The organism is Bacillus sp. JZ109 (genome assembly GCF_053903135.1).
In genome coordinates this window covers 2,235,571-2,350,913 of record NZ_CP096388.1, presented here as the reverse complement: position 1 = coordinate 2,350,913, position 115,343 = coordinate 2,235,571, and the positions used below count along the sequence as shown (strand labels likewise).

Sequence of the window (115,343 nt, the reverse complement as noted above, 5' to 3'; positions counted from 1 at the left end):
CTGTCTGGAGTCACTGCCTGATCAAAATCAATTGTCACTGTTTTAAAATAAAAAAGACACAGTTTTCTTAATTGTGTCTTTTTCTGTTTTGAAAATAATTAAAATATAAACAATTAAGTCGAATGTTAAAGTATAATATTGACATATAAACAAAATATATGTTACATTTCTATTAAAAGGGAGGTGATTGGTTTGGAAAAGGATATTTTTGATTTAGATTTGAAAATTCAAACGAGCAAATCGAATGTAGAACCTAATAGTATTCGACTTACCTTTGGTTGCAGTGGTGGTGTCGCTTCAAAAGCTCTCTGTTCTCGGGCAATGTGTGATGGTATCGTTATTACTAAAAACTATGGGTATTGTGATGCTTAATATTTTGGGTGAAGATAGTATTATCTTCACCTCTTTGGTAAGTTGTTTAATTAAATTTGTTATAAAGAGAGTGTTGTTTATATGAAATCACTAAAGAAAGATAGTTTAAAGAATATAGAGCAGAAATGGTTCTCTTTAGATAGTTTCTTTATTAGAACCCCTACTTTATCTCTAACCTTTCTTGAAAATTATTTACATAAAATGATAAATGGAAAAGAAAGTTACTCTAACTGGGTGAAAGATTTAATTAATAATCCAATTTTTATGGAAGCTATTTATATTGCCAGTCCTTCATTATATGAGAATTTAAAATATTGGAAAAATATAACGGACAAAAAAAGGAAAGAGCAAATAGCAATATCATTAAATAATTATTTATTGCGGATGACCTCTAGAACAACTCCTTTTGGGCTTTTCTCCAGTGTTACTGTTGGAAGATTCGAGAATGAAACCTCAATTAATATAGATCCTCTTGTACATAATATTAAGAAGTGCAACCCAGATATGAATTGGTTATATAAGTTGATAAAAAAATTAGAAAAAGAAAATTCGATTTTTTTAGAGCTTAATGTAAAATTCAACAACTTAGTTGAGAAAGTAGGGAACCGTTATTTTCTTTCCTATAATTCAAAAATTGATTCTGCACGTCAAAATAACATAACAAATGACATAAGCTCAATCATTGTTAGTCCTCCTATTGAAATTATAGAGAAGTTAACACAAGAACCTCTTAAAATAAAAAATATATTAAGGTATTTAAAAAAAGAGTATTCCTCAGTAACTAGCGAGAAAATATTATCTTTAATACACAATTTAGTAGATCAAGATTACTTAATTACAGACTTAAGACCATCTCTGTTGGAGAAATCGCCGTTTAATTATGTGATCAATAAAATTAAAAGTATTGAAAAACAAGATTTACAATATATCCTTCAGGAGTTATTATCAATACAAGCTAAAATAAATTATTATGAAACCTTGCCAATTGGAGAAGGCTTAAATGAAGTCAACGAGATCGAAAAACTAATGAGCAATCTTGTTGTTAGCGATATTTACTTACAAGTTAATTTGAGTTTAAATAATAAAAGTGAGATTAAATTAAGTAATAATGTAAAAAAAGATTTAATAGAACTGACAGAGTGTTTAGAGTACTTTTCTATAACAAATAATAAACCTCGACATCTAAAAAACTATCTAAATGAATTTATAGATAAGTATGGAGAGCATCGCGAGGTTGAATTATTAGAATTATTAAATAATGATATCGGATTAGGATCTCCAGCAAGTTATAAAAATCCTACGAGTACTAGAGAGTTTATCTATAAGAGTAATCAAAAGTTGGAAAACTATTTGTTAAGAAAGTTACTTAATTCTATAAAAGAAAATGAGCAAGAAATTGAAATTACATTGGAAGAACTAAAACATTTAAATAAAGAAAAAAATATAAGTGGCCAAAATAATTTCGTTAAATCGTTTGAAATATTCGGAAATATTGTAGCTGATAATATTGATTCCTTTAATAAAGGAAAGTATACAATATTCCTTAACTCTGAAAACCCAGTTTCTAACTTTGCAGGAAAAGCCGCGGGTAGATTTACTGATCTTTTAAAAGATAAAACTAATGTAAAACAATTCTATGACCAACAAACAATTTGTGAGCATTATATTAATGCCGAAATGAGTTACACCCCTAATAATGGTAAAATAGCCAATATTATGATGGTAGATAATTTTTCCGACTATGAAATTAACCTTAACAACTTTTGTTCTGAGGAAAATGAAACTATTCCAATTGAGGATATAGTTGTCGGCGTAGAAGAGGATTTATTTTATTTTAAATCCAAAAACTTAAATAAGAGAATTAATATTAGCGTAAATAGTCTAGTTAATATGGATATAACTCCAAATGTATTTAGATTTATACAAGAAGCTTCATTATTTAATGATCAATATCTTACAGGATTTAATTGGGGAAGACTAATAGAAAGTGAATTTTTACCAAGAGTTAAATTCAAAAAAACAATATTATCCCCTGCAATGTGGAATTTTAATTTAAGTGATCATATTACGGAAAAACCTAATTATGATGAATGGTTAAAAATTTTTAAAAGATGGGCAAAAAAATGGAGTATTCCTAAAAGTGTATATTTAGTTGAAGGTGATGAAAAATTATTTTTAAATCTAGACGTTCATCTTCACTTGAAAATACTGTATAAAAAAATCCAAAAAATGAAGATTATTAGATTAATCGAAAGTGAAATTAATTTGTCAAAGTCATGGGCACAAGATAGGAATAAAAATAAATATAACATAGAGTTTATTTTTCCTCTCATACAAAATAAAAATAATAATAGTATAGGCAAAACTAAAAAGAATAAACCCATTATTTATACTAATAGTATTCTTACAAAAAAACAAATAGGCAGTGATTGGTTGTATTTCAAATTGTACTTTAATTCATTTAGAGATGAAGAAATAATTGCTGACCATATTCCGTCTTTTTTAAATCAATTAATTAATAATAATCAATTAATTAATAAATATTTTTATGTGCGTTATTTAGATGATAAACCGCATATAAGATTACGAATACAGGGAGACCCCAACATTCTTTTGTCGACTGTATTAATAAAAATGAAAGACTGGACATCAAATCTAATTGAAGGAGGTTTAATTAATAAAATCGAATTATCTTGCTATGAAAGAGAAATTGAACGATATGGAGGACCTGATTTTATAGATATTTGTGAGACTTTATTTTATTATGATAGCATCTGTGTCTCTGAGCTATTCAATTTTTTATCGTATACTACTAATGAGTTATTTGATAAAGAGACAATTGCAGTTCTTAGTGTCATTTTCTACTTAGAAGAAATAGGTTTTGATTATAATCAACAACTTAATCTTTTTGAAAGAATTTTAGAGAATAATAAATTTCCTAAGGAATTTAGATTAAAGAAAGACTATTTAGTTTTCCTATGTAACTCAAATCTAAATTGGAGTAACCTAAGAAAAAGCGAAGATGGAAATAAATTAATTAGTATTTTCGAAAAAAGAAAAAAAATAATTAATCATGCCAGCGAAGAATTTTCTGTTAAAAGCAATTATTTATATAGTCCTACTAAAGATATTTGGTTGAGTATAATTCATATGCATTTAAATAGATTATTAGGAGTGGATAGGGAAAAAGAGAAAAATATTATGCTGCTTGTAAAATATACACTTAAAAATCTTAAATACCAAAAGGGAATACTATGAGTAAATTTTATAATGTTACTTATAAAGAAGTAATTAGTTCTTTTAATAATTGGCCAAAATTATATAAGATTTTTCTTAAGGTAGATAAAATAAGTTTCTTTCAAATCATTATAATTGCTGTTATAAGTGGATTTATTCCACCTTCTTTATTACTTCTAAATCAATCGCTTTTAAATAATTTACAAAGAGAAACACAAATAAATAAAGTATTACTTATTTTCATATTATTAATAGTGGTTTATTTAGTGCAGGTTATCGTTAATCAATATAAACAATATAAAGAGGAGATCTTTGCAAATAAGTTAGCCTATTTTATTAACTTGGAAATTTTAAAGAAAACTAAGATTTTAGAATTACCTGATTTCGAAAACCCTCATATTTATGATCAGATACAAAGAGTAACTTCAGAATCTAGTTACAGACCATTCCAAATTTTCACTGAGATTCTTAATATATTAACTAATATTATAACTATAATTTCAACTTCAATAATTATAATTATTTGGAAATGGTGGGTTGTAATACTCTTGTTTTTAACGCCAATCATATCTTCAATTTTTTTTGTGAAATTAGGGAAAAAGGAATACGAAATAGAATGGGAAAGAACTCCATTAAGAAGAAAAATATACTATTATATTTTTTTGATGACACGTGATTTTAATATTAAGGAAATAAAGCTTTTTAATTTAAGCGATTTATTAATTAGTAGATACGAAAAAATTAACAAGGTTTTTTTAAAAACAGATAAAGAAATGGCACAAAGAAAAATGAAGGTTTCGACAATTTTTGAAACTGTAAACCAATTAATTGTTGGTGGAATAATGTTATATATAATATTAAAAGTATTCTCCAAAGAAATTATGATTGGAACAATGATGGCCTTAATACAGGGGGTTATATCTTCTCAGACAGCTTTGAAAACGTTAATGCAGGGAGTATTCTCTGTTTATGAAAACAATTTGTATGTAAATGATTTCTTTGAATTTGTGAAAAATAGAAAATTGAATAATGATACTAAATTGGAGGAAAAAATCCAACTTACCGAAATAAATAAAATTACTTTTAATAATGTTTCATTTAAATATCCAAATAAAAATAATTATGCCCTTAAAAAAATTAGTTTTGAATTAAAAAAAGGAGAAACAATTGCAATTGTTGGTGGTAATGGCTCAGGTAAGTCTACCTTAATCAAACTTATATGTCGCTTGTATGATGGTTTTGAAGGAGAAATATTAATTAACTCTATACCTATTGAAAAATACTCAATTGAGAGTATTAGGGCTCAGACAAGCATTATTTTTCAGGATTTTATTAAATATGAATTTTCAATAAGGGAAAATATAGGGTTTGGTAATTATAATGAAATGAAGAATCAAGATTTTTTGGAATATGCAGCTTACATTTCTGGTGCAAATAAGATTATAAATAAGTATCCAGACAGATTTGACAGTCAGTTGGGGAAGATGTTTAATAAAGGACATCAACTTTCCGGTGGAGAGTGGCAAAAAATGGCTATATCGCGTGCGATCTTTAAGAAGGCAAGTTTGTATATGATGGATGAACCAAGCTCTGCCTTAGACATTTACTCTGAACAAGAATTATTTATAAAATATAATGAGTTTTTAAAAAATAAAATTGGATTATTTATTACTCATAGATTTAACACAGTGCAACTGGCATCTCGTATTTTAGTAATGAATAATGGAGAAATAATAGAGTGTGGCACTCATAAAGAATTGTTGCAGAATAAAGGTATGTATTATGATCTGTATAATCAACAAAAAAAAGTATTTTATTCAGGCCTATGATCTGAGTAGAATATTTAAAAGTAATAAGTCGATGGATCTGATAATTGAGACATATTATAGTTATCTAGGAGCTGTATTATCATGCTTAACAATTATATCGATAAAATAATAATTAAGACCAGTAAACAAATTTCTGATTTACAACTAGTCTTAAATTTGCAAAGATTAGATGATATATCAGTTGCAAGTGGAATTTCATCAGTATGTATTTTGTTTGCTGAATTAGATTATACTTTTCCAAATAGAGGTTGGGATAGGATAGGACATGAATATCTAATTCATATAAAAAAAAAATTAGAAGGAATGGAAGATTATTCACCGTCATGTCTAGGAGGCATGGGAGGGATAGGTTTTTGTATATTAGCTTTGTCGAAAAATGGAAATAGATACCGTAATTTTCTAACTGATTTTAATTTATACTACTTCGATATAATTAAAAAACATATTGAAGAATTTAAAGACTTGTCGAGCCTACAAAAAAATGATTTATTCTTGTATGAAACAATTTATGGTTTTGCTGGAATAGGAAGATACTTATTGTTCTTCAGGGATCAGAGAGAGTCAAGAGATTTATTAGAAAAAATATTAGTATTAATTACTCGTATGGCTAATAAAAATGTAAATTCATTAGCAGATGAAAAATATGTATTAGACTGTGGGTTGGCACATGGGGTAAGTGGACCGCTTAGCTTACTTTCTCTTAGTTACATTAATAATATAATTGTTGAGGGCCAATTAGATGCGATAAAGAAAATTTCTAATTTCCTTATAAAAACAAAAACTAAGAGCGCTAATGGTTATTTATTTCCCAACGGTATCATTCTTAATGAAAAAAATAAAGATCAAACAGTTGATATAACTACACGAGACGCATGGTGTTATGGTTCTCCAGGAACATGCAGGGCATTGCTATTAGCAAAGGAAGCAACAGGTGACGCGAAATATAGTAACTGTGCGGTTACAGTATTTAAAGATGTTATAAAAAGGAATTTTGAACAGCAAAAAAACTATTCTCCTACATTTTGTCATGGATTAAGTGGATTATTGACGATTACATTCTTATTTAATGAATCAATCAGGGATCCTAAATTTAAATCTTATCAAATATATTTAGTGAAAAAACTTCTTGGTTATTATAATGATAATAATGTTCTTGGATTTCAAAATATCGAAAGGGATAATTTGAATAAGGAGATTGTTAGTGACGAGTTAGGTATTTTGAATGGAGTAACAGGAGTATTACTGACTTTACTTGCATTTAGAAACCAAATGACGTATACACGTTGGGAATCAATTTTACTGCTTAATTAAAGGTTATTTTTAACGAAAAGATTTTGCAATAAAAATATGGTTATGGTATAGTTTTATTGGAAATGCTAACGATTACCGAGGCAAAGAGTGGGGAAACCCGCTCTTTTGTATTGAACAGGAGAATTTTGTCTCGACATGTTCATCGTTTACTTTTTAGCCCCTGCTCTTTTGAAGCAGGGTTTTTATGCAGAGTGACGAGACGAATATGAGATCGACAGCACAAGGAGGAAGAACATGAGCAAAAAAGTGACTGACACCGTTCAAGAAATGGCTCAGCCAATCGTAGACAGCCTTCAGCTGGAACTCGTTGACATTGAATTTGTCAAAGAGGGCCAAAGCTGGTTCCTTCGCGTGTTTATTGATTCCGATGACGGTGTGGATATTGAGGAATGTGCCAAAGTAAGCGAAGCTTTAAGCGAAAAGCTTGATGAGGCAGACCCAATCAGCCAAAATTACTTTCTTGAAGTCTCATCTCCAGGAGCTGAGCGTCCGCTAAAGAAAAAAGCCGATTTCGAAAAATCACTAGGAAAAAACGTATACATTAAGACGTATGAGCCTATTGACGGCGTAAAAGTGTTTGAAGGTGAACTGGCTGAATTTGATGGACAAACAGTGACAGTTGAGATCACGATCAAAACAAGAAAGAAACGGATCAATATTCCGTATGAAAAGATAGCTAATGCAAGATTAGCTGTTACATTCTAATGAATACAAATGTTTTAAGGGGGGAGACCGTTAAATGAGCAGTGAATTATTAGATGCTCTCACGATTCTTGAAAAAGAAAAAGGCATCAGTAAAGAAATTATCATCGAAGCAATCGAAGCTGCGTTAATTTCTGCTTATAAGCGGAATTTTAATCAAGCGCAAAATGTACGGGTGGATCTAAACCGTGAAACTGGCTCCATCCGTGTATTTGCAAGAAAAGATGTCGTTGACGAAGTATACGACCAGAGATTAGAGATCTCAATTGAAGAGGCACAGGGCATCCATCCGGAATATATGGTCGGCGATGTCGTCGAAATCGAAGTTACACCTAAGGATTTCGGGCGCATAGCTGCTCAAACAGCGAAGCAGGTCGTCACACAGCGTGTGCGCGAAGCTGAGCGCGGCGTGATCTATTCTGAATTTATCGACCGTGAAGAAGACATCATGACAGGGATCGTCCAGCGTCTGGATAATAAATTTATCTACGTGTCTTTAGGCAAAATAGAAGCCTTGCTGCCGGTTAATGAGCAAATGCCGAATGAAAGCTACAAGCCCCATGACCGCATTAAGGTATATATCACAAAAGTAGAAAAAACAACGAAGGGCCCGCAGATTTATGTGTCAAGAACACATCCAGGCCTGTTAAAGCGTTTGTTTGAAATTGAAGTGCCTGAAATTTATGATGGAACTGTCGAGCTAAAATCTGTTGCCAGAGAAGCCGGCGACCGTTCGAAAATTTCTGTTCGCACAGATGATCCTGACGTGGATCCTGTCGGTTCATGCGTAGGGCCTAAAGGCCAGCGTGTGCAAGCAATCGTCAATGAATTAAAAGGTGAAAAAATTGACATTGTCAACTGGTCCAGTGATCCTGTAGAATTTGTCGCGAATGCGCTCAGCCCTTCCAAAGTGCTTGATGTCATCGTTAATGAAGAAGAAAAAGCGACAACTGTTATTGTTCCTGATTACCAGCTGTCTCTGGCAATTGGCAAAAGAGGACAAAACGCACGCTTAGCTGCTAAACTGACAGGCTGGAAGATTGATATTAAGAGCGAAACGGACGCAAGAGAACTTGGAATCTATCCGAGAGAACTTGAAGAAGATGATGAGCCGCTCTTTACGGAGCCTGAAACTGCTGAATCGGATGAATAAGAGGTGACTTTAGGTGAATAAACACAAAAAGATCCCATTACGCAAATGTGTAGTGACTGGTGAAATGAAGCCTAAAAAGGAACTGATCCGAGTTGTACGGTCAAAAGAAGGCGAAATCTCAGTAGACCCGACCGGAAAAAAGAATGGGCGGGGTGCTTATTTAACGCTGGATAAAGAGTGCATCTTAGCAGCAAAAAAGAAAAACACTTTGCAAAATCAATTTCAATCACAAATCGATGACCAGATTTTCGATGAATTGCTGGAACTGGCGGAAAAGGTGAAAAAATAAAATGTCTGGAATGGAATGGTTTCCCTTGCTGGGTCTGGCCAATCGAGCTCGTAAGGTCGTGTCAGGCGAAGACTTGGTAATAAAAGAAATCAGGAATGCGCGTGCAAAGCTTGTCCTGCTTACAGAGGATGCATCATCTAACACAGCAAAAAAAGTAACTGACAAGTGCAATTATTATAAAGTCCCTTATAAAAAAGTCGAGAGTCGCGCGGTTCTTGGACGCTCTATCGGTAAAGAAGCCCGTGTCGTTGTCGCCGTCACTGACCAAGGTTTTGCGAATAAGCTGATCAGCTTGCTCGATTAATATTTTTGGGGGTGAACGAATGGCTAAAATGAGAGTATACGAATATGCAAAAGCGTTAAATGTTTCAAGTAAGGAAATTTTGACCGCACTGAAGAACATGGATTTAGAAGTGAATAATCACATGGCCATGCTTGAAGAAAAGGCCATTAAAAAGCTAGATGCCAAATATAAAAAAGGCGGCGCAGCTGCTAAATCTCAAAAGCCAGCAGAAACGAACAAAAACAAACAGCCACAAGGGGTTAATCAGCAATCAGCTGGAAATCAACCAAATAAAATTCGAGACGGAAAGAAGAATGACGTGCAGAATAATCAATTTAACAAAAACAAGAAGAATAACAACAACAAAAAAAATAAACGCAACAACAACAATAATAAAAACCAACATCAGCAAAAGCCTGTAAAGCCGAAAAAAGAGCTTCCTGAGAAAATTACATTCTCTGGCACTTTAACAGTTGGCGCACTTGCTGAAGAGCTTGGCAAAGAGCCTTCAGAAATCATTAAAAAGCTGATGCTTCTTGGCGTAATGGCAACTATTAACCAAGAGCTTGATAAAGACACAATCGAACTCATTGCATCAGAATATGGTGTTGAAACAGAAGAGGTCATTGTGCTTGAAGAAACAGAGCTGGAAAAATACGAAGAGCCTGATAATGAAGAGGATCTTGAAATTCGTCCTCCTGTCGTGACAATCATGGGCCACGTTGACCATGGGAAAACAACGCTTCTTGACAGCATCCGTAAAACAAAGGTTGTTGAAGGAGAAGCAGGCGGAATCACTCAGCATATCGGCGCTTATCAAATTGAAGAGAACGGCAAGAAAATCACGTTTTTGGATACACCGGGCCACGCCGCATTTACAACAATGCGTGCACGCGGTGCAGAAGTAACTGATATTACGATTCTTGTCGTAGCTGCCGATGACGGTGTCATGCCGCAAACAGTTGAAGCGATTAACCATGCAAAAGCAGCAGAGGTTCCAATCATCGTTGCTGTGAATAAAATAGATAAAGAATCCGCAAACCCTGACCGTGTGATGCAAGAACTGACGGAATACGGACTTGTCCCTGAAGCTTGGGGCGGAGAAACCATTTTTGTGCCGCTTTCCGCTTTAACTGGAAAAGGCATTGATGAGCTCGTTGAAATGATTTTGCTTGTCAGTGAGGTAGAGGAACTGAAAGCGAATCCGAACCGTCAGGCAAAAGGAACGGTTATTGAAGCTGAACTCGATAAAGGCAGAGGGTCAGTCGCGACATTGCTCGTACAGACTGGAACACTGCATGTCGGTGATCCGATCGTAGTCGGCAATACATTTGGCCGTGTCCGTGCAATGGTTAACGACATTGGCCGCCGTGTGAAAACTGCCGGCCCGTCAACTCCGGTTGAAATTACCGGTTTGAATGATGTCCCTCAAGCGGGAGACCAATTCCTTGTCTTTAAGGATGAAAAAACAGCTCGTTCTGTCGGTGAAGCCCGTGCTTCGAAACAGCTTGAAGAGCAGCGCAGCGATAAAGCGAAGCTCAGTCTTGATGACTTATTCGAGCAAATTAAGCAAGGTGATGTAAAAGACATCAACCTCATCGTAAAAGCTGACGTTCAAGGATCTGCTGAAGCTTTAACGGCTGCACTTCAAAAAATTGAAGTAGAAGGCGTTAAAGTGAAAATCATCCATACAGGCGTTGGTGCGATTACTGAATCAGACATTATCTTGGCATCTGCTTCCAATGCAATTGTTATCGGGTTTAATGTGAGACCGGACGGAAATGCTAAGAGTACGGCTGAAGCTGAAAATGTAGATATTCGACTTCACCGTATCATTTACAAAGTAATCGACGAGATTGAAGCTGCCATGAAAGGTATGCTTGATCCTGAATATGAAGAAAAAGTAATTGGTCAAGTAGAAGTACGCCAAACATTCAAAGTATCTAAAATCGGTACAATTGCCGGCGGATATGTTACTGAAGGAACCATTACGCGCGACAGCGGCCTCCGTTTAATTCGTGACGGCGTCGTCATCTTTGAAGGCGAAGTAGATGTTCTGAAACGCTTTAAAGACGATGTGAAAGAAGTTTCACAAGGCTATGAATGTGGTATTACAATTAAGAAATACAATGACATTCGTGAAGGTGACATCCTTGAAGCGTTTGTCATGCAAGAAATTGAAAGAACGTGATCGGATTTGCGGAGTGTGAATGCATCATTTATGATGCAGGATCGCTAAAAGAAAAGCGCGCCGTTCTGAAGCGGGTTTTAACCAGGGTTCAAAACAAGTTCAATGTTTCGATTTCGGAGATTGGCTATCAGGACACCTGGCAAAGAACCAGCTTCGGAATCGCCGCTGTTTCTTCCTCTCGCGTTCAAACAGAAAAAGAACTGCAACGCGTCCTAGCGTTTATCGATTCTTTTCCTGAAATTGAACGGACGATCACTAGGACAGAGTGGTTTTAACTTAGAGGTGATTGAATTGAGTATGAGAGCAAACCGTGTCGGCGAGCAAATGAAAAAAGAACTCGGTGATATTATCAGCCGCAAGCTGAAAGACCCGAGAATTGGTTTTCTGACAGTAACGGATGTACGTGTATCAGGTGATTTGCAAATTGCAAAGGTGTATATCTCGGTTCTCGGTGACGAGAAAAAACGGGAAGAAGCGCTGAAAGGGCTGGCAAAAGCGAAAGGATTTATCCGATCCGAAATCGGCAGCCGCATCAGACTTCGAAAAACGCCTGAAATTGAATTTGAGTTCGATGAATCAATCGATTACGGGAATCGGATCGAAACACTGATTCACGAATTACATTCAGAGAAACCATCTGAATAAAAAATGAGAGGATAGGCGTATATCGTCTGTCCTCTTTCTTCGTTTAAAAGAAAAAAGCTCAAAAGAAGGAGTGAAAAGCAAATGGTTAACGGAGTTCTCCTTTTACATAAACCTGTTGGCATGACATCGCACGACTGTGTCATGAAGATCCGAAAGCTGTTAAAAACAAAAAAAGTAGGACATACAGGAACGCTCGATCCGGAAGTGTCAGGCGTGCTTCCGATTTGTGTAGGAAGAGCGACAAAAATAGTCGAATACTTAACTGGAAAATCTAAAACGTATGATGCAGAAATAACGCTTGGCTTTTCAACCACAACAGAGGATCAAACCGGAGAAACGGTGGAAACAAAGCCTGTCAATCACGACATTGATAAAGCGGATGTAGAAAAGGTTTTAAACAGTTTAAAGGGGAAACAAGAACAAATTCCGCCCATGTATTCCGCTGTAAAAGTAAACGGCAAAAAATTATACGAATACGCAAGAGCAGGGATTGAAGTAGAACGTCCGAAACGTATGATAACCATTGAAGACATTGCCCTGACGACAGAGATTAAACATCATGGAGAAACCGCAAGCTTCCGGTTTACAGTGACTTGCTCCAAAGGGACCTATGTAAGGACGCTGGCGGTCATGATCGGAGAAAAGCTCGGATATCCGGCTCATATGTCTCATTTAATCCGTACGGCATCCGGAGATTTTTCTCTCGACGAATGCTTTACTTTTGATGAGCTCGAAGCACAGGCCCAATCCGGAACCGTGGAAGAGCATACAGTTCCTATTGAACGTGCGCTCAATCATTTGCCGAAATGGATCATAAGTGATACATTAGCTAAGAAAGTAGAAAATGGGGCTTTGCTTGAGACGCCCGAGCAGTTTTCTGAAATGACAAGTGAAGACCGTATCGCCGTCTTTACTGAATCCGGAACCTGTTTGGCGATCTATTTCCCTCATCCTGCAAAAAAAGGGCTGTTAAAGCCGGCAAAAGTATTGATGCAAAAAAGCGAACAATAGAAAAAAGGTGACCGTTCTGTGAAGACGATACATATTACACATCCTCATCATTTAATAAAAGAGGAGCAGGCAAAATCAGTGATGGCGTTAGGATATTTTGACGGCGTTCATCTCGGGCATCAAAAGGTAATCGGCACAGCGAAGCAAATAGCCGAAGAAAAAGGTCTGACATTGGCTGTGATGACCTTTCATCCCCATCCTTCTCACGTGTTGGGCAGAGATAAGGAACCTAAGGATCTGATTACGCCTCTTGAAGACAAAATAAATCAAATTGAACAATTAGGTACAGAAGTTCTGTATGTCGTTAAATTTAATGAAGTGTTTGCTTCTCTTTCTCCTAAGCAGTTTATAGACCAGTATATTATCGGCCTTAATGTGCAGCACGCAGTGGCAGGCTTTGACTTTACGTACGGCAAATACGGCAAGGGAACAATGAAGACCATGCCGGATGATTTAGACGGAAAAGCTGGGTGCACAATGGTAGAAAAATTAACGGAGCAGGATAAAAAAATCAGTTCTTCGTATATCCGTACCGCGCTTCAAAACGGAGATGTTGAATTGGCGAATGTCTTGCTTGGACAACCTTATTTTATTAAAGGAATTGTCATTCATGGTGATAAAAGAGGGCGGACCATCGGGTTTCCGACAGCGAATGTCGGTTTAAATAACAGCTATATCGTCCCGCCCACAGGTGTATATGCCGTAAAAGCGGAAGTGAACGGCGAAGTTTACAATGGCGTTTGCAATATTGGCTATAAGCCAACGTTTTATGAAAAGCGCCCTGAGCAGCCTTCCATCGAGGTCAATCTGTTTGATTTCGATCAAGAGGTATATGGAGCCGCTATAAAAATCGAATGGTACAAACGGATTCGGAGCGAGCGGAAATTCAATGGCATCAAAGAATTAACAGAGCAAATTGAGAAAGATAAGCAGGAAGCCATCCGTTATTTCAGCAATTTACGGAAATAACTTGCAACGCACGCAAATTTTATTCTAAAATATTTGCATATAGGCACGATTTTTAGTATGATAGTTTTCGTAGTCTTAAAACCATTGCTTGGCAATCCGAAGTCACCGACGGTTGCTAGGTAACTGGGGCTAAATATGATTTGGAGGTGAAACAGGATGGCAATTACTCAAGAGCGTAAAAACCAACTCATCAATGAGTTCAAAACACACGAATCTGATACTGGATCTCCAGAAGTTCAGATCGCTATCCTAACTGACTCAATTAACAACTTGAACGAGCATTTACGTACTCACAAGAAAGACCACCACTCACGTCGCGGTCTTCTTAAAATGGTAGGTAAGCGTCGTAATCTTCTTACGTATCTGCGTAATAAAGACGTAACTCGTTACCGTGAGTTAATTAACAAACTAGGCTTACGTCGATAATCGTAAAAAGCGGGAGGATTCCCGCTTTTTTATCGTATTAAAGCGAAATTTCTTATAACAAATCATTGAAATCCTTTTACATACTACTTTGACATTGATATGTTCAATTCATTTCGTTCATAATAGGAGTAATTGATTATTTCACACAACGAAGAGAGGAGTTCGTAATTGTATGGGACAAGAAAAACATGTCTTTACCATAGATTGGGCCGGAAGAACGCTTACTGTTGAAACCGGCCAGCTTGCCAAACAGGCAAATGGTGCTGTGATGATCCGCTACGGTGATACAGCAGTACTTAGTACAGCAACCGCTTCAAAAGAACCTAAACCGCTTGATTTCTTCCCTCTTACTGTAAACTATGAAGAAAGATTATATGCGGTAGGGAAAATTCCGGGCGGATTTATTAAAAGAGAAGGACGTCCAAGTGAAAAAGCGGTTCTTGCCAGCCGTTTAATTGACCGTCCGATCCGTCCTTTGTTTGCCGATGGATTCCGTAATGAAGTTCAAGTCATCAGCATTGTCATGAGTGTTGACCAAAACTGCTCTTCAGAAATGGCTGCCATGTTCGGTTCATCTCTTGCACTTTCTGTATCGGATATTCCGTTTGAAGGACCGATTGCAGGGGTTACTGTCGGACGCATTGATGATCAATTTATCATTAACCCGACAGTCGATCAGCTTGAAAAAAGCGACATCAATCTTGTCGTTGCCGGCACGAAAGATGCGATTAACATGGTAGAAGCGGGAGCGGACGAAGTTCCTGAGGAAATCATGCTTGAGGCCATTATGTTCGGCCATGAAGAGATTAAACGCCTGATTGCATTCCAAGAAGAAATTGTTGCAGCAGTCGGCAAAGAGAAATCTGAAATTAAGCTCTTTGAAATTGATGAAGAGCTTAATGAAAAAGTAAAAGCTTTGGCAGAAGAGGATCTGCTGAAAGCCATCCAAGTTCATGAAAAGCATGCCCGTGAAGATGCCATTAACGAAGTGAAGAACGCAGTTGTGGCAAAATTCGAGGATGAAGAACATGATGAAGACACAATCAAGCAAGTGAAGCAGATTTTATCCAAGCTGGTGAAAAATGAAGTTCGCCGCCTGATTACTGAAGAGAAAGTAAGACCGGACGGCCGCGGTGTCGATCAAATCCGCCCGCTCTCTTCAGAGGTTGGCCTTTTGCCAAGAACGCACGGTTCAGGTCTATTTACAAGAGGACAAACTCAGGCCCTCAGCGTATGTACGCTAGGTGCTCTGGGAGATGTGCAAATCCTTGACGGCTTAGGTGTCGAAGAGTCAAAACGGTTTATGCATCATTACAATTTCCCGCAATTCAGCGTTGGGGAAACAGGACCGATGCGCGGACCGGGACGTCGTGAAATCGGACACGGAGCACTGGGTGAGCGTGCGCTTGAGCCAGTTATTCCGTCTGAAAAAGACTTCCCTTATACTGTCCGTCTTGTTTCAGAAGTGCTTGAATCAAACGGTTCTACATCTCAAGCAAGCATTTGCGCAAGCACACTTGCAATGATGGATGCTGGTGTACCGATTAAAGCGCCAGTTGCTGGTATTGCGATGGGTCTTGTCAAATCAGGCGAACATTACACTGTCTTGACTGACATCCAAGGCATGGAAGACGCGCTCGGAGATATGGACTTTAAAGTAGCGGGAACCGAAAAAGGCGTAACGGCCCTACAAATGGACATTAAAATTGAAGGCCTTTCCAGAGAGATTCTTGAAGAAGCGCTTCAGCAGGCGAAAAAGGGCAGAATGGAAATCCTCAACAGCATGCTTGCAACATTAAGCGAATCAAGAAAAGAGCTTTCTCGATATGCGCCTAAGATCTTAACAATGACCATTAATCCTGATAAAATCCGCGATGTCATCGGACCAAGCGGAAAACAAATCAATAAGATCATCGAAGAAACCGGTGTTAAAATTGATATTGAGCAGGACGGCACAATCTTTATTTCCTCTACAGATGAAAGCGGCAACCAAAAAGCGAAAAAAATCATCGAAGACCTTGTTAGAGAGGTTGAAGTCGGCCAACTTTACCTAGGTAAAGTGAAACGGATTGAAAAATTCGGTGCTTTCGTTGAAATTTTCAGCGGAAAAGACGGTTTGGTGCACATTTCAGAGCTTGCGCTTGAACGCGTAGGGAAAGTTGAAGATGTTGTAAAAATCGGAGACGAGATTCTTGTCAAAGTCACTGAAATTGATAAACAAGGACGAGTGAATTTATCCCGCAAAGCGGTGCTCCGTGAAGAGAAAGAAAAAGAAGAACAACAATCTTAAATGAAAACATAAAAGGAGCCTGGGAGACCCGGCTTCTTTATTTTGAAGCTTTTCAAAAGCAGGCGGGTTCTACCTTGTCCTTCTCCTTCATAATGTGAGGTGAGGGGGGACAGAACATGTACAAAAAATTTGTACCGTTTGCCGTTTTTTTATTTCTTTTTTTTGTCTCATTTGAGATGATGGAAAATCCGCATGCACTTGATTATATAGGGGCAATGAAAAAAGATACGGTGACTGTCACGGCGTCAAAAGACCAATTATATGAAGAATTGCTTCAAAAAGCGCCGGAGTACGAAGTTAAGCCCCAGAATGCAAGAATTGATAAAGTGTGGAAAAGCATTCCAGGCTACAATGGATTAAAGGTCAATATTGAACAATCATATAAAAAAATGAAAAAGCATGGTGAGTTTCGGGAAAAAGATTTGGTGTACAGTCAAGTAAAACCAAGTGTTCATCTTGAGTCACTTCAGCCTGAGCCTATTTATAAAGGAAATCCTGACAAACCGATGGTGGCTTTTTTAATCAATGTGGCATGGGGAAATGAGTATTTGGAAAAAATGCTCCCTATTCTGCAAAAGCACCAGGTTAAAGCTACGTTCTTTTTAGAAGGCAATTGGGTGAGAAACAATGAAAAGCTCGCTAAGAAGATTGCAAAAGACGGACATGAAATCGGAAATCATTCATACAATCATCCGGATATGAGCAAACTGACTACAGGAAGAATTTCCGAGCAGCTCGACAAGACTAATGAACAAATAGAACAAACGATCGGCGTTAAGCCAAAGTGGTTCGCTCCGCCAAGCGGAAGTTTCAGAAAAGCGGTTATCGACATTGCAGCAGAGAAACAGATGGGAACAGTCATGTGGACAGTTGATACAATCGATTGGCAAAAGCCGGCTCCGTCTGTACTTCAGACGAGAGTGTTAAGCAAGATACATAATGGTGCCATGATTTTAATGCATCCGACTGACCCTACGGCGGAAAGTCTTGAAGCGCTGATTACACAGATAAAAGACAAAGGATATGCGCTTGGAACAGTCACTGAACTAATGGATGAAACAAGACTATTGAAGTAACAGATGAAGGCAGCTTGTCTTTGAATAGGAGGAACAAATTTGATTAAACGATATACGTGTCAAAATGGTGTAAGAATTGTGCTGGAAAATAACCCGACAGTCCGTTCTGTTGCGATCGGCGTATGGATCGGCACAGGTTCGAGACATGAAACGCCGGAGATAAACGGAATTTCTCACTTTTTAGAGCACATGTTCTTTAAAGGGACGAGCACAAAATCTGCACGCGAGATAGCAGAATCTTTTGATCGTATTGGCGGCCAGGTCAATGCGTTTACTTCAAAGGAATATACCTGCTACTATGCAAAGGTGCTTGACGAGCATGCGAATTACGCGCTGGACGTATTAGCAGATATGTTCTTTCATTCAACGTTTGATGAAAACGAGCTGAAAAAAGAGAAAAATGTAGTATATGAAGAAATTAAAATGTATGAAGATGCGCCGGACGACATTGTACATGATTTATTGAGCAAAGCCACTTACGGCAATCATTCTTTAGGCTACCCAATTCTAGGCACGGAAGAAACGCTTGCTTCCTTTAACGGTGACTCTCTCAGACAATACATGCATGATTATTATACGCCGGACCGAGTGGTGATTTCGGTAGCGGGCAATATATCTGACAGTTTTATCAAAGATGTAGAAAAATGGTTCGGGTCATACGAGGCGAAAGGCAAAGCGACAGGCCTTGAGAAGCCTGAGTTCCACACGGAAAAACTGACGAGAAAAAAAGAAACAGAGCAGGCTCATTTGTGCCTTGGATTTAAAGGCTTAGAGGTTGGCCATGAACGTATTTATGATTTAATCGTCCTCAACAATGTGCTCGGAGGCAGCATGAGCAGCCGGCTGTTCCAAGATGTGCGTGAAGATAAAGGACTTGCTTATTCTGTTTACAGCTATCACAGCTCATATGAGGACAGCGGAATGCTCACTATTTACGGTGGAACGGGTGCAAATCAGCTTCAGCAGCTGTCGGAAACAATTCAAGAAACCCTTGCCACATTAAAACGTGACGGCATTACCTCAAAAGAACTGGAAAACAGCAAAGAGCAAATGAAGGGAAGCTTAATGCTGAGCTTAGAAAGCACAAACAGCAAAATGAGCCGAAACGGAAAAAATGAACTGCTGCTCGGCAAACATAAAACATTAGATGAAATCATCAATGAATTAAACGCCGTGAACTTAGAGCGTGTTAACGGCCTTGCCAGACAATTGTTTACCGAAGACTATGCATTAGCACTTATCAGCCCTTCCGGCAATATGCCGTCTTAAAAAGGAAAGCCTGCTCCATAATGGAGCAGGCATTTTTTAATCCCTTTCATCATACATAGTACAAGGGGGTGACAGACATGCGGCTCAGTGAATTATCAGGAAAGGAAATTGTAGACATCAAAAGAGCTGAACGGCTCGGAGTGCTCGGCCAGACCGATTTGGAAATCAATGAACAGGATGGACAGATTACAGCACTCCTCATTCCCACAGTTAAGTGGTTTGGTTTGAGAAAGCGAGGTCATGACATTCGTGTCCCATGGCACCATATTCAAAAGATCGGTTCAGATATGATTATATTAGATGTACCTGAGGAAATGCCTCCTCGACAAGAGTAAATAGCCCAATTGACTGTGAAGCGGGCTCTAAAGAAAACATCTGAAACATCGGCTGCCGGAGCCGATGTTTTTTTATATGGAAAAAGCGCATCTTTTATATTCACCAGTATTTTCTTTTGATCATAAGATGAAGGGGAGCTTAACAACTAGAGATCCAGTATATACAAAGAAGGTGAACGTTTAGAATGTTAACCGGATTGAAAATTGCAGTTATCGGCGGTGACGCAAGACAGCTCGAAATTATAAGAAAGCTCACTGAACAGCAGGCTGACATCTATCTTGTCGGTTTTGACCAATTGGATCACGGTTTTACCGGGGCAGTAAAATGCAATATTGATGAAATTCCTTTTCAGCAAATAGACAGCATCATTCTTCCAGTATCCGCGACAACAGGAGAAGGTGTCGTATCGACTGTATTTTCTAATGAAGAAGTTGTGTTAAAACAGGACCATCTCGACAGAACGCCTGCACATTGTGTCATTTTCTCAGGAATTTCTAACGCCTATTTAGAAAACATTGCAGCTCAGGCAAAAAGAAAACTTGTTAAACTGTTTGAGCGGGATGACATTGCGATATACAACTCTATTCCGACAGTAGAAGGAACGATCATGCTGGCTATTCAGCACACGGATTATACGATACACGGATCACAGGTGGCCGTTCTCGGTCTGGGGCGCACCGGGATGACGATTGCCCGTACATTTGCCGCGCTCGGGGCGAATGTAAAAGTGGGGGCAAGAAGTTCAGCGCATCTGGCACGTATCACTGAAATGGGGCTCGTTCCTTTTCATACCGATGAGCTGGAAGAGCATGTAAAAGATATAGATATTTGCATTAATACCATACCGAGTATGATTTTAAATCAAACGGTACTTTCTAGCATGACACCAAAAACCTTAATATTGGATCTGGCCTCACGTCCCGGGGGAACGGATTTTAAATATGCCGAGAAACAAGGGATTAAAGCACTTCTTGCTCCCGGGCTTCCAGGGATTGTCGCTCCTAAAACAGCTGGGCAAATCCTTGCAAACGTCTTGAGCAAGCTTTTGGCTGAAATACAAGCTGAGGAGGGGAAATAAGGATGTCGTCATTAAAAGGAAAAAGAATCGGGTTTGGGCTGACCGGGTCGCATTGCACATATGAAGCGGTTTTCCCGCAAATTGAGGCGTTGGTCAACGAAGGAGCTGAAGTCCGTCCGGTTGTCACATTTAATGTAAAATCTACAAATACCCGATTTGGAGAGGGCGCAGAATGGGTTAAAAAAATTGAAGACCTGACTGGATATGAGGCCATTGATTCGATTGTAAAGGCAGAACCTCTTGGGCCGAAGCTGCCCCTTGACTGCATGGTCATTGCGCCTTTAACAGGCAATTCAATGAGCAAGCTGGCAAATGCCATGACGGACAGCCCGGTGCTGATGGCGGCAAAAGCGACAATCCGAAACAATCGGCCTGTCGTTCTGGGTATCTCGACAAATGATGCTCTTGGTTTAAACGGAACAAATTTAATGAGGCTCATGTCAACAAAAAATATCTTTTTTATTCCATTCGGGCAAGACGATCCCTTTAAAAAACCGAATTCAATGGTAGCCAAAATGGATCTGCTACCGCAAACGATTGAAAAGGCACTCATGCACCAGCAGCTTCAGCCGATTCTAGTTGAGAATTATCAGGGAAATGACTAAATTTACAGAAAATCTTTCCCAAACTAAAAAATTCGGTCATCACCCGCATATTCTATGGTAAAATAAAACGTAAAATCATAGTCAAATCAATTCAATGAAGCTGATTGGCGGAAGGAGTTTTACAGATGGGAAGAGGTTTACACGTAGCTGTTGTCGGAGCGACAGGGGCTGTGGGACAACAAATGCTTAAAACACTTGAAGACAGAAACTTTGAAATGGACACACTTACATTGCTATCTTCAAAACGCTCTGCGGGGACAAAAGTCACGTTTAAAGGCCAAGAGCTGACTGTTCAGGAAGCTTCTCCTGAGAGCTTTGAAGGGGTAAATATTGCTTTGTTCAGCGCCGGCGGAAGCGTATCACAAGCATTGGCACCAGAAGCTGTAAAACGCGGCGCTATTGTTATAGATAATACGAGCGCGTTCCGCATGGATGAAAATACACCGCTTGTTGTGCCAGAAGTGAATGAGGCAGATTTGCATGAACACAACGGCATTATTGCCAATCCAAACTGCTCTACAATCCAAATGGTTGCGGCACTTGAACCGATCCGCAAAGCATATGGCTTAAACAAGGTCATCGTATCAACTTACCAGGCAGTATCAGGAGCGGGTAATGAAGCTGTAAAAGAGCTTTACAGCCAAACACAGGCGATTTTAAATAAAGAAGAAATAGAGCCTGAGATCATGCCTGTAAAAGGTGACAAAAAACACTATCAAATCGCCTTCAACGCGATTCCGCAAATCGATAAATTCCAAGATAACGGCTATACGTTTGAGGAAATGAAAATGATAAATGAAACGAAAAAAATCATGCACATGCCTGACCTTCAAGTAGCGGCTACATGTGTGAGACTGCCAATCCAAACTGGGCACTCAGAGTCCGTCTATATCGAAATAGACCGTGATGACGCTACCGTTGAAGATATTAAAAATCTATTGAAAGAAGCTCCGGGCGTGACACTTCAGGATGATCCAAGCCAGCAGCTTTATCCGATGCCTGCTGATGCTGTCGGCAAAAACGATGTGTTTGTGGGCCGCATCCGCAAAGACTTGGACAGAGCAAACGGTTTTCATTTATGGGTTGTTTCTGATAACCTATTAAAAGGCGCAGCATGGAACTCTGTTCAAATTGCAGAAAGCCTGAAAAAACTAAACCTCGTATAAAAGAGAGAATTTTTTAAAGACGAATAGAAGAGAGTAAGGCGCTATCAGCCTGCTCTCTTCTGTTACGTCCGAATAATTTGGAGTGAAAACAGTGAAGATAATTGTTCAAAAGTTCGGCGGAACATCAGTAAAAGATGATAAAGGCCGCAAACTGGCTTTAGGGCATATTAAAGAAGCAATCAGTGAAGGATATAAGGTTGTCGTTGTCGTTTCAGCGATGGGCCGAAAAGGGGACCCGTATGCAACAGATTCTTTGCTCGGGCTGCTTTACGGCGATCAGTCAGCGATTTCTCCTAGGGAACAGGATTTGCTTTTATCTTGCGGAGAGACTATTTCCTCTGTCGTCTTTACAAGCATGCTGCTTGATAACGGTGTGAAAGCAGCTGCGCTGACAGGGGCTCAGGCGGGCTTTTTAACGAATGATCAGCATACCAATGCGAAAATCATTGAAATGAAACCGGAGCGTTTATTCAGTGTGCTCGCCAATCATGATGCGGTAGTCGTCGCAGGCTTCCAGGGCGCAACTGAAAAGGGTGATACAACTACAATCGGCAGAGGGGGCAGCGATACGTCTGCAGCCGCACTCGGAGCAGCTGTTGATGCGGAATACATCGATATTTTCACCGATGTAGAAGGCGTGATGACTGCTGACCCAAGAGTGGTGGAAAATGCAAAACCGCTTCCTGTTGTGACGTATACGGAAATCTGCAACCTGGCGTATCAGGGGGCCAAGGTCATTCATCCGCGTGCGGTGGAAATCGCAATGCAGGCCAAGGTTCCGATCCGCGTCCGTTCGACTTATTCGAATGATAAAGGTACATTGGTGACATCACATCACTCTTCCAAGGTCGGCAGTGATGTTTTTGAAAGGCTGATTACGGGAATCGCCCATGTCAAAGATGTCACGCAGTTCAAAGTGCCTGCGAAAATCGGCCAGTATAACGTTCAGACTGAAGTGTTCAAGGCTATGGCAAACGCTGGAATCAGTGTCGATTTCTTTAACATTACACCTAGTGAAATCGTCTATACGGTAGCCGGAAATAAAACAGAAACAGCTCAGCGTATTTTAATGGATATGGGCTATGATCCAATGGTGACGAGAAACTGCGCGAAGGTATCGGCGGTCGGCGCGGGCATTATGGGTGTTCCCGGTGTTACGTCCAAAATTGTATCGGCTCTTTCAGAAAAAGAAATTCCGATCCTTCAATCGGCTGACAGCCATACGACGATATGGGTGCTCGTCCATGAAGCGGATATGGTTCCTGCTGTAAACGCTTTGCATGAAGTGTTTGAACTTTCGAAGTAAATGTGATTGAATCATGATGAGGTGAATAAAATGAATTTCGGAAATGTGTCTACAGCGATGATTACACCCTTTGACAATAAAGGGAACATAGACTTTCAAAAACTGTCTACACTGATTGATTACTTGTTGAAAAACGGAACGGATTCTTTAGTAGTAGCGGGAACAACTGGAGAATCTCCGACCCTTTCAACTGAAGAAAAAATTGCGCTTTTTGAATATACGGTAAAAGAAGTAAACGGACGGGTGCCCGTTATCGCTGGTACTGGAAGCAACAACACGAAAGATTCCATTAAGCTGACAAAAAAAGCTGAGGAAGCGGGCGTGGACGCTGTTATGCTTGTTACCCCGTATTACAATAAACCTTCTCAAGAAGGAATGTACCAGCATTTTAAAGCAATTGCGGCAGAGACATCTCTTCCGGTTATGCTCTATAATGTTCCTGGCCGTACGGTTGCTTCTCTTGCTCCTGAAACGACGATCCGTTTGGCGGCGGACATTCCGAATGTGGTTGCGATTAAAGAAGCGAGCGGAGACCTAGAAGCGATTACAAAAATTATTGCTGAAACACCGGAAGACTTCTATGTCTATTCAGGGGATGACGCTCTGACGCTTCCTATTCTTTCAGTTGGAGGAAGAGGAGTTGTATCAGTGGCGAGCCATATTGCAGGCTCTGATATGCAGCAAATGATCAAAAATTATACGAATGGGCAAACAGCTAATGCGGCACTGATCCATCAGAAACTGCTGCCGATTATGAAGGAACTGTTTAAAGCGCCTAATCCTGCTCCAGTCAAAACAGCGCTTCAGCTGAGAGGTCTTGATGTCGGTTCTGTGCGTCTGCCTCTAGTCCCGTTAACTGAGGATGAACGTCTGAGCTTAAGCAGCACGATCAGCGAACTGTAAGAAAATTTCATACAGTGAAACAAACGCGGTCATTCTCACATTCAGCTGAGTTTGACCGTTTCTTTTACATATTGGTTTTCCCTAAACCTTCTGCTTTATCTTGTTTTCTAAATTTACTTTCAGTTATAATAGGAACAAGTGATGATGGACGGGTATGAGACTAGGAGGATATAGATTTTGAAAAAGAAAAATACAGAAAACGTTAGAATTATCGCCCTTGGCGGTGTCGGAGAGATTGGGAAGAACCTTTATGTCATTGAAATTGACTCGGACATATTTGTCGTTGATGCCGGCCTTATGCATCCAGAAAACGAAATGCTCGGTATTGATGTAGTGATTCCTGACATATCATATTTGATTGAACGGGCTGACCGCGTCAAGGCAATCTTTTTAACGCACGGGCACGATGAAAATATCGGCGGCGTTTTTTACTTATTAAACAAGCTGTCCGTTCCAGTGTACGGAACAAAACTGACGCTTGCATTGTTAAGAGAGAAATTAAAACAATACGGACATAACCGAAAAACTGATTTAAGGGAAATTCACTCAAAATCTGTCATTACATTTGAATCAACAAAAGTATCGTTCTTTAGAACGATTCACAGCATTCCTGATTCTGTAGGTGTGAGCTTTAAAACATCACTTGGATCTATTGTATGCACGGGAGACTTCAAATTTGACCAAACACCTGCACTTAATCAGACGTGCGACATTGGCGAGATCGCCAAGATCGGTAATAGCGGCGTGCTCGCTCTGCTTTCTGACAGTGCAAATGCAGAACGGCCGGGTTACACCCCTTCGGAAGCGGCTGTCAGCGGAGAAATTTCGGATGCGCTGTATAATTCACAGAACCGGGTGATTATTGCAGTATTCGCATCCAATATTAACCGGATTCAGCAAGTCATTCATGCAGCGGCTCAAAATGGCAGAAAGATTGCCGTAGCCGGAAAAAATCTTCAATCTGTCCTGCAGCTGGCGAGAAAGTTAGGATACATTGAAGCAGATGATGAATTGTTTATTTCTGTACAGGATGTCAAAAAATATCCGAAGCGCGAAGTGGCCATTATTACAGCCGGAAGCCAAGGTGAACCATTAGCTGCTTTGACAAGAATGGCAAACAAAGCTCACAAACAGCTGAACATTGAAGAAGGGGATACGGTGGTCATTGCGTCAACTCCGATTCCCGGGCAGGAACTCATTTACTCTAAAACAGTAGATCTTCTTGCGAGAGCCGGTGCACAAGTCATCTTTGCCCAAAAGCGTGTTCATGTATCAGGCCACGGCTCACAAGAAGAGTTAAAGCTGATGATCAACCTGCTTAAACCAAAATATTTGATTCCTGTAAACGGCGAATACAGAATGCAAAAAGCTCATTCAAAAATCGCTGAAGAAACCGGCATGAAGCGCAGTGACATCTTCTTAATTGAAAAAGGAGACGTCGTTGAATTCCGCGGCCAAAACGTAAAAATTGGGGATAAAGTTCCTTACGGCAATATTTTAATTGATGGTTTAGGTGTCGGTGATATCGGCAATATCGTATTGAGAGACCGCCGCTTGCTTTCACAGGACGGAATTTTAATCGTTGTCATTACACTTGATAAACAAAAGAAACATCTTGTATCAGGACCAGAAATTATCACTCGCGGCTTTGTTTATGTAAGAGAGTCTGAAGGTCTAATCGTACAGGCTACTGAGCTCGTCCGGTCCATCGTGACAGAAGCGACTGAAACATCAAATGTCGAATGGTCAACGCTGAAGCAGGCAATGCGGGATGCTTTGAACCAATTCCTTTATGAAAAAACGAAACGTAAACCGATGATCATCCCAATTATTATGGAAGTATAATGACTGACTAAAGACCGGAGCTGCTCCGGTCTTTATTTTTTGTCCTTCAAGCCGGGATTGAATGAAGTATCTTTGTTCATAATACAAAGAGAAACTCGGAAAGGATGAAAGCGAGATGGATCATCGTATGGAAAACACAGAAGAAGAGCGTCCTGAAAAAAATGATGCGAAGGACAGCATTATGAATAAAATACAGCAGCTTGGTGAAACGACGCTTCCGCAGCTGCCCCAAGATACAAATATTCATTGTCTGACCATTATCGGACAAATTGAAGGCCATGTTCAGCTTCCTCCGCAAAACAAAACAACAAAATATGAACATGTCATCCCGCAGATTGTGGCAATTGAACAAAATCCCAAAATTGAAGGCTTGCTGATCATATTAAATACTGTCGGAGGAGATGTTGAAGCTGGTCTTGCAATAGCGGAAATGCTTGCATCTTTATCGAAACCGACCGTTTCTATCGTGCTTGGCGGGGGGCATTCCATCGGCGTTCCGATTGCTGTATCCTGTGATTACAGCTATATCGCCGAAACAGCAACGATGACGATTCATCCAGTTAGGCTCACCGGGCTGGTCATCGGGGTGCCGCAAACGTTTGAATACCTGGATAAGATGCAAGAAAGAGTTGTTAAATTTGTGACAAGCCATTCCAATATAACCGAAGAGAAATTTAAAGAGCTAATGTTTTCAAAAGGAAACTTAACACGGGATATCGGAACAAATGTAGTCGGTAAGGATGCAGTTAAATACGGATTGATCGATCACGCAGGCGGTGTCGGACAGGCAATCAATAAACTGAATGAGCTCATCGACGAAGCAAGGAAAGAAGAAGGACGGATGATTCAATGATTCTTTATACCGTGATGCCGCAGGAAATTGTGTTTGCAGAACAGAACCAAGAGACAAGCGCACATGAGCAAATTGAATATAAAGGTGTACCGCTTCTAGTCGAAATGAAAGGGAATGAAGCGGAAGTCATTCAAATCATGAGCACCAATCCAATGCATTTTCTGCATCCGGACATTTCACCCGGACAAAAGCTGAAATTAAACGTATAAGAATCCAACCCTTTTTTAAGGGCAAAATATGCTATAATAGGGGAATCCTACAGAAAAAACGCAGCCTGTAAACGGCTGCTTTCTTCATTATGTATGAACTTACATTTTTTAACGCAGTAAGGTGATGAGTGTGGCAAAGAAAAAACGAAAATCAAGAAAAAAACAGGCGAAACAGCTAAATATAAAATACGAGCTTAACGGATTGCTGTGTATAGCCATTTCAATTATCGCAATCTTGCAGCTGGGGGTAGTCGGGCAAACGTTTATCTATTTGTTCCGCTTTTTTGCTGGAGAGTGGTTTATTCTATGCTTGTTAGGTTTATTGGTGTTAGGAGTCTCACTGTTTTGGAAGAAAAAAACCCCAAGCCTTTTAACGAGACGAAAGGCCGGGTTGTACTGTATCATCGCAAGCATATTGCTGCTTTCTCACGTGCAGCTATTTAAAAATTTGACGCACAAAGGGTCTATTGAGTCTGCAAGCGTGGTGCGCAATACGTGGGAATTGTTTTTAATGGACATGAATGGCAGCTCTGCTTCACCTGATTTAGGCGGAGGGATGATCGGTGCGCTGCTGTTTGCGGCTTCACACTTTTTGTTTGCGTCGACTGGTTCTCAGATCATGGCGATTGTCATGATTTTGATCGGAATGATTTTAGTAACTGGACGCTCGCTACAAGAAACGCTAAAAAAGTGGATGAGCCCGATTGGACGTTTTATAAAAGAACAATGGTTAGCATTTATTGATGATATGAAATCCTTCAAATCAAATATGCAGTCATCGAAAAAAACGAAAGCGCCGAGCAAAAAACAAAAACCGGCCCGCAAAAAACAGCAAATGGAACCGGAGCCTCCTAATGAAGAGGGGGATTATGAAACAGTATCGCCTCTTATTCATTCAGAGCCGATTATCTCAAGCTTTTCTGATCGTAATGAAGAGGAAGAGTCTCCAGTTATAGAAAAGCGCGCCGAACCTGTGTCGAAGCCGCTTCAGGACATCCAACCGGAGACAGGTGATCAGGAAACTGTTTCTGCTCCTCCTATGACCTTTACAGAGCTCGAAAATAAGGATTACGAGATGCCGTCACTGGATTTGCTGGCAGATCCGAAGCATACCGGCCAGCAGGCTGATAAAAAGAATATTTATGAAAATGCCAGAAAGCTTGAACGCACATTCCAAAGCTTTGGCGTAAAGGCGAAAGTCACACAGGTTCATCTCGGACCGGCCGTAACAAAATATGAAGTATATCCTGATGTCGGAGTGAAGGTTAGCAAAATTGTCAATTTAAGCGATGATTTAGCGCTTGCGCTTGCTGCGAAGGATATCAGGATCGAAGCGCCTATACCAGGCAAATCAGCAATCGGAATTGAAGTTCCAAACGCAGAAGTGGCAATGGTTTCGCTGAAGGAAGTGCTGGAGTCTAAATTGAATGACAGACCGGATGCGAAGTTGTTAATTGGACTCGGCCGCAATATTTCAGGTGAAGCTGTATTGGCTGAGTTAAACAAGATGCCCCACCTTTTGGTCGCAGGCGCAACCGGTAGCGGGAAAAGTGTCTGTGTCAACGGCATTATTACAAGTATTTTAATGCGCGCGAAACCGCATGAAGTGAAAATGATGATGATCGATCCTAAAATGGTAGAGCTAAATGTCTACAACGGGATTCCGCATTTGCTTGCTCCGGTTGTAACCGATCCGAAAAAAGCGTCGCAGGCTTTGAAAAAGGTTGTCAATGAAATGGAGCGGCGATACGAATTATTTTCTCATACGGGTACAAGAAATATTGAAGGATACAATGATTATATAAAACGCGCCAACAATGAAGAAGGAGCGAAACAGCCAGAGCTGCCTTATATTGTTGTCATTGTGGACGAGCTTGCCGATCTCATGATGGTCGCTTCATCTGATGTGGAAGATTCGATTACGAGATTGTCCCAAATGGCGCGGGCTGCCGGCATCCATCTTATTATTGCGACACAGCGGCCATCGGTGGATGTTATCACAGGGGTGATCAAAGCGAACATTCCGTCACGAATCGCGTTCAGCGTATCTTCACAGACGGATTCAAGGACCATTCTTGACATGGGTGGCGCTGAGAAGCTTCTTGGCCGCGGCGATATGCTGTTTTTACCTGTAGGGGCTAATAAACCTGTCCGTGTGCAGGGAGCGTTTTTGTCGGATGACGAAGTGGAGAAGGTCGTCGACCATGTGATTACGCAGCAGAAAGCGCAATATCAAGAAGAAATGATTCCTGAGGAGACAACGGAAACTCATTCCGAGGTTACTGATGAACTTTATGATGAAGCTGTTGAATTAATCGTCGGCATGCAGACGGCATCTGTTTCAATGCTGCAAAGAAGATTCAGAATCGGCTATACGAGAGCGGCGCGCCTGATTGACGCAATGGAAGAACGCGGTGTTGTCGGACCGTATGAAGGCAGCAAACCTAGGGAAGTATTATTATCAAAAGAGAAATATGATGAGCTCTCTTCTTAATGAAGGGAGTTCCGCTTTCTATAGTTGTCAATAATAACATTATGTAAACTGGTCACCTTTCTATTTATTTTTTCGACAAAACATGATATAGTTGTCCCAATTGTTCAATAATTTTTATCGAAAGTGGTTTACGGAGGGGAAACATGTCTACAAAAGCTGATAATCGGCACTTGTATTTGAAAGTAATTGAACGAATTAAAGAGGATATAAAAAATGGGATCTACACTGAGAAGGAAAAGCTGCCTTCTGAATTTGAGCTTTCCAAAAAGCTTGGTGTCAGCAGAGCAACGCTAAGAGAAGCCTTGCGGATACTGGAAGAAGAGCATGTGATTATCAGAAGGCATGGTGTAGGCACTTTTGTCCATTCTAAGCCGTTATTTCTTTCGGGCATTGAACAGCTGAACAGTGTAACCAAGATGATAGAACAGGCGAATATGACCCCTGGCACGATTTTTCTATCATCACAAGTGCTTATGCCGTCTGAAGATGATACGAAGAGATTTCATTTGGCAGAAGGGCAAGAACTTTTTTACCTTGAACGAGTCAGGACAGCTGACGGACAGCCGATTGTGTATTGTATAGACAAAATTCCGATGAATATTTTGCCGAATTCTTTTTCTCATCAGCAAGAATCTATGTTTGACCTGCTTGAGAAAAATTCAGGCTCCGTAATCAGCTATGCAGTAACTGATATAGAACCGATCGGTTATCACGATACCATTTCTCCAGTACTTGAATGCGATCCGGAAACAGCTCTTTTGCTGTTAAAACAAACCCATTACGATCAGCACGATAAACCGGTGCTTTATTCTTTAAATTATTTTAGAGCAGATAAATTCAGATTTCATGTTTTGCGTAAACGATTCTAAAAACGGACGCCTGTATGTGTCTGTTTTTTTATTTGCACTGATTCATGTTTCTTTGTACATACTTTCATTCCGGTTAACGCAATATATAAGGGATGACAAGAAAGTGAATGGGTGAAAATGTTGAGAGAGAAAAATGGAATGAAAAATATTATTGCATTGTCTTCCGTCCCGCTTGTGATGACACTCGGGAACTCCATGCTGATTCCTGTTCTTCCGATGATGGAGAAAAAGCTGTCTGTGACTTCATTTCAAGTGTCTTTAATCATTACTGTATACTCAGTAGTAGCAATTATTTGCATTCCGATTGCCGGATATTTGTCGGATCGTTTCGGGAGAAAAAAAATATTGCTTCCTTGCCTCCTCATTGCAGGATTGGGGGGAGCGGTAGCTGCTTTTGCCTCGACCTATATGAAAAATCCTTATGCGATGATCTTGGCGGGGCGGGTTCTTCAAGGCATTGGTTCTGCAGGTGCCGCTCCGATCGTCATGCCGTTTATCGGCGACCTGTTTAAAGGAGACGATGAAAAGGTCAGCGCCGGTCTTGGCGATATTGAAACCGCCAACACGTCAGGGAAGGTACTGAGTCCCATACTTGGAGCCTTACTGGCTTCTTGGTATTGGTTTGTACCGTTTTGGTTTATTCCGTTTTTCTGTTTGATCAGCTTTTTGCTCGTATTGTTTTTGGTGGCCAAGCCTGAAGAAGATGAAGATGCGCCTGCTGTTTCTGAGTTTATTAAGAGTGTGAAGAAAATTTTTAAACAGGATGGTCGCTGGCTTTATACGGTCTTCATTATCGGGTGTGTCATTATGTTTTTGTTATTTGGCGTATTATTTTATTTATCAGATACGCTGGAGAACAAGTATGCTATTGACGGAGTAGCTAAAGGCGGATTACTGGCAATCCCACTTTTGTTTTTGTCAACCAGTTCTTTTATAGCTGGCAAAAAGATCGGTAAAGATAAAGGCCGAATGAAATTTTGCGTTGTTACAGGAATGATTCTGTTAACCCTTTCGTTTATTGCCTTGTGGTGGAACCACAGTTTTTATTTTTTATTTGTCTTTTTAAGCTTTGGCGGGATTGGGATTGGAATGGCTCTTCCTGCTTTAGATGCATTGATAACCGAAGGGATTGAAAGTGAACAATGCGGAACCATTTCCTCCTTCTACAATAGCATGCGCTTTATAGGAGTAGCTCTCGGTCCACCTGTTTTTGCTGCATTAATGTCTAATGCAAACTGGATTATTTTCATACTCTCGGCGTTTTGCAGCATCGTTTCTTTATTTTTAGTGCTCTTTACTGTAGATGCTAAAAAAAGTGAAGAAGAAGAAAAAAACTTAGGGACGGTCTAGCCAGCCGTCTTTTTTTGCGCTTTCTTGCACAGTTTACAACTGTACCTATACAGCATGCGGAGGTTATTGTTTCCTTATAAATCCTACAGTTGCTATAATTACATGAAAGAGTGTTTCTGCGAATGCTGAAAATTGGTCATAATACATACTAATTAAGAAATGAACGAAGGAGGTTCCATATGTCATATGTTAATGAACTCAAATCAAAGCACGGCGGTTTAACCGCACACATTGTAGAAACAGAAAAATTCAAAACCGTCTCGCTTATTTTTAAGATGCTTGCGCCGCTGACAAAGGATCAAGTCACCAAAAGAGCGCTGCTTCCGCATGTGCTTCTTCGCGGAACGAAAAGCCATCCGAAAACCGCAGAATTGCGTTCATACCTGGATGAGCTGTACGGCACGTCAGTATCGGCTGATCTTACGAAAAAAGGAGAGCGGCACGTCATTACGTTCAGGCTTGAAATCCCAAATGAAAAATATTTAAAAGACCAAACGCCGCTACTTGAGAAAGGGCTCCAGCTTCTTGCAGAAATCGTCTTTTCACCTGCTTTGGAGGGAGACGCTTTTCAGTCACAATATGTGGCTCAAGAAAAACGGACGCTTAAGCAAAGAATCCAAGCCGTCTATGATGATAAAATGCGCTATTCGAATTTAAGGCTGATACAGGAAATGTGCAAAAATGAGCCTTACGCGCTTCATGTCAATGGTGAAATCGACGATGTCGATGACATTACGGCAGAGCAATTATACGAAACATACCAAAGCGCTATCCAAAAAGACCAGCTTGATTTATATGTAGTTGGCGATGTGGACAGTAACCAGGTACATTCGGCAATTGATAAGTATTTCAAAACAGAAGAGCGCACTCTTGGCACGATTGAAAACAATCACCCTGATGAAAAAGTTCAGCCAAAAGAAGTAATTGATGAAGAGGATGTCAAGCAAGGAAAACTGAATATCGGCTACCGCACCAGCATCACTTATACAGATCAGGATTATCCTGCTTTACAAGTGTTTAACGGATTGTTCGGCGGATTCTCTCATTCTAAACTTTTCATTAATGTTCGGGAAAAAGCCAGTCTTGCTTACTACGCGGCTTCGCGTATAGAAAGTTTTAAAGGCTTGTTAATGGTGATGTCAGGCATTGAAGTGAAAAATTATGAACAGGCGGTTTCGATTATTGCTGAGCAATTCCAGGCAATGAAAAATGGCGATTTCAGTGAGCAGGATATAGCACAGACAAAGGCCGTCATTCGAAATCAAGTGCTGGAAACGATTGATACAGCATACGGTTTATCTGAATTTTTATATCAGCAGGCTGCTGCTCAAGTCGAGATTCCTATCGAAGACTTTCTTGCCAATATTGAGAATGTCACAAAAGAGGATATCATTAAAGCCGGCGAAAAGATTCAGCTTGATACGACTTATTTCTTAAAAGGGACGGAGGGTGCATCTTGATCAAACCAATCGAATATGAACAGCTTCAGGAGACGCTGTATCATGAAAAAATGTCCAACGGCCTTGATGTTTACGTTTTGCCGAAAAAAGGCTTCAACAAGACATATGCGGTCTTTACAACAAAGTACGGCTCGATAGATAACCGGTTTGTCCCTTTAGGTAAAAACGAGATGGTTCACGTGCCGGACGGGATTGCTCACTTTCTTGAGCACAAGCTGTTTGAGAAAGCGGACGGAGACGTTTTTCAAGATTTCAGCAAACAGGGGGCTTCTGCCAATGCGTTTACGTCATTTACAAGAACGGCTTACCTTTTCTCAAGCACATCAAATGTTGACCGCAATTTAGAGACGCTTATCGATTTCGTACAGGACCCATATTTTACTGAAAAAACGGTTGAAAAGGAAAAAGGGATTATCGGGCAGGAGATTAATATGTACGACGATAACCCTGATTGGAGGCTTTACTTCGGGGTCATTGAAAACATGTACAAAGAGCATCCTGTCAGAATTGACATAGCGGGAACAGTGGAAAGCATTTCACATATTACAAAAGACCTTCTTTATGAATGCTATGAAACGTTTTATCACCCGAGTAACATGCTCCTTTTCATTGTCGGACCTGTAGATCCTGAAGCGATTATTTCTCAGGTAAGAGAAAACCAGGGGAAAAAGCCGTATACTGATCAGCCGGAGATCAAACGGGAAGAAGTGAAAGAGCAAGAAGCGGTTTTCCGAAAAGAAAAAGAGATCAAAATGAACGTGCAGGGACCGAAATGCCTTGTTGGGCTGAAATCCAAAAATCCGTTTAAATTAGGCAAAGAGCTCTTAAAGCATGAACTTTCAATGAACTTATTGCTTGAAGCTCTTTTTGGCAAAAGCTCTGCCCAGTATGAATCACTTTATGAAAAAGGATATATTGACGAAACGTTTAGCTTTGATTTTACTGCTGAATATGGGTTTGGTTTTGCGGCGATCGGCGGAGATACGCCTGAGCCTGATCAATTGGCTGAAGACATTTCAAGCATGCTTTTGCGCGCCGGTGAACTGATTACTGCTGAAAAGATTGAACTTGCCAGAAAGAAAAAGATTGGTACATTCTTAAAAGCGCTGAATTCCCCTGAATACATCGCCAATCAATTTACCCGTTATGCGTTCTTGGATATGAGCCTGTTTGACGTTGTAACGGTACTCGAGCAGATTACCCTTGAGGATGTCCAGAACGTAATACAAGAGGAAATCGCTGCAGACAGGCTGACTGTCTGCAAGGTTGTTCCTAAATCATAAATAAAACATCCCTCCAGTGTGAGGGGTGTTTTTCTGCGGAAAGAAGGAAAGAGGATGAACAAAACAGCACTAATCACCGGAGCAAGCGGCGGCATTGGCAAAAGCATCAGCGAAACCCTTGCGGCTAAGGGATACAATCTGCTGTTGCATTACAATACAAATCAATACGCGGCAGCGGAGCTTGCTGAAAAACTAAGTCAGATGTTTGGCGTAAATGCGGAGATATTACAAGCTGATCTGTCTGCGCAAGATGGAGCAGATAAGCTGACAAGTTCAATTGTTCAGCCGATTGATGCGATTGTTTTAAACAGCGGACGAAGCCATTTTGGGCTGATTACGGATGTAGATAACGCAACGGTTCAGGAAATGGTTCAGCTTCATGTGGCAAGTCCGTATATGCTGACGAGAAACCTTCTGCCAGGCATGATTCGGAATAAATCGGGAGCGATTGTGGCTGTCAGCTCGATTTGGGGAGAGACTGGAGCATCCTGTGAAGTACTGTACAGCATGGCAAAAGGAGCTCAGCATTCATTTGTAAAAGGATTGGCTAAGGAGCTGGCACCAAGCGGAATCAGGGTAAACGCAGTAGCGCCAGGTGCAGTTGATACAAATATGATGAATCAATTTACCCCGGCTGAAAAAGAAGAGATCGCTGATGAGATTCCGATCGGCCGGCTGGCCCGGCCGCAAGAAATTGCTGATGCAACAGCTTTTCTCCTGTCTGAAAAAGCGTCATATATCACCGGCCAAATTCTGTCGGTGAATGGCGGCTGGCACTGTTGACACGAAAATATTCGGTGTATAGTTTCTTTTGTGAAGGACACAATAATCTTGTAACTTCACATGAAATGGAGGAAACAAGCATGTCAGTATTAGAAAACTGGGATAGCTGGAAAAACTTCCTTGGCGACCGTCTGAACTATGCGCAAGATAAAGGTATGAGCCAGGATACGATTACAGATCTTGCGACAGAAATCGGCAGCTACTTGGCTAATGAAGTGGAATCTAAGAACGAGCAGGAAAAAGTGCTGGCAGATCTTTGGAGTGTAGCATCAAAAGATGAACAGCACGCCATTGCCAATATGATGGTTAAGCTTGTTGAAAATAACAGCACTCACTAGGAAGAGAGGGGATTTTTCCTCTCTTTTTTATGTTTTCCTCATCACAGCAACATTCTTCTTTCTAATTAGAGAAAAATGCTTTATGATAAAGGAAGGTAAAATTTTGCCACAATGAAGGGGGTATATCATTTGGCAAAGCTCGAATGGTATTTTGAATATGAAATTCAAGTGAACCGCCCCGGACTGCTCGGGGATATTTCATCTCTTCTTGGGATGCTTTCTATCAACATCGTAACGATAAACGGCGTCGATCTTTCCAGAAGGGGAATGCTTCTCAGGTGCCGCCATATAGATCAAATTAAACGATTAGAATCAATCTTAAAAACGATGGAAACAATTAAAGTAACGAAGCTTAGAGAACCGAGGCTTCGCGACCGACTTGCCGTACGCCACGGCCGTTATATTCAACGGGATGCCGATGACAAGAAAACGTTCCGCTTTGAACGGGACGAGCTTGGCTTATTAGTCGATTTTATGGCCGAATTGTTCAAAAAAGAAGGCCATAAATTAATCGGAATCAGAGGTATGCCGCGTGTCGGGAAAACGGAATCGATTGTAGCCTCTAGTGTGTGTGCAAGCAAAAGGTGGCTGTTTGTGTCATCAACCTTGCTGAAGCAGACGATAAGAAGCCAGCTGATTGCCGATGAATACAGCACTGAAAATGTCTTTATCGTTGACGGAATTGTGTCAACACGAAGAGGATCGGAACGCCATCTCCAGCTGGTCCGAGAAATCATGCGGCTGCCTGCAACAAAAGTGGTGGAGCATCCGGACATATTCGTTCAAAATACAGAGTATACACTAGATGACTTTGATTATATTATTGAACTGAGAAATGACCCTGATGAGGTTATTACATATGAACATGCCGAGGAACCCCAAATGTTTGATCAATCCGGGTTTTCAAGCTTTGATTTTTAAAATTGGAAGGTGTTTGTTGTGACTGAACTAGGAATCCGGCTCAAAGAAGCCAGAGAGGAAAAAGCAATGTCATTGGATGATCTCCAAGCGGCAACAAAGATTCAAAAAAGGTATTTAACCGCCTTGGAGGAAGGAAACTATGACATTATTCCGGGGAAGTTTTATGTTCGGGCATTCATCAAGCAATATGCAGAAGCCGTTGGGCTTGATGCGGATCAGCTGTTTGAGGAGCATAAAAAAGATATCCCTAATACGTATCATGACGATGTGTCTGAAAAGATCTCCGGCATGAATCTTCAAAAGGAAATGCCAAAGCCAGCATCTAAGGCGCTGGAGCTGCTGCCAACGATACTTGTTATTCTCGGCGTGATTGTCGTGATTGCCATTGTGTACGCGATCATTCAGTTTGCCAATCACAAAAACAGTGATGATCACAATGCGGCATCAGAAAAAGCAATTACGCAAAGTGAGAGCAAGTACGAAATCCCTAAAGATTCAACGCTGAAAGAGAATCAAAATAACAGCTCTGAAAAAGAGACAGACACTAAAAAAGAAACGAAAGAAAACGAAGATAAGAAAAAAGAAAATGACAGTGATAAGCTGGAGATTAAAGCTGCTGGCACTGAAGGATCGTTAACGACTTATGAAGTGTCCGGCGCTGATAAAATCGAGCTGGAACTGAAGGCATCAGACAGCTCCTGGATTCGAGTGCGCGATGAAAACAGCAGCTCTTTAAAAGAAGGAACGCTGAAAAAAGACGAGACCTATAAAAAAGACATAACTGATCAGAAACAAGTTGATATCCGCACCGGATATGCACCTAATCTGAAAATAAAAATCAACGGTAAGGTTCTTTCATATGAACTTGATCCGAAAAAAGTGATGGCACAAACTATAAAGATTGTAAATAAAAAGGAAGAAAAGTCATCTTAATTACCAGATGACTTTTCTTCACGTCCGAGTATGAAATTGGAGGGGCTTTATGTTTAACTTACCAAATAAAATCACACTAGCTAGAATCGCATTAATCCCAATCTTCATGATTATCATGCTGGCGCCGTTTGACTGGGGCAGGCTCGAAGTTGGAGACGAATCGATCCCGGTCGCACATTTGGCGGGGGCCATTCTATTTATTATTGCATCTACAACAGACTGGGTGGACGGGTATTATGCCCGAAAATTGAATCTCGTAACAAACTTCGGGAAATTTCTTGATCCGCTTGCGGACAAACTGCTGGTATCCGCAGCGTTAATTATCCTTGTTCAATTTGATCTCGCTCCAGCTTGGATGGTCATTGTGATTATCAGCAGGGAGTTTGCCGTGACAGGTTTAAGGCTTGTCTTAGCCGGAACAGGAGAAGTCGTAGCTGCTAACATGCTTGGTAAAATCAAAACCTGGGCACAGATTATTGCGGTATCCGCATTGCTTCTTCATAATCTTCCATTTGAACTTGTGTCATTCCCGTTTGCAGACTTGGCACTGTGGGTAGCCGTCTTCTTTACTGTCGTCTCAGGATGGGAATATTTCTCTAAAAACTGGGAAGCGTTAAAAACATCTAACTAAGAAAGAAGGACTTCGTCATGGAATTTCCAAAAAAAGCAGAAATAATTGCAGTCGGTTCAGAGCTGCTGCTTGGCCAAATCGCCAATACAAATGCTCAATTTATCAGCAAACAGCTCGCTGAAATCGGGGTCAACGTATTTTATCATACAGCGGTCGGAGATAACCCGGAGCGGCTGAAGCAGGTCATCCGCATTGCTGAAGAACGCTCTGACTTCATTATTTTTTCAGGAGGGCTTGGACCCACAAAAGATGATCTGACGAAAGAAACGATTGCAAATACGCTGGGACGTCCGCTTGTGTTAAATGATGAGGCATTCCAATCCATTGAGGACTATTTCAAACGAACAAAACGCACGATGTCACCTAATAACCGAAAACAGGCGCTTGTGATCGAAGGTTCTGACGTGCTGGCGAATCACTTTGGAATGGCCCCGGGAATGCTCACAGAGCATGAATCGCGCTATTATATGCTTCTTCCTGGACCGCCGAGCGAATTGCGTCCAATGTTTGAAAACGAGGCAAAGCCTCTTCTGCTGAAAAAGATGGGTTCAAATGAAAAAATTGTGTCAACCGTTCTTCGCTTTTTCGGTATCGGTGAATCTCAGCTTGAAGCCGATTTGGAAGATATTATTGATGCGCAAACCAATCCGACAATTGCGCCTTTGGCGGCTGATGGAGAGGTGACGCTGCGTCTGACAGCCAAACACGCCGATGAAAAGGAAACAGAGCGTCTGTTAAAAGAAACAGAGGCCGTTATCTTAGAGCGTGTCGGTGAATTTTTCTATGGTTACGATGATACTTCTCTTGTAAAAGAGCTATCTATAGCGTGCAAGGAAAAAGGCATTACAATTTCTGCGGCAGAAAGTTTTACCGGAGGGCTGTTTTCTGAATGGCTGACGGATCATAGCGGTGCCTCAAAATTATTTGCCGGGGGCGTTGTTTGCTATACAAACGACGTGAAGCAGAATGTGCTTGGTGTCAAGAAGGAAACATTAGATCGTTTTGGGGCGGTCAGCAAGGAGTGCGCATCCGAACTGGCTAAGGGTGTTCAAAAACTCACTGGCAGCGATATCGGCATTAGCTTTACTGGTGTAGCAGGACCTGATGCTCAAGAAGGGCATGAGCCTGGGCATGTGTTTATCGGCATTTCCGCAAATGGTAAAGAAGAGGTTCACGAGTTTCACTTTGCGGGCTCCAGAACGGGGATCAGAAAACGCGGCGCTAAATACGGCTGCCATTTAATCTTAAAGCTTTTAGAGCAAAAATAATATTTTCAGCACATTATCCTCCTAAGAAAACATGATTTCTCTGATACATTATGATATTTTGATAGGAATCACGCCAAGAAAAAATCCGAATATGCGTTCGCTTTTTTCTTGGCAAATCCCTTCAAACAGGGTATAGTATATGTAGTGGTAACATAAAGGAGGAAAAAATAGAATGAGTGATCGTCAGGCAGCCTTAGATATGGCTCTTAAACAAATAGAAAAACAGTTCGGCAAAGGTTCCATTATGAAACTGGGAGAAAAGACAGATACAAGAATTTCTACTGTACCAAGCGGCTCCCTCGCTCTTGATACAGCACTGGGAATTGGCGGATATCCTCGCGGACGGATTATTGAAGTATACGGTCCTGAAAGCTCAGGTAAAACAACTGTGGCGCTTCATGCGATTGCTGAAGTTCAGCAGCAGGGCGGACAAGCCGCGTTTATCGATGCGGAGCATGCGTTAGATCCGGTATACGCGCAAAAGCTCGGTGTTAACATCGAGGAGCTTTTACTGTCTCAGCCTGACACAGGCGAGCAGGCGCTTGAAATTGCGGAAGCATTGGTTCGAAGCGGGGCAGTTGACATTGTCGTTGTCGACTCTGTAGCCGCTCTCGTTCCGAAAGCGGAAATTGAAGGCGACATGGGAGATTCTCATGTCGGTTTACAAGCACGCTTAATGTCTCAAGCGCTTCGTAAGCTTTCAGGGGCCATTAACAAATCGAAGACAATCGCGATTTTCATTAACCAAATTCGTGAAAAAGTCGGCGTTATGTTCGGGAACCCAGAAACAACTCCTGGCGGCCGTGCGTTGAAATTCTACTCTTCCGTGCGTCTTGAAGTGCGCCGTGCTGAACAGCTGAAACAAGGCAACGACGTAATGGGGAACAAAACGAAAATCAAAGTCGTGAAAAACAAGGTGGCTCCGCCGTTCCGTACAGCCGAGGTTGACATTATGTACGGAGAAGGCATTTCAAAAGAAGGCGAAATCATTGATCTAGGAACTGAACTTGATATCGTGCAAAAAAGCGGTTCATGGTACTCTTATGAAGAAGAGCGTCTTGGCCAAGGCCGTGAAAATGCAAAACAATTCCTGAAAGAAAATAAAGATATCATGCTGATGATCCAGGAGCAAATTCGCGAACATTACGGCTTGGATAATAACGGAGTAGTGCAGCAGCAAGCTGAAGAGACACAAGAAGAACTCGAATTTGAAGAATAAAAATAAAATAAGTTTCAAATGATACAAAAGGCTGAGTGAAAAACTCAGCTTTTTTGTATTTTGCAAAAAAATGATAAAAATATTGCTTTTTTTGACAACTTTTTTAGGGCTTTATTCGTCTAACAAAACGTGTGCAAAATGGAATTTATTTTGGGAGGAAAAAATGAATGACAAGCCCAACCCGCAGAAGAACTGCGAAACGCAGACGGAGAAAACTAAATAAAAGAGGAAAACTGTTGCTTGGTCTTTTAGCAGTGATGGTTTGCATTACGATTTGGAATGCTCTTCATCGAAATAGTGAAGAAAACAAGCCATCTCAAGAAACTGCAGCGGTTTCAAATACCGATCAGAAAAAAGAGGTCAAAAAGAAAACTGCCAAAAAATCAGAGGAACAAATCAAAACAGTGGATCGAAATCAAAAAATCAGCAATTATTTAGAAGAGATCGGTTTCAGCGGAACAGCCATGATTGTCAGAAATGGAGAAATCGTAACAAATAAAGGTTTTGGCTATGCTGACCGTAAACACTACATTCAAAATAATCCATTGACATCTTTTTATGTCGGTTCATCACAAAAAGCGCTGATTGCAACTGCTATTTTGCAGCTTGAGGAAAAGGGGAAACTTCAGACAAGTGATCCGGTAAGTACGTATTTACCTCATTTTCCTAACGGACAAACGATTACTTTGAAGAATCTGCTTACACATACATCGGGGATAAACGGACATATTGAAGGAAACGGCGCCATTACGCCGGACGATTTAATAAAAGACATAGAACTGCAGGGAATCAAACGTCAGCCGGGCGTATGGGACTACAAGGATTCCAACTATTCTGTTCTCGCTTATATTATTGCTGAAGTAAGCGGTGAGCCCTATGAACAGTACATACAGAATCATATTTTTAAACCTGCGGGAATGACGCATGCAGGCTTTTACAAAACATATGAAAAAGAACCTTATCCTGCTGTCGGGTATAAGATGGAGGGCAGCAAAACAGTTACACCGTATATACCTGATCTATCCCAGCTGTATGGAGCCGGTGATATTTATATGAGCGCTATAGATATGTACAAATTTGACCAAGCGTTGATAGACGGAAAACTGTATTCGCAAAATAGCTATGAAAAGATGTTTACGCCAGGGAGCAGCTCTACATACGGCATGGGATTTTATGTTGCTCCCGGAAGCTATTCAAACCATGGTGTGATGCCGGGCTTCAATATCTTGAACAGCTTTAGCAAATCGGGGCAAACCATTGTTATTTTGTTCTCAAACATTCAAAATAATGCTAAATTGGGCCAAGTGAACAATAAAATATACCAGCTTCTAAATCAAGAATGATTAGTGATCTTCTTTTGGATGAATTACATTCGGCACGTGAAAAGACGACTGGCCTGCAAACGTTAAGATGGCAAGCTTGACAAGTATTTCCGACACATTTACAATGAAGTTGTAACATTTGTTTTTTTAACATGATTGTTAAACCATTTAAACTTGACAAGGGCGATGAACACACTCATTCCCTGTGAAGGTTCTGTATGTTGAGAAAACTAGACAATGTACATGCCGACACTTTTTAAGCAACAACCAAGTTCATAGCAAGAGGAGGTGAAAGTATGACCCCAATTATGATGGTTCTCATCTCCATTTTGCTGATTCTACTCGGTTTAGTTGTTGGCTACTTTGTTCGTAAAACCATTGCCGAAGCGAAAATTGCGGGCGCACGCGGTGCAGCCGAGCAAATTCTTGAAGATGCAAAGCGTGATGCTGAAGCACTGAAAAAAGAAGCTCTGCTTGAAGCAAAGGATGAAATCCACAAACTTCGAATAGATGCTGAACAGGAAGTTCGTGAAAGACGAAATGAGCTTCAAAAACAAGAAAACCGTTTACTCCAAAAGGAGGAAAACCTTGATCGCAAACATGAGGGAATTGATAAACGGGAAGCGATGTTGGAGAAGAAAGATCATTCTCTGAATGAACGACAACAACATATTGAAGAGATGGAAAGCAAAGTGGATGAGATGATTCGTATGCAGCAGTCAGAGTTGGAACGAATTTCGAGTCTGACTCGTGATGAAGCAAAACAAATCATTCTTGAGCGGGTTGAAAACGAGCTTTCACATGACATCGCCATCATGACAAAAGAAACTGAAAACCGTGCGAAAGAAGAGGCGGATAAGAAAGCGAAAAACATTCTTTCACTCGCCTTACAGCGCTGCGCAGCGGACCACGTTGCCGAAACAACGGTATCAGTTGTCAATCTTCCAAATGATGAGATGAAAGGACGTATCATCGGACGGGAAGGGCGTAACATTCGTACGCTTGAAACGCTGACAGGAATTGACCTGATTATTGATGATACGCCTGAAGCTGTCATTCTTTCCGGATTTGATCCGATCAGACGTGAGACAGCCAGAATTGCTCTTGATAAACTCGTTCAGGATGGCCGTATTCATCCGGCACGGATTGAAGAAATGGTTGAAAAATCTCGCCGCGAGGTCGATGACTATATTCGTGAGATGGGTGAGCAAACGACATTTGAGGTTGGCGTTCACGGCCTCCACCCAGATCTCATCAAGATCCTCGGCCGCTTAAAGTTCCGTACAAGCTACGGTCAAAATGTGCTTAAGCATTCCATGGAAGTCGCATTCTTGGCCGGTCTAATGGCATCGGAGCTTGGTGAAGACGCAAAGCTTGCTAAACGTGCGGGTCTTCTTCACGACATCGGGAAAGCAATTGACCATGAAGTAGAAGGAAGCCACGTTGAAATCGGGGTAGAGCTTGCGACCAAATATAAAGAGCACCCAGTCGTGATTAACAGTATTGCATCACACCACGGGGATGAGGAGCCGACTTCCATTATCGCTGTGCTGGTAGCTGCAGCAGATGCGCTTTCCGCTGCAAGACCTGGCGCAAGAAGTGAGACGCTCGAGAATTATATTCGAAGACTTGAAAAACTCGAAGAAATTTCTGAGTCCTACGAAGGTGTTGAAAAATCATTTGCCATTCAGGCTGGACGCGAAGTGCGTATTATGGTGAAGCCAGATTCAATTAATGATCTTGAGGCTCATCGACTGGCGCGAGATATCCGCAAGCGAATTGAGGACGAGCTCGATTATCCAGGTCATATTAAGGTGACAGTAATCAGAGAGACTCGAGCCGTAGAGTATGCAAAATAAAGTGATGCGCTAAGCATCACTTTATTTTTTTGACGGCAAGGAATTTTCAAGAAGAAAGGATTTACAAAATGAGAATTTTATTTATCGGAGATGTTGTCGGTTCACCGGGCCGTGACATGGTCAAAGAATATGTACCAAAGCTAAAAACAAAATATAAGCCTCACTTTACCATTATTAATGGTGAAAACGCCGCACATGGAAAAGGCCTGACGGAAAAAATTTATCACAGCTTAATCCAGTCCGGCGCAGATGCAATCACAATGGGGAACCACACATGGGACAAAAAAGAAATATTTGATTTTATAGATGACGTTCCGAACTTGGTTCGCCCGGCAAACTTTCCTGAAGGAACACCGGGGAAAGGGATCACATATGTGAAAGCAAACGGCAAAGAACTAGCAGTCATTAATTTGCAGGGACGTACGTTTTTGCCGCCGCTTGATGACCCGTTTTTAAAAGCGGACGAATTGATCGCAGAAGCTGCGAAAAGAACACCGTACATTTTTATCGACTTTCATGCCGAAGCGACAAGTGAAAAGCTCGCACTTGGCTGGTACACGGATGGGAGGGCGTCGGCTGTAGTAGGAACTCATACACACGTGCAAACAGCGGATAACCGCATTTTGCCGAAGGGAACGGCATATATTACTGATGTGGGAATGACTGGCCCGTATGACGGTATACTGGGGATGGACAGAGAGACGATTATTAAGCGATTCAAAACGAACCTTCCAGTCCGGTTTACTGTCGCTGAAGGAAAAACAACGCTCAGCGGAGTTGTCATTGACATTGACGATCAAACGAAAAAAGCCGTGAAAATTGAGCGTATTTTAATCAACGATGATCACATGTTCTTTGAATAGTTGAACATATGGTTATTTTATAAAAATATTAAAAAGAAAAGCAGGAATATAGCAACTCCTTAGTGAATATAGTAAAAATGGAAGGTAGCCCGCTATTTTTGAAAAGCATTGTGGGGATGGCTTTTTGGATAGCAACATCTAATAATGATTGTTCTAATGAACACTCACTTATCCATTGTAAAACTAAGGGGGAGCAGAAATGGAAATCTTAAAAGTTTCAGCAAAATCGAGTCCAAATTCAGTGGCAGGTGCGCTTGCAGGCGTGTTGAGAGAGCGAGGAGCCGCCGAGATTCAAGCGATCGGAGCGGGTGCATTAAACCAGGCTGTAAAAGCTGTGGCGATTGCCAGGGGATTTGTGGCGCCTAGCGGCGTTGATTTGATTTGTATTCCGGCTTTTACAGATATTCAAATCGATGGGGAAGAAAGAACAGCGATTAAATTAATCGTGGAGCCTCGCTAAAAACAAATAAAGCATTCTCAACCTGTTTGCGTAATGCAAACAGGTTGTTTTTCATTTATTGTGATATTTTCTCCCAATAGTATTTTTAGCACATAAATGAGCGAATATACAAAACCAGAAATGAGCTAAAACGTTTCAAAAAAAATTCCGCTCATTTTTCAAGACAGATACTTTTGTCCTTCTGGAGAAGACAGTGCTGTTTACGCTTATTCCATATCATGGTACAATCCGAATATAACAAGAATTTTTCAAGGAGGATTGTACATGCAGAGTGGAAAGATGAAAGCTCTAATGAAAAAGGACGGGGCGTTCGGTGCTGTGCTGACTGAAGTTCCCATTCCTGAGATTGATAAACATGAAGTCCTCATAAAAGTGAAAGCCGCTTCCATATGCGGCACGGATGTCCACATTTATAATTGGGATCAATGGGCACGTCAGAGAATCAAAACACCCTATGTTTTCGGCCATGAGTTCAGCGGCATCGTAGAGGACGTGGGAGAGAATGTCAGTAGTGTAAAAGTGGGAGAGTATGTGTCTGCGGAAACACACATTGTCTGTGGTGAATGTGTCCCTTGCCTAACAGGAAAATCTCATGTGTGTACCAATACTGCTATAATCGGAGTGGACACGGCAGGCTGTTTTGCAGAGTATGTAAAAGTTCCAGCTGATAACATTTGGAGAAATCCCGCTGATATGGACCCGTCGATTGCTTCCATTCAAGAGCCTTTAGGAAATGCAGTTCATACCGTACTCGAGAGCCAGCCTGCAGGAGGAACGACTGCAGTCATTGGATGCGGACCGATTGGTCTTATGGCTGTTGCGGTTGCAAAAGCAGCAGGAGCTTCTCAGGTGATAGCGATTGATAAGAATGAATACAGGCTGAGGCTTGCAAAACAAATGGGAGCGACTTGTACTGTTTCTATTGAAAAAGAAGACCCGCTCAAAATTGTAAGCGCTTTAACTAGTGAGGAAGGAGCAGATCTTGTTTGTGAGATGTCGGGTCATCCCTCAGCGATTGCCCAAGGTCTTGCGATGGCTGCGAATGGCGGAAGATTTCATATTCTCAGCTTGCCGGAACATCCGGTGACAATTGATTTGACGAATAAAGTGGTATTTAAAGGGCTTACCATCCAAGGAATCACAGGAAGAAAAATGTTTTCAACATGGCGCCAGGTGTCTCAGTTGATCAGTTCAAACGTGATCGATCTTGAACCTGTTATTACCCATCAGTTTCCGTTAGAGGAGTTTGAAAAAGGTTTCGAACTGATGAGAAGCGGCCAGTGCGGAAAAGTAATTTTAATTCCATAAAGGGGGATAAACATGACGAAGGAATTTGATTTTTTAAAAGCAGAGCTTGATAGTATGAAAGAAAACCATACATGGCAAGACATAAAACAGCTTGAATCTATGCAGGGTCCATCTGTCACAGTGAATCACCAAAAAGTCATTCAGCTATCTTCTAATAATTACCTCGGATTCACTTCACATCCTAGACTCATCAATGCCGCACAGGAGGCCGTTCAGCAGTATGGAGCCGGCACCGGATCAGTGAGAACGATTGCCGGTACATTTACAATGCATCAAGAGCTTGAGAAAAAGCTGGCAGCCTTTAAAAAAACGGAGGCGGCACTTGTATTCCAATCAGGCTTCACAACAAACCAAGGCGTACTTTCAAGTATTCTATCAAAAGAGGACATTGTCATCTCAGATGAATTGAACCATGCCTCTATTATTGACGGAATACGACTGACAAAGGCGGATAAAAAGGTGTATCAGCACGTCAATATGAGTGATTTAGAGCGGGTGCTGAGAAAGTCAATGAATTATCGGATGCGTCTGATTGTGACAGACGGCGTATTTTCCATGGATGGCAACATAGCTCCTCTGCCTGATATTGTAGAGCTCGCTGAGAAATATGACGCATTTGTGATGGTGGATGACGCCCATGCATCCGGAGTACTTGGCGAAAACGGCAGGGGAACGGTGAATCACTTCGGCCTTGACGGCAGAGTTCATATTCAGGTCGGAACATTAAGCAAGGCAATCGGAGTGCTCGGCGGCTACGCTGCAGGTTCAAAGGTGCTGATCGATTATTTGCGCCATAAAGGCCGTCCATTTTTATTCAGCACATCTCATCCGCCGGCTGTCACTGCAGCTTGTATGGAAGCAATTGATGTCTTGCTTGAAGAGCCGGAGCATATGGAGCGCTTGTGGGAGAATACTGCCTATTTTAAAGCAATGCTTGTGAAAATGGGGCTGACTCTCACGAAGAGTGAAACGCCGATTCTTCCTATTTTAATAGGTGATGAAGGTGTGGCAAAGCAATTTTCAGATCAGCTCCTTTCTCACGGTGTTTTTGCCCAAAGTATCGTTTTCCCGACTGTAGCAAAGGGAAAAGCCAGAATTCGCACGATTATAACAGCAGAGCACACCAAAGATGAACTGGATCAGGCGCTTGATGTCATCGAAAAGACGGCAAAGGAGCTCCAGCTATTGTAACAAGAGGAAGAGTTTACTCTTCCTCTTTTGATTCCTTATTGATTATTATTCTCAATGAGTGTACAATGATAGGTTGCCAGTTGTGCAGAGCTTCAATAACCTTTATACTGAAGGGTGGAAGTTTGGTTTGAAAGGAGAAAATATGACATGAATGAAAAACAAAAATTAGAGAGCGGACAAGTTAATCCATCGGACAAAAAATCCGAGAAGGATTACAGCAAGTACTTTGAAGCTGTTTACATTCCGCCTTCTTTAAAAGACGCGAAAAAACGAGGCAAGGAAGCCGTTACTTATCATAATGACTTTAAAATTTCTGAACAATTTAAAGGATTGGGAGACGGAAGAAAGTTCTATATCCGTACGTACGGCTGCCAAATGAATGAACACGATACAGAGGTTATGGCAGGGATCTTTATGGCGCTCGGTTACGAAGCGACAAACTCTGTTGACGATGCCAATGTCATTTTGTTAAATACATGTGCAATCCGTGAAAATGCTGAAAATAAGGTGTTTGGTGAGCTCGGGCACTTAAAAGCACTGAAAAAAAACAATCCCGATCTAATTTTAGGCGTGTGCGGCTGTATGTCCCAAGAGGAATCAGTCGTGAACCGTATTTTGAAAAAACATCCGTTTGTCGATATGATTTTCGGAACGCATAACATTCATCGCCTGCCGGAGCTTTTGTCAGAAGCATACCTTTCAAAAGAAATGGTTGTAGAAGTTTGGTCTAAGGAAGGGGACGTTATTGAAAACCTTCCGAAAGTCCGAAATGGAAAAATTAAGGGCTGGGTCAATATCATGTACGGCTGTGACAAATTCTGTACGTATTGCATTGTGCCTTACACACGTGGAAAAGAAAGAAGCCGCCGCCCTGAGGATATCATTCAGGAAGTGAGAAGGCTTGCAAGTGAAGGCTATAAGGAAATTACTCTGTTAGGCCAAAACGTAAACGCGTATGGAAAAGACTTTGAAGATATGACGTACGGACTTGGTGATTTGATGGATGAACTGAGAAAAATCGATATCCCGAGAATCCGTTTTACAACGAGTCATCCGCGCGACTTTGACGACCGCCTCATTGAAGTGCTGGCAAAAGGCGGAAATCTGCTTGATCACATTCATCTTCCGGTTCAATCAGGAAGCTCAGAAGTTCTGAAGCTGATGGCCCGCAAATATGACAGAGAGCGTTACATGGAGCTGGTGCGAAAAATTAAAGAAGCAATGCCAAACGCTTCATTGACAACGGACATTATCGTCGGATTTCCAAATGAAACGGACGAACAGTTTGAAGAAACGCTTTCTCTATACCGTGAAGTGGAGTTTGACAGCGCCTATACGTTCATTTACTCTCCGCGTGAGGGCACTCCGGCTGCTAAGATGAAAGATAATGTACCGATGCGTGTGAAAAAAGAACGCCTGCAGCGTCTGAACGCGCTGGTGAATGAAATTTCTGCTAAAAAAATGAAGGAATACGAAGGCAAGGTTGTCGAAGTATTAGTTGAGGGTGAAAGCAAAAATAACCCTGATATTCTTGCCGGCTATACGGAAAAAAGCAAGCTTGTCAATTTCAAAGGGCCGAAGGAAGCCATCGGCAAAATCGTCCGCGTGAAAATCCAGCAAGCGAAAACATGGTCGCTTGACGGAGAAATGGTAGGAGAAGCAATCGAGGTGAAATAAGATGACGCTCTACTCAAAAAAAGACATTGTGCAGCAGGCACGAAACCTTGCAAAAATGATCTCTGAAACAGAAGAGGTTGATTTTTTCAAACGGGCTGAAGCGCAAATCAATGAGAATGACAAAGTGTCCACAATCGTTAATCAGATTAAAGCCCTGCAAAAGCAGGCTGTCAATCTGAAGCATTATGAAAAGCATGAAGCGCTCAAACAAGTAGAAGCAAAAATTGACGCGCTGCAAGAAGAGCTTGAAGAGATTCCTGTTATCCAGGAATTCAGAGACTCGCAGATGGAAGTAAATGACCTACTGCAGCTCGTTGCACACACCATTTCCAACCAAGTCACAAATGAAATCATCACATCAACCGGAGGCGACCTGCTGAAAGGGGAAACCGGTTCAAAGGTGAAGCATTCAAATAACAGTTGTTCTCTCTAAACACGGTGCCTTTACAGGCCCGTGTTTTTTTATCATTTGTGCGGTTAAAAATGAACTAAATAATCTATGTACCAAATGTTCAATTTGTTTTTCTGTGCTCAGCCGCGTATAAACTTTATCGCACTTATAAGTAAAGTTTCTAGGCACCCCTGCATACAATGGAACAGAAACTTTGTATTTTTATATTTTATTTATAAAAATGCACACTAGACAAATGCCCAGCATAAGATAACACGAAGAAGAACAAGGAGGCATGCCGGAATGTCTGAATACAGGGAAATTATTACGAAGGCAGTAGTAGCGAAAGGCCGAAAATTCACCCAATGCACCAACACCATCTCGCCTGAGAAAAAACCGAGCAGCATTTTGGGTGGTTGGATTATTAACCACAAGTATGACGCTGAAAAAATTGGAAAAACGGTAGAAATTGAAGGGTATTATGATATAAACGTATGGTACTCTTATGCGGACAACACAAAGACAGAGGTTGTCACAGAACGGGTAAAATATGTAGATGTCATTAAACTCAGATACAGAGACAATAATTACTTAGATGATGAGCATGAAGTGATTGCCAAAGTGCTTCAGCAGCCAAACTGCCTTGAAGTGACCATTTCGCCGAATGGAAATAAAATCGTTGTGCAGGCAGAAAGAGAATTTTTGGCGGAAGTGGTAGGGGAAACAAAGGTAGTTGTTGAGGTCAATCCTGACTGGGAAGAGGATGACGAGGAAGATTGGGAAGATGAGCTTGATGAAGAGCTTGAAGACATCAACCCGGAGTTTTTAGTGGGAGATCCTGAAGAATAAAAAAGGGACTAGGGGAGACAGTACCCCCAAGTCTCTTTTTTATATTGATATATCATTCTTTTATCACTTTTTGTTTATGTTATAATGAAGGTTGGAAAATAGAAACGTAGATACATAGTGAGGGATTAAACAATGGCCGGTTATACGCCTATGATACAGCAATATTTAAAAATAAAGGCAGAGCACCAGGATGCCTTTTTATTTTTTCGCCTGGGTGATTTTTATGAAATGTTTTTTGAGGACGCCAAAAAAGCGTCACAAGAGCTGGAAATTACGTTAACGAGCAGAGACGGCGGTGCGGCTGAAAAAATACCGATGTGCGGTGTGCCGTATCATTCTGCTTCCGCGTATATCGAACAGCTTATTAAAAAAGGATACAAAGTGGCGATCTGTGAACAGACGGAAGATCCGAAAGCCGCAAAGGGCGTTGTGAAAAGAGAAGTAGTTCAGCTGATTACGCCCGGAACTGTAATGGACGGCAAAGGCATCCATGAGTCGGAAAATAACTTTATCGCATCTGTTTCAGCCTGCTCGAACGGATACGGACTTGCGCTGTCTGATTTAACAACGGGAGAAAATTTGGCTGTTTTGATTGAACGGCTTGAAGACGTCATATCAGAAATTTATTCAGTCGGCGCACGGGAAATCGTGGTTTCAGGAAGCTTGGATGCCGATACAGTGGCACAGCTGAGAGAGCGGTGCGGTGCAACGATTTCAATTGAAGACGGAGAAACAGACGAACACGTAACGATCATTGAGCACTTAAATAATGAAGATATAACAAAAACATTTATGCGCTTATATACGTATCTGAAAAGAACCCAAAAGCGCAGCCTTGATCATCTTCAGCCCTTGCAGGTGTATGAGCTTGAGGAAGCGATGAAAATTGACTTGTACTCAAAGCGTAATCTGGAGCTGACCGAAACAATCCGTTCAAAAAATAAAAAAGGCTCCCTTTTGTGGCTGCTGGATGAAACAAAAACGGCAATGGGAGGCCGGCTGCTTAAACAGTGGATTGACCGGCCGCTTATCAGAGTCAATCAAATCGAAGAGCGCCAAGAAATGGTGGAAACATTGATGTCCCATTTCTTTGAACGGGAAGATCTGCGTGAACGTTTAAAAGAAGTATATGACTTAGAACGCCTTGCCGGCCGCGTTGCATTCGGAAATGTCAATGCCCGGGATTTGATTCAGCTGAAGGAATCGTTAAAGCAAGTTCCTGGCATCAAACAGCTGGTTGCTTCACTGGCTCATGACAAGGCCAAGGAACGTGCAAAGCGCATTGACCCTTGCGGGGATGTACTTGAACTGCTGGAAGAAGCGCTGTACGAAAACCCTCCTTTATCGGTAAAAGAAGGGAACCTGATTAAAGATGGTTATAATCAAAAGCTTGATGAATATCGTGATGCAAGCAGAAACGGAAAAGACTGGATTGCCCGCTTGGAACAGCAGGAGCGGGAATACACAGGCATTCGCTCTTTAAAGGTCGGCTTTAATAAAGTTTTCGGTTATTACATTGAAGTGACTAAAGCAAACTTGCATTTGCTTGAGGAAGGGCGTTATGAGCGGAAGCAGACGTTAACCAATGCAGAGCGCTACATTACACCTGAATTAAAAGAAAAAGAAGCGCTCATTTTAGAGGCGGAAAATAACATCTGTGAGCTGGAGTACGAGCTGTTTACCGAGCTGCGCGAGAAAGTGAAGCAGTATATTCCGCGGCTGCAGCAGCTTGCAAAACAGATGAGCGAGCTGGACGCACTGCAATGCTTTGCGACAATCAGTGAAAATCGCCACTACACGAAACCAGAGTTCTCTAAAGATGAAGTCGAAGTGATTGAAGGCAGACACCCGGTTGTTGAAAAAGTCATGGACAGCCAGGAATATGTCCCGAACAACTGTATGATGGGCGATAACAGACAAATGCTTCTCATTACAGGTCCAAACATGTCAGGGAAAAGCACGTATATGAGACAAATCGCGCTCATTTCCATTATGGCGCAAATCGGCTGCTTTGTACCCGCGAAAAAAGCGGTGCTTCCGATTTTTGATCAAATTTTTACGCGAATCGGCGCTGCAGATGATTTGATTTCCGGACAAAGTACATTTATGGTAGAAATGCTTGAAGCGAAAAATGCGATTGTCAACGCGACGAAAAACAGCCTCATTCTGTTTGATGAAATCGGGCGGGGAACGTCCACTTATGACGGCATGGCGCTGGCACAGGCGATTATTGAATATGTTCACGATCACATCGGCGCCAAGACGCTGTTCAGCACACACTATCACGAGCTGACCGTTCTTGAGGACAAGCTACCCCAGCTGAAAAACGTTCATGTTCGCGCTGAAGAATATAACGGAACGGTTGTCTTTCTTCATCAAATTAAAGAAGGTGCGGCTGATAAAAGCTATGGTATCCATGTAGCTCAGCTTGCCGAACTGCCGGGAGATCTGATTGCGCGCGCCCAAGATATTTTAAAAGAGCTTGAGCATTCAGGAAACAAACCGGAAGTGCCGGTGCAGAAACCTCAGGTGAAAGAAGAGCCGGCACAGCTGTCCTTTTTTGACGAAGCGGAAAAGCCGGCTGAAACACCAAAGCTTTCAAAAAAAGAAAAGCAAGTGATCGATGCTTTCAAATCACTTAATATACTGGATATGACACCGCTTGAAGCGATGAATGAAATGTACAAGCTGCAAAAGAAATTACATTAAAACGGGGTGATGAATGTGGCAAAAGTCATCCAGCTGTCAGATGAGCTTTCAAATAAAATAGCGGCGGGCGAGGTTGTGGAACGGCCCGCCTCAGTCGTCAAAGAATTGGTGGAAAATGCGATCGACGCTGACAGCACAGTCATTGAAATCGATATTGAGGAAGCAGGCCTTGCATCCATTCGGGTCTTGGATAACGGCGAAGGAATGGAGAATGAAGATTGCAAGCGAGCTTTCCGGCGCCACGCAACGAGTAAAATAAAAGATGAAAATGATTTATTCAGGGTGAGAACGCTCGGTTTCAGGGGAGAAGCCCTGCCGAGTATCGCGTCAGTCTCTCATCTGGAGATTACAACAAGCACTGGTGAAGGAGCTGGGACGAAGCTCGTCCTCCAAGGAGGAAACATCATTTCCGAATCGCGTTCCTCAAGCAGGAAGGGAACTGAAATTGTCGTTTCCAACCTGTTTTTTAACACACCGGCCCGTTTGAAATATATGAAAACCGTTCATACAGAGCTTGGAAACATTACAGACGTGGTTAACCGTATTGCTCTGGCGCATCCAGAGGTATCGATCCGCCTGCGCCATCATGGGAAAAACCTGCTTCAAACGAACGGAAACGGAGATGTGCGCCATGTACTGGCAGCGATTTACGGCACGGCTGTCGCCAAAAAAATGCTTCCGCTGCATGTGAGCTCCTTAGATTTTGAAGTAAAGGGATATATCGCTCTCCCAGAGATTACACGGGCGTCGAGAAACTATATGTCGTCTGTGGTCAATGGCCGTTACATTAAAAATTTCCCGCTCGTCAAAGCGGTTCATGAAGGCTATCATACGCTTCTGCCGATCGGACGCCATCCGATTACTTTTATAGAAATTACGATGGACCCGATTTTAGTCGATGTCAATGTGCATCCATCGAAGCTTGAGGTCCGGCTCAGCAAGGAAACAGAGCTTCATGACTTAATTCGTGACGGAATTAAAGATGTATTTAAACAGCAGCAGCTGATTCCGAGTGCCCAGCTTCCGAAAAAATCGGCACCTGTTATCAAAAATGAGCAGCAGTTCATAACCTTTGATGAAAAGCCTCCGGAAAGAAAAGTACCGGAAAAAGCGCATGCGCCATCTTATTCACCAATGAAGCTCAGCTCAGTCGTGAAAGAGCCGGTTGATACGGAGGAAGAATTGCCTCCTCACCAATTTGATGCTCCTCCTATCGTTGATCAGGAACAAACCCTTGAGGTGTCCGATGTTTCAGAAGAACTGCCTGAAACATTTGAGCAGGAATGCCATGAGGAACAGCAGCAGCCAGCGTCTGAGCGGGTTCCGATTATGTACCCGATCGGCCAGATGCACGGGACTTATATATTGGCACAAAACGAAAACGGCCTGTATATTATCGACCAGCACGCCGCCCAAGAACGTATTAAATATGAGTACTTTCGTGAAAAGGTGGGGGAGGTTGAGCCTGAGGTGCAGGATATGATTGTACCGCTGACGTTCCACTACTCCACAAATGAGGCTTTGATTATTGAACAGCACAAACAAGAGCTCGAAAGCGTCGGTGTCTTTTTAGAGTCATTCGGCTCTAACAGTTACATCGTCCGTTGCCACCCGGCCTGGTTTCCAAAGGGAGAAGAAGCAGAGCTTATAGAAGAAATCATTCAGCAGGTGCTCGACTCCAAAAATATAGATATTAAAAAACTCCGCGAGGAAGCGGCGATTATGATGAGCTGCAAAGGCTCCATCAAAGCAAATCGCCACCTCAGAAACGATGAAATCAAAGCGCTTCTCGACGACCTCCGAAGCACATCAGACCCATTTACATGCCCGCACGGCCGCCCGATCATCATACACCATTCCACTTATGAGATGGAAAAGATGTTCAAACGCGTGATGTAGCGGGGGTGGTAAGCATTGATCCATTCTCTGAATGGATCAATGCTTTTTTTGTACTCCTTCGAGTGTCAGATTATAAGAAACGGTTGTAAACGTGTGAGCAGTGTTAACGCATTATACTTCATGGTTTCTCCGTATAACAAAATTTCCATTTACAGGCAATTGGGATTAATGTATATTTTGGGTGAGGGGGTGGAAACATATGGCATGTGGTCCGAAGATCATTATCTTTTTGGATGAACTTGATGATCCAAATGTAAGAATCATTTTAGAATGCAGAATTTAAATTACAACATTGTGTTTTGCTCCCTGTTCGTGTGAACAGGGAGATTTTTTCGTTTATATAACTGGTGATGTCCAAATATAGGGTGTTATGAATTTTCCATATCTGCCATCGGCTTTAAGCTGCTTCTCTATTAGGCTGGTTATCAAAAGCAAGTTCAATGAAAGCCATGAAAGCTGATATCACAACAAGCAAGATATCTGGAATATAAATAGACTGCATAAAGTAATCTGCAAAACAAATTGTTATAAGATTGCTGATAAAATACAGTATAAAAGCAAAAAGTGCAGTCTTTTTCAATGAAAGTGATTTTGCCAAAATGATAGAGAGAATCTTTGTGAGTGGGTCTATGATTAAACCTACAGCAAAGCAGGCTAAAATAAATAAAGCTAATGTTTGATTGGAAGCGTATGTGATGCCAAGTATGGAGAATAAGCCTTTCATCCCGAAGAAAAAGCCGCCGAAGATGACTGCAAGCGCAATGGCCGCGATAAAAGTGATAGATACAATTCCGATTAATTTTGATCTCAGGTTAAAATCTTCTTTAGAGTGCTCGTTCTGTTCTTTTTGGTTCAAGTATGACACTCCCTTCCCCTGCTTACTCATACAAACAGCACCCTTGAATCAGCCCAAAATATCTATAAGTCTATTTTCTAACGAAAATAGTATAGCATATTTTAACAAAACCAAAAAAGGTCCTTTCCACTGGGGAAGGGCCTTTTTCTTCATGTTAACTCCTGAGATTCGCCGAAGCTTTCTCTTTTTTTGGCCAAATAAAATAGCTGGCTGTAATGAGAAAGTCAATGCCTATAATGACAGTCCACAGTTTAAGAATGCCGCTCAACGCCTCGGTTCGGGCAGAGTCATTGATAAAATAGATCATCCCTGCCAATAGTCCAGCACCAATTAAGTAGGCCAGCACATGTCTTAGCCAGCCTTTCGCACCGTGCTTGGCATGGTCCATTCCAAAACGTTTCAGCGGTTTTGCGCCTTTTTTTGTCACATAATATTGAAATTTTTCATCTGCCCATTGAATCATTTGTTTTCCATAAGCGATCGATATACCGATGTAAACAGCTGCAATCCCATGGGCTGCGGTCGCTGAGGCTCCGCGGTAAAGGTCCACACCAGTTACCGCTAACAAGATCAAATCGATAACTGGAGTTAAGGCAAGGAATAGCAGTCCTAATGTATGTCGTTTGAATACGTAGCGTACAGCAAGCCCCAAAACAATGACAACCCAAAACGCAATTTCACAGAAAACAATCATCCATGCGATACCGTTCAATCCATTCCCCTCTTTTCAATACAGTTGTATTATTTAAATAATATGTTACCATCTTTGTTTTTGTAACACAACTGTATTATAAAAATTGCTCTCTCATTTTTTTCTTGTTACAATAAAGCTATGCCAAAACAAATTGACCATGAGAAAAGAAGAAAACAAATTGCAGAAGCAACGTGGCGCGTCATTTTAGAACGAGGGATGGAGGGAGCATCAGCCAGGAACATTGCAAAGGAAGCAGGATTGTCATTAGGTGCGCTGCGCCATTATTTCTCTACACAGGATGAATTGCTTGCTTTTGCAATGAAACTTGTCCAAGAAAAGGTGACGGACCGAATTAAGGACATTGCAGTGAGGGATTTGCTCCCTAAGGAAAAAGTGTTGCAAATTTTGCTTGAAATGGTCCCAACGAATGAAGAAACGATTAGAGAGATGGAGGTTTGGTTTGCTTTTACTGCTTACGCCAGACATAAAAAGGATATGTTTGATGCGAATCATGACGGGATTTTCAGCGGCATGCGGAATCTGATTGCCTATTTAGATGAATCCGATTTACTGAAGCAGAATGCTGATAAAGACATTGAAGCTGAGAGACTTTACGCGCTTGTTGACGGCTTGGCTTTACATGCCATGCTTGACCCCGTGCGCGTGAATAAAGACCGAATCAAGCGGGTCATTATGCAGCATGTAGAGTCAATTTGCGTGGAAGGTAAACGTGAGACAGAAGAGAAGGAATAATGATAAATCTGTATAAAAACGGTTCAATAAAGTGCCTTGATCTATTTACTAAGTGTTACTGGATAGCTCGATATAAAGCAGCGCCTTTGAACGAAAGCTCAAAGGCGCTACGCTGTATTATTTTGATGAAAGTGACTGTCAGCTGTGCTGGATATCAATTGTATATACTGCACGATCTGTTACGACCTTCAATCCTTCGTTTTCTTGGTGAATATGAATGTCACCTAATAAAGGAATCTCATAGGCATTTTGCGGAAGCGGTACGTTTCCGTCCTCAGTGAATGTTGTTCCTTCGCCTTCTAAAACAAGCTCTTCTTTCGCAACATAATCATCAGGATGATTCGTACTGCGTATAGCCACTTTTTGAAGGTGGAGAACAATCTGATCCAAGTCTGATATCTCTTCATCATGGGTCAATTCACCTTTTCTAATATCAAGCGTCTGGCCGACTTTTGATTCCAGCCATTGAGAAAGCTGTGTATTCGTGTGTGCCATCAATATTCCTCCTTTTGATCTACACGATACTATTCCCAATTGCTGCATCTTTTACACGGAAAAGAGCCGCCTCACTCTTTATGTATGAAACAATTCGCTGTTGAGAGCCTTGATATAGCGTACGGCAGAACGCTGGACCGCTTCACTTGCATTTTCTTTGACAACTTTAGAAAAAGCATTGTAAAGCCGGTTGAATTGAAGCGGTTTTACTTTGGCTGCTATTTCTTCAACTTTGGAGGCGGGAAGGGGAATGAGATTTGGGTAGCTGTACATAAAGCTGACCCAGTTTCGGTCCGCCGCAACCGTAATGATATCTCCGGTCAATAGACACCCTTTCCCTTCATTGCCCTTGCTCCAATGCAAAACAGCACCGCCTTTAAAATGTCCGCCCAGTCGGTAAAGGTCCAGTCCCGGCTTTACGTTGAGCGTTTCCCCTGACCAGAAGTGAATGTGATTGCTTGGCCTTGTCACCCATTCTTTATCATCCTCATGGATATAGATCGGCGCCTGAAACGCTTCAGCCCACTCAACCTGAGTAGAGTAATAATGCGGATGAGACAAGGCGATGGCTTGAATACCGCCTAATTCGTTGATTTGGTCAATTGTCTTTTGGTCAAGATATGTCATGCAATCCCACAGCACATTGAAGCCCTTATGCTGGATAAGATGGGCTGTTTGTCCAATCGCAAACTCTGGTTCAGTTTTGATGCTGTAAAGATGCTCTTCTTCCTTTTGGAGGATGTTTTGAAGGGTTCCTTTCTCACGCATGTCTTCAAGGGTTGTCCAACTTTGTCCATCGGGATGAATATACTGCCTTTCATCCTCGCAAATCAGACACGAGTTGGGCGGATCTACAGTCTGTGCATGTTGCACACCGCATGTGTTGCAGATATAATATGGCACTTTCTTCACTTCCTTCATCTATTTTCCATTATTTTACCTTATGATTATGAATATTCAAACAAAAAACCGGCAGTTCTGCTGAAAGAGAATTGCCGGCTTTTGATGATGTTTATTGGCCGGGAACGGAATTTTCTGCGTTGACAGCGCCCGCTCCGTAGATATTCGGATCTTCATCTTTCCATTTGTCCGTGCCGTTTTTCAAAAGCTCTTTTACTTCATCAGGGGTAAGATCCGGGTTTTGCTGAAGAATTAAAGCTGCGATTCCTGCGCAAATCGGTGTTGCCATCGAGGTTCCTGACATTGTAAAGTACTGAGACCCTACACGGCTTGACTTTTGGAGCTTATCAATATAAGAATTCGGAGAGCGAAGGGAAATAATATTAACACCCGGCGCTAAAATATCGGGCTTTTCTTTCCCATATACTGTCGGGCCGCGGCTTGAGAAAGAAGCGACAGCATCATCATCGCTGCTTGCAGTATTGTTATCGTCAAGCGCACCTACTGTAATCACCTTTTCGCTCACGCCCGGGCTTGCAATGGTCTGCGAATCAGGGCCTGAGTTTCCGGCAGCGACACAGACGACAATCCCTGCGTTCCACGCTTCTTCAACCGCTCTGACTAACGGATCTTCCTGTTCATGATCATATCTAAGGGCATCGCCCCCGAGCGACATGCTAATAATATCAATCGGTTCATCGGGGTTGTCCTCATTGTATTGAATACACCACTCAACACCCTCTATAATATCTGCTAACGTTCCTGAACCCTGCTTGTTTAATACCTTTACGCCGATGAGATTGGCTTCCGGTGCAGGTCCGCGGTATTGACCGGAAGAGGATGCACCGCTGCTTGCGACATCACCTGCACAGTGTGTGCCATGACCATTATCATCGTACGGCTCTGTTTTTTGATTGACCATGTCCGCGAATCCGATAATTCTGCCTTCTAGATCAGGATGCGGGTAGATTCCTGTATCGACAACAGCGACAGTAACACCTTTTCCTGTCAGGGTTTGCCCGTTTCTGACGACTTCCTTCGCATGGCTTGCTTCGGTTGCCGTGTCTAAAAGCGCTTTGACTTCGCGGTTTAAATACACTTTACGGATATTGCTGCATTCAGAGAGAAGGGAATGTAATGCTGAAGGAGTAACCTCCGCGCTGCAGCAATTGATTTTGTTGAAGCGGCTTTTTAGCTTGCTGCGTTTTTCTTTTTGCAGAACCTCTCCAGCCATTTGAAAGCCGGTCTCGTGACAGCCTTCCTCAAATTCGATAATGACTGACATTTTTTTTCTGTTTTGCAATTTGGTTTCGAAAAATTTATGCAAGAAGCAAGGAGTCCATTTGAAGGGCCTGTAAAGCTGCAATACGGTTTCCCGTAACGGCCAATCTAGCTTGTGAGCATTTGCTCTCACCATTTGTACCATAGAGTACCCAAACATGTATTTTCCTCCTATTATAAAGTTCTCTGTATACTCTATGAACAGATGATAGGTTTGGTAAGTTTGTTTGTCCTCTATAAGAGACAGACAAGAGTTTGTTTTTCTGAATCTTTCGCATTAGATGCGATAGATTCAGAAGTTGAGGAAATCATTGGGGATTGAAAAAGAACGTTTGTTCGTATTATAATGTGGTCATATCAAACTGGGAAGGGGAGAGCAACCGTATGAATTTCTACTTGCACCGATCTTTGGAAAGCCAAATGCCAATCAGCATTATATATATGAAGAAAGACGGAACGATTAGTAAAAGAACGATTATTGTGAGACAGAAAAGCAAAACGAAAATCAAAGCATTTTGTTTTTCGAAACAACAGATCAGAACATTTTTATTGGACTCTATCCTCTCCTGTGACTTTGTGAGAACAAATAAGCAAAATCTCTATTCTGCAGGCCGGTAACAGCTGTCCGTCTCAGCAACCGGGCAGCCTGTTACTAAAACCCTCCTTGAACCTATATACATTTATTTGCCAAGTGAGGTTGTTCCTACCTTTTATGTCTTTCCTCTCAACCTTTTTTCACTCTTATTTGAAATGAACCGCTAATAACCGTGACAATCAATTGATTTTTTGAAACCGGGAACTTTTTCACTGATGATATTGTGTATACAATGGTAAGATAAAACCTATTGGCTAAACCTCATATAATGAACCGCGCCATTCTTATGAAAGGAGTTAAACATGAGAAGATTTTTACTAAATGTCATATTAGTCTTAGCCATTGTCTTGTTCTTGAGATATGTTCATTACTCATTGGAACCTGAACCATCAAATCAGCCAGATACATATTCAAATTTCAGCAGCTTGGCAGAGAATGAGAGCCCAGCCGATTACGATATTTCATATAATGAGAAAAAAGGAAGCAAAGTCTTAATTATGTCTCCGCATGGCGGAAGAATTGAAGGCGGAGTAAGTGAGCTTGTGCGTTATTTCAATAATGAATACTCTACATACCTGTTTGAAGGGTTGAAGTCCCACGATAACCAAACGCTGCACATTACAAGCACCAACTTTGATGAGCCATTGGCAAAAAAGAAAATCAAGGAGCATCAATATGTGGTGGCTTTTCACGGATATAAAGGAGAGAACAAGAATACGCTTGTAGGGGGAACAGACCGAAAGCGGGCGAAAATGATTGTGAGAGCCCTTGAGCGGAGAGGGTTTTCCGCTGAGTTAGCGTCGTCTAAAAGCGGTCTTGCTGGATTGAATGCCGAAAACATTAATAACCAAGGGGAAACGGGGCTAAGTATCCAGCTGGAAATCAGCCGTGAGCAGAGAGAAGCATTTTTTGATGATTTTTATTATAAAAATAGAAAATACACAAAGAATAGTGAATTTTATGCTTATGTCAGTGCGATCAAAGGTGTCCTGGAAAAAGAGTATTCGTAACAAGCAGATCAGAAGACAAAATAAGAGAAGATCAGTAGACTGAAATAGGATAAAAAAGGAGGCAAAACAATGGCAGATCATCATTTTTATTTAAAAGTGAATTGGCCGGGTAACCGCAATGATGTCGGTACGATCGAAAGCGGAAACCTGATCACATCGATTTCCATTCCTAAAGAAATGGATGGCCCGGGAGAAGGGACCAACCCAGATGAAATGCTTCTCGGGGCGGCAGCGACCTGTTACATTATTACACTTGCAGCGATGATGGAGAGAAGCGGGCTGGAAAAAGAAGACTTACAGATGGAGTCAGAAGGCATTGTCGACGTCACAAAAGGAGTCTTTACATACAAAAAGATCATTCACCGTCCCTCTGTCGTGCTTAAACATGATGCTTCTCAAGACGACGTCGCATTGGCGCACAAGCTTTGTAAAAAAGCGGAGTCGTCATGCATGATTTCGCGTGCAATTCAAGGAAATGTCGAGCTGCAGCTTGAAGCCTCTGTGAAACTGGGTGGAGAATAAAGAAAACAGACGGTCACTCACAGGCCGTCTGTTTTTTATCTTCAGCGTGGGCTTTCGATTGATTTAGCACGACCACGCCTGCAATGACAAGCGTGAGACCGAATACACCTTTTAAACTGATGGTTTCGCCAAAAAGCAAAAACCCGACAATTGCTGTAAGTGCGGTACCAACGCCCGACCATGTTGCATACGCGCTTGATAAGTCAATTGTTTTTAAAGAAAAGCTTAGAAACGTAAAAGCAGAAAGAAATCCGACTATGACTCCGGCAATGGGCCAGGCTTGTGTAAATCCTTCTGAAAGCTTCAGCATCGTGCTCCCAAACACTTCAGATACAATGGCGAGAGCCAAATAAAGCAATCCTCTCATCTTCATCACTCCTTTACTGCCAATTAAGTAACACGACCCCTGATAGTAATAAAAGAATCCCGATAAGCCCTTTGGCATTCAGATCTTCCTTGAACCATTTTACTCCGATCACTGTCGTCAGCACCGTGCCCGCCCCGCTCCAAGTCGCATAGGAGAGGCTCAGGGGAATATGGTTTAAAGTCAGGGACAGCATATAAAAGGCGAGGGAATAGCCAATAACGACCAAAGCACTTGGCTTCCACTTTTTGAAGCCATCAGATACTTTCAGCATGGCTGCTCCTATCGATTCCGAACATATGGCAATCGTGAGGAATATATATCCTATCAACATCATGAATTCTCCTCACTATATTTTTAGATTAGAAAAAACTTCAGCTAGAAAAATATTAGTGTATGCCTATGTATGAGTCAAGAGATTCATTTTCACACACTTAAAAAGACCCCTTTTTAAGGGGTCTTTTGCGTTTAATAATAAAAAGGGAACGGGGCATACGGATAATAGGGGTATCCGCCATACAAATAAGGATTAAATAAAGCGCTTCCTATAAGCCCGCCTGCAAGGCCGCCGATAAACGGTCCTCCAAAAAATCCGAATGGCCGGCCAAACCCATAACCAAATCCGGGTCTTCCAAACCCGTAACCGAACCCGAACGGTCTTCCAAACCCAAATGGTCTCCCGAATCCGAACGGCCTTCCAAATATTCTTGTATCTTCAGGGCTGAAATGCTCTAACTCGTTCATGTTTTCTTTCCTCCTGTAATAAAGTGTAGATGATGCAGTGTATTCACCCTGCCCGGATTTGATTGGGCGAATCGAGGAAAAGGAGGATGTGAACACATTGGGCCTGTATCAGTCTGACTGGTCAAAAGCACCGCCCCACGCACATGCTTATCATGTCAAAACAACGAGAGAACAGGGCCATTATCATCTCATCGAAGGGTTTACTCAGCCGGCAAACGGATCAAATACCGATCAGCATACACATTACTATACAGGGATCACTTCATTTGAAAACGGCCATTTTCATCGGTATTACGGAATCTCAGGACCGGCGATTCCCTTAGCAGATGGCACACATTATCATGAAATCGAAGAAACGACGTATCTGGCCTATAACGAGCCGATTGAGATCCAGTACGGAGGGGTTGTGTACGATCCCGGAGATGACAGAAGAAAAACGCATCGTCATACCCTGAAAGGAAAGACAAGGGAAATTGTCGGCAATGAGCCGCTCGGCTGGTAGAAGGATGTTTACCGATGCAAAAAAAGGGCAAAATGGATAGGTGGTTGTCCATGTTGAATGATATAATGGGGGGAGATTTATAAAAGAGAGTGATACATATTGAATAATACGAAGCAGCCCGTTGTCATTTTAGTCGGACCGACGGCAGTGGGGAAAACCAATTTAAGTATTCAGCTAGCCAAATCCTTAAACGCGGAAATTATCAGCGGAGATTCGATGCAGATTTATAAAGGGATGGATATTGGAACAGCTAAAATTACCGAACAGGAGATGGAGGGAGTGCCCCATCATCTGATTGACATTTTAGATCCCCAAGACTCTTTCTCTACTGCCGATTATCAAAGCTTAGTAAGAAATAAAATCAGCGAGATTGCAAATAGAGGAAAGCTTCCGATGATTGTCGGCGGTACAGGGCTTTATATACAATCTGTGCTTTACGATTATACATTTACGGAAGAGGCAAATGATCCCGTGTTTCGAGAGAGCATGCAAATGGCTGCTGAGCGGGAAGGCGCTGACTTTCTTCATGCCAAACTTGCTGCAGCAGATCCCGAGGCAGCAGCTGCGATTCATCCGAATAATACAAGAAGAGTCATTCGCGCACTGGAAATTTTACATACGTCCGGAAAAACGATGTCCCAGCATTTGAAGGAACAAAAACGAGAACTTCTGTACAATGCAGTGTTAATTGGCCTGACAATGGATAGAGACACGCTTTACGAAAGAATTAATCAGCGGGTCGATATGATGATGCAGTCAGGCCTTCTTCCGGAAGTGAAACGCTTATACGACAAGAACGTGAGAGACTGTCAATCAATACAGGCGATAGGCTATAAAGAGCTGTATGCATATTTTGACGGTTTTGTGACACTTTCCGATGCTGTCGAACAGCTAAAGCAGAACTCGAGGCGGTATGCGAAACGCCAGTTGACGTGGTTTCGCAACAAAATGCAGGTCACATGGTTCGATATGACACCGCCTGTTGATATGGAGCTGAAAAAAAAGGAAATTTTCACACATATAGCAGGAAAACTCGAACTTTAATCGAAACTGTATGATATAGAGAATCAAGGAGGACGAAACATGAAACCGATTAATATTCAGGATCAGTTTTTGAATCAAATCCGGAAAGAAAATACGTATGTCACTGTTTTTTTGCTGAACGGCTTTCAGTTGCGGGGCCAGGTGAAAGGCTTTGATAACTTTACCGTATTGTTGGAATCGGAAGGTAAGCAGCAGCTTATATATAAACATGCGATCTCAACGTTTGCGCCGCAAAAAAACGTCCAGCTTGAACTCGAATAGATCAAAAAATGCCATGTCAAGACATGAGGAAAGGCTGCCGGGGGTTCCCGGCGGCCATTTTTAACATGCATCCACTTTTGCTCCAAGCTTTTTGTGTAAGCTGACCATGCCAAGGCACGGTCTTTTTTTATGAGAACAACATACGGAAGTAAAAATGGTATATTATGTATAAAATGAATTTGGGAGTGATCGACCTTGTTTGAAAGTGAAGCAGAACTGAGACGAATCAGGATTGCACTTGTATGGATAGCTGTCTTTTTACTGTTTGGGGCGTGCGGGAATCAAGATACCATTATTGAAACAAACAGCGGCAATTCAGACTATGAAACGCCTCAGCCCACCTCGTTTCCACTTGAACATAACCATTTTGGCGTTATGGAGGACGGCTATATCAAAATTTATGAGTATAATGAGTCCCGCAATGAGGTAAAGCTGAAGAAAGAATACGCGGATGATGAGCTTGAATAAAATTCACAAGCATTCGAATTTACAAAGCGGATGCCAGCCGCTAAACTAAATACAGACACAGATCAAACAGAGGGTGAAAACATGAAGCATAAAGTGATCGTGAATCATTGGGAAGAAATTTGCGAAGATGATTCTTGCTATGAATACGGAACAAGTATCATTGTGAACGGAAAAGAATTAATCAGAGAAGCGTCAATTATCACTGCTTTGAAGACGGTTTTAGAAGAGATCGGCGCGGATGTTGAAATAGAAGAAACAGTAGAGAGCGAAAAATGCTGTGATAGCTTAAGAAAAAAAAATCTAGACTACTAAGCAGTTTTTTTTCATGTTATGATATACATCGGCTAAAAACGACACCCCGAGTAGGACGAGAGATGATTCTCGTTCTGCTCTCTTTTTTGGGCCCTAATGAGTCTGCCCATTTGCCTGATTTGATCAAAATATGAATTTTTCATAAAAACGAATCTATATATTGTGTTTTTGCTAGAGGGTAGTATACTATATATAGTGTTAGTGATGAGAGATTCATATTTTTTGATAGGTCGTGATAAAACGTGGTACAAATCATATTTGATTCGAAAACAGGGAATGTTCAGCGGTTTGTGAATAAAACAGGCTTTCAGCAGATACGCAAGGTGGACGAAATGGACCACGTGGACACTCCGTTTGTTTTGGTCACCTACACGACAAACTTCGGCCAGGTACCGGCATCAACACAATCATTTCTCGAAAAATACGCCCATCTCTTATTAGGAGTCGCTGCGAGCGGCAACAAAGTATGGGGCGATAACTTTGCAAAAAGCGCCGATACCATTTCAAGACAATATCAGGTGCCGATCTTGCACAAATTTGAACTCAGCGGCACATCTAAAGACGTTGAATTGTTTACTCAGGAGGTAGAAAGAGTTGTCACAAAATCAAGTGCCAAAATGGATCCAGTTAAATAACGAAATCATGATCCAAAAAGATGGGAAATTCCAGTTTGATAAGGATAAAGAGGCTGTACATAGCTATTTTGTAGATTATATCAATCAAAACACAGTCTTCTTTCACGATTTAAAAGAGAAGCTGGATTATTTGGTTGAAAATCAATACTACGAAGAGGAATTCTTAAGCCTTTATTCTTTTGAAGACATTAAAGAAGTGTTTAAGACAGCTTACGCTAAGAAGTTTCGTTTTCCTTCCTTCATGAGTGCGTTTAAATTCTATAATGACTATGCTTTGAAAACGAATGACAAGAAAAAAATCCTCGAGCGTTATGAGGACCGGATCTCAATTGTTGCGCTGTTCTTCGCTAACGGCGACACTGAGAAAGCAAAAGAATATGTAAACCTGATGATCAATCAAGAATATCAGCCGAGCACACCGACATTTTTGAATGCCGGCAGAAAACGCCGCGGTGAACTTGTGAGCTGCTTCTTGCTCGAAGTTAATGATTCTTTAAATGACATTTCAAGAGCAATCGATATCTCCATGCAGCTTTCTAAGCTTGGCGGCGGGGTTTCTCTTAACCTGTCCAAGCTTCGCGCGAAAGGTGAAGCCATTAAAGATGTTGAGAATGCGACAAAAGGCGTTGTAGGCGTCATGAAGCTTCTTGATAACGCGTTCCGTTACGCTGACCAAATGGGACAAAGACAAGGGTCCGGCGCGGCGTATTTAAACATTTTCCACCGCGATATCAATGATTTTCTTGATACGAAAAAGATTTCTGCGGATGAAGATGTGCGCGTCAAAACGCTTTCGATCGGTGTTGTCATTCCGGATAAGTTCGTTGAGCTTGCACGCGAGGACAAAGCGGCTTATGTATTCTATCCGCACACGATTTATAAAGAGTACGGCCAGCACATGGATGAGATGGACATGAACGAAATGTACGACAAGTTTGTCGACAACCCTCGGGTGAAAAAGGAAAAAATCAACCCGCGGAAACTGCTTGAAAAATTGGCGATGCTTCGTTCTGAATCAGGCTATCCATACATCATGTTCCAAGATAACGTCAATAAAGTGCATGCGAATAACCATATTTCCAAGGTCAAATTTTCTAACCTTTGCTCTGAAGTGCTGCAGGCATCTCAAGTTTCTTCATACACAGACTATGATGAAGAAGATGAAATCGGTCTGGATATTTCCTGCAACCTGGGTTCGCTTAACATTCTCAATGTCATGGAGCATAAATCAATCGAAAAGACAGTCAAGCTTGCGACAGACTCTTTAACACACGTGTCTGAAACAACTGACATCCGTAATGCGCCTGCTGTAAGACGGGCAAACAAAGCGATGAAATCAATCGGCCTCGGTGCTATGAACCTTCACGGCTACCTTGCGCAAAACGGCATTGCGTATGAAAGTCCGGAAGCGCGTGACTTTGCAAACACGTTCTTTATGATGGTGAACTTCTACTCCATCCAGCGTTCTGCGGAAATCGCAAAAGAGAAGGGTGAAACGTTTGATCAATATGAAGGCTCAACCTATGCGACAGGTGAATACTTTGACAAATACGTTTCTACTGATTTCTCACCGAAATATGAAAAAATCGCCAACCTGTTTGAGGGTATGCATATCCCGACGACAGAGGACTGGAAAAAGCTAAAAGCATTTGTGGCTGAACACGGTATGTATCACAGCTACAGATTATGCATTGCGCCGACAGGCTCTATCTCATACGTTCAATCAAGCACGGCGTCTGTTATGCCGATTATGGAACGGATTGAAGAACGAACATACGGCAACTCAAAAACGTACTACCCAATGCCTGGGCTTGCATCTAATAACTGGTTCTTCTATAAAGAAGCCTACGATATGGACATGTTCAAGGTTGTGGATATGATCGCCACTATCCAGCAGCACATTGATCAGGGAATCAGCTTCACATTGTTCTTAAAAGACACAATGACGACCCGTGATTTAAACCGAATCGATCTGTATGCACATCATAGAGGAATTAAAACCATTTACTATGCAAGAACGAAAGATACTGGGCAAGACAGCTGCCTTTCTTGTGTTGTTTGATTAAAGGAGAGTTTATAGTGACAAAAATTTATGACGCAGCAAACTGGTCAAAGCATGAAGACGATTTTACCCAAATGTTCTATAACCAAAACGTGAAACAGTTCTGGCTTCCGGAAGAGATTGCTTTAAACGGCGATCTTCTCACATGGAAGTACCTCGGAAAAAATGAGCAGGATACTTATATGAAGGTACTGGCCGGACTTACGCTTCTTGATACAGAGCAGGGGAATACGGGGATGCCGATCGTGGCTGAACACGTAGATGGCCACCAGCGGAAAGCGGTGCTGAACTTTATGGCGATGATGGAGAACGCTGTCCATGCGAAGTCGTACTCTAATATTTTCATGACCCTTGCACCGACTGAAACGATCAATGAAGTATTTGAATGGGTTAAACAAAATAAATATTTGCAGAAAAAAGCGCAAATGATTGTCGGGCTTTACAAAGCCATTCAAAAAGATGATGAAATTTCACTGTTCAAAGCGATGGTTGCTTCCGTCTATCTGGAAAGCTTCCTTTTCTACAGCGGTTTCTATTATCCGTTATATTTCTACGGACAAGGAAAACTGATGCAAAGCGGTGAGATCATTAACCTGATCCTTCGTGACGAAGCGATTCACGGCGTGTATGTCGGTCTCCTTGCTCAGGAAATTTATAATAAACAGACAGAAGAGAAAAAAGCAGAGCTTCGTGAATTTGCGATTGACCTTCTGAATCAGTTATATGAAAATGAGCTTGAATATACAGAGGATTTGTACGATCAAGTCGGACTCTCACACGATGTAAAGAAATTCATCCGCTATAATGCGAATAAAGCGCTGATGAATCTTGGATTTGATCCATACTTCGAAGAGGAAGATATTAATCCGATCGTATTAAACGGATTAAACACAAAAACAAAATCGCATGACTTCTTCTCTATGAAGGGGAATGGCTATAAAAAAGCGACAGTTGAGCCGCTCAAAGATGATGACTTTTATTTTGAAGATGAAAAAGAGCAGATATAATATCTGCTCTTTTCGGCTTGAAGGTTCAAATGAGGAGGACGCAGTACCCATGGGAAAAATGGACGAAATGATTTTAGTTGCCCCGCGCGATGATGTGTTTAAGAAAGAAAGCTTAACCTTCCAGGGCGTATACAGTGAAGATAGCAGAGTAGCAGAAATCATGGCTCAGATTGAAGCGGCCTATCGTGAAATGAGAAGAGGGGACGCAGAAGAAGATACGCGTTTCAAGCAGCCGATACCTTATGTCGTCATTAAGCGTGAAGATGAAGTTTTTCTTTACGAGCGGCTGGCTGGCGGCGGTGAATCGCGTCTGCACAACAAGCTTTCTCTCGGCTTTGGCGGCCATATGAACGCCATCGAAGGGGCAGCTTCATTTGCTGAAGTCTTAAAGCTGAACACAGACCGTGAGCTTGAGGAAGAACTGCAAATAAATGAAGAAGATAAACAGGCGATTGTCACACTGGGATTGATCAATGATGATGAAAACAGTGTTGGCAAAGTGCATATTGGTATTCTTTCTGCGCTTCAATTAAAGCCTGGGGCACAAGTGGAAGTGAAGGAGAAAGAACAAATTGCGGGTAAATGGATGAAAGTTTCTGAATTAAAACAGGAAGACATCTACAACCGTCTGGAAACATGGTCACAGTTTGTTGTTGATATTCTTGAATAAAAAAACCCGGTTTCTCGCGATGAGGAGCCGGGTTTTTTTATGAGACGCTCGTCCCCGTCTCGGCTATGATTCTAGGATCACAATAGCGTCAAAGCCGGCATTTTTCGCTCTGGCAGCGAGGGTGTCTGCATTGTCTTTGGATGAAAATGCGCCAATCTGCACTTTGTATAATCCGTCCTTTAAAAGGACAATCGAGTCAAAACCTTTGGCTTCGGCTTTACTTGCGAGCGAGTCGGCATTCGCTTTGACTTTAAATGCGCCGATTTGAACCTTATATAACCCTGAGCTGGAAGTCTTTTTAAGGTTAAAGGCTTGCTCCAGCCCGTTTGCATGTCCTCTCGCTAAGCTTTGAATAAAACTGCTCGTTTTCAGCTTATTTGCATCGGCAACGGTATCAATGAAGCCGTTCTCGGTCAAGAGGGCAGGCATTGCCGACTCCCTTAGGACGTGGAAGTTCGCCGTTTTTTTGCCGCGATCGGCAAAGTCGACAGCTTGTATCACTTCAGAGTGAATTGCCGATTGATAAGTCGTCGTCGGGGCTCCTACACCTGGATAAATATAGCTTTCAAAACCTGTGCCTCCCCCGGAATTAACGTGAATGGACAAAAAGAAATCTGCTCCCCAGTTATTTGCGGCATTTGTCCGGTCGTTTAAGCTGACATATTGGTCGCTTGTCCGGCTCAGCAGCAAAGAAACGCCTTCATATTCATTAGTTAATATCGTACGTAAGGCTAAAGCGATTTGCAGGGTTAACGTTTTCTCCTGAAGGCCATTACCTGTTGCGCCTGGATCAGACCCGCCATGGCCAGGATCAATAAAAATTTTAACCATTTTTCATCACCTCATTACAGGATATGAAAAAACACGGCTTCTGCTTGTACGATTATCATTCAACTGAAAAATGAGGAAATAACCCTTCCACACCGGGAATTATTTCTCGGGAAAGCGCACAATTCAACATGAAGCGACAACAGATACGGTCCGAAATGAAATATGTGCATATGCCATATGTTTGTATGTACTATGGGTTCGGTTAACCTGCACTGATTCCTGTTTAAGCTTTGCGTTCATAAGCATTTGAAACGTTAATTGATGAGAAAAGCTCCTTTCATTAAAGACACCACTTTATAAATCGAAAAAAAGAAAAACACTTCAGGTATCTTAGGGCGGGTAATACGCTTCTTACAAAAAACAGCCCGTTACATGAAAAAAGGATTGGCGAATGGAGAAAATAATGAGAAAGAAGCTCACTATAATACTTTGACAAAATGATTAAAAACAAAATCTCATGGTTTGTCCACCCCATGTCCGTGAATACAATAAGAAATAAAGTATTTCTCGGGAAAGCGCAGGATTCCTTATTGTTCCCGAAAAAAGCAATTGTTTCGACACATGATAGGCGTTTGTCACAATCGGCATCCGCTTGAATATCATATAGAGAGAACAGAGAGGTGAAGATGTTGGAGCGCGCTGTGACTTATAAAAACAACGGACAGATCAACATTATTCTGAACGGGCAAAAGCAGGTGCTGACGAATGCTGAGGCAGAGGCGGAATATCAGGCTGCATTGCAAAAAAACGAAGCAAAGCACGGCATTTTGAAGGAAATCGAAAAAGAGATGAGCGCATTAGTTGGGATGGAGGAAATGAAACGCAACATCAAGGAAATATACGCCTGGATTTTTGTGAACCAAAAACGCGCGGAGCAAGGCTTGAAGGTTGGAAAGCAAGCGCTGCACATGATGTTTAAAGGAAATCCGGGAACGGGAAAAACGACGGTTGCACGGCTCATCGGCAAGCTGTTCTTTGAAATGAATGTCCTGTCAAAAGGCCACTTAATAGAAGCGGAGCGGGCTGACCTGGTCGGGGAGTATATCGGACACACCGCCCAAAAGACGAGAGACTTAATCAAAAAGTCATTAGGTGGCATTTTGTTTATAGACGAAGCCTACTCGCTGGCAAGAGGCGGCGAAAAGGACTTTGGGAAAGAAGCGATCGACACACTTGTCAAGCATATGGAAGACAAACAGCATGAGTTTATTTTGATACTCGCCGGATATTCACGGGAAATGGATCATTTTCTCTCGTTAAATCCCGGTCTCCAATCAAGATTTCCCATCTCCATTGATTTTCCGGATTACTCTGTGACACAGCTCATGGAGATTGCGAAACGAATGATCGATGAAAGGGAATACCAGCTCAGTCAAGAAGCTGAATGGAAATTGAAAGATTACTTAATGACAGTGAAAAGCACGACAAGTCCCATTAAATTCAGCAATGGACGTTTTGTCAGAAATGTGATCGAAAAATCGATCAGAGCACAAGCCATGAGGCTTTTAATGGGAGACCAATACTTAAAAAGCGACTTGATGACCATCAAAAGCCAAGATCTTTCCATTAAAGAAGAAGCATCTGGATCTGCATAGACCTCTCAGTTTTTGAGAGGTCTGTTTTTTGCTCGTATTTCCGCTTTTCAAAGCAATCGATTTGTGGTATACACATGCAGGGTTTGGTATGATAATACTACTGCCCAATATGCAAAAGAAAGGAACATCCATTTGAACGAACAAGAAACGATTCAGGAGAAAGCCATTTTAGTCGGATGTCAGCTGCCGCATATCACGGATGAGCATTTTGAAAATTCTATGGAAGAGCTAGCATCTCTGACGAAAACAGCAGACGGAAAAGTACTGACCAGCGTCACACAAAAACGGAACAGGGCTGACGCCGCTACATATATAGGAAAAGGGAAGGTAGAAGAGCTGAAGGCACTGGTGGAAGAGCTTGAAGCTGATCTCCTCATCTTTAATGATGAACTGTCGCCAAGTCAGCTGAAGTCATTGGCAACAGCAATTGAAGTGAAGATGATTGACCGCACGCAATTGATATTAGATATTTTTGCAAAGCGGGCGAGAACGAGAGAAGGCAAACTTCAAATTGAGCTGGCTCAGCTGCAATATGCACTGCCGCGTCTGACGGGACAAGGGATCAACCTTTCCCGGCAAGGCGGTGGAATTGGGGCAAGAGGTCCCGGGGAAACGAAACTGGAAACCGACCGCCGCCATATCAGAAATCGCATTCATGAAATCAACACACAGCTTTCCACTGTCATTCGCCATAGAAGCCGATACCGTGAAAGAAGAAAGAAAAACGGTGTGCTTCAAATTGCGCTTGTCGGCTATACAAACGCAGGGAAATCAACATGGTTCAACCGCCTGACGAGTGCTGACAGCTATGAAGAAGACCTCCTGTTTGCCACGCTCGATCCGATGACCAGAAAAATGGTCCTGCCAAGCGGCTACAGTGTTCTTCTATCAGATACAGTAGGATTTATTCAGGATCTTCCGACGACATTGATTGCTGCATTCCGCTCAACGCTTGAGGAAGTAAAAGAAGCGGATTTAATTCTGCATTTAATTGATTCTTCAAATGAGGATTATGCGGGACATGAAAAAACAGTGCTTCGGCTGCTTGAGGAGCTTGAAGCAGATGATATCCCGATGCTGACGGCTTACAATAAACGTGATCAAAAACTGCCTGATTTTATACCGTCCGCCGGAAGGGATCACATTATGGTCAGTGCGAAATTTGAGGACGACGCTGAAATCTTTAAAGAAGCGATTCAGCGCTATTTGCGCCAAGAACTGTTAACGTCTTTTGAAGCACATGTGCCGGCAAGTGAAGGGAAGCTCCTTTCCAGAATCAAATCGGAAACGATGGTAGACCGCTTCTATTTTAATGAAGAAAATGAACAGTATGACATATCCGGCTATGTCCAAGAAGAGCAAAGTATCATCGGTGAATTAAAGAAGTATATGTAGGAAGGAAATATAAAGACATGTTTGACACATTAACACACGGAGAATTATTGAAGAAAACGGCAATGGAAGTGGAAGCGGACATTGCCGGCATTCATAAACAAATAGAAGAAATCAGCGAGCGAAATGAGTGGAGAGTGCTTCAAAGCTATAGAAAACACAAAGTAAGCGACACTCATTTCACGCCGTCTACTGGATACGGCTATGATGATATCGGAAGAGACACGCTTGAAAGCATATATGCGGATGTGTTTGGCGGAGAAGCGGGGCTTGTAAGGCCGCAAATCATTTCAGGCACACATGCCATCTCAATTGCTTTGTTCGGTGTCCTCAGACCGGGGGACGAGCTCCTTTATATCACGGGCAAGCCGTATGATACGCTAGAGGAAATTGTGGGCGTCAGGGGTGGAGAAAACGCTGGATCGCTAAAGGATTTTCAAATCGGCTATAATGCGGTTGATCTGACGAAAGATGGAAAGATAGACTATGATGCAGTCGCCGCTGCGATCAATCCGAAAACCAAAGTAATCGGCATTCAGCGCTCAAAAGGATATGCGAATCGCCCTTCTTTCTTAATTAGTGAAATAAAAGAAATGATACGTTTTGTAAAAGAAATCAATGAAAACCTGATCGTCTTTGTGGATAACTGTTACGGAGAATTTGTGGAAGAGCTTGAGCCTTGCCATGTCGGAGCCGATCTGATGGCGGGATCTCTCATTAAAAATCCCGGCGGCGGCCTTGCGAAAACAGGCGGCTACCTCGTCGGAAAAGCGAAATGGATTGAAGCTTGCTCATACCGTATGACGTCACCAGGCATCGGCAGAGAAGCGGGGGCATCTCTTTACTCGCTCCAAGAAATGTACCAAGGCTTCTTTTTGGCGCCTCACGTTGTGTCTCAAAGTTTAAAGGGAGCGGTGTTTACAGCGAGATTCCTTGAAAAACTGGGCTTCACTTCAAACCCGAAATGGGATGCGAAAAGAACGGATTTGATACAATCCGTTGAGTTTTCTGACAGAGAAAAGATGATTGCTTTTTGCCAGGCTATTCAATTTGCATCGCCAATCAATGCTCATGTGACGCCTTATCCAGCCTACATGCCGGGATACGAAGATGATGTCATTATGGCAGCAGGCACGTTTATTCAAGGAGCAAGCATCGAATTATCAGCTGATGGCCCTATCCGCCCGCCGTATGTAGCGTATGTTCAGGGAGGATTAACCTATTCGCATGTGAAGAATGCCATATGCAGTGCAGTGGATTCATTGATGGAAAAGCAATTAATTTAAATTTTTTAAAAATTTCTCTGAATTCGATGTTAAGAATCCTTACATCGTATTGACACAAAATATAACATCACCTATAATGAAACTAAGTTAAGAAAAGGAGGAAATTGAGATGAGTGATAATATTCGCCGCTCAATGCCTTTATTTCCAATAGGAATTGTCATGCAGTTAACTGAGTTATCAGCAAGACAAATTCGATATTATGAGGAAAATGGACTGATATTTCCAGCCAGAAGTGAAGGGAATAGACGATTATTTTCATTTCATGATGTAGATAAACTGTTAGAAATCAAGCACCTGATAGAACAAGGTGTAAACATGGCAGGAATTAAACAGATTCTGGCGAAAGCCGAAGCCGAGCCAGAACAAAAACAAAGCGAGAAGACGAAAAAACCAATGAAACATGATCTGTCCGATGACGAACTGAGACAGCTCCTGAAAAACGAGCTCATGCAAGCCGGCCGTTTTCAAAGAGGGAATACATTCCGTCAAGGCGACATGTCCCGCTTCTTTCATTAATCCGTTAGCAACTGTTTTGCTATATACATTTACCTTTTAAGAGGAGGAATTTTACCAAATGGCAAAGTACACTAGAGAAGATATCGAAAAATTAGTAAAAGAAGAAAACGTGAAGTATATCCGCCTTCAATTTACTGACATTCTTGGAACAATCAAGAATGTTGAGATTCCTGTAAGCCAGCTTGGAAAAGCGCTTGATAATAAAGTCATGTTTGACGGTTCTTCTATTGAGGGATTCGTTCGTATCGAAGAGTCAGACATGTACCTGTATCCAGATCTAAATACATTTGTTATCTTCCCATGGACAGCTGAAAAAGGTAAAGTAGCACGTTTCATCTGTGATATTTACAATCCGGATGGCACACCTTTCGAAGGTGACCCGCGAAACAACTTAAAACGGATTCTGAAAGAAATGGAAGACCTCGGCTTCAGTGATTTTAACCTTGGACCTGAGCCTGAATTCTTCTTATTCAAATTGGACGAAAAAGGCGAGCCGACGCTTGAACTAAACGACAAAGGCGGATATTTCGACTTAGCTCCAACTGATTTAGGAGAAAACTGCCGCCGCGATATCGTACTTGAGCTTGAAGAGATGGGCTTTGAAATCGAAGCGTCTCACCACGAAGTAGCACCTGGTCAGCACGAAATCGACTTTAAATATGCTGGAGCAGTCCGCTCTTGTGATGACATCCAAACATTTAAACTAGTTGTCAAAACAATTGCCCGCAAACACGGCCTGCATGCGACATTTATGCCAAAACCATTGTTCGGTGTGAACGGTTCAGGTATGCACTGCAATCTATCACTCTTCAAAAATGGTGTTAACGCATTCTTTGATGAAAGCGCAGATCTTCAGTTAAGTGAAACAGCGAAACACTTCATCGCAGGTATCGTGAAGCACGCAACAAGCTTTACAGCAGTAACAAACCCGACAGTAAACTCTTACAAACGTCTTGTTCCTGGCTATGAAGCACCTTGCTATGTAGCATGGAGCGCGCAAAACAGAAGCCCGCTTATCCGTATCCCGGCTTCTCGCGGCATCAGCACACGTGTTGAAGTACGCAGCGTAGACCCAGCTGCAAACCCATACCTTGCACTTAGCGTATTGCTTGCTGCAGGATTAGACGGAATCAAAAACAAACTGGAAGCGCCGGCTCCAATCGACCGCAACATCTATGTGATGAGCAAAGAAGAGCGCATGGAAAACGGAATCGTTGACCTTCCAGCAACACTTGCGGAAGCGCTAGAAGAATTCAAATCAAACGAAGTCATGGTCAAAGCGCTGGGCGAGCACCTATTCGAACACTTCATCGAAGCAAAAGAAATCGAATGGGATATGTTCCGCACGCAAGTACATCCTTGGGAACGCGAACAGTATATGTCTCAGTATTAATCTTTCAATCCCTTGACACTATTGTTGTCAAGGGATTTTTATGTTAATAGGTAATAAATTATAGAGCGGCACTGCTAAAAGCAGGTCGCTTTTATTTATGTCACTAATAAGACAATGTACTAAATTTTTAAGTAGGAAAATAATTTTATGCTTAAGGAAAGCAATACGCATAAATAATTCGACAATTTCTGTGGTAGTTTCTTTGTTCAATACTTCTACCAGCACTAGATGAGTGAAGTAGATGCTTAACATTGACACTATAACCAAATAAATACATAATTGTGTTAAAATCTAAATCAATTTTTTCAAAAAGGAGATTTCTATGAAAAAATTGACTATCTTCTCCGGAGGATTAGGAGCAGTTTTTTCTGTACTGGCTCAACTGTTTGCGGTTATAGATGACTCTTACACTTTGGGGAATTTATGGTTTTTAGGTGCTTTGGCGGGAATTATAACCATGCTTGCTTCAATCCAGACAAATAATAAAATAGTCTTCAGCATATTATTAATTATTAGTTCAATAATAGGTCTACTTGGAACTGGTCTTATATACATCATACCAACACTGTTCAATATAATAATAATTTATAAATTTTCAAAAGTAAGCCAATGGTAAAATAAAGGTTCTTTTTTTATTTAGCATCCCTTTGACAAGGCCGGTAATGAATCGCAGAATGTTGCAACTGGTCCACGCAGTTGGGGCAATCGTGGGCATGATTATCGAACGCCATGTTTCTAGAATACCGGAATTGAAACATTTGCTGAGGCATTCCGTGAAGCTATCACCAAATGTCCATTTCAATAGTTGCACGTCTAAAGAAGCTATCATAGGAGGACAATACTGTGTGGAAAGCTTTTAGTCAATTACTCAAGAAACAGAAAAATCAAAGTCCACTCGATGAGGGTTATATACAGATTCCAGAAAAGGATATAAATCAAGAATTAAAGCAAGTGATATTTGAGTTGGAGAGCCTGGGGGAAGTAGTATCGAAAAAGCTGCAGAATAAGTATGCAGGTGTTTTGAAGCTCAGGATAAACCAAATCTCAGCATCAAACTTTGTAGAGACATAGATGGAGATGTGCTAAATGATTTTACAGCTGAGAGATGTTTTGAAAAAGAATACCGTTCACAAATAGCAATTAATTACTATCAACCTGCAATAGTCTGTGATGAAGAATTAGACTGTTTCACAACGGATTTGTGGTATTACTACTGTGGATATAAAGGGACGGGTTGTGGAACATTATACGATTTAAATAATAATGATTTAGAAAAGAAATTGAAGAGACGCTAATATTTTTGCTCAATGACAAACAATTCGAGAAATAAAAAAGAAAGCCGCAAAGAGCTTTCAATCAACTGATGAAGCTAAGAAAAGCTTTTAAGAATTAGCTGACTTGGGTGACAGCGAGTTTTCCGGGAAGGGTGCAGACAACATTAAAGCATTTTATCTTGATCATGCCGGCATTACAGATCAATGTATCGATCGGATTGACATGGAAATTGCTTTCTTAAGCATCATTTCTGCAAAACTTGTAAGTGCAAAGATGTGAAGATGCTTACATAGAAGAGTCATTTTTAAAACATGAGCTGGCTAACGATTACACAAAATCAAAATTCATTATGTCTGAACAAAAGAAAACGATGAAAGACATTCTGATAACATCATTGAATAAATATCTTAGAGGATAAAAAAGTGAATTGGTCAAAGGAATTGAAATATTTTAAAAGGCTATCAGGCTCCAAAACGCTTGCAATAGATTTAGAAATCCAAATGAATATTTAAGTATTTGTTTTCAGGTTTAGTGATAACTATGTCTATACTTAAAATTATATCCATTTGATAATCCAGAGAGAAAAACCTTTGCACTGCATAGTCATTGTTGTTTTGTAGTAGGTGATATACATTAATGCCCCGTTTAATAGGGGAAAGAACCACGATATCTAAGCTGTTGGTACCCTTGCCAGCAGCTTTTATAAAACGTTTTTTTGACTTTGAGTTGCTCTTTCTTAGTCTGATAAAACTTCTTCATTAGCGTGCTTCTCAATCTAGGATATGTAAAATCCTCAATCTCATTGCAAATTCCCGAAAAGCTTTTTCTGTCTTTAAATCAAGTCCAAACTTCATTCTCTCGGCCGTCTAAGAAGCTAATTTACTGCTTCTTCTTTTCAGGTTCCATGTACCGGTCTTTACAGTGTCTGGGAGAAAAAGTGATTCAGGGCATTCATCTTTTTTTATTTCAGCTAGCGAAGTGAAAGACCGATGGCATTTTTCCTGCATATAATAGCTGGAACTATTCAAAAAGGCAGGGAATGAAGTTGAGTGAATGATGTGATTGTAAATGGAGGTTTTGAAACAGGCAATCTGACGGGCTGGGCTTCTGCAAATACGTCCGTTATTAATACTTTTGCCCATTCTGGAAGATATTCCGCACAGTTTTTCAGTAACCAGCCGTATGCTTTTTTAGGGCAGATCGTGCCTGTCGTTTCTGGACAATCTCTGATATTCATCGTTTCGCTTGGGAGAATTGGAAACAATTCCAGTCCCCAAGTAACTATACAAATTTTATTTGTTAACAGTGAAGGCGAAGAGATTAAAGGCGGACAGGAAATTATCATTGCTTCCGGAAATTTGCCAAATGTCTCATTTAATACATGGAATGAAATATATAGAACAATTGAAACCCCCGCTGAAGCAGTAAACGCAGTAGTGGTAATAAGTAAAACTACTTTTGGGTCTGTTCTAATTGATGATGTTTCTTTAATAGAGTCTGCTGGGGGAATTGGACCGACTGGACCAACAGGTGCAACGGGATCAACAGGTGCAACGGGAGATACAGGAGCAACCGGAGTAACAGGTGCAACCGGAGCAACGGGATCAACCGGAGTGACAGGAGCAACCGGATCAACAGGACCAACAGGGGAAACTGGAGCTGCTGGAGTAACCGGTGCAACAGGAGAAACTGGACCAACAGGACCAACGGGTGCAACCGGAGCAACCGGATCAACAGGACCAACGGGTGCAACGGGAGTCACTGGACCAACAGGAGCAACAGGTGCAACTGGATCAACAGGACCAACTGGTCCAACAGGAGTAACAGGAGCAACAGGAGAAACTGGTGCAACTGGTGCAACTGGTGCAACTGGAGCTACTGGAGTAAAAGGAGCAACAGGTGCAACAGGAGAAGCTGGTGCAACGGGAGAAACGGGAGTAACTGGTGCAACAGGAGTAACGGGATCAACCGGAGCAACAGGTGCAACTGGAGTAACAGGGGCAACAGGAACAACAGGAGAAACTGGTGCAACCGGAGTAACAGGAGCAACGGGAGCAACGGGAGCAACCGGAGTAACAGGAGCAACTGGTGCAACTGGTGCAACAGGTGCAACTGGAGTAACAGGAGTAACAGGAGCAACAGGAGCAACCGGAGTAACAGGAGTAACAGGAGCAACCGGTGCAACTGGAGTAACAGGAGCAACTGGTGCAACCGGAGTAACGGGATCAACCGGATCAACTGGCGCAACTGGAGTAACAGGAGTAACAGGAGCAACGGGATCAACCGGAGCTACTGGAGTAACAGGAGTAACAGGTGCAACTGGAGTAACAGGGGCAACAGGAACAACAGGAGAAACTGGTGCAACCGGAGTAACAGGAGCAACGGGAGCAACTGGTGCAACGGGAGCCACAGGAGAAACAGGAGAAACTGGTGCAACCGGAGCAACAGGAGAAACAGGTGCAACTGGAGTAACAGGAGAAACAGGAGAAACAGGTGCAACTGGAGTAACAGGAGAAACAGGAGAAACAGGTGCAACCGGAGTAACGGGATCAACCGGAGCAACTGGCGCAACTGGAGTAACGGGAGAAACAGGACCAACCGGTCCAACAGGAGTGACTGGACCAACAGGAGAAACAGGTGCAACTGGATCAACAGGACCAACAGGATCAACTGGTGCAACGGGAGAAACTGGTGCAACGGGAGAAACTGGTGCAACAGGAGCAACCGGTCCAACAGGAGTAACGGGAGTCACCGGAGAAACAGGAGCAACGGGAGAAACAGGAGCCACAGGAGAAACAGGTGCAACCGGATCAACAGGTCCAACAGGAGTAACGGGAGTAACAGGATCATCGGGAGCAACAGGTGTAACAGGTCCAACAGGAGTAACGGGTGTAACTGGTGCAACTGGAGAAACAGGACCAACCGGTCCAACGGGAGAAACAGGAGCAACGGGAGAAACAGGAGCAACGGGAGAAACAGGAGCCACAGGAGAAACAGGTGCAACCGGATCAACGGGAGTAACTGGTGCAACCGGAGCTACAGGAGTGACAGGAGTAACCGGAGAAACAGGAGCAACCGGATCAACCGGATCAACTGGCACAACCGGAGCAACAGGTGCAACGGGAGTAACAGGAGTAACAGGAGTAACAGGTGCAACCGGAGCAACCGGAGTAACAGGAGTAACGGGAGAAACAGGTCCAACAGGAGCAACAGGAGAAACAGGTGCAACCGGAGCAACCGGAGTAACAGGAGTAACGGGAGAAACAGGTCCAACAGGAGCAACAGGAGAAACAGGTGCAACAGGAGCAACGGGAGTAACGGGATCAACCGGATCAACTGGCGCAACGGGAGCCACAGGACCAACAGGAGAAACTGGACCAACCGGAGCAACCGGTCCAACAGGAGTAACAGGAACAACAGGTCCAACAGGAGTAACAGGAACAACAGGTGCAACTGGAGTAACAGGGGCAACAGGAGAAACAGGTGCAACCGGAGTAACAGGAGTAACGGGAGAAACAGGTCCAACAGGAGCAACCGGAGCAACTGGAGCAACCGGAGCAACAGGAGAAACAGGTGCAACAGGACCAACCGGTCCAACAGGAGTAACAGGAACAACAGGTGCAACTGGAGTAACAGGGGCAACAGGAGAAACAGGTGCAACCGGAGTAACAGGAGTAACGGGAGAAACAGGTCCAACAGGAGCAACCGGAGCAACTGGAGCAACCGGAGCAACTGGAGCAACCGGAGCAACTGGAGCAACAGGACCAACTGGAACAACAGGAGCAACCGGATCAACGGGAGTAACTGGTGCAACAGGAGTAACAGGAGAAACAGGAGTAACAGGAGCTACTGGTGCAACAGGAGCAACAGGACCAACCGGTCCAACAGGAGAAACAGGATCAACAGGTCCAACAGGATCAACCGGATCAACAGGAGCAACCGGATCAACGGGAGCTACTGGAGCAACCGGAGCAACCGGAGCAACTGGCACAACCGGAGCAACAGGTGCAACGGGAGTAACCGGATCAACAGGAGAAACAGGAGAAACTGGTGCAACAGGAGCAACTGGCGCAACAGGAGTAACCGGTCCAACAGGAGAAACAGGAGCAACAGGTGCAACTGGAGTAACAGGAGCAACCGGTGCAACTGGAGCAACGGGAGAAACAGGTCCAACAGGAGCAACCGGTCCAACAGGAGTAACGGGAGTAACAGGATCATCGGGAGCAACAGGTGTAACAGGTCCAACAGGACCAACAGGAGTAACGGGAGTAACTGGTGCAACTGGAGAAACAGGACCAACCGGTCCAACGGGAGTAACAGGAGCAACAGGTGCAACAGGAGCAACAGGTGCAACAGGAGTAACAGGTGCCACAGGAGAAACAGGAGTAACGGGAGCAACAGGTGCAACAGGAGTAACGGGAGTAACGGGATCAACCGGATCAACTGGCGCAACGGGAGTAACAGGATCATCGGGAGCAACAGGTGTAACAGGTCCAACAGGAGTAACGGGAGTAACTGGTGCAACTGGAGAAACAGGACCAACCGGTCCAACGGGAGTAACAGGAGCAACAGGTGCAACAGGAGTGACTGGAACAACAGGAGCAACAGGTGCAACAGGAGCAACAGGAGAAACAGGAGAAACTGGTGCAACCGGAGTAACGGGATCAACCGGATCAACTGGCGCAACTGGAGTAACGGGAGAAACAGGACCAACCGGTCCAACAGGAGTGACTGGAACAACAGGAGCAACAGGAGAAACAGGAGAAACTGGTGCAACTGGATCAACAGGACCAACAGGAGCAACTGGTGCAACGGGAGAAACAGGTGCAACGGGAGAAACAGGTGCAACGGGAGAAACTGGTGCAACAGGAGCAACCGGTCCAACAGGAGTAACGGGAGCAACAGGTGTAACAGGTGCAACAGGAGTAACAGGTGCAACAGGAGAAACGGGAGTAACGGGATCAACCGGATCAACTGGCGCAACGGGAGCAACAGGAGAAACGGGAGTAACGGGATCAACCGGATCAACTGGCGCAACGGGAGCAACAGGAGAAACAGGAGAAACTGGTGCAACCGGAGTAACGGGATCAACCGGATCAACTGGCGCAACTGGAGTAACGGGAGAAACAGGACCAACCGGTCCAACAGGAGTGACTGGAACAACAGGAGCAACAGGAGAAACAGGAGAAACTGGTGCAACTGGATCAACAGGACCAACAGGAGCAACTGGTGCAACGGGAGAAACAGGTGCAACGGGAGAAACAGGTGCAACGGGAGAAACAGGTGCAACGGGAGAAACTGGTGCAACGGGAGAAACAGGTGCAACGGGAGAAACTGGTGCAACGGGAGAAACAGGTGCAACAGGAGCAACCGGTCCAACAGGAGTAACGGGAGCAACAGGTGAAACAGGTGCAACAGGAGTAACGGGAGTAACTGGTGCAACAGGAGAAACAGGACCAACCGGTCCAACGGGAGTAACAGGAGCAACAGGTGAAACAGGTGCAACAGGAGTAACAGGTGCAACAGGAGTAACAGGTGCAACAGGAGTAACGGGAGCAACAGGTGCAACAGGAGTAACAGGTGCAACAGGAGAAACGGGAGTAACGGGATCAACCGGATCAACTGGCGCAACGGGAGCAACAGGAGAAACAGGAGAAACTGGTGCAACCGGAGTAACGGGATCAACCGGATCAACTGGCGCAACTGGAGTAACGGGAGAAACAGGACCAACCGGTCCAACAGGAGTGACTGGAACAACAGGAGCAACAGGAGAAACAGGAGAAACAGGTGCAACTGGATCAACAGGACCAACAGGAGAAACTGGTGCAACGGGAGAAACAGGTGCAACGGGAGAAACAGGTGCAACGGGAGAAACAGGTGCAACGGGAGAAACTGGTGCAACAGGAGCAACCGGTCCAACAGGAGTAACGGGAGCAACAGGTGTAACAGGTGCAACAGGAGTAACGGGAGTAACTGGTGCAACAGGAGAAACAGGACCAACCGGTCCAACGGGAGTAACAGGAGCAACAGGTGAAACAGGTGCAACAGGAGTAACAGGTGCAACAGGAGTAACGGGATCAACAGGTGCAACAGGAGAAACGGGAGTAACGGGATCAACCGGATCAACTGGCGCAACGGGAGCAACAGGAGAAACAGGAGAAACTGGTGCAACAGGAGAAACGGGATCAACCGGATCAACTGGCGCAACTGGAGTAACGGGAGAAACAGGACCAACCGGTCCAACAGGAGTGACTGGAACAACAGGAGCAACAGGAGAAACAGGAGAAACTGGTGCAACTGGATCAACAGGACCAACAGGAGCAACTGGTGCAACGGGAGAAACAGGTGCAACGGGAGAAACAGGTGCAACGGGAGAAACAGGTGCAACGGGAGAAACTGGTGCAACAGGAGCAACGGGAGTAACCGGAGTAACCGGAGTAACCGGTCCAACTGGATCAACAGGACCAACTGGTGCAACGGGAGTCACTGGAACAACAGGATCAACCGGAGAAACAGGTGCAGCAGGAGAAACAGGACCAACCGGATCAACTGGCGCAACGGGAGCCACAGGAACAACAGGAGAAACTGGACCAACAGGAGAAACTGGACCAACAGGAGCAACCGGTCCAACAGGAGTAACAGGAACAACAGGCGCAACCGGAGTAACGGGAGCAACAGGATCAACCGGTCCAACAGGAGTAACAGGAGTAACAGGAGTAACAGGGGCAACTGGTGCAACAGGACCAACAGGAGCAACCGGAGCAACGGGAGTAACAGGACCTACCGGTTCAACCGGGGCAAATCCACAGCTGTTTTACAGTGAGGTAGCAGGCCCCATTCCGCTTGCTATTAACGGTACTGAAACGTCGATTGGTACTTTAAGTGTGCCAACAGTCGCAGGACAATTAATAAAATTAGACCTTGCCATTTCTGTAGATGTTACAACGACAGCTAACTCAAACTTTACTTTTCAAACCAGAATTTATAGAAACGGAGTATTAGTAGATACACGCTCCGTCCAAAGAAATGTCAACGCTGCAATTACGTCAAGATTTCCAATTGCTACAACGTATGTAGATGCTACAACGGTCACAGGCACGACTTCTTACGAGATTAGGATAATCTTCACTACAGTAAGTAATGTGAGTGGCAGCAGCGCACTAAACCTAGATATAAATGCTATTAGGTTCCCTTAATAATAGAGAATTAAAAAATCACTTTTTTAAAAAAATTCAAGCATATGAAACAAGAAACCTACTTTTAAACAGTAGGTTTCTTTGTCGTGGTATTGAAACCTTAACATGTCTCGGAATATTCCTCCAAAAATTTTTTAAGGTAATAAGAATACTGGTCTGTATCAAACTCGTTGCCGCATGCATGTAAGACCCAAGGCTCTTTCTGATGAGGGATGCCCACTATATATCCTTTTTTTCTGAACTCAAAACATTGAGAAGTATCATATAAATGCCATCCGTCAAAAATATCTTTTCGCCATGGAACATCGTACTGAGTCGCAAGTAATAAACCGTCTAATGCTTGAACTGCTTTTACAGTTTCATCAATTTCATCAAACAATAAATAGTTGTACGTGCTGCGGTATTCAATGACTTTTCCGGCTTTTTTAGAAGCCTCCCACCAAATCCCGCTTTGCGGCACTTCTTCACCTCCTATGACGCCTATCATGCCAAGCTGATCATTGTGCTGAAAGACATGGAGAATATCATAAATAAAGGAACGATTGATGATAAATGTGTCCTGATGTAAATACACTTTATATTTTGAGTCAGAGTCCTCCATTGCCGCCTGGTAGCCGGACGCCATACTGTCTGCGTCTCGGATATTGATTAATTTTACCTTCATATGCGGCGGTACAGATAGAGACTGAATATGTTTTAGACAGAGATCATAAAGGGTATCGTCATTCACACATGTAATGAAGCTAATTGAATTTTCGTTTGTATGCTGATTCATCTTTTCTCTGCCTTTATGACATATTGATAGGCTCTGGTCTCCTCCTCAAGATCTGCATGGTGAATTCCCATGCATGATCTGACATAAGCAAGTTTGCTGATCATTTTTTCATAATAATGAGTCGTAAAAACAATAGGCTCGATTTGGCTGATCTTGTAGCCTGTTTCATGAAACATCTTTTTCATTTCCTCCAAGGTGAAAAAACGGAGGTGTGTTTTATCGAGCAGCCCTGCCTGTATATACGTCCATTTGCCGGACAGCAGACTTTCGAAAATCGAGATATGTCCGATATTCGGGATGCTTGCCAAGATACTCCCTGTTTCTTTTACGTAAGGCTTGATGTTACCTAAAACTGCCCACGGGTCTATTAAGTGCTCCAGAACATCACCGAAGATAATGTGATCAAATGTGTTTTTTTGAAAAGGCAGCTTCAGTGTTTCAATGTCTCCCGTTATTACTTCGTCAATATAATGTGTTGCTTTTTCGGAAGCTGGTGGATAAGACTCGATCCCATAATAGGAGCAATTCGTTTTTTTCTTCACAGCTGCGCCAAACAAGCCTTCAGCACATCCGACTTCAAGAATGGTTTTCGCATGCGGTTCTATCAGATCAAATAGCTGCCAGTTGATGCCTTTGTAATACTCTTTATCTTTTAGCTCATACTCTTTCATAGAATCAGCAAGTGAATTTTTATTGATTTCCATGATGTTCACCCCCGGAGCCGTTCTGCATCTTTAGAATATCTTCAAAATATTTTTTGTTGGCTAGCATTCTTGAATCATGGGGGCGGTATTGTAATGCCGATTCATTATGCTGATAGGCAAGCTGATGCTGGCCGAGTTTATCGTAGCAGACGGCTAATTGCAGGTGGGGAAGCCAGGTCGCGCAGGCGCGGTTTTGAAAAGCCAGGTTTTCTGCTCCTTTGTTTTCTATTGCTTTTTCATACCAATAGACCGCACTTTGAAAATCGTTTTTTTCTAAAAAAGAGTATCCCAGCCTGCAGCAGGTTTCTGCTCTAGGCGGTCCATAGACGAGCGTGTGGAGCACCCAGCTTAATTCTTTTTCCTTCAGCCCCAGTGAATGGTAGCAGTCTGCTAATTTATTGCACGCTCTGATATTATCCTCGACCCATCCCTGCTTCGTTTGTAAAAAACGTAAATAGTACTCAATCGCTTGCTCCATTTTTCCGTGATCACACAACTCGTTCGCATAGTAAAATAAATCTCTTGAAGAAAAATCCTTTCCTGACGAGACCATTTTTTCATAAATTCGGAGGTTGCGATCTGCGTCATGGCTAAGTGGCAGGTGAGAAACCGCTGCATCACTGTGGTGAAGTTTCCCATATACTTCTAGGTATTCATGAACCGCGCCGATCCATTTAAAGCTCTTTTCCCGTTTTATGAGCCGGTATCTCCTTAAGCTGGATGTGACGTTATTTTCTTCATCAAAAGCCAAATGGTATTTCATTGAGACCGCGTCTATATCCGGGTCAAGCGTTCTTTTTAAATCCAATAACAGCTCTTGATCTTTCTTGGTAAACACGTCGTCGGCGTCAAGCCATAAGATATAGTCGGATGTCGCCTGCTGAAACGAAAAATTTCGGGCTGCCGCAAAATCGTCAATCCATTTAAAATCAAAGATTCGGTCTGTATAGCGAGCAGCAATGTCTTTCGTCTTGTCAACTGACCCGGTATCCACAATATTGATCTCATCAGCTATCTCCTGCACAGAATCTAAGCATCGGCCAATAACAGCCTCTTCATTTTTTACAATCATGCATAAACTGATTGAAATCACATCGCCACCTCCGTTTTATTCTGTTTTTTCTTTATGGCATGGACAAACATGTAATCAATATGGGCATGTTTTGACAAGTGATCCAAAGACAAACCAAATTGCCCGGCAAGGAATTGAAGTTCTTGTAAAAAGAGCTGTATGTTTGATTCAGTATCGGAGGAATGGGAGGTGATGGATTTTATGTCATAAAGATATTCAGGAAATTGGGTATTTACGTTGTGAGGTGTGATGAAATGTGTGTACGTCGATGCACCACATAATAAAGAGAAAAATGTATCTGCATAGGCAGTATTTGGGATGCTGCAAATCAGCGACCCAGAAGGCTTTAGATAAACGGCAAGAGTCTCAATTGTATGTCTGGGATTTTTTGAGCAGTTTAAAAGGTCACCGATCAAAATGACATCGAAAAAGGACTCAGGGTAAGGGAGGTCGCATGTTTCCACATCTGCCGAAATGACTTGTTCGTAATAGGGGCTTGCAATGGTCTGCAATAACTCATCCTTTTCAATCCCATACAATAAACAGGATTGCCGGTTCAAAAGCTCTGTCCCCGCAGCTCCCGTGCCGCAACCGATATGTAAGATAGAGTCGGCTTCCGCTGGCACAAGTGCTGTCAACTGGGGCTGGGAGTCAAAGAATGTTGTTACATCCACCTTCCATTTATCGATGAAGCGTTGCCGGTTTTCTTCGTATAATTTACTGATGCTTAAATCTGGATTGCCTGTAAACGTGGCATGACCGTGATGGTGGACAAACGAATCAAGAGCGATTTTTAGCTTATACCCCGCTTGCAGTACGCGGAGGCTTAAATCATCATCCTCAAATGAACCGCCTACAAAACGTTCATCAAAACCGCCGACTTCATCCAACACCTTCTTTTTGACAAGCAGGCAAAATCCGACCAGCCTCAATACAGCTTTTGATCTGCCTCGCTGCTGCAAACAGTAAAGACGAGAAAAATCTTCAATTTCTTCAACGTTTGTGTAGTTAACGGGAACTTGCTGCGGACCGCTGACATAATTGCTTACAGGCCCGACCATGCCGATTTTATCATCCTGATAAAGCAGCTTGATCATTGGCTCCAGCCATTGATTTGTTACAACAGTATCATTGTTTAAAAAAAGAATATTGTCCCCTGAGGCAACTTCAAGACCCTGATTACAGGCTTTTGCGAAGCCTTCGTTCGTTTTATTAAAAATCGCCTTAATTGAAGTTATCTGTTTGAGGTAGTCACGTGTACCGTCATGAGAGCCGTTATCTATAACAATTACTTCTATACAGTCATTATTCGTATGCTTCCATATGCTCTCCAAGCATTGTTTTGTTAAAGCTAATTGATTATAAGTCAGAACAATAATACTCGTTTTCACTATAACCTCCGCCCTTCGCCATATCATTCGGATACTATATGTATATCGTAATGTTCAGACGGAATGATTCTTTCCTGTAAAAAGGAGAATGCTGCTTAAACGTAAAAATGTGAATGGTTTTTTAAAGAAAAACTCGATGAATTTGTTTTACATTTAGTTTTCCCTTAAGGGGATCAACAAGGTTGGGGAATTCAGGGAAATAGGGATGATAAGTTGCCTTAACCAGTTTGTATGAAAGTTATATTTAATTCTTTCTGTATTAAATGGTGAATTAGGAGTTATATATTTAGATCTTCTAGTCTATGAGGCACTTGAATTTAACAAAGAATTGCTATCGAGACTATTTGAGATGCGTCGCAAATCCACAAACTTTAGAAGAAGAGATCATTTGCTCCAACACAAGCCCTCCTATATTAAATATGTAATATTTTATCATATTTAAATGAATATGGAAGACTAATGTTATATTAAAAAACAAAAAAGCCTCCTGTTAAATTAAGAGAAGGGTAAGGGAATTATTTTGGAGAATCATATTCCTTTGCTTCTTCATAGTCAGAAATCCTTGAGTTGTTCTAGCAAGAGGCAATATTGTTGAATAAGGATAGTTTTAAAGAGGTTATTGTTGTCTTAATATCGAAATAAAGATCAAGTAAGCATGAGGGGAGTTACTTTAATGCACATAACAACAAAAAGGTTATTGATACGTGAATTTGAATTCAAAGATTGGCAAGCTGTATATGAGTATACATCTGATAGTAATGTAATGAAGTATATACCTGAAGGAGTTTTTAGTGAAGAAGATGCAAAGGCATTTGTAAATAAAAACAAAGGTGATAACGCTGAAAAATTCCCTGTCATACTAAGAGATGAAGACTTTCTTATAGGTCATATTGTTTTTTATAAGTATTTTGGTGAACATACATATGAAATTGGGTGGGTGTTTAATCCGAATTATCAAAATAAAGGGTATGCTTCTGAGGCAGCACAAGCTATTTTGGAATATGGATTTAAAGAAATGAACTTACATAGGATTATAGCTACGTGTCAACCTGAGAATATTCCCTCATACCGAGTTATGGAGAAGATTGGAATGAGAAGAGAAGGATTTTTTAAAAAATGTATTCCAAAAGGCAATGAATGGTGGGATGAATATTATTACGCTATTTTAGAGGAAGAGTGGAATTGTAAGAGGGGTAATGCAGGAATTTGAAACCATAACAGCTATAGAACGTATAGTGATAGTAGGGCTTATAGTGCTTAATATGAATGATGTGAGAGGGGTATCCAAATGCAAATTCATCTCACCAAAAGCGGAAAACAAGACAATCATCATAAATGGTTAGGAACTGTCTTGCTCAGTTGGGGAACATTCGTATTTGCTTTGTTTTTTGCTACTTTAGTCGGTTCAATGGCTAGCCAAGCAGGAGCTTCCAAGCTTTTGAAGCAAGGCATCCAAGCAGGTTTAGTCACATTAATAACTGTCCCGTTGCTCTACATTCTTCTTAAACGGATGTCTAGTAGACCCTTTTATTCCATAGGACTGTCTGGGTGGCGGCAAGCCATTCCGAAAGCCATAATAGGAGCAATATATGTGATTGTACTATCCGGGTCTGGTTTCGCTATCGCCCATTTATTAGGCTGGATCAAAGTTACACAATTTCACTTCTCTGTCCATTTAGTGACAGCATTGCTCTTAAATATGATTATCGTTTTCTTTTATGAAGCTTTTCCAGAGGAATTAACTTTTCGGGGGACGGTGTACTATGCTCTAAATAAGCGTTGGAACTGTTTTATGGCCTTACTCCTACAACCAATCCTGTTTGTGCTTGCACCAATAATTGTAAGTGGTTTACAATATATAGCTGGAATTGAATCACCTGCTATCACATTAGATTACATCGTTTTATTGTTGACTTTTGGATGCATCCTTCAACTCCTGCGTATTGTAACAGGAAGCTTATGGACGTCTATCGCTTTTCATCTGGCCTTTCTCGAAAATTCTCGGTTCTTCGTCCTGCAGGGGAAGGAGCGCTTTATTACCTATGAAGAAATTGTTCCGGGAACAGGTGCGCTGTTTGTGATCTTTTTTATGTTGCTTATTGTCGGTACTCTACTCTTAATACCTGTTGCGATAACTCGCCGAAATGCTATTCAATGGCGGAAGAATGAGAAATGCGACCAAGATGTTTAATTTCTAAGTAGAACAGTAGTTTTAAAGTGATTTTAAGGAGGATCTAGACAATGTTGAAGAAGCATTCATTAAGAAAGAGGTTATAAACATGCAAGTTTTAAGGATCATATTTGTTCATGTCTTGTCCGCGTTATCAGCTGCTGTTGTTTATGTTTTTGGCATTGGTTATGACGGCTACATACCATACTTCCTAATAAGTGTTCTTCTCTTTATCTTTTATTTAATCTTTGCTGCACCTGTTCAATATTTCTTAAATCGCAATCCAAAAAGGTTTAACGCGAAATATTTACTCATATACATATTCTTTTCCTTCTTAGTATGGTTATTCTTCGCTTTCATTACTGATCCAAAAAACACCTTAAACTTTCTGATGGGATATGAAATATACTTGTTTAGCGTCTCATTTGCTGTAATATTTTGGATCTGGGACTCGGTTTTTCTGCAAAACATTGGGAGGGTAGCAGCGTAGCTTAAATCATCACAATCCTTTTCCTTATGCACGGTCAAAAAGCTCTTTCATTTACCGAATTACGCCATAAACGGGTAAAGGGAGAGAGGGATGAAAAGGGTTAATCGTTTAACTTTGGTTTGCTTAGGCTTAGTCTCAAGTTTTAATCTTCCGAATGCTGAAGCAAAGCTAACGGTGGATTAAACAAATGTAGACTTTGTTTTGAGCGAGGAATCAACAATTGTCTTCATGGCAGATAATTTCGACCGGAATTCCGACCGCACTTGGTTATAAATTCACAATACACAATAATAAAGACTGTACTCTAAATATGAAACTTAGCAGAATAGCTCTAACTGATGGATATTTTCAAGGAGCGAGAAAGAATTCCAGGAAGTTATTTGGACTACAGTGCAGCAGATCGAGTAGAAGGTGATCAGTTGGAAATAACAAAAAGTTCAGGCTTCGGCGATGTGTGGATAAAAGGTACTTATGGATTTGAACATGAAGAGCGGGATTATTAAATTCAGCGAGGTCAAGGATCCATTATAAACTTAATGATCATTTTAAGTGATCAAAAATAACTAAAAGGTGAGAATATGATTAAATCAAAGGTAAAAACGATTATAGACCAAAGAAAGATCAGTATCCGGAAACTTTCCAGAGATATTGATCATGAGTATCCAACTGTCAGAAAGCTATATAATAACGAAATGGAGCGGTATCCGAGAGAGCTGTTTGATAAAGTCTGGCCCTATCAAAACATCGAACTGCATGAGTTGTTGATATTCCAAAAAGATCATATTCCTAAAGTGAGAATGTCTAAATGAAGATAATGGAGTATATGGAGGAAAGGTTTCAAAACCTCGAATTAATTCCTAGCATCTATAATCAATGGGGCACAGGAATCCATTTTTGTCTTGGGGGAAATATCTATCAACTCAAAGCAAATGAAGAATTGAATTTAAAGATGTTTCGGGTTGTATATGAACAAACCTCAATCATTTTTAATGAATTATTTGAACAAAATGATGACATATTCCTTGTGACGAATATGTATAAGCACAAAAAGAAAGAGAAATGTATAAGAAAATTAAAGGTGTATCAACCGTTTCTAAAATGTAAAAATCATTTGAATCAAATTATGGTGAAGACATATCCCTACCCTTTCGAAATCAATAAAGCTGAAGAATACGAGATGCAACAATTTTCCCTGTTATGCAAACCTCGAGACTTACGTGTAACTGAATTACTTAAAGCAGCCAGTAATGAGGATTTTCCACAAAAACCGAAATTCGGAGGTTACTCTATTGATTACCCTGATGTTTTCTTTGTGAACATTACAAAAGACATTATTTTCTTTATCTATGATGACCGCGGATGCGAAGTCATAGCTCATGATTTCAAACGAATACGTCACCTTTATGAAAAGTATCACGACTGGGTAGAAGAGTATAAGTGAATGTAATACTTTTTTAAAAACGATTTATATCAGGAAAGGCAGAATTAGATTATGAGGGCCTTACATACAAGATTTAAACGGTTATTGAAACTGAGAAACTTAGAATTTTTTCAGTTGGTATTATGTGATGATGAGAGATCTGCATTTTTATTAGTAGTTGATAAAAGATTAGTGGATTTTGATTCTCAAGGTGGAAACCATATTAGTGTTTATTTAGCTACTCACTTTGAGTTATCTGATCAATCGTATAAAGAATTAAGCTTTAATGATGATCTTTTGGGTATGAAGCATAACTGTTCGTATGCAATGGATATTCTAAGCGTTAAAGAGGAATTTGATTTCGATTTCCCATTTAATATGCTTGCAAATAAAAAGCTACGTACAAGAATTAATAAAAATGTTAGGGATTGATATAACTCTGCCTGAAATGAAAGAAAGAGATTTTGACAAACTTTCTCAAGACTAAATAAAACTACAATTTTAAGGAGAACGGAGACTTGCTTTCAATATGAATATTAGAAAAGCTGCAGCTATTTTTTCAATCACGATTCCAATTATCTCAGCTATTTTAATTATTAATTTTTTTACGGGAGTTATGTCAATTCCGTGGCAAGGAATGCCGGTGTTTTTTCCATTATTACTTTCTCCTATAGGAATCATTTTAGCGTTCGTTTCAATAAAGACAAATAAACGATGTGCTGTATATGGGATTGTTTTAAACGCAATTATGTTTCTATTTCCTTTTTTCTGGTTTATCGGAGGGGCTTTGTTTTTTGGAGTTTAAAATCCGTTAAGCATTACGCTTATACATTGGTATTTTCGAGCTTGTCAAAAGAAGGAATAAAAAAATTTCAGAATTGCTTGGCTTTACTTTATTTTGAAAGGGGTCGAGTAAGATGGATAGGAAAAAGGATGAAATACAAAGAAAATATAGGGAATAATTGAGGGAGAAGAAAGATCGAGAAAAAGAAGATGGCAGTTCACATGCTTTTGAGATTGTTGTTGTAATAGCCATCATTATTTTAATGTTGTTCTTTAATTCAGTATCAAGGCCTTTTAGATAAAAGAATCCTTTTAAAATGACCTTCAATCCAATTCTGAGTACTGATACTCAATTTATTTTTCTTGTGAGAAAAGGGTTTAAATGAGTTTGTGGTATTTACTACATGAAACAAATTGAGGGCTTAAGAAAAATCAAGAAACAATTGAATCTTAGTAATCATACAACAAATATTAGGGAGGTAAAAATGAAATTGTATAATGAATTTATCAATATAGCTAAAACGTTTAATAAAGAGTTAGGCATAATTCCATTATTATATGGCTCTTTAGGTCTTGAAAGGGTAACTGGGTTGGACTTTTCCCCAGAAGATATTGATATCCTTATTCCTTTAATTTTTTTAGTGGAAAAGTGGGAAAAACTAAATAAACTTATGGAACTGCAAGGGTACAAAATGGTTGATTTACATGAGCATGAATTTAAAAAAACTAATACTAAAATAGGCATTGCTTACATCGAGGATTTAAAACCATTTGCAGATGTAGACTATAATAACTTAGAGGTATTTGAGGATGGTGGAGCGAAATATCATTTGCTAACGATTGATGATTACCTCAAGGTTTATAAAAAGTCTTTATTAGATGGCTATAGAAGAACAAAGAAGAACTATAAAGACCAAAGGAAAATCAATATATTGAATAAACTAATACAGAACTGATTTCTGTATTCCTCTTTTGTTCCAATTTCAATAACAAGTCGCAACAAAAGACAACATGGAATTTGCTTGGATTCTTAATTTAATATTTAGATAAATAGTGTTTGGCTCATAACATAAGCCACTCTGGCCAATCCTTCTTTCAATTATGTTTCAAGACCAGACTTGTCATTAACCAAAACGCACGGCTAACAGTCTTCCATAATTATCTGTGATCAACTTTATCAAACTCTAATTGCAGCTTACCGCTGCTAACCACTTCCTTGTTTCGCATAGTTCACATTGTTGCCATATGATTGAACATAAGAATCCTGTTTTCTTAGTCTTTGGAATGATTATGAGTAAGTAACAAACTGTAACAAAAAGACTGGGTGTCATTAATTGATACGTGCATTCTTAAATATTATTCGAGACAATGCTTAAACTTTCTGAAAAAGATGTTGAAAAAGTCGAAAGGATTTTATAATATTAAATCAAGTTAGTTTGTTCGATCAACAAACTAATAAGATGAACTTTCATTGTCCACAAGATAAGGTCTTACTGAATATGGATGGAAGGGGGATAAGAGGGTCTATTTAATGGAGCTAAACAATATAAGAAACGAAAGAATGAGGCTTTTATCCTTTTCCAGGTATATAAGGTATGACGAAAAAAGATGAATTTTTTGCTTGCTGATCACCATATTTTTTTGCACTGTTTTGAAAGCGCTTTTATAAACGTTTACTGACCGTAAATTCGAGAAATTGTTATACCGTTTCACACTGTTCCATATTAAAGGATCGAAAAGGGGAGAAATCATGCTCAGTGAAAATGTAAAGAAGATTAGCATGGTTGAAAAAGTTGGATATGCGTCTGGAGATTTTGCTTGTAATTTAATTTATGCAACAGTGTCTACTTATCTTTTGTTCTTCTATACAGATATTTTTGGTTTATCGGCAGCAGCAGCCGGTACTATGTTTTTAGTGGTTAGAATAATCGACGCTCTCGCTGATCCTTTTATCGGAACAATAGTTGACAGAACGAACAGCAGATTTGGACGCTTTAGACCGTATCTTTTATTCGGAGCTTTTCCATTTGTCATACTGGCAATACTCTGTTTTACAACACCAGACTTTTCGGATATGGGGAAATTAATATATGCCTATATAACCTATGTTGGCTTGTCGCTTACATACACAACGATAAACGTTCCATATGGCGCGTTAACTTCTGCAATGACTAGAAATAATCAAGAAGTGGTTAGTATAACTTCTGTTCGCATGTTATTTGCGAATCTTGGGGGACTTGTCGTTGCATTTTTTGTTCCCTTACTGGCTGCTTATTTAAGCGATACTTCCGGCAACGAGTCTCTTGGCTGGCAACTAACCATGGGTATTTTGGGAATGATAGGCGGGTGCCTTTTAATCTTTTGTTTTAAAAGCACAAAAGAGCGGGTCACTCTTCAAAAATCCGAAGAGAAAATTAAATTTACGGATATATTTGAGCAGTTTCGTGTTAATCGTCCACTTGTTGTATTAAGTATTTTCTTTATTATTATTTTTGGAGTGAATTCCATCAGTAATTCGGTTGGCATTTACTACGTAACGTATAACTTAGAAAGAGAGGATTTGGTGAAGTGGTACGGTTTGATAGGAAGCTTGCCCGCTTTGGTCATTTTACCGTTTATTCCAAGGCTTCATCAATTTTTGGGGAAAAAGAAATTACTAAACTATGCATTATTACTGAATATTATCGGCCTCTTAGCTTTACTGTTTGTTCCGCCAAGTAATGTTTACCTCATACTTGTCTGTCGATTAATCGCTGCTGCTGGAAGTCTCACTGCCGGGGGGTATATGTGGGCGCTTATTCCTGAAACAATTGAATATGGAGAGTACAGGACTGGGAAAAGAATGGGTGGGCTCATTTACGCTATAATCGGATTTTTCTTTAAGTTTGGTATGGCCTTAGGAGGAGTTGTTCCGGGTCTGGTTCTTGATAAGTTTGGATATGTAGCAAATCAGGCACAAACCCCGACGGCATTAATGGGGATTTTAATTACAACAACCATTATTCCCGTGTTCTTGCTTGTTCTAGCTTTAATTGATATTAATTTCTATAACTTAGATGAGAAAAAATATAAAAACATGGTTCGAGAATTAGAGAATAGAGACAAAGTTTATTTGGATCATATTGATGATTTCAAGGCTTAAAAAAGAAAATAAACTGAGGAGGAGTCCCAAATGAAGATTACCAATCCAGTACTCAAAGGATTCAATCCCGATCCAAGTATTTGTAGGGCAGGAGAGGATTATTATATCGCTGTATCTACATTTGAGTGGTTTCCGGGAGTCCAGATACACCACTCAAAAGATTTAGTAAATTGGCACTTAGTTGCACATCCATTACAGAGAGTTTCACAATTAGACATGAAAGGAAATCCAAATTCAGGTGGGGTTTGGGCACCATGTTTAAGCTATAGTGATGGGAAGTTTTGGCTGATCTATACGGATGTTAAGGTAGTAGATGGCGCATGGAAAGATTGTCACAATTATTTAGTTACCTGTGAAACGATTAATGGTGATTGGGGGGAGCCGATTAAATTAAATAGCTCGGGGTTTGATGCTTCTTTGTTCCATGATACGGATGGAAAAAAGTATTTATTAAATATGTTATGGGATCACCGTATTGATCGGCACTCATTTGGAGGAATTGTTATACAGGAATATTCTGATAAAGAGCAAAAATTAATCGGTAAACCAAAAGTCATATTTGAAGGAACGGATAGAAAACTGACAGAAGCTCCGCACCTTTATCATATCGGGAACTATTATTATTTATTAACTGCAGAAGGAGGAACACGGTACGAACATGCTGCTACAATTGCCCGTTCTGCAAATATTGAGGGGCCATATGAAGTTCATCCCGATAATCCAATCTTAACGTCATGGCATGACCCAGGAAATCCATTGCAAAAATGTGGTCATGCATCCATTGTTCAAACACATACAGATGAGTGGTATTTAGCTCATTTAACGGGACGTCCTATTCATCCTGACGATGATTCAATTTTTCAGCAGAGAGGATACTGTCCTTTGGGCAGAGAAACAGCTATTCAAAAACTTTACTGGAAAGATGAATGGCCCTATGTAGTAGGTGGAAAAGAAGGAAGCTTGGAGGTAGATGCACCTTCTATACCCGAAACAATATTTGAAGCAACGTACCCGGAAGTTGATGAATTTGAGGATTCAACATTAAATATAAATTTTCAAACTTTAAGGATTCCATTCACGAATGAATTAGGTTCATTGACTCAAGCGCCAAATCATTTACGATTATTCGGTCATGAATCATTGACCTCGACATTTACTCAGGCATTTGTAGCCAGACGCTGGCAAAGTCTCCATTTTGAAGCCGAAACTGCTGTTGAGTTTTATCCGGAAAATTTTCAACAAGCCGCTGGATTAGTGAATTACTACAATACAGAGAACTGGACGGCTCTTCAAGTCACGCATGATGAAGAACTTGGCCGCATTCTTGAATTAACAATATGTGACAACTTTTCTTTTTCACAGCCATTACACAATAAAATTGTTATTCCTCGTGAAGTAAAGTATGTATATTTAAGAGTAAATATTGAAAAGGACAAATATTATTATTTCTATTCTTTTAACAAAGAAGATTGGCACAAAATTGACATTGCACTGGAATCGAAAAAATTATCAGATGATTACATCCGTGGGGGAGGATTCTTCACAGGGGCCTTTGTAGGGATGCAATGCCAAGATACCAGTGGTAATCATATTCCGGCCGATTTTAGATATTTTCGTTATAAAGAAAAATAATTTGCACATGAAAAAGGAGATTTCTATTTTAGAACTCCTTTTTCATATGAGAAGGTGCCTATGTCACTATTGCTTCAGAAATACTCCTAGAATAAAAAAACTCATCTTTAAAGATGAGCTGTCCATTCCTTAAAAAATTACATTGTAATCATGTCCAGAAAATGATCAATCACAATGGAGGACATTCCTAATGCCGGCGCATTCTGTCCTAAGGAAGATGGCAATAATTCATAGCTATTGCCTAATTGGGAATAAACCCTTGATGATACTTCACTTCTCATTGAATTTAAAACCATAGGATGCGATTCAATTATGCTATTTCTTAAAATTACGGCTTGTGGGTTGAAAGTATTTAGAATATTGGTAAGGCCTATTCCTAAATAGAATCCAAAATTCTGTAATGCATTTAAGGTTCCGATATCATTTAGATGGGCGAGGTCTATGATATCTTGATAGGACAGTTTTTTCTCTTTGGTCTGAAGAGATTTTAATAAAGCCTTCTCTGAAGCATACAATTCCCAGCAGCCTCGGTTTCCGCAACTGCATTTAGGACCATTAAAGTCTATTGTCATATGTCCCATTTCTCCAGAGAAGCCGCTTACTCCTCTATATAAATGGTTGTTGATAATAACACCGATCCCTATTCCTGTGCTGATACTTACGTAAATAATGTTATCGTGATTTTTTGCAGCTCCAAATACTTTTTCTCCATATGCGCCAGCATTTGCCTCATTTTCAATAAAAACAGGCACATTGTACTTCTCTTGTATCGAAGATTTTAAGTCAATATCTCTCCAGTTGGAGTTCGGAGTGAAAACAATTTTTTGATCTTTATCAATGAGTCCAGGCACGCAAATACCTATACCAATAAGCCCGTACGGAGATTGGGGCATTTGCGTAATAAAGTGATGAATCATATCAATCAAAATGTCTTTCGTTATTTCTGGAGAATTGGATTCCAAATGGCGGTATTGATCAAGAACGATTGTTCCTTCAAGGTCTGTTAAAATGCCATTGATATAATCCACACCAACATCTATTCCTACGGAGTATCCTGCCTTTTTATTAAAAACAAGCATGACAGGTCTTCTTCCGCCACTTGATTGTCCTTGACCTATTTCAAATACCAGATTTTCTTTCATTAACGTGCTTACCTGTGATGAAACAGTTGATTTATTTAATCCAGTCATTTCAGATAATTTTGCTCTTGAAATAGGTGAATTTTTAAGTATTTCTTTTAATAATAACTTTTGATTTACTTTTTTGACAAAGGCTTGATCTGCGATATCCACTTCATCCACTCCATTTGTATAACCTTTAAATTAAGTATGAACATAGTACATAGTGAATCTTATCTTTATTATATCTAATGTGTTCATAAAAAACTAAAAAAAATATTGAAAATACTGACGAGGTTATATAAGATGAAAATAAGTTAGTTTGTTTAAACAACAAACTAATAGGTAATGTACTTACTATATGAAATAAAATGCATCTGTATTTGAATGAATTTATTTTTAAGGGGGAAATCACATGGCTCAATCTCATTCCAGTTCAATCAACTATTTTGGAAGCGCAAACAAAGTGGTTTACGAAGGGAAAGATTCGACTAATCCTTTAGCATTTAAATATTATAATCCTCAAGAAGTAATCGGCGGAAAAACGATGAAAGAGCATTTGCGATTTTCTATTGCCTATTGGCATACATTTACCGCTGATGGAACAGACGTTTTTGGAGCAGGTACGATGCAAAGACCATGGGATCACTATAAAGGCATGGATCTAGCGAAGATGAGAGTAGAAGCAGCATTTGAGATGTTTGAAAAACTAGATGCACCATTCTTTGCTTTTCATGACCGGGATATTGCACCAGAAGGCAGTACGCTAAAAGAGACAAACCAAAATTTAGATATGATCGTGGGCATGATTAAAGATTACATGAGAAATAGCGGCGTTAAGCTATTATGGAATACCGCAAACATGTTTACGAATCCCCGTTTCGTCCATGGTGCCGCGACTTCTTGCAATGCAGATGTGTTTGCGTATGCTGCAGCACAAGTGAAAAAAGGGTTAGAAACAGCAAAAGAGCTTGGCGCTGAGAACTATGTATTTTGGGGCGGCCGTGAAGGATATGAAACATTGTTAAATACCGATTTAAAATTTGAGCTTGATAATTTGGCTAGATTTATGCATATGGCAGTGGATTATGCGAAGGAAATCGGGTACACAGGGCAGTTTTTGATTGAGCCAAAACCAAAAGAGCCGACCACCCATCAATACGATACAGATGCAGCAACAACCATTGCCTTTTTGAAGCAATATGGCTTAGACAATCATTTTAAATTAAATCTTGAAGCCAATCATGCCACATTAGCCGGGCATACATTCGAACATGAATTACGCATGGCAAGAGTACATGGTCTGCTTGGCTCTGTTGACGCAAACCAGGGTCATCCTCTTTTAGGCTGGGACACGGATGAATTTCCGACGGATTTATATTCTACGACATTAGCAATGTACGAAATCCTGCAAAATGGCGGCCTAGGAAGCGGCGGATTAAACTTTGACGCGAAGGTCAGAAGATCTTCTTTCGAGCCTGATGATCTAATATATGCCCATATTGCAGGGATGGATGCATTTGCAAGAGGATTGAAAGTTGCCCACAAATTAATCGAAGATCGTGTGTTTGAAGATGTGATTCAACATCGTTACCGCAGCTTTACTGAAGGGATTGGTCTTGAAATTATAGAAGGAAGAGCTAATTTCCACACACTTGAGCAATATGCGCTAAATCATAAATCAATTAAAAACGAATCTGGAAGACAGGAGAAATTAAAAGCGATATTGAACCAATACATTTTAGAAGTATAACAGGATAAGCTCCAGATCCTGCTATCAATACCAAGTCACTGAATTACCCGTCATGATTCCTTTCCTATTGCTTGTTGTTATGACGGGTAACTTCTATAATTAGGATTTATTTAGAGTGAATGGTTTTTTAAAAGGGCAAGGAGTGAAAAAATGAAGTATGTCATTGGAATAGATCTTGGAACGAGTGCTGTTAAAACCATTTTAGTTAACCAAAACGGCAAGGTTTGTGCAGAAACGTCCAAAAGGTATCCGCTCATCCAAGAGAAGGCGGGATATAGTGAGCAAAATCCTGAAGACTGGGTGCAGCAAACAATTGAAGCATTGACTGAATTGGTTTCTATATCCAATGTTCAAGCCAAGGATATTGACGGGATAAGCTATTCGGGACAAATGCATGGATTAGTACTGCTTGACCAAGATCGTCAGGTGTTACGTAATGCAATTCTTTGGAATGATACCAGAACAACGCCTCAATGTATAAGGATGACCGAGAAATTTGGCGATCATCTTCTTGACATCACAAAAAACCGTGTTTTAGAAGGGTTTACATTACCTAAAATGTTATGGGTAAAGGAACATGAACCTGAACTTTTTAAAAAAGCTGCTGTGTTTTTGCTTCCGAAAGACTATGTGCGATTCCGTATGACCGGTGCCATTCACACCGAATACTCCGATGCAGCAGGAACTTTACTTTTACATATTACTCGCAAGGAGTGGAGCAATGATATTTGCAATCAAATTGGTATTTCTGCAGATATTTGTCCTCCGCTTGTTGAATCTCATGATTGTGTAGGGTCGCTGCTTCCGCACGTTGCCGCCAAGACCGGTCTATTAGAAAAAACAAAAGTGTACGCTGGGGGAGCAGATAATGCTTGCGGCGCTATTGGAGCAGGTATCCTTTCTTCCGGAAAAACTTTATGCAGTATTGGGACCTCAGGGGTCATACTTTCCTACGAAGAAGAAAAAGAAAGAGACTTTAAAGGCAAAGTCCACTTTTTTAATCATGGAAAAAAGAATTCTTTTTATACGATGGGCGTCACGCTCGCTGCAGGATACAGCTTGGACTGGTTTAAAAGAACGTTTGCACCAAACGAATCGTTTGAGCAATTATTGCAGGGGGTGGAAGCTATTCCGATAGGAGCCAATGGATTGCTATACACTCCTTATTTGGTTGGTGAAAGAACGCCGCATGCTGATTCTTCTATTCGGGGAAGCTTGATCGGAATGGATGGAGCCCATAATAGAAAGCACTTTTTGAGGGCAATAATGGAAGGTATCACATTCTCTTTACATGAATCAATTGAGCTATTCCGCGAAGCGGGAAAATCAGTTCATACTGTTGTTTCTATTGGTGGGGGAGCTAAAAATGATACGTGGCTGCAAATGCAAGCTGATATTTTCAATGCGAGGGTAATTAAGTTAGAAAATGAACAAGGGCCAGCTATGGGGGCTGCAATGCTGGCTGCCTTTGGAAGCGGATGGTTTGAATCCCTTGAAGAATGTGCAGAGCAGTTCATTCGTGAGGCTGCTGCATTTTATCCAAAGGCACAAAATGTTCAAAAATATAAAACACTATTTGATTTGTATAAGAACATTTATACTCACACAAAGGATCTCAATACAGCTTTGAAGAGCTTTCGAAAAAACTAATGATGTTATTGTCCGGAGATCAACCGAAAAACAATTAATGATCAATCATCATCAAAGGCCTTTGATGACATGGCTGCCTTCTTTTGAAAAGATGGTGAGAATAAGGTATCGCAACCTTTAAACAGTATTGGAGTGTCCAGCAGCAAAACGAACGAGCGGAACCGTATTCTGTCAGCGAACACTTCAAGAAGTGGGGAAGCTTAGGAGTGCCAATGGGTAAGATGTATGAAACCGCGCTAACGACGGTAGAGGGATCTCTTGATTTATGATGAAATAGGAAGGATGTTTATACACAAATAACCCCCTCACATTGACGTGAAGGGGTGTTTTTTATTGTTACTATACAGCGGAAATTTTACAGGCTAGTTGCATGATTTTAGCTTGATAAGCAGAATGGAAACTAGACACGCCATCATCTCTTTCTCATTCTTTGGAAACTGCATTCTGCTAGGTTTGCTGCTTTTTTTAACGAACAGTGTTTTTCTATTTCACACAGCCATTAAATCCTCTGTTTGTCACATAACCGCTCTTACTCCAAATTGACAGTTTATCTGATTTTGCTTCTTGCTCATCTAGTCTGAATTGGTCTATGTATTTTGTGTTAGGCTCATATACATATGCTACTCTGGCCAAACCCTCTTTCAATAATGTCTCTTGAACAGATTTGCCGTCAACATAAACGTATGCTAACAGTCTTCCATACTTATCTCTGCGATCGCCTTTATCAAATTCCAGCTGTAGCTTACCGCTGTTGACCAATTCTTTATTTCGTTTCGACGCATCCTCACCGTATGGTTGAACACAAGAATTTGGTTTCTTCGTCTCAGGTGTATCAACGAGCAAGTAGCGAACTGTGTCTTTCTTTCCGTTGTAAATAACCTTAATCGTATCTCCATCTATTGCTCTATCTAATGTAACATTGACCAATTTCTTCTGCTTTTTTGAATGAGGCGTGCCGGCCTTTTGTTCTGTCTGATTATATTCATTAGATTGAGTATCTTGAGAGACTTGCTCCGTCCCATTAGAATCTGAATGGTTTTTGGCTGCGTGATGTGATCCGCAAGCTGCCAAAGTAATACTTAAAACGATTGCGATCATACTGATCAAAATCTTCTTCATATTGATTCCCTCTTTATCATTTTCTCTTTTCGCGATTAAACATCATCATTATAACGATATGGACATTTTTTGTGAATGGAAAACTTCAAGGGAACTTATAACACTCAAATTGCCAATAGTTAACTTCACAACGAGATGATCAAAACATCACCATCACATAGCGGAAATAAATAATCCTGAAAATAATATTGACTGAAAATGCTTTTGGAATTATGATAATATGAGAAATGACAATAATGTGACAAAAACATTACTACAACATAACAACTAATAGCTTAGGTTTATTCTATTGGCTAAAAATGTAAACGGTTACAAATCCAGAGGCGAAAATCTAAGATAGAGATGACTTTAGTTTTGACTCAATATCCACACTGAAAGAGCTTATTAAGTATTCTTAATAAAGGCAGGGGAAATGGATATGAATGAACATCGAAATCGAAGGTTGAAATTAATAATGATTTCAGCAACTTTTGGAGGGCTTCTCTTTGGATATGACACCGGAGTTATAAATGGAGCTTTACCTTTTATGGCAAGGCCAGATCAGCTTGATTTAACACCGGTTACAGAAGGGCTTGTTACGAGTATTCTATTATTAGGTGCCGCGTTTGGAGCGTTGTTATGCGGAAGATTGGCTGATCGATATGGCCGCCGTAAAATGATCCTTAATCTTTCCTTTTTATTTTTCCTGGCATCACTGGGAACAGCGTTAGCACCTAATGTTTTCATCATGGCGGTCTTTCGTTTTTTACTGGGGCTGGCTGTTGGAGGAGCCTCGGCGATGGTGCCGGCCTTTTTAGCAGAAATGGCACCGCATGAAAAGAGAGGGCGTATGGTAACCCAAAATGAACTAATGATTGTTGGCGGGCAATTTTTAGCATATGTTTTTAATGCGATTCTCGGTGTAACAATGGCAAATACGGGACATGTTTGGAGATACATGCTTGTCATTTGTGCTGTACCGGCTATCATGTTATTTGCCAGTATGCTTAAGGTACCAGAAAGCCCCCGATGGCTAATCTCCAAAGGCAAAAACAGTGAGGCGCTGCGAGTTCTTAAACAAATTCGAGAAGATAAACGTGCAGAAGCTGAATGTAGAGAAATTCAAGAAGCGGTAGAAAAAGATACAGCACTAGAAAAGGCATCACTCAAGGACTTTTCTACACCATGGCTGCGCCGTCTTTTATGGATTGGAATCGGTGTTGCCATAGTGAATCAAATTACAGGTGTGAACTCGATTATGTATTATGGCACACAAATCCTTAAAGAATCTGGTTTTGGTACAAAAGCGGCTTTAATCGCTAATATTGGAAATGGGCTGATATCAGTTATTGCAGTTATATTTGGGATTTGGCTGGTCGGAAAAGTGAGACGGCGTCCAATATTATTGATTGGTTTGGCGGGGACGACTACAGCTCTCCTATTGATTGCAATTTTCTCAATTGTGCTTGATGGATCTATGGCACTTCCTTATGTAGTGCTTTCTTTGACCGTTTTATTTCTTGCCTTTATGCAAGGGTGTGTAGGACCTGTGACTTGGCTTGTCATAGCGGAAATATTCCCTCAAAGGTTAAGAGGACTTGGTTCTGGGATAAGTGTTTTTTTCCTTTGGATATTAAACTTTGTGATCGGTTTTGCTTTCCCGATCTTGCTTAGCTCTGTAGGTTTGTCTTTTACATTCTTTATATTTGTGGCTTTAGGTGTATTGGCAATCGGTTTTGTATACAAATTCATGCCGGAAACAAAGGGGCGTACACTTGAAGAATTAGAAGAGCATTTTCGTTCTCGACAAGATCATAATACTCCTGAACAATCAATTATTGAGGTATAAATATGTTGAAAATCTCTCTTCTTATAGGAGGGATTTTTTTAGTTTCAGAAAAATCAAAATCCCTCTGGTAGAGGGATTTTGATTCAGCATTTTAAGATGTTCTACACGTATAATACTGGAGTTGATACTTTAAAAATCTCGCCATCTCTTATATAAAAACGAGGGATGCGGCGGCTTAATGTAGACACGACTTCATAGTTAATCGTATTGAGCATTTCAGCCACTTCATCAACGGAAATCTCGGCTCCTTTTTGCTTACCGTAAATCACGACTTCTTCTCCTTGTTTACCTTCACCGTTTTCTCCTAAACTGACCATGATCATATCCATTGTTACTCTTCCCGCCACTGGCACTCGTTTTCCGCGATGAAGAACAAACCCGCGATTGGAAAGGGCACGAGAATAGCCGTCAGCATAGCCAATCGGGAGTGTAGCAATTACTTCATTAGGTTCTGCGACGTATGTAGCACCATAGCTAACGGTTCGGGGTTCTGTACGCATGGTTTTCACATAAGCGATGCGCGCCTTTAAACTTAACGCAGGTTCAAGCTTAACGAGGTTTAGTTGTTTAATATAGGCTGAAGGATATAAACCATATAAGCCGATACCTAAACGGATCATATCAGCGCTAAATTCCGGAAATGCGATAGCTGCAGCCGTGTTGCACATATGCACGGTGGGCAGCTCAATCCCCTGTTTTTTTAAAAAGCTGAGAAAACTGATGAATTTTTCGTGCTGCAGCTTTGTGAGTGTTGTGTCCGGTTCATCAGCTGTCGAAAAATGTGTGAAAATCCCTGTCCATCTGAGGAATTTACTTGCCTTTAAGGCTTTCACTACTTCTAAAAGTTCTTCCTTTGTGCGTACACCTAATCGTCCCATGCCGGTATCCACGTTAATATGAATGGCCAGCCGGTTAGCACTCGCTTCTTTTTCCAATATCTCGTTTGCTTCTTTCATCCAATCAACCTGAAATGCTGATAATGTTATATTCCAAGCTGCTGACTTCTTTACACAACTAAGGGATGTAAAACCAAGCACAAGGATAGGTGCTGTAATCCCAGCTTTTCGTAAAACGATTCCTTCCTCCACACTGGCAACAGCGAGCTCACTCGCCCCGTGTTCCAGTGCATGGCGTGCCACTTCTATAGACCCGTGACCATAACCGTTCGCTTTTACGACAGCCATAATTTTGCTCTTATGTGGAATATGACGGCGAATCGCTCGCAAATTCTTTTTAACGGCATCAAGATTGACTTCGATCCAAACTTCTCGGCAAAGCTTTATCATCAACGCTTCCTTCCTTCTTATGGATTGTAAATACCACCTATTGCCGCAAGAATAAATGTTAATTGTTGGATGATTCGATCTTATTTTATTCAACTTTATTTGAAATCATTCAACAGCAAATCCATGTGATACGAGAAGGTGCCTATCAATGTTCGAATAATAGCAAGTACGGGATACATGAGGCTTGTAAGTGGGGTGTTAATGGGTACGGCGACCGAGGATTACAAAAATGATTATTTGTTTTGGGACATTTTTTTCTAAGGGTAGATGATAACGAGAAATCTAATCAGGAAATACTTACCGTTCATCAATACAAAGGATACAGGTTAGAATTAGTGATGTTTGATGTTTGATGTTTGATGTTTGCAGTATAGAAGCACAGAAAAAGCAAGGAAGTAACAGCAATCTTCCTTGCTCCATTGGATTCCTATTAGAGAGCACGCACTTTTGCAAAAGCTTTTATCTTAGCTCCATCATCATTTTGACAGCGAATATAATATGTTCCGGTTTTATAGTGTGATACGTCAAGAGTTAGAGTTACACTTTTGCCAGGTTTAACTGTATAGCCGGAAGCGATTGTTCCACCACCTGGTTTTACAATTTTGAATTCAAATGGATTGCTTCCTGTATTCTCAACAAAAACTCTGATTTCGCCATCTTCACTTCCATAATAATCAAAATAAAATTTTCCGTCACCTCTAAACGTTTCTTCCTCTTCTAGTATAATATCGGATTGTGCGGCAAACGCAGTGACTTTTTTAGGTGTGTGGTCAATTGATGCAGCTGAAGCATAAGTAGAGCTTAATCCTGTAATTGAACTAACTAAAATCGAACCTACCACAATTTTCTTAAACACTTTTCTTCATCTCCTATATAAGAAATAAATTACAAAATTATACATTCGGTAAAGAGTTGGAAAGACCTTTGGGAAATCCTATAATTCACAAGAAATACAAAAAGGGTATGTTTATTTCTGGTGAATATTTATGACGGAGTAAACATGTCATAACATCAGGATGATTAAAGCGTAATCAAGTACGGTCTGAGACAAGCAGGACACTACATATGAAGGCACTGACTGGCTAACTTTTCTCAACAAAGACAAGAGAACAAGAGGGCGTCTATTGTTATGAACATTGAAGAACCTTTTAAATGAGGAGGGCTGAGGAAATTCTGTAAAAGATAATCGGTTGAAAAGGCAGTCGATTCCTTGTTCCATAAACCTAACATTAGAGTATATAATTAAACTCGTATTCACAAAAATCGTTTAAGTAAGGGGTATACATGAATAGGGGAGTTAGTTTTCAAATACCGAATGAATATGGAAATTTTCTATGGAGAATACTGCAGCCGGTAGAAATAGCTAATTATAGGTGGCAAACGAGTGGGGAATCTTATTTTGTTGTAGAAGGAGAGCTCGATGATGAGGAGCTTTTTCATGACTACGCAATTGTTGAAGGGGCAGTTTTTGAGCAACAATTAAAAACGAATCAGTACTATACCATTTTCGTTGAACTGAAAGCATTTCCATATGGAAAAATGGTTAATCAAGTCAATACATATGAAGAGTTTGCTGACAGTGATTGCGAACTTGTCCTTTTGATAGCAGATAATAGCTACGTTTCGATTTACTGTAAAAACAAAAATATCATTGAAAAACTTTACTTCAATGCTTTACAGAATGATTTTGAAGACGTTCAATTTATAACTGATGAAAATGACACAAGAACAAGCCTTACTGTATGATAGTCAATAAAAATTAAAGGAGCTAGTACATGACAATGCAAATTAAAATCAAGTATCTAGATGAAACACAAACAAGAATCAGCAAAATTGAGCAGGGAGACTGGATTGATCTTCGGGCAGCTGAGGATATAACAATCAAAAAAGATGAATTTAAGCTTGTCCCATTAGGTGTTGCAATGGAGCTGCCTGAAGGTTACGAAGCACATGTCGTCCCTCGTTCAAGTACATATAAGAACTTTGGCGTTATTCAAACAAATTCAATGGGTGTTATCGATGAGTCATATAAGGGAGACAACGATTTCTGGTTCTTTCCTGCTTATGCATTGCGTGATACTGAAATTAAGAAGGGTGATCGTATCTGCCAGTTTAGAATCATGAAGAAAATGCCGGCGGTTGAATTGGTTGAAGTCGAGCATTTGGGAAACGAGGATAGAGGAGGACTCGGTTCAACAGGTACTAAGTAAACAAAATAAATCCTTGGCTGTCTTCATGCTGTGTGATTGATCAATGGAGGTTTCAGCCAAGGTACAAAGAAATACTTTTATCTAAATTTTTATAAGTAGGGGAAGGCAACTACAAACTAGTAATGCCACTAATAATAAGCCAAGTTAAATGACATGTGTTCATTAATAATTGAATTTACAGCAGCCATGAGACAAGTTCAAAATATAAGATGAAATGAGACATAAGACTTCACAAAAAAATCTGAGTATCGTCGATAAATATCATAAAAAAGCCCCCGGTATGTCGCCGGGGAATAAATAGACGTTTAAGAGATTTAGTGATGTTTTTTATATGATTCGACAAAATCATAATAATGATCATCGTCATCATAATACTTTTTTTCGTAATGATAATCGTGATCATCGTAATACTTTTTATCATGGTCATAATACTTTTTATCATAATCATAATGTTTTTTATCATGATCATAATACTTGTCGCAATCATAATGCTTCTTATCATTGTCGTAATACTTTTTGTAATATGTTTTTTTCCAAGTGTAATACTCTTCTTTATATTTTTTATAATAACCCAATTAAATTCCTCCTTTATGTTATTCGAATTTAATTTATGAAGTTTAAATGATATGGTATGGTCAAATGAAATAAGAATAGTAAAAAGAGGCTGTTTAAAACACTTTCTGAAAAACAAAACGGATAGCTGTTTAAGAGCGAGAGAGAGCACTCAATCACTGTAAAATAATAGTAAAGTGTATAGAGAAGATTAGTATACGTAAAAAGGGACTTTCTCATTGAAGAATATTTGAACGTTATGGTTAAGATTCAAGAGCTCTATGATGTGATTTTTAACACTGCTTTTGAAGGATTTAGAGTTAGACATCAAAAACAAACAGCAAAACCGGTTAGAAACAGATAAGGAATGAACCGCTGCCAAATATCATAAAAAAGTTGTTAATGATCAAATGATTGAAATTAGAGAGAATTTATTTTAAAGAAAGCCCAATTGCACATGGACAAATGACAATTGATTTTGAGGTAAAATACAATACATTAAATCAGAAAAAGCTATTGGAGGATTTAATGTGTTTAGACAATTTCCAATTTGGTATACACAAACACCTGACTATTTGAATTTTTATGTGCCGCAATATCAAACCATTTCTTATAATCCTCAACAATGTTATCAACGGTGTATGTACCAAACTGGCGGTAACTATGAGCTATGTGACAGACTATGTTATGGAGAAATACAGGTGTAAAAGAGGGGGTTATTAACTCCTCTTTAAACACACAGTGAGTGGAATAAGATCCTCACTTTATCTGCGAGTGCTTAGTATTTGCGATAATATTGCATTCGTAATAAATTATGCTTAGCAACTGAAAATGAAAGAAGGATATGAATAGTCATGACGCAATTCGATAAACAATACAATTCAATTATAAAGGATATCATCAATAATGGAATCTCAGACGAAGAGTTTGATGTAAGAACCAAGTGGGACTCAGATGGAACACCGGCACATACTCTAAGTGTAATGAGTAAGCAAATGAGATTCGACAACTCAGAGGTTCCGATTTTAACGACAAAAAAGGTTGCCTGGAAAACAGCCATTAAAGAGTTGCTCTGGATTTGGCAGCTGAAATCTAATGATGTTAATGATTTAAACAAGATGGGCGTACATATTTGGGATCAGTGGAAACAAGAAGACGGCACCATCGGACATGCATATGGATTTCAGCTGGGGAAGAAAAACAGAAGTCTAAATGGAGAAAAAGTGGATCAGGTAGACTATCTTCTTCATCAATTGAAGAACAACCCGTCTTCACGCAGACATATTACAATGCTGTGGAATCCTGATGATTTAGACGCAATGTCCTTAACGCCATGTGTATACGAAACTCAATGGTATGTGAAGCAAGGTAAGCTCCACCTCGAGGTAAGAGCACGGAGCAATGATATGGCATTGGGAAATCCATTCAATGTATTCCAGTACAATGTGTTGCAGCGCATGATTGCTCAAGTGACTGGTTATGAGCTTGGTGAATATATCTTTAACATTGGGGATTGCCATGTGTACACACGTCATATAGACAATTTGAAAATTCAAATGGAAAGAGAACAGTTTGAAGCACCTGAACTATGGATCAATCCTGAAGTGAAAGATTTTTATAACTTTACCATTGATGATTTCAAATTAATCAACTATAAACATGGGGCCAAGCTTTTATTTGAGGTAGCGGTTTAATGCTGCCTTTTTATTGTTATTTTTCAGAATATAAGCTGGCATTAGGCTAAAAATGAAGAAATTTCTTCTTCATATTTCTATAAACAAATAGTAAACAAAATTGGAGCCCAACGCGAAACAAAAGGATTGTTAGAAGCGTTGGGTTCTCTTAGTACAAGTGAACAACGATTGCGTGGTCTGAAAAATTAAACGAACGATATGAAAAGGCCATTGGTTTTATAAGGTGTTAATTCCTCCTATTAATATCATAAGGCTCAAGAAAATTGTAATGAAAAGAAAAGCCCATACTATAGCTGAAAAAGGATTGTTGAGTCCCATCCTTTCTTTCCAATTTATATTAGTGGATCGATTGGTTTTGTATTTTATTAACTGGATACATAAGATCACATTAAAAAAAACTGAAATAACAAGAGCTATAACTAAATAAAGGTTCATTTTCATCAACCTTTCTAGGTTTTTTAAACACTTGAATAGCTTAATTGTAAACCTAATATTAACATATACATATTTCACCTTAAAAGACCAGCATCGTGCAATGAATACAATTACTTTGTGCAGTTCTAGGTTATTTGTTTTTATTATGAAACTTTTTGGTCCCTGGCTAAAATTCAACTAAAAATGAAAAGATTGAAATTATCCATGATTGTGTTTCTGCGATGGATTGCCTTAAAATTTGGTAGGGATGAACAAGCACTATATTAAATAATACTATACCAATGAATTTCTATTAGAAAAATTCATAATATTTTAAAATAACCATTTAAATATATTTCTAGAAATTGTATACTTATATGGTACTAAATGAATACATAGAAAGGACTGTTGTCGATGAAAAAAGTTTTTTGTAAGTTAGCCATTAGTTCTATAGCTCTATTTACCCTATCTCTTCCTAATGGCAATGTATTAGCTGCTGAAAAAGGGGAAGAAAAACCTGTCTCAATTAAAGGCGTTGAGTCACAAGTGCATACTGTATTTGCAAACGAGACAACTGGGGTAAAAAGCAACTTAGGAGGAGGGGAGTTTACTGCGCAATTTGTGAATGATTTTCGTAATGTTAAGATGAATGTAAAAACATATAAAAGCTGGTCTAGCTTTAAAAGAGTTTCTGATAATATAGCAACGGGGAGTAAAGGAGGATCTATTACTGCAAACAAAACAGTTACTTTTACAACAACTGTCAGCGGATCTATAAGTGGTTTAGGAATATCCACTGCAGGCTCTGTAGCTAGCTCTAAAGGATACACTCTAAATGTTGGAGCGAATAAAAGAGTCTATATGGCATATAGAGTTAGGTATAATGTAGAAGAAGGGTACAATTGTCGTAAGGATATAGTTACTGGTAAATGTGTATCAAAGAAAAAATACGTAGTTAAAAAACCTATGTATGGAGAATATGCACTGAAAAACTATTAATTTTATATAAAAAAGATTAGCTATAAAAGCTAATCTTTTTTATTAAGAAGAAAATATCCTAATTTTGAAACGAGATACAAAGTGAAAGCAATCATTAATGTTCTCGATATAACAATTCCATGAATAGCCAAATCATATCCAGCAGGTATCAAAGCTTTTGTATTAAACATAAAATACATTGATACCAGAAGAGCAATAATAACTAAAATAATTCCAAAAAGACCTATTTTTCCGTATTTCATACAAATTCCACCCTATATTAAAATATGATAAATAACCAAAGGAGCTGAAGATTTCGATAATTCACTTTACAATCATCAAGCAATGACCAACATCGAACCTCAGTTGGTGTAATTGTCAACTTAAGCTTCAAGTTAGTTATTTTTGTAATTAAAAAAATAATTGAAAGCCCCATAAATAAGGGGCTTTTAATTTATGTAGTTCTATAGTAATTGAATTAATCATACCAAAGTTATTTCAAAATTTCAACTTTTGCTTATGATGTTTTTATCATCGAAACAAAAATGTCTTAATTCTAACGCTGTTCAAATAAAGTTTCATATAAAAAGGAAGTACTACTGTTCGTAAATCTATATAGGGAGTGGATTCCGACACGGTTTTTTATGGAGATGGAAAATTAATTATAAAACCGCCAGACAATGCTGGCGGCTTTTTGCTGCTTCGTTTATTTATTAACAGAGATCGTAACGTTATTTCCTGCAACTGAAACCTTTGCGAAATCCTGTGTATCTACCACAGGAGTGACGGCTTTATTGTCGATTGTGATGTTGTTAAAAGATGTCGAAAAGGTTGCTTTGATCGCATCACGCTGGCTTTCATACGAAACAGCCGCGGTAGCAAGGGTTTTCCATTTTGAAATCGTGCCGATGTTGGTTCCTTGAATTTCTGTGATAATCCGTCCGGTGTAGCCGTCATTGTTCGTTCCCCAAAGGGTCATGCGCGTATTGCCGTTTAAGTTTTTATAGATTGTCATTTGGACTGTGCTTCCAGGGCGGAAGCCTTTATTGTATGTGAATTTGTCTTTTCCTT

The 115,343-nt window shown here is 40.9% G+C and carries 108 protein-coding genes and 5 pseudogenes (2 of these 113 only partly in view); 92 read left to right on the top strand and 21 right to left on the bottom strand.

Going from position 1 to position 115,343, the window contains the following annotated elements:
* The 50 genes from M1D94_RS12395 to mutL all read left to right on the top strand — a co-directional run.
* Positions 1 to 46, top strand: the final stretch of a protein-coding gene (locus tag M1D94_RS12395) for a PolC-type DNA polymerase III (protein WP_015715890.1). Its footprint begins 4,268 nt before the window's first position; only the last 46 of its 4,314 coding nucleotides appear in the window; its start codon lies beyond the left edge, outside the window; it ends in the stop codon at positions 44 to 46.
* Between the two features lie 146 nt (positions 47 to 192).
* Positions 193 to 372, top strand: a complete 180-nt coding sequence (locus M1D94_RS12390; RefSeq protein WP_041850827.1) for a hypothetical protein — start codon at positions 193 to 195, stop codon at positions 370 to 372.
* Positions 373 to 453: 81 nt separating this feature from the next.
* Complete coding sequence (locus M1D94_RS12385) at positions 454 to 3,630, top strand: lantibiotic dehydratase (RefSeq protein WP_041850826.1); 3,177 nt, start codon at positions 454 to 456, stop codon at positions 3,628 to 3,630.
* Positions 3,627 to 5,438 (top strand): ABC transporter ATP-binding protein, encoded by a 1,812-nt coding sequence (locus tag M1D94_RS12380; protein ID WP_041850825.1) that lies wholly within the window; start codon positions 3,627 to 3,629, stop codon positions 5,436 to 5,438. Before M1D94_RS12385 ends, M1D94_RS12380 begins: the two co-directional genes overlap by 4 nt.
* Before the next feature lie 81 nt (positions 5,439 to 5,519).
* Positions 5,520 to 6,749, top strand: a complete 1,230-nt coding sequence (locus tag M1D94_RS12375; protein ID WP_041850824.1) for a lanthionine synthetase C family protein — start codon at positions 5,520 to 5,522, stop codon at positions 6,747 to 6,749.
* A 234-nt stretch (positions 6,750 to 6,983) separates the two neighbouring features.
* A complete protein-coding gene (gene rimP / locus M1D94_RS12370) occupies positions 6,984 to 7,454 on the top strand; it encodes a ribosome maturation factor RimP (RefSeq protein WP_003231915.1) in 471 nt (156 codons plus the stop codon).
* A 34-nt stretch (positions 7,455 to 7,488) separates the two neighbouring features.
* Entirely contained in the window at positions 7,489 to 8,604 is a 1,116-nt protein-coding gene (gene nusA, locus M1D94_RS12365; RefSeq protein WP_003231912.1) for a transcription termination factor NusA, read from the top strand.
* Between the two features lie 13 nt (positions 8,605 to 8,617).
* Complete coding sequence (rulR, locus tag M1D94_RS12360; protein ID WP_009967250.1) at positions 8,618 to 8,893, top strand: glucose-induced regulator RulR; 276 nt, start codon at positions 8,618 to 8,620, stop codon at positions 8,891 to 8,893.
* 1 nt (position 8,894) lies between these two features.
* Positions 8,895 to 9,197, top strand: a complete 303-nt coding sequence (locus M1D94_RS12355) for a YlxQ family RNA-binding protein (protein ID WP_003220946.1) — start codon at positions 8,895 to 8,897, stop codon at positions 9,195 to 9,197.
* A gap of 19 nt (positions 9,198 to 9,216) precedes the next feature.
* Complete coding sequence (gene infB / locus M1D94_RS12350) at positions 9,217 to 11,367, top strand: translation initiation factor IF-2 (protein WP_014479801.1); 2,151 nt, start codon at positions 9,217 to 9,219, stop codon at positions 11,365 to 11,367.
* A complete protein-coding gene (locus tag M1D94_RS12345) occupies positions 11,364 to 11,642 on the top strand; it encodes a DUF503 domain-containing protein (protein ID WP_003231905.1) in 279 nt (92 codons plus the stop codon). Before infB ends, M1D94_RS12345 begins: the two co-directional genes overlap by 4 nt.
* Before the next feature lie 16 nt (positions 11,643 to 11,658).
* Entirely contained in the window at positions 11,659 to 12,012 is a 354-nt protein-coding gene (rbfA, locus tag M1D94_RS12340) for a 30S ribosome-binding factor RbfA (protein WP_009967251.1), read from the top strand.
* 81 nt (positions 12,013 to 12,093) lie between these two features.
* Entirely contained in the window at positions 12,094 to 13,023 is a 930-nt protein-coding gene (truB, locus tag M1D94_RS12335; RefSeq protein WP_169037512.1) for a tRNA pseudouridine(55) synthase TruB, read from the top strand.
* 18 nt (positions 13,024 to 13,041) lie between these two features.
* Complete coding sequence (gene ribF, locus M1D94_RS12330; RefSeq protein WP_015252082.1) at positions 13,042 to 13,992, top strand: bifunctional riboflavin kinase/FAD synthetase; 951 nt, start codon at positions 13,042 to 13,044, stop codon at positions 13,990 to 13,992.
* Positions 13,993 to 14,148: 156 nt separating this feature from the next.
* The gene (gene rpsO / locus M1D94_RS12325) at positions 14,149 to 14,418 is read left to right on the top strand and encodes a 30S ribosomal protein S15 (protein ID WP_003220957.1); all 270 of its coding nucleotides are present in this window, start codon (positions 14,149 to 14,151) and stop codon (positions 14,416 to 14,418) included.
* A 172-nt stretch (positions 14,419 to 14,590) separates the two neighbouring features.
* Positions 14,591 to 16,708 carry a polyribonucleotide nucleotidyltransferase gene (gene pnp / locus M1D94_RS12320; RefSeq protein WP_003231897.1) on the top strand — a complete coding sequence of 706 codons (2,118 nt, stop codon included), beginning with the start codon at positions 14,591 to 14,593 and terminating at the stop codon, positions 16,706 to 16,708.
* Positions 16,709 to 16,824: 116 nt separating this feature from the next.
* On the top strand, positions 16,825 to 17,784 hold the full coding sequence (locus M1D94_RS12315) for a polysaccharide deacetylase family protein (protein ID WP_014479804.1): 960 nt from the start codon (positions 16,825 to 16,827) through the stop codon (positions 17,782 to 17,784).
* 39 nt (positions 17,785 to 17,823) lie between these two features.
* Positions 17,824 to 19,053, top strand: coding sequence for a M16 family metallopeptidase (locus M1D94_RS12310; protein ID WP_003245717.1), 1,230 nt, complete (start codon positions 17,824 to 17,826; stop codon positions 19,051 to 19,053).
* Positions 19,054 to 19,130: 77 nt separating this feature from the next.
* Complete coding sequence (locus M1D94_RS12305; protein WP_456270258.1) at positions 19,131 to 19,388, top strand: YlmC/YmxH family sporulation protein; 258 nt, start codon at positions 19,131 to 19,133, stop codon at positions 19,386 to 19,388.
* Positions 19,389 to 19,573: 185 nt separating this feature from the next.
* Entirely contained in the window at positions 19,574 to 20,467 is an 894-nt protein-coding gene (gene dpaA, locus M1D94_RS12300) for a dipicolinic acid synthetase subunit A (RefSeq protein ID WP_326243159.1), read from the top strand.
* A gap of 2 nt (positions 20,468 to 20,469) precedes the next feature.
* Positions 20,470 to 21,072, top strand: coding sequence for a dipicolinate synthase subunit B (dpaB, locus tag M1D94_RS12295; protein ID WP_003231884.1), 603 nt, complete (start codon positions 20,470 to 20,472; stop codon positions 21,070 to 21,072).
* 125 nt (positions 21,073 to 21,197) lie between these two features.
* Complete coding sequence (asd, locus tag M1D94_RS12290; protein WP_003244674.1) at positions 21,198 to 22,238, top strand: aspartate-semialdehyde dehydrogenase; 1,041 nt, start codon at positions 21,198 to 21,200, stop codon at positions 22,236 to 22,238.
* A 91-nt stretch (positions 22,239 to 22,329) separates the two neighbouring features.
* Positions 22,330 to 23,544: an aspartate kinase gene (gene dapG / locus M1D94_RS12285; protein ID WP_015483233.1), complete on the top strand. Its 1,215-nt coding sequence runs from the start codon at positions 22,330 to 22,332 to the stop codon at positions 23,542 to 23,544.
* 30 nt (positions 23,545 to 23,574) lie between these two features.
* Complete coding sequence (dapA, locus tag M1D94_RS12280; protein WP_282627381.1) at positions 23,575 to 24,447, top strand: 4-hydroxy-tetrahydrodipicolinate synthase; 873 nt, start codon at positions 23,575 to 23,577, stop codon at positions 24,445 to 24,447.
* Between the two features lie 177 nt (positions 24,448 to 24,624).
* Entirely contained in the window at positions 24,625 to 26,292 is a 1,668-nt protein-coding gene (gene rnjB, locus M1D94_RS12275; RefSeq protein ID WP_003231875.1) for a ribonuclease J2, read from the top strand.
* 115 nt (positions 26,293 to 26,407) lie between these two features.
* On the top strand, positions 26,408 to 27,145 hold the full coding sequence (gene tepA / locus M1D94_RS12270) for a translocation-enhancing protein TepA (protein ID WP_003245712.1): 738 nt from the start codon (positions 26,408 to 26,410) through the stop codon (positions 27,143 to 27,145).
* On the top strand, positions 27,142 to 27,354 hold the full coding sequence (tepJ, locus tag M1D94_RS12265; RefSeq protein WP_003231871.1) for a TepA modulator TepJ: 213 nt from the start codon (positions 27,142 to 27,144) through the stop codon (positions 27,352 to 27,354). The genes tepA and tepJ overlap by 4 nt, the downstream gene beginning before the upstream one ends.
* 130 nt (positions 27,355 to 27,484) lie before the next feature.
* Positions 27,485 to 29,848 (top strand): DNA translocase SpoIIIE, encoded by a 2,364-nt coding sequence (gene spoIIIE, locus M1D94_RS12260; protein WP_041850823.1) that lies wholly within the window; start codon positions 27,485 to 27,487, stop codon positions 29,846 to 29,848.
* 143 nt (positions 29,849 to 29,991) lie between these two features.
* Positions 29,992 to 30,717 (top strand): GntR family transcriptional regulator, encoded by a 726-nt coding sequence (locus M1D94_RS12255; protein WP_003245732.1) that lies wholly within the window; start codon positions 29,992 to 29,994, stop codon positions 30,715 to 30,717.
* A 138-nt stretch (positions 30,718 to 30,855) separates the two neighbouring features.
* A complete protein-coding gene (bcbE, locus tag M1D94_RS12250; protein ID WP_031600514.1) occupies positions 30,856 to 32,067 on the top strand; it encodes a bacillibactin exporter BcbE in 1,212 nt (403 codons plus the stop codon).
* Positions 32,068 to 32,246: 179 nt separating this feature from the next.
* Positions 32,247 to 33,527, top strand: coding sequence for an EF-P 5-aminopentanol modification-associated protein YfmF (gene yfmF, locus M1D94_RS12245; RefSeq protein WP_070548979.1), 1,281 nt, complete (start codon positions 32,247 to 32,249; stop codon positions 33,525 to 33,527).
* Positions 33,524 to 34,810, top strand: a complete 1,287-nt coding sequence (yfmH, locus tag M1D94_RS12240; RefSeq protein WP_070548981.1) for an EF-P 5-aminopentanol modification-associated protein YfmH — start codon at positions 33,524 to 33,526, stop codon at positions 34,808 to 34,810. Before yfmF ends, yfmH begins: the two co-directional genes overlap by 4 nt.
* A 54-nt stretch (positions 34,811 to 34,864) precedes the next feature.
* Positions 34,865 to 35,593 (top strand): elongation factor P 5-aminopentanone reductase, encoded by a 729-nt coding sequence (ymfI, locus tag M1D94_RS12235; RefSeq protein WP_015483236.1) that lies wholly within the window; start codon positions 34,865 to 34,867, stop codon positions 35,591 to 35,593.
* An 80-nt stretch (positions 35,594 to 35,673) separates the two neighbouring features.
* Positions 35,674 to 35,931 (top strand): DUF3243 domain-containing protein, encoded by a 258-nt coding sequence (locus M1D94_RS12230; RefSeq protein WP_003245199.1) that lies wholly within the window; start codon positions 35,674 to 35,676, stop codon positions 35,929 to 35,931.
* A gap of 129 nt (positions 35,932 to 36,060) precedes the next feature.
* Complete coding sequence (locus M1D94_RS12225) at positions 36,061 to 36,852, top strand: DUF3388 domain-containing protein (RefSeq protein WP_003220998.1); 792 nt, start codon at positions 36,061 to 36,063, stop codon at positions 36,850 to 36,852.
* An 18-nt stretch (positions 36,853 to 36,870) separates the two neighbouring features.
* Positions 36,871 to 37,785 (top strand): cell shape determination protein RodZ, encoded by a 915-nt coding sequence (rodZ, locus tag M1D94_RS12220; protein WP_021479276.1) that lies wholly within the window; start codon positions 36,871 to 36,873, stop codon positions 37,783 to 37,785.
* Between the two features lie 49 nt (positions 37,786 to 37,834).
* On the top strand, positions 37,835 to 38,416 hold the full coding sequence (gene pgsA / locus M1D94_RS12215; protein WP_003244753.1) for a CDP-diacylglycerol--glycerol-3-phosphate 3-phosphatidyltransferase: 582 nt from the start codon (positions 37,835 to 37,837) through the stop codon (positions 38,414 to 38,416).
* Positions 38,417 to 38,433: 17 nt separating this feature from the next.
* Positions 38,434 to 39,684 (top strand): competence/damage-inducible protein A, encoded by a 1,251-nt coding sequence (locus M1D94_RS12210; protein WP_003231847.1) that lies wholly within the window; start codon positions 38,434 to 38,436, stop codon positions 39,682 to 39,684.
* 172 nt (positions 39,685 to 39,856) lie between these two features.
* Complete coding sequence (gene recA, locus M1D94_RS12205; RefSeq protein WP_003245789.1) at positions 39,857 to 40,903, top strand: recombinase RecA; 1,047 nt, start codon at positions 39,857 to 39,859, stop codon at positions 40,901 to 40,903.
* Between the two features lie 167 nt (positions 40,904 to 41,070).
* On the top strand, positions 41,071 to 42,246 hold the full coding sequence (locus M1D94_RS12200) for a serine hydrolase domain-containing protein (protein ID WP_273797336.1): 1,176 nt from the start codon (positions 41,071 to 41,073) through the stop codon (positions 42,244 to 42,246).
* Between the two features lie 275 nt (positions 42,247 to 42,521).
* A complete protein-coding gene (rny, locus tag M1D94_RS12195) occupies positions 42,522 to 44,084 on the top strand; it encodes a ribonuclease Y (protein WP_003221010.1) in 1,563 nt (520 codons plus the stop codon).
* 68 nt (positions 44,085 to 44,152) lie between these two features.
* On the top strand, positions 44,153 to 44,947 hold the full coding sequence (ymdB, locus tag M1D94_RS12190) for a 2',3'-cyclic-nucleotide 2'-phosphodiesterase (RefSeq protein ID WP_003245138.1): 795 nt from the start codon (positions 44,153 to 44,155) through the stop codon (positions 44,945 to 44,947).
* Between the two features lie 199 nt (positions 44,948 to 45,146).
* Positions 45,147 to 45,407 carry a stage V sporulation protein SpoVS gene (spoVS, locus tag M1D94_RS12185; RefSeq protein ID WP_003154135.1) on the top strand — a complete coding sequence of 87 codons (261 nt, stop codon included), beginning with the start codon at positions 45,147 to 45,149 and terminating at the stop codon, positions 45,405 to 45,407.
* Between the two features lie 264 nt (positions 45,408 to 45,671).
* On the top strand, positions 45,672 to 46,715 hold the full coding sequence (gene tdh / locus M1D94_RS12180; RefSeq protein ID WP_273797335.1) for an L-threonine 3-dehydrogenase: 1,044 nt from the start codon (positions 45,672 to 45,674) through the stop codon (positions 46,713 to 46,715).
* Positions 46,716 to 46,727: 12 nt separating this feature from the next.
* Entirely contained in the window at positions 46,728 to 47,906 is a 1,179-nt protein-coding gene (locus M1D94_RS12175; RefSeq protein WP_015715903.1) for a glycine C-acetyltransferase, read from the top strand.
* Between the two features lie 147 nt (positions 47,907 to 48,053).
* On the top strand, positions 48,054 to 49,583 hold the full coding sequence (miaB, locus tag M1D94_RS12170; RefSeq protein ID WP_014664026.1) for a tRNA (N6-isopentenyl adenosine(37)-C2)-methylthiotransferase MiaB: 1,530 nt from the start codon (positions 48,054 to 48,056) through the stop codon (positions 49,581 to 49,583).
* 1 nt (position 49,584) lies between these two features.
* Positions 49,585 to 50,016 carry a regulatory iron-sulfur-containing complex subunit RicA gene (ricA, locus tag M1D94_RS12165; protein ID WP_003231834.1) on the top strand — a complete coding sequence of 144 codons (432 nt, stop codon included), beginning with the start codon at positions 49,585 to 49,587 and terminating at the stop codon, positions 50,014 to 50,016.
* A gap of 261 nt (positions 50,017 to 50,277) precedes the next feature.
* The gene (gene cotE / locus M1D94_RS12160) at positions 50,278 to 50,823 is read left to right on the top strand and encodes an outer spore coat protein CotE (RefSeq protein WP_003231833.1); all 546 of its coding nucleotides are present in this window, start codon (positions 50,278 to 50,280) and stop codon (positions 50,821 to 50,823) included.
* Between the two features lie 132 nt (positions 50,824 to 50,955).
* The gene (gene mutS / locus M1D94_RS12155) at positions 50,956 to 53,532 is read left to right on the top strand and encodes a DNA mismatch repair protein MutS (protein ID WP_101501644.1); all 2,577 of its coding nucleotides are present in this window, start codon (positions 50,956 to 50,958) and stop codon (positions 53,530 to 53,532) included.
* Positions 53,533 to 53,547: 15 nt separating this feature from the next.
* Positions 53,548 to 55,431, top strand: a complete 1,884-nt coding sequence (gene mutL / locus M1D94_RS12150) for a DNA mismatch repair endonuclease MutL (protein ID WP_021479271.1) — start codon at positions 53,548 to 53,550, stop codon at positions 55,429 to 55,431.
* Between the two features lie 397 nt (positions 55,432 to 55,828).
* On the opposite strand, the gene M1D94_RS12145 is transcribed toward mutL, so the two are convergent.
* Together M1D94_RS12145 and M1D94_RS12140 are read right to left on the bottom strand one after the other, a co-directional pair.
* Positions 55,829 to 56,287 carry a regulatory YrvL family protein gene (locus tag M1D94_RS12145; protein ID WP_282627387.1) on the bottom strand — a complete coding sequence of 153 codons (459 nt, stop codon included), beginning with the start codon at positions 56,285 to 56,287 and terminating at the stop codon, positions 55,829 to 55,831.
* Between the two features lie 154 nt (positions 56,288 to 56,441).
* On the bottom strand, positions 56,442 to 56,999 hold the full coding sequence (locus M1D94_RS12140; protein WP_282627388.1) for a hypothetical protein: 558 nt from the start codon (positions 56,997 to 56,999) through the stop codon (positions 56,442 to 56,444).
* Between the two features lie 120 nt (positions 57,000 to 57,119).
* Between M1D94_RS12140 and M1D94_RS12135 the strand changes: the two genes are divergently transcribed.
* Positions 57,120 to 57,734 (top strand): TetR/AcrR family transcriptional regulator, encoded by a 615-nt coding sequence (locus M1D94_RS12135; RefSeq protein WP_014479831.1) that lies wholly within the window; start codon positions 57,120 to 57,122, stop codon positions 57,732 to 57,734.
* A 138-nt stretch (positions 57,735 to 57,872) separates the two neighbouring features.
* Here M1D94_RS12135 and M1D94_RS12130 read toward each other — a convergent pair whose 3' ends face one another.
* The 3 genes from M1D94_RS12130 to aprX all read right to left on the bottom strand — a co-directional run bounded on the left by M1D94_RS12130 (position 57,873) and on the right by aprX (position 60,570).
* Positions 57,873 to 58,229 carry a hypothetical protein gene (locus M1D94_RS12130; protein WP_003231786.1) on the bottom strand — a complete coding sequence of 119 codons (357 nt, stop codon included), beginning with the start codon at positions 58,227 to 58,229 and terminating at the stop codon, positions 57,873 to 57,875.
* Positions 58,230 to 58,307: 78 nt separating this feature from the next.
* Positions 58,308 to 59,132, bottom strand: coding sequence for an MBL fold metallo-hydrolase (locus tag M1D94_RS12125; RefSeq protein WP_031314957.1), 825 nt, complete (start codon positions 59,130 to 59,132; stop codon positions 58,308 to 58,310).
* Between the two features lie 109 nt (positions 59,133 to 59,241).
* Entirely contained in the window at positions 59,242 to 60,570 is a 1,329-nt protein-coding gene (gene aprX / locus M1D94_RS12120) for a serine protease AprX (RefSeq protein ID WP_282627390.1), read from the bottom strand.
* Between the two features lie 224 nt (positions 60,571 to 60,794).
* Here aprX and M1D94_RS12115 point away from each other — a divergent pair, with 224 nt between their 5' ends.
* From M1D94_RS12115 to M1D94_RS12105, 3 genes are all read left to right on the top strand, one after another.
* Positions 60,795 to 61,028 carry a hypothetical protein gene (locus M1D94_RS12115; RefSeq protein ID WP_014476869.1) on the top strand — a complete coding sequence of 78 codons (234 nt, stop codon included), beginning with the start codon at positions 60,795 to 60,797 and terminating at the stop codon, positions 61,026 to 61,028.
* 279 nt (positions 61,029 to 61,307) lie between these two features.
* Positions 61,308 to 62,015, top strand: coding sequence for a poly-gamma-glutamate hydrolase family protein (locus M1D94_RS12110; protein WP_003245758.1), 708 nt, complete (start codon positions 61,308 to 61,310; stop codon positions 62,013 to 62,015).
* 69 nt (positions 62,016 to 62,084) lie between these two features.
* Positions 62,085 to 62,537 (top strand): OsmC family protein, encoded by a 453-nt coding sequence (locus M1D94_RS12105; protein WP_282627391.1) that lies wholly within the window; start codon positions 62,085 to 62,087, stop codon positions 62,535 to 62,537.
* A gap of 13 nt (positions 62,538 to 62,550) precedes the next feature.
* Here M1D94_RS12105 and ebrB read toward each other — a convergent pair whose 3' ends face one another.
* The 3 genes from ebrB to M1D94_RS12090 all read right to left on the bottom strand — a co-directional run bounded on the left by ebrB (position 62,551) and on the right by M1D94_RS12090 (position 63,645).
* The gene (gene ebrB / locus M1D94_RS12100) at positions 62,551 to 62,904 is read right to left on the bottom strand and encodes a multidrug efflux SMR transporter subunit EbrB (RefSeq protein WP_003245163.1); all 354 of its coding nucleotides are present in this window, start codon (positions 62,902 to 62,904) and stop codon (positions 62,551 to 62,553) included.
* 13 nt (positions 62,905 to 62,917) lie between these two features.
* The gene (gene ebrA, locus M1D94_RS12095; protein WP_015483253.1) at positions 62,918 to 63,235 is read right to left on the bottom strand and encodes a multidrug efflux SMR transporter subunit EbrA; all 318 of its coding nucleotides are present in this window, start codon (positions 63,233 to 63,235) and stop codon (positions 62,918 to 62,920) included.
* Positions 63,236 to 63,369: 134 nt separating this feature from the next.
* The gene (locus tag M1D94_RS12090; protein ID WP_003245252.1) at positions 63,370 to 63,645 is read right to left on the bottom strand and encodes a hypothetical protein; all 276 of its coding nucleotides are present in this window, start codon (positions 63,643 to 63,645) and stop codon (positions 63,370 to 63,372) included.
* Positions 63,646 to 63,733: 88 nt separating this feature from the next.
* Between M1D94_RS12090 and M1D94_RS12085 the strand changes: the two genes are divergently transcribed.
* The 9 genes from M1D94_RS12085 (at position 63,734) to M1D94_RS12045 (ending at position 70,606) form a co-directional block, all read left to right on the top strand.
* The gene (locus M1D94_RS12085; RefSeq protein WP_003231769.1) at positions 63,734 to 64,147 is read left to right on the top strand and encodes a YmaF family protein; all 414 of its coding nucleotides are present in this window, start codon (positions 63,734 to 63,736) and stop codon (positions 64,145 to 64,147) included.
* Between the two features lie 99 nt (positions 64,148 to 64,246).
* The gene (miaA, locus tag M1D94_RS12080; protein WP_021479248.1) at positions 64,247 to 65,191 is read left to right on the top strand and encodes a tRNA (adenosine(37)-N6)-dimethylallyltransferase MiaA; all 945 of its coding nucleotides are present in this window, start codon (positions 64,247 to 64,249) and stop codon (positions 65,189 to 65,191) included.
* A gap of 39 nt (positions 65,192 to 65,230) precedes the next feature.
* Positions 65,231 to 65,452 (top strand): RNA chaperone Hfq, encoded by a 222-nt coding sequence (gene hfq / locus M1D94_RS12075; RefSeq protein ID WP_003221097.1) that lies wholly within the window; start codon positions 65,231 to 65,233, stop codon positions 65,450 to 65,452.
* 195 nt (positions 65,453 to 65,647) lie between these two features.
* Complete coding sequence (locus M1D94_RS12070) at positions 65,648 to 65,920, top strand: YmzC family protein (RefSeq protein ID WP_069322601.1); 273 nt, start codon at positions 65,648 to 65,650, stop codon at positions 65,918 to 65,920.
* 81 nt (positions 65,921 to 66,001) lie between these two features.
* On the top strand, positions 66,002 to 66,232 hold the full coding sequence (locus M1D94_RS12065; protein WP_153256763.1) for a hypothetical protein: 231 nt from the start codon (positions 66,002 to 66,004) through the stop codon (positions 66,230 to 66,232).
* 242 nt (positions 66,233 to 66,474) lie between these two features.
* Complete coding sequence (gene nrdI / locus M1D94_RS12060) at positions 66,475 to 66,867, top strand: class Ib ribonucleoside-diphosphate reductase assembly flavoprotein NrdI (RefSeq protein WP_003231758.1); 393 nt, start codon at positions 66,475 to 66,477, stop codon at positions 66,865 to 66,867.
* On the top strand, positions 66,827 to 68,929 hold the full coding sequence (gene nrdE, locus M1D94_RS12055) for a class 1b ribonucleoside-diphosphate reductase subunit alpha (RefSeq protein WP_014479842.1): 2,103 nt from the start codon (positions 66,827 to 66,829) through the stop codon (positions 68,927 to 68,929). Before nrdI ends, nrdE begins: the two co-directional genes overlap by 41 nt.
* Positions 68,930 to 68,946: 17 nt before the next feature.
* Complete coding sequence (gene nrdF, locus M1D94_RS12050; RefSeq protein ID WP_003231754.1) at positions 68,947 to 69,936, top strand: class 1b ribonucleoside-diphosphate reductase subunit beta; 990 nt, start codon at positions 68,947 to 68,949, stop codon at positions 69,934 to 69,936.
* Between the two features lie 49 nt (positions 69,937 to 69,985).
* Entirely contained in the window at positions 69,986 to 70,606 is a 621-nt protein-coding gene (locus tag M1D94_RS12045; RefSeq protein ID WP_046664231.1) for a hypothetical protein, read from the top strand.
* 63 nt (positions 70,607 to 70,669) lie between these two features.
* On the opposite strand, the gene cwlC is transcribed toward M1D94_RS12045, so the two are convergent.
* Positions 70,670 to 71,437 carry a sporulation-specific N-acetylmuramoyl-L-alanine amidase gene (cwlC, locus tag M1D94_RS12040; RefSeq protein WP_017694914.1) on the bottom strand — a complete coding sequence of 256 codons (768 nt, stop codon included), beginning with the start codon at positions 71,435 to 71,437 and terminating at the stop codon, positions 70,670 to 70,672.
* Positions 71,438 to 72,063: 626 nt separating this feature from the next.
* On the opposite strand from cwlC, the gene spoVK reads away from it, so the two are divergent.
* The 9 genes and pseudogenes from spoVK (at position 72,064) to M1D94_RS11995 (ending at position 86,091) form a co-directional block, all read left to right on the top strand.
* The gene (gene spoVK, locus M1D94_RS12035; RefSeq protein ID WP_003231746.1) at positions 72,064 to 73,032 is read left to right on the top strand and encodes a stage V sporulation protein K; all 969 of its coding nucleotides are present in this window, start codon (positions 72,064 to 72,066) and stop codon (positions 73,030 to 73,032) included.
* 132 nt (positions 73,033 to 73,164) lie between these two features.
* Positions 73,165 to 74,427, top strand: coding sequence for a GTPase HflX (hflX, locus tag M1D94_RS12030; RefSeq protein WP_032725748.1), 1,263 nt, complete (start codon positions 73,165 to 73,167; stop codon positions 74,425 to 74,427).
* Between the two features lie 17 nt (positions 74,428 to 74,444).
* Positions 74,445 to 75,710: a methionine gamma-lyase family protein gene (locus tag M1D94_RS12025; RefSeq protein WP_029317829.1), complete on the top strand. Its 1,266-nt coding sequence runs from the start codon at positions 74,445 to 74,447 to the stop codon at positions 75,708 to 75,710.
* Between the two features lie 109 nt (positions 75,711 to 75,819).
* Positions 75,820 to 76,227 (top strand): transcriptional repressor GlnR, encoded by a 408-nt coding sequence (gene glnR, locus M1D94_RS12020; RefSeq protein WP_014476884.1) that lies wholly within the window; start codon positions 75,820 to 75,822, stop codon positions 76,225 to 76,227.
* A 58-nt stretch (positions 76,228 to 76,285) separates the two neighbouring features.
* Positions 76,286 to 77,620, top strand: a complete 1,335-nt coding sequence (gene glnA, locus M1D94_RS12015; RefSeq protein ID WP_015252037.1) for a type I glutamate--ammonia ligase — start codon at positions 76,286 to 76,288, stop codon at positions 77,618 to 77,620.
* 322 nt (positions 77,621 to 77,942) lie between these two features.
* Complete coding sequence (locus M1D94_RS12010) at positions 77,943 to 78,236, top strand: hypothetical protein (protein ID WP_032725750.1); 294 nt, start codon at positions 77,943 to 77,945, stop codon at positions 78,234 to 78,236.
* Between the two features lie 227 nt (positions 78,237 to 78,463).
* The gene (locus M1D94_RS12005; RefSeq protein ID WP_411225925.1) at positions 78,464 to 78,691 is read left to right on the top strand and encodes a hypothetical protein; all 228 of its coding nucleotides are present in this window, start codon (positions 78,464 to 78,466) and stop codon (positions 78,689 to 78,691) included.
* A 283-nt stretch (positions 78,692 to 78,974) separates the two neighbouring features.
* Positions 78,975 to 79,280 (top strand): annotated as a pseudogene (locus M1D94_RS12000) (T7SS effector LXG polymorphic toxin); the annotation flags it as partial.
* Positions 79,281 to 79,944: 664 nt separating this feature from the next.
* Entirely contained in the window at positions 79,945 to 86,091 is a 6,147-nt protein-coding gene (locus M1D94_RS11995; RefSeq protein ID WP_456270257.1) for an NTTRR-F1 domain, read from the top strand.
* Positions 86,092 to 86,191: 100 nt separating this feature from the next.
* Here the strand turns inward: M1D94_RS11995 and M1D94_RS11990 are convergent, their stop codons facing one another.
* The 4 genes from M1D94_RS11990 to M1D94_RS11975 are packed head-to-tail and all read right to left on the bottom strand — an operon-like array spanning position 86,192 to position 90,060.
* Positions 86,192 to 86,866 (bottom strand): glycosyltransferase family protein, encoded by a 675-nt coding sequence (locus M1D94_RS11990; RefSeq protein ID WP_282627614.1) that lies wholly within the window; start codon positions 86,864 to 86,866, stop codon positions 86,192 to 86,194.
* The gene (locus tag M1D94_RS11985) at positions 86,863 to 87,570 is read right to left on the bottom strand and encodes a class I SAM-dependent methyltransferase (protein WP_282627613.1); all 708 of its coding nucleotides are present in this window, start codon (positions 87,568 to 87,570) and stop codon (positions 86,863 to 86,865) included. Before M1D94_RS11985 ends, M1D94_RS11990 begins: the two co-directional genes overlap by 4 nt.
* On the bottom strand, positions 87,557 to 88,663 hold the full coding sequence (locus M1D94_RS11980) for a tetratricopeptide repeat-containing glycosyltransferase family 2 protein (protein WP_282627612.1): 1,107 nt from the start codon (positions 88,661 to 88,663) through the stop codon (positions 87,557 to 87,559). The genes M1D94_RS11985 and M1D94_RS11980 overlap by 14 nt, the downstream gene beginning before the upstream one ends.
* Entirely contained in the window at positions 88,660 to 90,060 is a 1,401-nt protein-coding gene (locus M1D94_RS11975) for a glycosyltransferase (protein ID WP_424935106.1), read from the bottom strand. Before M1D94_RS11975 ends, M1D94_RS11980 begins: the two co-directional genes overlap by 4 nt.
* 646 nt (positions 90,061 to 90,706) lie before the next feature.
* On the opposite strand from M1D94_RS11975, the gene M1D94_RS11970 reads away from it, so the two are divergent.
* From M1D94_RS11970 to M1D94_RS11930, 9 genes and pseudogenes are all read left to right on the top strand, one after another.
* Positions 90,707 to 91,243 carry a GNAT family N-acetyltransferase gene (locus M1D94_RS11970; RefSeq protein ID WP_456270256.1) on the top strand — a complete coding sequence of 179 codons (537 nt, stop codon included), beginning with the start codon at positions 90,707 to 90,709 and terminating at the stop codon, positions 91,241 to 91,243.
* A 78-nt stretch (positions 91,244 to 91,321) separates the two neighbouring features.
* Positions 91,322 to 92,224 (top strand): CPBP family intramembrane glutamic endopeptidase, encoded by a 903-nt coding sequence (locus M1D94_RS11965; protein ID WP_141950038.1) that lies wholly within the window; start codon positions 91,322 to 91,324, stop codon positions 92,222 to 92,224.
* An 88-nt stretch (positions 92,225 to 92,312) separates the two neighbouring features.
* The gene (locus M1D94_RS11960; protein WP_029726895.1) at positions 92,313 to 92,693 is read left to right on the top strand and encodes a UPF0715 family protein; all 381 of its coding nucleotides are present in this window, start codon (positions 92,313 to 92,315) and stop codon (positions 92,691 to 92,693) included.
* Between the two features lie 578 nt (positions 92,694 to 93,271).
* Entirely contained in the window at positions 93,272 to 93,502 is a 231-nt protein-coding gene (locus M1D94_RS11955) for a helix-turn-helix domain-containing protein (RefSeq protein WP_032725791.1), read from the top strand.
* Complete coding sequence (locus tag M1D94_RS11950) at positions 93,499 to 94,134, top strand: DUF3885 domain-containing protein (protein ID WP_141950036.1); 636 nt, start codon at positions 93,499 to 93,501, stop codon at positions 94,132 to 94,134. The genes M1D94_RS11955 and M1D94_RS11950 overlap by 4 nt, the downstream gene beginning before the upstream one ends.
* A gap of 114 nt (positions 94,135 to 94,248) precedes the next feature.
* Positions 94,249 to 94,600 (top strand): annotated as a pseudogene (locus tag M1D94_RS11945) (hypothetical protein).
* Positions 94,601 to 94,642: 42 nt separating this feature from the next.
* The gene (locus M1D94_RS11940; protein ID WP_032725793.1) at positions 94,643 to 94,918 is read left to right on the top strand and encodes a hypothetical protein; all 276 of its coding nucleotides are present in this window, start codon (positions 94,643 to 94,645) and stop codon (positions 94,916 to 94,918) included.
* A 112-nt stretch (positions 94,919 to 95,030) separates the two neighbouring features.
* Positions 95,031 to 95,198, top strand: a pseudogene (locus tag M1D94_RS11935) (hypothetical protein).
* Positions 95,199 to 95,381: 183 nt separating this feature from the next.
* Positions 95,382 to 95,852 (top strand): hypothetical protein, encoded by a 471-nt coding sequence (locus tag M1D94_RS11930; RefSeq protein ID WP_456270255.1) that lies wholly within the window; start codon positions 95,382 to 95,384, stop codon positions 95,850 to 95,852.
* Positions 95,853 to 95,936: 84 nt separating this feature from the next.
* Here the strand turns inward: M1D94_RS11930 and M1D94_RS11925 are convergent.
* Positions 95,937 to 96,206, bottom strand: a pseudogene (locus M1D94_RS11925) (thermonuclease family protein); the annotation flags it as partial.
* Between the two features lie 440 nt (positions 96,207 to 96,646).
* On the opposite strand from M1D94_RS11925, the gene M1D94_RS11920 reads away from it, so the two are divergent.
* Both M1D94_RS11920 and xynB read left to right on the top strand, forming a co-directional pair.
* Entirely contained in the window at positions 96,647 to 98,038 is a 1,392-nt protein-coding gene (locus M1D94_RS11920) for an MFS transporter (RefSeq protein WP_077671703.1), read from the top strand.
* 30 nt (positions 98,039 to 98,068) lie between these two features.
* Positions 98,069 to 99,670 carry a xylan 1,4-beta-xylosidase gene (xynB, locus tag M1D94_RS11915; protein WP_141950033.1) on the top strand — a complete coding sequence of 534 codons (1,602 nt, stop codon included), beginning with the start codon at positions 98,069 to 98,071 and terminating at the stop codon, positions 99,668 to 99,670.
* A 137-nt stretch (positions 99,671 to 99,807) separates the two neighbouring features.
* On the opposite strand, the gene xylR is transcribed toward xynB, so the two are convergent.
* Entirely contained in the window at positions 99,808 to 100,962 is a 1,155-nt protein-coding gene (gene xylR, locus M1D94_RS11910) for a transcriptional repressor XylR (RefSeq protein WP_141950031.1), read from the bottom strand.
* A gap of 241 nt (positions 100,963 to 101,203) precedes the next feature.
* Here xylR and xylA point away from each other — a divergent pair, with 241 nt between their 5' ends.
* From xylA to M1D94_RS11895, 3 genes and pseudogenes are all read left to right on the top strand, one after another.
* Entirely contained in the window at positions 101,204 to 102,541 is a 1,338-nt protein-coding gene (gene xylA, locus M1D94_RS11905) for a xylose isomerase (protein ID WP_041850794.1), read from the top strand.
* Positions 102,542 to 102,691: 150 nt separating this feature from the next.
* Complete coding sequence (xylB, locus tag M1D94_RS11900) at positions 102,692 to 104,191, top strand: xylulokinase (protein WP_456270254.1); 1,500 nt, start codon at positions 102,692 to 102,694, stop codon at positions 104,189 to 104,191.
* A gap of 104 nt (positions 104,192 to 104,295) precedes the next feature.
* Positions 104,296 to 104,460, top strand: a pseudogene (locus M1D94_RS11895) (glycoside hydrolase family 11 protein); the annotation flags it as partial.
* 214 nt (positions 104,461 to 104,674) lie between these two features.
* On the opposite strand, the gene yncB reads toward M1D94_RS11895, so the two are convergent.
* The gene (yncB, locus tag M1D94_RS11890; protein ID WP_017697666.1) at positions 104,675 to 105,310 is read right to left on the bottom strand and encodes an endonuclease YncB; all 636 of its coding nucleotides are present in this window, start codon (positions 105,308 to 105,310) and stop codon (positions 104,675 to 104,677) included.
* Positions 105,311 to 105,722: 412 nt separating this feature from the next.
* Here yncB and M1D94_RS11885 point away from each other — a divergent pair, with 412 nt between their 5' ends.
* The gene (locus M1D94_RS11885) at positions 105,723 to 107,138 is read left to right on the top strand and encodes a sugar porter family MFS transporter (RefSeq protein WP_041850792.1); all 1,416 of its coding nucleotides are present in this window, start codon (positions 105,723 to 105,725) and stop codon (positions 107,136 to 107,138) included.
* Between the two features lie 101 nt (positions 107,139 to 107,239).
* On the opposite strand, the gene alr is transcribed toward M1D94_RS11885, so the two are convergent.
* Both alr and M1D94_RS11875 read right to left on the bottom strand, forming a co-directional pair.
* Positions 107,240 to 108,424 (bottom strand): alanine racemase, encoded by a 1,185-nt coding sequence (gene alr / locus M1D94_RS11880; RefSeq protein WP_021479223.1) that lies wholly within the window; start codon positions 108,422 to 108,424, stop codon positions 107,240 to 107,242.
* A gap of 430 nt (positions 108,425 to 108,854) precedes the next feature.
* A complete protein-coding gene (locus tag M1D94_RS11875; protein ID WP_014479913.1) occupies positions 108,855 to 109,280 on the bottom strand; it encodes a hypothetical protein in 426 nt (141 codons plus the stop codon).
* Between the two features lie 428 nt (positions 109,281 to 109,708).
* On the opposite strand from M1D94_RS11875, the gene M1D94_RS11870 reads away from it, so the two are divergent.
* Positions 109,709 to 110,170 (top strand): DUF2691 family protein, encoded by a 462-nt coding sequence (locus M1D94_RS11870; RefSeq protein WP_029317844.1) that lies wholly within the window; start codon positions 109,709 to 109,711, stop codon positions 110,168 to 110,170.
* Between the two features lie 29 nt (positions 110,171 to 110,199).
* A complete protein-coding gene (gene dutA, locus M1D94_RS11865) occupies positions 110,200 to 110,634 on the top strand; it encodes a dUTP diphosphatase DutA (RefSeq protein ID WP_282627606.1) in 435 nt (144 codons plus the stop codon).
* A gap of 314 nt (positions 110,635 to 110,948) precedes the next feature.
* Here dutA and cotU read toward each other — a convergent pair whose 3' ends face one another.
* Positions 110,949 to 111,209 (bottom strand): spore coat protein CotU, encoded by a 261-nt coding sequence (gene cotU, locus M1D94_RS11860; protein WP_064671425.1) that lies wholly within the window; start codon positions 111,207 to 111,209, stop codon positions 110,949 to 110,951.
* A 391-nt stretch (positions 111,210 to 111,600) separates the two neighbouring features.
* Between cotU and M1D94_RS11855 the strand changes: the two genes are divergently transcribed.
* From M1D94_RS11855 to M1D94_RS11845, 3 genes are all read left to right on the top strand, one after another.
* Positions 111,601 to 111,765: a hypothetical protein gene (locus tag M1D94_RS11855; protein WP_021479219.1), complete on the top strand. Its 165-nt coding sequence runs from the start codon at positions 111,601 to 111,603 to the stop codon at positions 111,763 to 111,765.
* Positions 111,766 to 112,040: 275 nt separating this feature from the next.
* Positions 112,041 to 112,880, top strand: coding sequence for a thymidylate synthase (locus tag M1D94_RS11850; protein ID WP_282627605.1), 840 nt, complete (start codon positions 112,041 to 112,043; stop codon positions 112,878 to 112,880).
* An 828-nt stretch (positions 112,881 to 113,708) separates the two neighbouring features.
* On the top strand, positions 113,709 to 114,293 hold the full coding sequence (locus tag M1D94_RS11845) for a hypothetical protein (RefSeq protein WP_038429025.1): 585 nt from the start codon (positions 113,709 to 113,711) through the stop codon (positions 114,291 to 114,293).
* A gap of 29 nt (positions 114,294 to 114,322) precedes the next feature.
* Here M1D94_RS11845 and M1D94_RS11840 read toward each other — a convergent pair whose 3' ends face one another.
* Positions 114,323 to 114,535: a hypothetical protein gene (locus tag M1D94_RS11840; RefSeq protein WP_038429026.1), complete on the bottom strand. Its 213-nt coding sequence runs from the start codon at positions 114,533 to 114,535 to the stop codon at positions 114,323 to 114,325.
* 443 nt (positions 114,536 to 114,978) lie between these two features.
* Positions 114,979 to 115,343, bottom strand: partial view of a YrpD family protein gene (locus tag M1D94_RS11835; protein ID WP_163136074.1) — the 3' portion only. It continues 358 nt past the right edge of the window; the window shows 365 of its 723 coding nt (coding positions 359–723); its start codon lies off the right edge, out of view — the gene reads right to left on this strand; its stop codon occupies positions 114,979 to 114,981.

Excerpts from the sequence above, each read along its gene's own strand:
- cotE (WP_003231833.1), top strand. The coding sequence starts at position 50,278 with ATGTCTGAATACAGGGAAATTATTACGAAGGCAGTAGTAGCGAAAGGC.
- M1D94_RS12255 (WP_003245732.1), top strand. The coding sequence starts at position 29,992 with ATGTCTACAAAAGCTGATAATCGGCACTTGTATTTGAAAGTAATTGAA.
- M1D94_RS11920 (WP_077671703.1), top strand. The coding sequence starts at position 96,647 with ATGCTCAGTGAAAATGTAAAGAAGATTAGCATGGTTGAAAAAGTTGGA.
- hfq (WP_003221097.1), top strand. The coding sequence starts at position 65,231 with ATGAAACCGATTAATATTCAGGATCAGTTTTTGAATCAAATCCGGAAA.
- ricA (WP_003231834.1), top strand. The coding sequence starts at position 49,585 with ATGACGCTCTACTCAAAAAAAGACATTGTGCAGCAGGCACGAAACCTT.
- rimP (WP_003231915.1), top strand. The coding sequence starts at position 6,984 with ATGAGCAAAAAAGTGACTGACACCGTTCAAGAAATGGCTCAGCCAATC.
- M1D94_RS12105 (WP_282627391.1), top strand. The coding sequence starts at position 62,085 with ATGGCAGATCATCATTTTTATTTAAAAGTGAATTGGCCGGGTAACCGC.
- pgsA (WP_003244753.1), top strand. The coding sequence starts at position 37,835 with ATGTTTAACTTACCAAATAAAATCACACTAGCTAGAATCGCATTAATC.
- M1D94_RS11990 (WP_282627614.1), bottom strand. The coding sequence starts at position 86,866 with ATGAATCAGCATACAAACGAAAATTCAATTAGCTTCATTACATGTGTG.
- yncB (WP_017697666.1), bottom strand. The coding sequence starts at position 105,310 with ATGAAGAAGATTTTGATCAGTATGATCGCAATCGTTTTAAGTATTACT.
- yfmF (WP_070548979.1), top strand. The coding sequence starts at position 32,247 with ATGTCATATGTTAATGAACTCAAATCAAAGCACGGCGGTTTAACCGCA.
- M1D94_RS12385 (WP_041850826.1), top strand. The coding sequence starts at position 454 with ATGAAATCACTAAAGAAAGATAGTTTAAAGAATATAGAGCAGAAATGG.
- M1D94_RS11950 (WP_141950036.1), top strand. The coding sequence starts at position 93,499 with ATGAAGATAATGGAGTATATGGAGGAAAGGTTTCAAAACCTCGAATTA.
- M1D94_RS12175 (WP_015715903.1), top strand. The coding sequence starts at position 46,728 with ATGACGAAGGAATTTGATTTTTTAAAAGCAGAGCTTGATAGTATGAAA.
- recA (WP_003245789.1), top strand. The coding sequence starts at position 39,857 with ATGAGTGATCGTCAGGCAGCCTTAGATATGGCTCTTAAACAAATAGAA.
- tepA (WP_003245712.1), top strand. The coding sequence starts at position 26,408 with ATGGATCATCGTATGGAAAACACAGAAGAAGAGCGTCCTGAAAAAAAT.
- aprX (WP_282627390.1), bottom strand. The coding sequence starts at position 60,570 with ATGTTTGGGTACTCTATGGTACAAATGGTGAGAGCAAATGCTCACAAG.
- rny (WP_003221010.1), top strand. The coding sequence starts at position 42,522 with ATGACCCCAATTATGATGGTTCTCATCTCCATTTTGCTGATTCTACTC.
- M1D94_RS12305 (WP_456270258.1), top strand. The coding sequence starts at position 19,131 with ATGCGGCTCAGTGAATTATCAGGAAAGGAAATTGTAGACATCAAAAGA.
- M1D94_RS11885 (WP_041850792.1), top strand. The coding sequence starts at position 105,723 with ATGGATATGAATGAACATCGAAATCGAAGGTTGAAATTAATAATGATT.
- M1D94_RS11985 (WP_282627613.1), bottom strand. The coding sequence starts at position 87,570 with ATGGAAATCAATAAAAATTCACTTGCTGATTCTATGAAAGAGTATGAG.
- M1D94_RS12115 (WP_014476869.1), top strand. The coding sequence starts at position 60,795 with ATGAATTTCTACTTGCACCGATCTTTGGAAAGCCAAATGCCAATCAGC.
- M1D94_RS12135 (WP_014479831.1), top strand. The coding sequence starts at position 57,120 with ATGCCAAAACAAATTGACCATGAGAAAAGAAGAAAACAAATTGCAGAA.
- tdh (WP_273797335.1), top strand. The coding sequence starts at position 45,672 with ATGCAGAGTGGAAAGATGAAAGCTCTAATGAAAAAGGACGGGGCGTTC.
- asd (WP_003244674.1), top strand. The coding sequence starts at position 21,198 with ATGGGAAGAGGTTTACACGTAGCTGTTGTCGGAGCGACAGGGGCTGTG.
- spoVK (WP_003231746.1), top strand. The coding sequence starts at position 72,064 with ATGTTGGAGCGCGCTGTGACTTATAAAAACAACGGACAGATCAACATT.
- M1D94_RS11840 (WP_038429026.1), bottom strand. The coding sequence starts at position 114,535 with ATGAAATACGGAAAAATAGGTCTTTTTGGAATTATTTTAGTTATTATT.
- M1D94_RS11970 (WP_456270256.1), top strand. The coding sequence starts at position 90,707 with ATGCACATAACAACAAAAAGGTTATTGATACGTGAATTTGAATTCAAA.
- mutS (WP_101501644.1), top strand. The coding sequence starts at position 50,956 with ATGGCCGGTTATACGCCTATGATACAGCAATATTTAAAAATAAAGGCA.
- xynB (WP_141950033.1), top strand. The coding sequence starts at position 98,069 with ATGAAGATTACCAATCCAGTACTCAAAGGATTCAATCCCGATCCAAGT.
- M1D94_RS12210 (WP_003231847.1), top strand. The coding sequence starts at position 38,434 with ATGGAATTTCCAAAAAAAGCAGAAATAATTGCAGTCGGTTCAGAGCTG.
- pnp (WP_003231897.1), top strand. The coding sequence starts at position 14,591 with ATGGGACAAGAAAAACATGTCTTTACCATAGATTGGGCCGGAAGAACG.
- ebrA (WP_015483253.1), bottom strand. The coding sequence starts at position 63,235 with ATGTTGATAGGATATATATTCCTCACGATTGCCATATGTTCGGAATCG.
- M1D94_RS11930 (WP_456270255.1), top strand. The coding sequence starts at position 95,382 with ATGAAATTGTATAATGAATTTATCAATATAGCTAAAACGTTTAATAAA.
- ymfI (WP_015483236.1), top strand. The coding sequence starts at position 34,865 with ATGAACAAAACAGCACTAATCACCGGAGCAAGCGGCGGCATTGGCAAA.
- glnR (WP_014476884.1), top strand. The coding sequence starts at position 75,820 with ATGAGTGATAATATTCGCCGCTCAATGCCTTTATTTCCAATAGGAATT.
- dutA (WP_282627606.1), top strand. The coding sequence starts at position 110,200 with ATGACAATGCAAATTAAAATCAAGTATCTAGATGAAACACAAACAAGA.
- bcbE (WP_031600514.1), top strand. The coding sequence starts at position 30,856 with ATGAAAAATATTATTGCATTGTCTTCCGTCCCGCTTGTGATGACACTC.
- M1D94_RS12010 (WP_032725750.1), top strand. The coding sequence starts at position 77,943 with ATGAAAAAATTGACTATCTTCTCCGGAGGATTAGGAGCAGTTTTTTCT.
- M1D94_RS12315 (WP_014479804.1), top strand. The coding sequence starts at position 16,825 with ATGTACAAAAAATTTGTACCGTTTGCCGTTTTTTTATTTCTTTTTTTT.
- miaB (WP_014664026.1), top strand. The coding sequence starts at position 48,054 with ATGAATGAAAAACAAAAATTAGAGAGCGGACAAGTTAATCCATCGGAC.
- truB (WP_169037512.1), top strand. The coding sequence starts at position 12,094 with ATGGTTAACGGAGTTCTCCTTTTACATAAACCTGTTGGCATGACATCG.
- M1D94_RS12065 (WP_153256763.1), top strand. The coding sequence starts at position 66,002 with ATGAAGCATAAAGTGATCGTGAATCATTGGGAAGAAATTTGCGAAGAT.
- glnA (WP_015252037.1), top strand. The coding sequence starts at position 76,286 with ATGGCAAAGTACACTAGAGAAGATATCGAAAAATTAGTAAAAGAAGAA.
- M1D94_RS12110 (WP_003245758.1), top strand. The coding sequence starts at position 61,308 with ATGAGAAGATTTTTACTAAATGTCATATTAGTCTTAGCCATTGTCTTG.
- ymdB (WP_003245138.1), top strand. The coding sequence starts at position 44,153 with ATGAGAATTTTATTTATCGGAGATGTTGTCGGTTCACCGGGCCGTGAC.
- M1D94_RS12025 (WP_029317829.1), top strand. The coding sequence starts at position 74,445 with ATGTTTGACACATTAACACACGGAGAATTATTGAAGAAAACGGCAATG.
- alr (WP_021479223.1), bottom strand. The coding sequence starts at position 108,424 with ATGATAAAGCTTTGCCGAGAAGTTTGGATCGAAGTCAATCTTGATGCC.
- dpaA (WP_326243159.1), top strand. The coding sequence starts at position 19,574 with ATGTTAACCGGATTGAAAATTGCAGTTATCGGCGGTGACGCAAGACAG.
- infB (WP_014479801.1), top strand. The coding sequence starts at position 9,217 with ATGGCTAAAATGAGAGTATACGAATATGCAAAAGCGTTAAATGTTTCA.
- M1D94_RS11955 (WP_032725791.1), top strand. The coding sequence starts at position 93,272 with ATGATTAAATCAAAGGTAAAAACGATTATAGACCAAAGAAAGATCAGT.
- M1D94_RS11940 (WP_032725793.1), top strand. The coding sequence starts at position 94,643 with ATGAATATTAGAAAAGCTGCAGCTATTTTTTCAATCACGATTCCAATT.
- M1D94_RS11965 (WP_141950038.1), top strand. The coding sequence starts at position 91,322 with ATGCAAATTCATCTCACCAAAAGCGGAAAACAAGACAATCATCATAAA.
- M1D94_RS11975 (WP_424935106.1), bottom strand. The coding sequence starts at position 90,060 with ATGATATGGCGAAGGGCGGAGGTTATAGTGAAAACGAGTATTATTGTT.
- M1D94_RS11850 (WP_282627605.1), top strand. The coding sequence starts at position 112,041 with ATGACGCAATTCGATAAACAATACAATTCAATTATAAAGGATATCATC.
- M1D94_RS12090 (WP_003245252.1), bottom strand. The coding sequence starts at position 63,645 with ATGAACGAGTTAGAGCATTTCAGCCCTGAAGATACAAGAATATTTGGA.
- ebrB (WP_003245163.1), bottom strand. The coding sequence starts at position 62,904 with ATGAGAGGATTGCTTTATTTGGCTCTCGCCATTGTATCTGAAGTGTTT.
- rpsO (WP_003220957.1), top strand. The coding sequence starts at position 14,149 with ATGGCAATTACTCAAGAGCGTAAAAACCAACTCATCAATGAGTTCAAA.
- M1D94_RS12380 (WP_041850825.1), top strand. The coding sequence starts at position 3,627 with ATGAGTAAATTTTATAATGTTACTTATAAAGAAGTAATTAGTTCTTTT.
- M1D94_RS12200 (WP_273797336.1), top strand. The coding sequence starts at position 41,071 with ATGACAAGCCCAACCCGCAGAAGAACTGCGAAACGCAGACGGAGAAAA.
- M1D94_RS12130 (WP_003231786.1), bottom strand. The coding sequence starts at position 58,229 with ATGGCACACACGAATACACAGCTTTCTCAATGGCTGGAATCAAAAGTC.
- nusA (WP_003231912.1), top strand. The coding sequence starts at position 7,489 with ATGAGCAGTGAATTATTAGATGCTCTCACGATTCTTGAAAAAGAAAAA.
- dapA (WP_282627381.1), top strand. The coding sequence starts at position 23,575 with ATGAATTTCGGAAATGTGTCTACAGCGATGATTACACCCTTTGACAAT.
- M1D94_RS12375 (WP_041850824.1), top strand. The coding sequence starts at position 5,520 with ATGCTTAACAATTATATCGATAAAATAATAATTAAGACCAGTAAACAA.
- xylB (WP_456270254.1), top strand. The coding sequence starts at position 102,692 with ATGAAGTATGTCATTGGAATAGATCTTGGAACGAGTGCTGTTAAAACC.
- spoVS (WP_003154135.1), top strand. The coding sequence starts at position 45,147 with ATGGAAATCTTAAAAGTTTCAGCAAAATCGAGTCCAAATTCAGTGGCA.
- M1D94_RS11870 (WP_029317844.1), top strand. The coding sequence starts at position 109,709 with ATGAATAGGGGAGTTAGTTTTCAAATACCGAATGAATATGGAAATTTT.
- M1D94_RS12045 (WP_046664231.1), top strand. The coding sequence starts at position 69,986 with ATGGGAAAAATGGACGAAATGATTTTAGTTGCCCCGCGCGATGATGTG.
- xylA (WP_041850794.1), top strand. The coding sequence starts at position 101,204 with ATGGCTCAATCTCATTCCAGTTCAATCAACTATTTTGGAAGCGCAAAC.
- M1D94_RS12230 (WP_003245199.1), top strand. The coding sequence starts at position 35,674 with ATGTCAGTATTAGAAAACTGGGATAGCTGGAAAAACTTCCTTGGCGAC.
- dpaB (WP_003231884.1), top strand. The coding sequence starts at position 20,470 with ATGTCGTCATTAAAAGGAAAAAGAATCGGGTTTGGGCTGACCGGGTCG.
- M1D94_RS11960 (WP_029726895.1), top strand. The coding sequence starts at position 92,313 with ATGCAAGTTTTAAGGATCATATTTGTTCATGTCTTGTCCGCGTTATCA.
- tepJ (WP_003231871.1), top strand. The coding sequence starts at position 27,142 with ATGATTCTTTATACCGTGATGCCGCAGGAAATTGTGTTTGCAGAACAG.
- M1D94_RS11845 (WP_038429025.1), top strand. The coding sequence starts at position 113,709 with ATGAAAAAAGTTTTTTGTAAGTTAGCCATTAGTTCTATAGCTCTATTT.
- M1D94_RS12355 (WP_003220946.1), top strand. The coding sequence starts at position 8,895 with ATGTCTGGAATGGAATGGTTTCCCTTGCTGGGTCTGGCCAATCGAGCT.
- cwlC (WP_017694914.1), bottom strand. The coding sequence starts at position 71,437 with ATGGTTAAAATTTTTATTGATCCTGGCCATGGCGGGTCTGATCCAGGC.